Below are 110,244 nucleotides of genomic sequence, written 5' to 3' on the forward strand. Positions count from 1 at the left end.
AATTTAAAATTTCACTCTAAAGTCTTGAGTCTCGCATAAGCCATTTCAGGCGAGCGCGCTCCTGTGGCGAGCGGGCTTGTCCCGCGTTGGGCTGCGCAGCAGCCCCAGAACCAGGCGCAGAGGAGTGCCTGATACACCGCATTCTTCTTCATTAGGGGCGCTTCGCACCCCAACGCGGGACAAGCCCGCTCGCCACAGAGGTCCCAGTTTGCTGCGCGACAGCGCTACGTCGAAGAGGTAGTGGGACCTCCCTTGCCACAGACGTTAGAGTAATCCCTGATCCGCACACACCTTCACCACCTGCTCACGAAACCAGGTATTGGCGCTGTCCTGTTCACTGCTTTCATTCCACTGCATATCCAGGGTGAACCCCGGCAACCCGTTGGGGGCCTCGCAGTGGCCGAACACCGTCGCGGGCGCCAGCAGTTTTTGCACGCGGCGCGGCAGGGTGACGATGAAGTCGGTGCCGGTGATCATCTTCAGGGCCGCGCTGTAGCTGTTGGCCCGGGCGATCACCTGGCGCTTGTGGGAGTGGCGCGCCAGCCAGCCGTCGATCATGTTGGTGTCGGACGTCCATGGCGTGGGGAACACGTGGCGTCGCTCGACGAACGATTGCAGGCTGAATGCCGGCTCGCGCGGCGCCGAGCGTTTATCGAAGACGCAGACCAGGTCGTCCTCCAACAGCATCTGGGTCTTGAAGTCTTTATGGGCACGGTGAAAGTGCGGGCCGAAGCAAATCACCAGGTCCAGGCGGCCCTCGCGCAGGTCGTCGGCGGGGATCTCGGTTTCGAGTTTCTGCACATTGACGATTACCGGCAGGTCCGCCCGGTCGAAATTCTTCAACAGGCGCGGCAGGATCAGTTGTTCGAAGTACTCCGGCGCGCACACATTGAACGTCACGGCCTTTTGCGTGGGGTCGAAGGCCTGGCCACCGGCGTGGCACAGGTTGATGCTTTCGAGGATCTTCTGCACATGGGCGTACATGGTGGTGGCCTTGTACGTAGGACGCATGCCCGCGCGGGTGTTGATAAACAGCTCGTCTTCAAAACTGGTGCGCAGCTTCTTCAGGCTGTAGCTCACGGTGGACTGGCTGACGAATAGGGTTTCGGACACCTCGGTCACGCTGCTCTGGTCATAGACGGCGATAAACACCATCAAGTCCTGCATATCGAGTTTTCTGAGTAAGTTACTGTTTAACATCGGTTTCGTCCGTAAACCCCATGTACCGAAGTCAGTACAAGACAGCGCGAAAGCTTAACGGAACGAGCGTGCCAATAGAAAGCGCTGTAGGGCGTTTCTATGTTTTGTGTGGGACAAATACTGTTTGTAACGCGACCTCAGCGAATATGCTGCGCGTAATGCCTTGGGTTGAAGCGCGTGACAATCAGCAGCATCAGCACAATCACCGCGGTCAGGGACCACCAGGCCCATTCGAAGCTACCCAGTTGGTCGCGGATCATCCCGGCGATCAGCGGCGACAGGCCGGCAATCAGGTAGCCGATGCCCTGCACAAAGGCGGTCAGGGCCCCTGCGCGGCGCGGGTTATCGAGGTGGTCGAGGGACAGGATCAGGCTCATCGGGAACAACCCGCCGATACCCAGGCCCAGCAGGCACGGCCACAGCAAGCTGAGGTGTTGCGGGCTGAGGATCAAGCCGCAGAACCCAAGGATGATCAGCACCAGCAACACGGCCACCACCCCGCGTTTATCCCGGCGACGGTTGGCGATGGCCGGCGTGACCAGGCCGGACACCACCTCCATTGCGGTCAGGAAACCCAACAACAAACCGGCATTCTGTTCGCTCCAGCCTTGCTCCACGTAGTACGGCGCCAGCCACGCAAGTACACAGGTGTAGGAGGCAGTACCGAGGCCGAAAAAAATCGCCAGCAACCAGGCGCGACCGTTGCCGAAAAACGACTCCTTAGGGCCGGCGGCGGCTTGGGGCAAGGGCGGCAACACCGAGCGCTGGGCGTACCAGAACACCAGGGCCAGCAGCGCCAGGCCTGCCCAGATTGCCAGGCCGATGCGCCAACTGCCGGTCTGCACCTGCACCCAGGGCGAGAACGCTGCCGCCAGCGCCGCGCCGCCCATGATGGCCGTGACGTAGAGGCCCATGAACAGCGAAACGTTGTCACTGAACCGCGACTTGATCAGGGCCGGCATCAGCGCCTGGATCATGGCGATACCCACACCGGCGGCGATGGCGCTGACGATCAACTCCAGGGCCGAATCCAGGAACAGCCGCGACACTGTCGCCACGCCAATCACCAGCAGTGACAGCACAATGCTGCGGTGCTCGCCAAAACGCTTGGCCACGCCCATGCCAAAGAACATCGCCAGGCCCATGGCCATGACCGGCAACATGGTCAGCAACGCCGCGCTGCTGAAACTCAACGGCACCTCGCCGCGAATCGACGACAACAACGGCCCCACGGCGGCCATTGAAGGCCGCAGGTTAAGGGCGACCAGCACGACACTGATCATCAGCCATACGGCAGTGGTGGGTTTTGCCTGAACGTTTTCCATGGGCCTGCCTTGAATGAACAAGGGCGAATCAGGCCACGCATGGGGGAGGGGGGCAAATGAGAAAGTCGCAGGGGCTATCTAAAAATTGCAGTTAACTGAAACACCGCTAACGGGGGCACGCCTCCTCCCACAGTTGTTCTGCGCCGTCAGATAGACCGGATCACATGCTTGATCTCCTGAAACGCCGCCAGCCCCCACGGGCCCAGCTCGCGGCCGATACTGCTCTGCTTGTAACCACCCCATGCGGTCTGCGGGAAGATCACCTGCGGTGCGTTGATCCACACCAACCCGGCCTGCAAGGCATTCGCCACGCGCTCGGTGGTCTCGACGCTACGGCTGACCACGCTGGCCACCAGGCCGAACTCGCTGTCGTTGGCCAGGGCGATGGCCTCGTCCTCACTGGCAAAAGGTCGTACACACAGCACCGGGCCGAAGATTTCTTCGTTCCACAATGCACTGTCCAGCGGCACGTCGGTAAACACCGTCGGGTGAATGAAGTAGCCCTTCGCCAGATTCGCCGGGCGGTCACCGCCACACACCAATCGCGCGCCAGCCTCAACGCCACGTTGGATATGCCCCAGCACCCGCTGATACTGCACGCGGTTGATCAGCGCGCCCATTTCCACGTCGTCGGCAAACGGGTCGGCGACGCGAATCCCTTCAGCCCGTGCCTGCAAACGCTGCAGGAACTCATACACCAGGCTGTCGGCCACCAGCACGCGGCTGGTGGCGGAACACATTTGCCCGGCGTTGAAAAAACCACCGCCACACGCCAGCTCCACCGCCAGGTCGAGGTCGGCATCCGCGAGTACCAGCAGCGAAGACTTACCACCCAATTCCAGGCTTACGCCCTTGATGGTTTCCGCTGCGCGTTGCATCACCTGTACACCCACGGCATTGCTGCCGGTGAAGGAAATCTTCGCCACGCGACGGTCTGCGGCCAACGGTGCGCCAACGGCCAACCCGGTGCCGCACACCAGGTTGAACACCCCCGCCGGGATGCCAGCGTCAGCGATGATTTGCGCCAACTGCAACTCCGCCAGCGGCGTGACTTCCGAGGGTTTGAGCACCACGCAGCAACCGGCGGCGAGGGCCGGGGCGAGTTTCCATGCGGTGGTGACCATCGGGAAATTCCACGGCACGATCAGCCCTACCACACCGCAGGGCTCACGGCGCAGGCGCGCACTGAAGTCATCGCTGGGCAGCGCCACCGGCAGGTCCTGGCCAGCGTCCATGGCGTCGGCGATACCGGCGTAGTACTCGAACGTGGCGATCACGTCGTCCACATCGATGCCGGCTTCAAAGAGTGGCTTGCCGTTGTTGCTCGACTGCAGGTGCATCAGCTGTTCGCGCTGCTCGCTGACGCCTTGGGCGATTTTGCGCAGCAGGCTGGCGCGATCACGGCCGGTACTTTTCGACCAATCGATAAAGGCCGCACTGGCCGCATCGACGGCTTGGGTCACGGCCTGCGCATCGCCGACGCTGATGCGCGCCAGAGTCGCCTCGGTGGCCGGGTTGATCACCTCCAGCACGTCGTGGCCTGCACGCCATGCGCCATCGATATACACACCGTTCAATACTGCGCTCATACCGCTACCTCCTGCATCCATAGGTTCTGGTCGATCTCAATCAGCGTCGGCCCCTGGCGATCGGCGGCGGCGCGCAAGGCGTTGCTTAGCTGTGCAACGCTGTGAGCGCTGTCGGCAGCACTGCCGAGGGCCTTGGCCACGCCGATAAAGTCCGGGGTGTAGATGTCCACGCCGACCGGTTCGATGGCGCGGTTGAGCATGTATTTCTTGATCTCTTCATAACCCTGGTTATTCCACAGCAGCACGATGATCGGCGTGCGCGCTTCCACCGCGCTGGCCAGTTCCGGCAGGGTGAATTGCAGCCCGCCGTCGCCGATCAAACACACCACCGGCTGCCTATCGCCACGGCCCAGCCAGGCGCCGATGGCGGCCGGCAGGGCGTAGCCCAAGGTGCCGTAGCCGGTGGAGGAATTGAACCAGCGGCGCGGCTGGTCGAGGTTCAGGGTCAGGTTGCCGCTGTACACCGGTTGGGTCGAATCGCCCACCAGCACGGCGCCCGGCAGTGTCTCCAGCACCGTGTTGAGGAACAGGGTTTGCGCGCGGGTGGCGGCGTCCCAGGTGAGGCTCAGTTCGGCCCACAGACGGGCGACGCGCTGAGCGCCCCAGTCGGTGTAACGAGGGGGTAGCGGCGTGCGGTTCAATTCGGCCAGCAAGGCATCGGCGGCGATCTGCGCATCGGCCACCAGTGCGAGGTGCGGCGGGTAGTTGCGCACGGTCTGGTCGGGGTCGATATCGACGCGCAGCAGCACACCGGGTATCTCGAAGCCACCGGCGAAGGTCACGTCGTAGTCGGTCTCGGCCAGCTCGGTGCCGATGGCCAGTACCACATCGGCCTCGGCCACCAGCGCGCGGGTAGCGACCAGGGACTGGGTCGAGCCGATCAGCAGCGGATGATCGGAAGGCAGCATGCCCTTGGCATTGATGGTCAGGGCCACTGGCGCGCCGAGGGTTTCGGCCAGGCGGGTCAGTTCGGCGGCCGCCTCAATCGCGCCACCACCGGCCAGGATCAGCGGGCGTTTGGCGGCGGCGAGCAACTGGCTCATCTGCTTGACCGCCGACGGTGCCGCACCGGCACGGGCGACGCTGACCGGTTGACTGCCGAGCAGTGCATCGGCGTTTTCCACCAGCACATCCAACGGAATCTCGATATGCACCGGGCGCGGCCTGCCGGCCTGGAACAACGCAAACGCCCGCGCCAGCACGGCGGGCAACTCTGCTGCCGACATCAACGTATGGGAGAACGCCGCCACGCCGGCCATCATCGCGCTCTGGTTCGGCAACTCATGCAGCTTGCCGCGCCCACCGCCCAATTGGCTGCGCGATTGCACGCTGGAAATCACCAGCATCGGGATCGAGTCGGCATAGGCCTGGCCCATGGCGGTGGTGATATTGGTCATGCCGGGGCCAGTGATGATGAAACACACGCCCGGTTTGCCACTGGTGCGCGCATAACCGTCAGCCATAAAACCGGCGCCCTGTTCGTGGCGCGGGGTGACGTGGCGGATGCTCGAGCGGGCCAGGCCGCGATACAGCTCCACGGTGTGCACGCCGGGAATACCAAACACCTGGTCCACGCCGTAGCTTTCCAGGAGGTTGACCAATACTTCGCCGCAGGTCGCCATAGGTGTCGCTCTTGTTATGGATTCGTGGCGGTATTGGAACGGCTGGCCCGTAGCGGCAACAATCGATAAAAAGTCATACTAGCCATGTCCTCACGTCATGGCTGCGACCTTATGAAACGCCTTCCGCCACTGCCCGCGTTGCATACCTTCTGGGTCACGGCCCAGTGCTGCAACTTCACCCGCGCCGCCGAGCAACTGCACATCACCCAAGGCGCGGTGAGCCGGCAGATCGCCGGGTTGGAGAGCCATTTGGGCTACGCCTTGTTCCAGCGCCAGGCGCGCGGGTTGAGCCTGACCGAAGAAGGTCGCGAGTGGTCGCAACGGGTGCAGCAGGTGTTTGGCCTGCTCGGTGACGCGGTGGAGCAGATCGGCAGTCGTCGCCACACCTTGCAAATCAAGGCATCCACCTGTGTGATGCGCTGGTTGTTGCCGCGCTTGATGCAGTGGCAAAAGGAACGCCCGGATGTGCCGGTGGAACTCACCACCACCGTGGCCTACAGCGTGGATTTTCGTCGCGAGCAATTCGACGCAGCGGTGATCTATGCGCCCATTGCCGAGCAGTCGGCCGAGGCGCGGCATTTGTTCGATGAGCAACTCACCCCGGTCTGCGCCCCCGCGCTGCTCGCCGGTTTGCACACCCCGGCGGACTTGCAGCAACAGGTACTGCTGCACCCCACGCGGGACGAGCGCGATTGGGCGCGATGGCTCAAGGCGGCGGATACGCGGTTGAGCAATGTGAGCCAGGGGCATCATTTCGAGACGTTGGATTTGGCGATGAACGTTGCCTCGCAGGGCTCCGGGGTGGCGATGGGCGACAGTGCGTTGATGGGCGAGGATCTGAAGGCGGGGCGCTTGGCGATGCCGTTTGAACTGCGGGTGCCGACGGGCAAGGGCTATTACCTGGTGTATCCGCCGGGGACGGTGCCGTCGGCAGGGCTTGAAGCGCTGATGGATTGGTTAGTGAGCCAGGCGTAGGCGCTGAAGGTCCAAATGTGGGAGGGGGCTTGCTCCCGATAGCGGTGTGTCAGTCAAAGAGGCTCCAACTGAACCACTGCTATCGGGAGCAAGCCCCCTCCCACATTTCTTGACCGCGTTGGGTCAGTAGCCGACGGTGAAGCGCTGGCGCGAGTGCTTCGGTGTTTCCACTTCGTCGATCATGGCGATGGCGTAGTCGGCAAAGCTGATCGAGCTGGTACCGTCACTGCTCACCAGCAAATCATCCTGGCCCAGGCGGAATTTACCGGTGCGTTCGGTGCCATCGAACAAGGCCGACGGCGACAGGAACGTCCAATCCAATTCCTTTTCCTGGCGCAGCACATCGAGAAACGCCGCCCCTGCACTGGCTTCGGCTTTGTATTCAGCCGGGAAGCCCTCGCTGTCGATCACGCGTCCGCCACCCGGCAGCAGCAACGAACCGGCACCGCCGACCACCAGCAGGCGTTTCACCCCGGCTTTTTTTACCGGGCCGATCACGGCGTTGGCGGGCAGGGTGGCGAAATGTGCCGCACTGATCACCACATCGCTGCCGCTGATGGCTTGTTCCAGGGCATTGGCATCCAGTGCATCAACCTGCTTGACGGTGACGCCGGGGCGTACAGCCAGCTTGTCGGTGTTACGCGCGATAGCCACCACGCTATGCCCACGACGCAGTGCTTCTTCCAGCAATTGGCTGCCGGCACGGCCGGTGGCTCCAATGATTGCGATCTTGCTCATGACGTTCTCCAGTACGGTTAGGGTTTAAAAGCCATTCACCACTTCATTTCGCCCTTGGCGACTTTGGCGCTCAGTTCCAGCGAGCTTTCGTCGGCGAGGGTGGGGTAACGCTTTTTCATCGCCGCGATCAGGGCGGCGGAGTCCTTGGCCTTGGCGGTTTCTACGTCGAAGGCCTTGATGTAGTCGGCAGTAAAGGCCACGGATTTCGGCGATGGCGTGCCCAGGTAGTGGCCCGGAATCACCGTGCGTGGCTTCAGCTGTTCGATGCGTTGCAGGGTGGCGAGCCAGTCTTTATGGGATTGCGCGCTTTGGGTGTCAGCCATCCACAGGTGGATGTTTTGCGCGACCACGACGCCCCCGACCACGGCCTTGATCGACGGGATCCACACAAAGCTGCGGTCCGGCTGCGGGCCGTCCAGGCCGATCACCTCCAACTGCTGCCCTTCAAGGGTCAGGCTGTGGCCTTGCAGCACCTGCGGCACGATGGTTTTGCCGGGTTTGTCGGCACCCATTTTCGGGCCCCAGAACTCCAGTTTGCCGGCCACGGTGGCGTTGATATGGTCGACCACCGGTTGCGGCGCCAGCACCTTGGCGTCGGGGAACGCGGCGGTCAGGGTGTCGAGGCCGAAGTAGTAATCCGGGTCGCCGTGGCTGATGTAGATGGTGGTCAGGTGCTTGCCGCTGGCACGGATCTTCTGCACCAGTTGTTCGGCCTGGCCTTTGCCGAATTGGGCGTCGACCAGGATCGCGTCTTTGGCGCCGCTGACCAGCACCGAGCTGACCGGGAAGATCGCGGCCTCGCCTGGGTTGTACACGTCGAGGGTCAGGTCAGCCGCTGCGGCATGGCCGGCGAACGCCAAGGCAGCGGTGAAGGTTAAGCGCTTGAGGGTTGAGAACATCGGGCAGCTCCAGCAGTCGATTCAAAGGATGCACAGAGCTTAGTTGCACTAAACAAGACTAAAAATGCGATGCTGGGACATAGTTTGTTTCTGAAATCGAGCAAATCATGGATCGTCTTCAAGCAATGCGCGTGTTTGTCACGGTGGTGGACCTGGGCAGCCAGTCCGCTGCCGCCGACCATCTAGACCTGTCGCGCCCAGTAGTGTCGCGTTACCTGGCCGAGTTGGAAGACTGGGTCGGCGCGCGCCTGTTGCACCGCACCACACGCAAGCTCAGCCTGACGGCGGCCGGTGGCGAAACCCTGCCACGGTGTCGGCAACTGCTGGAATTGTGCGGCGATATGCAGGCCGCCGTCAGCGAGCCCGATGACGCGCCCCGTGGCCTGTTGCGCCTGAGTGTCAGCACCTCGTTCGGCCAGGCGCAATTGGCCGAGGCCATCGCCGAGTACGTCAAGCGCTATCCCTTAGTGACCATTGACCTGCAAATGCTCGACCGCACGGTGAACCTGGTGGACGAGCGCATCGACCTGGCCATCCGCACCAGTAACGACCTGGACCCGAATCTGATCGCCCGGCGCCTGACGGTTTGTCGCTCCGTGGTGTGCGCAACCCCGGCGTACCTGTTGGAGCATCCGGCGCCGCAGAAAGTCGAAGACCTGGCCCGGCACAACTGCCTGACCCACTCGTACTTCGGCAAAAGCCTGTGGCATTTCGAAGAACACGGCGAGCACGTGTCGGTGCCGGTGCACGGCAATATCACCGCCAACGAAGCCAGTACGCTGTTGCGCGTTACGTTGGCCGGCGCGGGTGTGGCGATGCTGCCCAGCTATCAGGCCGGCGATCACATTCGTCGCGGTGAACTGGTGCGCCTGCTGCCCGCCGCAGAACCCCGGCAGATGAACATCTACGCGGTGTATGCGTCGCGCAAGCACATGCCGTCGGCGTTGCGCAGCCTGCTGGATTTCCTGGTGCTGAGGTTTCCGGAAACACCCGGGTGGGATGTGGGGCTCTGAGCCGACATAAACGTGTTGAATGTCGTCCAATAATGGCAACTCGCCCTGACTGGCCTATGCTTTAAACAGCACCGAATAGATCCGCTTAGAGGTCTGTGCCATGAGCATTAAAACCAGAAAATACCTGATGATTTTTTTCCTCTGCGCCCTGGCGACCGGCCTGTATGGCACTGCCGCCTACCGCGTGGAGCAGACCCGGATGCAGCCGACCTTTGCGATCAGTTGCCATCAGGACCAATGCGTGCCCCACACCGGCAGCTTCAGCGCTCTGCGCTGAAGCTGCAGCAGCCGGCTAGTTGTGGGGTGTTTCGGTCTTGAGTTGCTCGCGAAACGCCTTGGGTGAAAAACCGACCCGTCGGCGAAACAACCGAGAGAAGTTGGTCGGGTCGGAAAACCCCAATACCTGCGACATCTCGTTGATCGTCATGCTGGTGTAGGTCAGCAGGCGCTTGGCTTCCAGCAACTGGCGGTCATGCATGATCTGCAATGCCGGTTGCCCGCCCAATTCCCGACACGTCCCGTTCAAGTGTGAGACCGAGATCCCCAGCTTGTGGGCCAAATCTTCAATCTTCGGATGCTCGCGGTAATGCTGCTCGACCAGTTGGGTAAAGCGCCGAAAATACTCGCGCCCGCGCGGTGCACGGGGATGGCGCAGTTGAATGGCCTGGCGGCTGATCCACACCAGCAGCACGCTGACCAGAGCATGCATCATCATGTCCCGGGCCGGTTGTTCATCGGCGTATTCATCCTGTAGCCGCGCGAACAGGCTGTTGAGGTAGTCGCTGTCCTTGCCCGCCGGGTAACTGCCCAGCGCCTGCAGACCGTCCACCGTCGCGCCCAACTGCGCCTGCAGATGGCTGACCAGCGGCGCCGCCAGGGTCACGACGTAACCTTGCACATCTTGCGCAAACCGAAAGCCATGCACACACAGCGGCGGCAGCACCTGCAAGGTCGCTTCGCTGAGGGTGCTGCGCTTGCCTTCGATCTCCAGTTGCGCTTGGCCTTTGTGCACGTACAGCAACTGGCACAGATCCGCGTGCCGGTGGGGTTGGATTTCCCACTCGTATTCCCGGCTGCGTCGGGAAATGGTTTCGCAGTGCAACAAATCGGGCGTCGGCCATTGCTGGCTTTCCCCGTAAAGCTTGAAGACCGGAATCGCGGTTTTGGTCATGGTTTTTATCCGATACTCAGAAGAGTGGTGCGGTAATCGCCCCAATTGGCAAAAAGCGCAGACTTTGTCTCAGTTTTCACCTTCTTATGCTGCTCACTCAAGTGAAAAATGTCAGCAACAAAACCAATGACAACTCTTTCACTTGATCCGTTCGGGTGGAACATGCGGGCCATAAAAATAATGAAAACGCTGAAAACCCAAGTCGCCATTATCGGTGCCGGTCCCTCCGGACTGTTGCTCGGCCAACTGCTGCACAACGCCGGTATCCAGACCCTTATCCTGGAGCGCCAGAGCGCCGACTACGTGCAAGGCCGCATCCGTGCCGGAGTGCTGGAGCAAGGCATGGTCGACCTGCTGCGCGAGGCGGGCGTCAGCCAGCGCATGGATACCGAAGGCCTGGTGCACGACGGCTTCGAGCTGGCGCTGGACGGGCAACTGACCCACATCGATCTCAAGGCGCTGACCGGCGGCCAATCAGTGATGATCTACGGCCAGACCGAAGTCACCCGCGACCTGATGGCCGCCCGCGCCGCCGCTGGCGCCACCACCCTGTATGAAGCGCGCGACGTGCAGCCCCATGATCTTAAAAGTGATCGACCCTGGCTGACGTTCGAGCATCAGGGCGAGGCGTTTCGCCTGGAGTGCGATTACATCGCCGGCTGTGATGGTTTCCACGGTGTGGCGCGCCAGTCGATCCCGGCTGAATCGCTGAAAGTATTCGAGCGCGTCTACCCCTTCGGTTGGCTGGGCATCCTCGCCGACACCCCGCCGGTGCACGAGGAACTGGTGTACGCCAAGCACGCCCGGGGTTTCGCGCTGTGCAGCATGCGTTCACCGACGCGCAGCCGCTATTACCTGCAAGTGCCGGCCGAGGAACCCGTGGATGAATGGTCGGACGAACGCTTCTGGGCCGAACTGAAAATGCGCCTGCCCAACGACCTCGCCGAACAGTTGGTCACCGGGCCATCCATCGAAAAAAGCATCGCGCCCCTGCGCAGTTTTGTGGTGGAACCGATGCAGTACGGGCGCCTGTTCCTGCTCGGCGATGCGGCCCATATCGTGCCGCCCACCGGGGCCAAGGGCTTGAACCTGGCGGCCAGCGACGTGAGCACGTTGTTCCGGATCCTGCTCAAGGTGTATCGCGAGGGACGGGTGGACTTGCTCGAACGCTATTCCGCCATCTGCCTGCGCCGGGTGTGGAAGGCCGAACGGTTTTCATGGTGGATGACCTCGATGTTGCATCAATTTCCCGAGTCCGACGGCTTCAGCCAGCGCATTGCCCAGAGCGAGCTGGAATACTTCATTCACTCCGAAGCCGGACGCAAGACCATTGCGGAAAATTACGTCGGGCTTCCTTACGAAGCTATTGAATAGCCTGCTATCGTATCGAGCATTCCTGCGGGCCGCCTTTTCCCGCAGGCCCTGCTCGAAGGTTCTGCCGTGACTCAGCTCAATCAGCCCGCGCCACCGCTCCCCGCGGTGCGCAGTATTCTCGCCTCGTTGATGATGGCGATCTTCCTCGGTGCCTTGGACCAAACCATCGTCGCCGTGTCCATGCCCGCCATCTCCGCGCAATTCCACGACGTCAACCTGCTGGCCTGGGTGATCTCCGGCTATATGGTGGCGATGACGGTAGCGGTGCCGATCTACGGCAAGCTCGGCGACCTCTACGGGCGGCGGCCGATGATGCTGATCGGCATGGGCCTGTTCACCGTCGCGTCGTTGTTCTGCGGCATGGCCCAGAGCATGGAGCAACTGGTGCTGGCGCGGGTGCTGCAGGGCATCGGTGCCGGGGGGATGATCTCGGTGAGCCAGGCGATCATCGGCGACATCATCCCGCCCCGTGAGCGCGGGCGCTATCAGGGCTATTTCAGCAGCATGTACGCGGTGGCCAGCGTGGCCGGGCCGGTCTTGGGCGGCTACATGACCGAGTACCTGTCGTGGCGCTGGGTGTTCCTGATCAACCTGCCCTTGGGCGCCGGCGCCTGGTACGTGGCCCATCGCACCCTGGTGGGGCTGCCGGCGCCGCAACGCAAGCCGATCATCGATTACCTCGGCACGGTGCTGATGATCATCGGCCTGACCGCCTTGCTACTGGGCATTACCGAAATCGGCCAGGGCCATCATTGGCGTGACAGCCAGGTACTGGGGCTGTTGGCCTGCGCGCTGGTGGCGTTGACGCTGTTTGTCTGGCACGAGCGCCGGGCGCGCGAGCCGTTGCTGCCGATGCATCTGTTTGCCAATCGCAGTGCGGTGCTGTGCTGGTGCACGGTGTTTTTCACCAGTTTCCAGGCGATTTCCCTGACGGTGCTGATGCCCCTGCGCTTTCAGACAGTCACCGGCGGCGGTGCCGACAGTGCCGCCTTGCACTTGCTGCCCCTGGCAATCGGCCTGCCCATCGGCGCCTATTCCGCCGGGCGCCTGACCTCGGTGACCGGGCGCTACAAACCGATGATCCTCAGCGGCGCGCTGTTAAGCCCTCTGGCGATTCTGGGCATGGCCTACAGTGCGCCTCAGGATGTGCTGCTGACCGGCATATTCATGCTGTTGTGCGGGATTGCCGCCGGTATGCAGTTCCCCACTTCTTTAGTCGGCTCGCAGAACTCGGTGGAACAACGGGACATCGGGGTCGCCACCAGCACCACCAACCTATTCCGCTCTTTGGGCGGGGCGGTGGGGGTGGCGTGCATGTCGGCGTTGCTGCTGGCGCTGTTGCAGGACTCCAGCTTCGCCCACCTGGCCAGCAGTGCGCTGGTGGCCGAGGGCAGTTCTGGCAACGTGCTGTTGGATGGCCTGAATGCCGCCCCCGGCGCAGCGCAGAACGCCCTGCGCGGGGAGTTGGGGGACACGTTCCGGCATTTGCTGATGGTGAGTGCGGCGATCTCGCTGCTGGGGTTGGCGGCGGCGATCGCGATGCCCAACCGCGTGCTGCGCGGGCGAGACGACAAAACCCGCTGACTGACACAATAGAGACCTAATGTGGGAGGGGGCTTGCCCCCGGAGGCCAGGGGAACTCCCACATTTGAATGCATTCCAGTTCAGATCAAGGGCTGTAGTACCCCACCGCAACCATGAAATGCCCGGCCTTGCGCACATACGCATGTTTGTTCTCGACCTTGCCGGTCACCGGGTTCTTCCAGCGGTACTTGTATTCCCCCTGGTCCTGCTCGGCCATCAGCTTGAGGATCGGCTCGCCCACCGGCTTGCCGTCGGGGTCCTTGATCTTGCTGAAGTCGGTGTTGATCAGCCGCAGTGTGGTGCCGTGGGCCACGTAGCGTTTGCTGTTCAGATCGACCACAAACACATAGAGGTCATCCTGCAGGAATCCCCCTTGCAATGAGTTGATGGCCTTGAGCGTGCCGGTTTCATCCTTGAGCAGTGCGTTCACCGCCTTGTTGCGCAGCGCACGGGCCTGTTCCGGGGTGGCACGCGGCAGGTAATAACCCACGGCCAGGATGCGTTCGCCGACCCGCTGGTAAAACACATGCTTATGTTCGACCTTGCCGTCGTTCCAATTCTGCCAGCGGTAGTCGGCCTGCTGGATGCCCTGGCCTTCCGGCACCTTGAGCGCCTCCTTGAATGACTGGCGCAACTCCGGCCCGAGTACCTCGGACACATCGCGGCCGATCAGCGCGGAGGAGGGGCCGCCGCTGGCCAGCAACACGCCTTGGGTATCGACCACGAACACGTAGCGGTCCTGGTCGACAAACTCGCCCTGGCGACTGAACGCCGCGAAGGCCTTGTCACCGTTGGTCTGGTAATAGGCCAGGGCTTTTCCCAGCAAGGCCTTGGCCGCCTGGGCGTCCTCATCCTGAGTCGTTGCGGCGTGCACCTGGCTGAAACACAACAGCAGCAGCCAGGTGAAGCGGAGCAATCCCTTCATGTTCCGTCCCTCATTATTATTGGTGTGACCACAGCGTAGACGGCTGTGGCTCAAGGCGCCGCCAGCCACTGGCTGACGATACCGTCATAGACACCGGTGGCCACGCTCAGGTGCAACCACTGGTCGACATAGCTTTTCCAGGCCACATCGTCACGGGGCAGCAAAAAGGCTTTTTCGCTGTATTGCATCTGCCGCTCCGGGTTGACCGCACACAGCCCCGGCTTGAGTTTCTGCTGGTACCGCGCCTCGCTGGCGTCGGTGATCATCACATCCGCCTTGCCGGCGAGCAGTTCGTCGAAGATGGTCACGTTGTCGTGCAGGCGGATTTGCGCCTGGGCCAGGTGGGCGCGCGCGAATATTTCGTTGGTGCCGCCTGCCGGTTCGATCACCCGCACCTGGGGCTGGTTGATCTGCTCCACGGTCTGGTAGCGCTTGACGTCGGCGCAACGCACCAGCGGGATCTTGCCGTCGACCCCGAGGGACTGGCTGAAGAAGGCTTTTTTCTGACGCTCCAACGACACCGAAATACCGCCCACGGCGATATCGCAGCGCTGGGCGAGGAAGTCCGGCATCAGGGTTTTCCAGGTGGTGGGCACCCATTGGATCTTGGCGTTGAGGCTCTTGGCCAGGGATTCGGCCATGGCAATGTCGATACCTTCATAGCTGCCATCGGCGCGCAGCGAGGTGTAGGGCTTGTAGTCGCCGGTGGTGCAGACGCTCAGGGTGCCGCGTTCAAGCACCTGGTCAAGACGCGAGGGCGCGGTGTCGGCCAGGGCAGAGGTGGCCAGGCTTGCCAGTACGCACAGGGTTATCGTTGTTTTCATGCGATCGGGTCCTTGGGACATGCTCGGGGGCGGTCATTATTTCCAGCAGGACGGCCAGGTAGCAAGGGGCGGCAAATGTTTAGCCAAGTTGCACCCAAACTCCGTCAACCCTGAATTTAAACACCTATGCAGGCGTGTGACGCTGGCGCATCTCCATCATTGTGATTCACCCATGGACGGCTGCCTCGACACTCATCCTGCGACATTGCCGTCCGAGCTCGCCTTCTGGGCCCTGTTTCACTGCCGCCACGCGCGCCCGCCAGACTCCCTTCTCCTACGCTGATTTTCTCCATGGATGACGCACGCTTGTGCGCGCCTGCCTGAAACAAACGTACGAGAACCCCCCATGAGTGTTTTTGCCAGCCTGCACGAAGCCCACGCCTTCCTTGCACAGCACCCGGACATCGAGATGTTCGAGCTGTTTATCCTCGACAACAACGGCGTGCCGCGCGGCAAGTTGCTGCACCGCGACGAATTGCTGGCGGTGTATGAAAGCGGGCGTCCGCTGCCCAGCACCATCCTCGGCCTGACCATCAATGGCGACGATGTGGAAAATTCCGGGCTGGTGTGGGAGGTGGGCGATATCGACTGCCGCGCCTATCCGATCAGCGGCAGCCTGCAGCGCATGCCGTGGCGGCTGATCCCGACGGCGGCGGTGCAAGTCAGCATGCACCCCACCGAAGGCTTGCCCGCCACCGTGGCCGACCCCCGGTATGTGCTGGCCAAGGTAATCGAAGGGTTGAATGCCGACGGTTATTACCCGGTGATGGCGGCGGAGTTGGAGTTCTACCTGCTCGACCAGAAGCCCGACAGCAATGGCCGCCCGCAACCGGCGCGAGACGCGGACGGCGGTCGCCCGCGTTCGACACAGGTCTACGGCCTGCGCGAACTGGAGCAGATCGAACCGTTTCTCGCCGACCTTTACAGCGCCTGCAAACTGCAAGGCATTCCGGCGCGCACGGCCATTTCCGAATACGCCCCAGGCCAGGTGGAAATCACCCTGGAACACCGCAGCGATGCTCTGCAGGCGATGGACGAAGCGGTGCGCTACAAGCGTCTGGTCAAGGGCGTGGCGCATAAACACGGCATGGCGGCGTGCTTTATGGCCAAGCCCTTCGATGACCTAGCGGGCACTGGCATGCATATGCACGTCAGCCTGGCTGACGCCGAGGGCAACAACCTGTTCGCCAGTGCAGCCGCCGACGGCACGCCACTGCTGCGCCACGCCGTGGGCGGCATGCTCAGCACCTTGCTCGACTCACTGCTGATGTTCTGCCCCAACGCCAACTCTTATCGGCGTTTCCAAACCAACAGCTACGCGCCGCTGGCCGCCACCTGGGGCGTGGACAATCGCACCGTCAGCCTGCGCGTGCCAGGCGGGCCGGCCAACTCGCGGCATATCGAACACCGTATCTGCGGCGCCGACGCCAACCCGTACCTCGCCGCTGCCGCGATCCTCGCCGGTATCCACCGTGGCATTCGCGAACAACGCGACCCCGGCGCCCCGGTGGAAGGCAACGGCTACGCCCAGGCCAAGGAATTACTGCCCACCGACTGGCTCACCACCCTGCGTGCGCTGGAGGCTTCAAGCTGGGCGCGGGAGGTGTTCGGCCCTGAGTTCCTGGGGGTGTTCCTGGCGGTCAAGCGTGCGGAGTACCGGCAGTTCATGGGCGAAGTAGGCGAGCAGGATTGGCGTTGGTATCTGCATCAGGCGTGAGTGCTTTTATGCTGGCGAGGGTTTCGACCTTTTTTTCACGTTGCAGTCGTTAAGCTGCGAATCAAGGTCGTTCACTCCCGTTCCAGTCACATGAGCCTGCGATGTCGCCACAACCTCCATCCTCCATCGAGATCGAATACGCCGAGCGCTGCGACCGTGAGCACGCGAGGGTTTGCGGTGACACGCGCCCGCCCGGCGTGCGCCAGCGCCTGGCCTCCTGGCGTGATTCCCGGCTGGTGCGGCATGCGCTGAAAGTCGCTGGCGAGCCGGGGCTGATCCTCGATCTGGCCTGTGGTTCGGGGCGCTTCTGGCCGGTGTTGGCCGAACACATCAACCGCGTGATCCTGGCCTCGGACAACTCCCAGGACATGCTCGACCACGCCCGTACCCACCATCCGGCGTCCTTGCTCAAGCGCGTCAAGACGTTTCAGGGTTCGGCGTTTTCCATCGGCTTGTCGGCGAATGCCGTGGACTGCATCTTCTGCCTGGAATTGTTTCGTCATGTGCCCAACAGCGAAGGGCGCATGGCGTTGCTGCGCGAATTTCATCGGGTCAGCCGCGACACGGTGATTGTCTCGGTGCAGTCGCGTACCGCCGTGGAAGAGGAATTTCGTCAAGCCGGATTCAAGGTCTTGAATCAACAGGAGTTCGTGCCGGGCTCCAGCCTGTGGCGGGTCTACGTTCTTCGTAAGAAAGGATAACTCCCGCTTGTCGGACTATTCTTCATCTCCTGTCTGAGTTTTCATGGTTGCCTGTGCACTGCGGATGCTCGCTAGCCCCGTTCGCGATATATACTGCGCGCCATTCTTCAAGGGAGAGCCGTGTGGCCATCGATATTCACTGGATCTGCGACAACGATAGCCTCGGCCAGCATTGCGCCGAATGGCAGCAGTTGCCATTCGTCGCCCTCGACACCGAATTCATGCGGGTCGACACCTTTTATCCCATTGCCGGGCTGATCCAGATCGGTGATGGCGTACGCGCTTATCTGATCGATCCCCTGACCATCGACAACTGGCAACCCCTGGCCGCTTTGCTGGAGAACCCGGCGGTGATCAAGGTGGTGCACGCCTGCAGCGAAGACCTGGAAGTATTGCTACGCCTGACCGGCAGCCTGCCAGTGCCGTTGTTCGACACCCAGTTGGCTGCCGCTTACCTGAACCTTGGCTTCTCCATGGGTTACTCGCGCCTGGTACAGGCCGTGCTCGATATCGAACTGCCCAAGGGCGAGACCCGCTCGGACTGGCTGCAGCGGCCACTGTCCGAGACTCAGGTGAGCTACGCCGCCGAAGACGCCGTGCACCTGGCCGAGGTCTACATTCGCCTGCGCCCGCAGCTGTCTGACGATAAATACGCCTGGGTCCTGGAAGATGGCGCCGAACTGGTCGCCAACCTGCGCCGCGAAGTCGACCCGTACGAGGTGTACCGCGACGCCAAGCTGGCCTGGAAACTGTCCCGCGCCCAGCTCGCCGTCTTGCGTGAACTGTGCGCCTGGCGCGAGCAGCAGGCCCGCGCCCGCGACCTGCCGCGCAATCGCATCATTCGCGAACACTCGCTGTGGCCCCTGGCCAAATCCCAGCCGGACAACCTCGTCGCCCTGGGCAAGATCGAAGACATGCACCCGCGTACCGTGCGCCAGGATGGCCAGTTCCTGCTGGACCTGATCAAGCGTGCCGGCAGCGTGTCCATGGACCAGTGGCCGCCGGCCGTGGCTGAACCGCTGCCGGTGGACGCCGCCACGCTGATCAAGCAACTGCGCGCCCTGGGCCAGACGTTCGCCGAACGCCTGGAGATGGCGCCGGAACTGATGTTGCGCAAGAAAACCCTCGAAGCCCTGGTTAAAAGTGGTTACCCCGATGGGCCTTATAAATTGCCAGACTCGCTGCGTGGCTGGCGCCGCGAGTTGATGGGCCAAGCGCTGCTCGACAGCCTGGCCACTGCCGGAGAACAGCCTTGAAACGTATTTGCTCCATCTATCGCAGCTTGAAAAAAGACGGCATGTACCTCTACGTGCTCAAAAGCGACGCACTGGAGCGCGTGCCGGAACCGTTGATGGTTGCGTTCGGCAAGCCGCACCACGCCTTCGACATGGTGCTGACGCCCGAGCGCAAGCTGTCGCGCGAGGACATCCTTGTCGTGCTGGAAAACCTCGACAAGCAGGGCTATCACCTGCAAATGCCGCCGGCCGAGGACGAGTACATCGAGCACTTGCCCGAAGAGCTGCTGCGTCGCAACGATCCGATGTGATCGACCAGTGCCCCGCCCGGGGCACATGTTTCAATGGAATCGTATTAGTGGGCGGTGGCCGTAAGGAAGCGGGCGGCCGTCTGCACTGTTTTTGAAAGGTTTGAACCATGCGTGTTCTGATTGCTGAACAGGATCACCCGCTTTACGCCCAGTTGCTCAATGAAGCGGCGCCGGACCTTGAGGTGCTCACCAGCGGCGACTCGGCCGAACTGTCGCGCCTGGCCGGCGACTGCCCGGTCTGGCTGGGCCAACCGGACTTGCTGGCCACCTTGTTGCGCCAGGGCCACCAGCCGCAGTGGCTGCAATCGACCTGGGCTGGCATCACGCCGCTGCTGGCCGAAGGCTTGCCCCGCGACTATCGCCTGACCCGCGCCGTCGGTATTTTTGGCCAAGTCATGGCCGAGTTTGTCCTCACCTATATGCTGGGTCACGAGCGCGAAGTGCTGGCGCGACTGGTCAGCCAGGTCGAGCGCAAGTGGGACAGCCGCACCGGCCAGAGCCTGGCAGGGCGCAAGGCGTTGATCGTGGGCACCGGCGATATCGGCCGCAGCGTGGCCGAGTTCCTCGTGCCGTTTGGCGTCAAGCTGTACGGCATCGCCAGTACCGCGCGGGAACAAGCGCCGTTTATCGAAGTGGCCGGCCTCGACCAACTGGGCCGGTTGGTGGGGGAGGTGGACTACGTGATCAACCTGCTGCCCAACACACCAAACACCCACGACCTGTACGACGCCGCGCTGTTCAAGCAATTCAAGCCGACTGGCTTGTTTATCAACGTCGGGCGCGGTGTGGCAGTGGTGGATGCCGATCTGGTCGAAGCTTTGAAAGAAGGGCACCTGGCCGGCGCGGTCATCGACGTATGCCGCCAGGAACCGTTGCCCCAACGCCATCCGTTCTGGACCGCCTGGGGCCTGCTGTTGACCGGGCACAGCTCCGCGCCGACCTCGCCGTCGATGATGGTGGAGTTGTTCCTGGAAAACCTACGCGCGTACAAAGCCAAGCAAGCCTTGCGTGGGGAAGTGGATTTCGAGCGCGGTTACTGAGCCGACGCGGGAAGAAAATGTGGGAGGGGGCAATCCCCCCCTCCCACATTTTAAGATTGCGTCAGTTTCAGAGGCTGAAATCACCTTCTGACACCAGCTCGCTCAGCGGCTTGCGCGGGCTTGGTACTTCACGGCCTTGCAGGTACTCGGGCAGGGTCGATTTGTCGCCCAGCTTGCCGACCGCAACGGCGGCATGCAGCGCATAACCCTCTGGAATCTTCAGCTCCTTGCGGGTCAGCTCCTGATCAAAGCCGGCCATGCCGTGGGTGTGCCAGCCGCTGAGGCTGGCTTGCAGCGCCAGGTGGCCCCAGGCCGAGCCGGTGTCGAAGGTGTGCCACAGGGCGGGGGTTTCTTCCGTGGCGCCGGGGGCGATGAAGTCGGTTTTCGAGGCAATGATCACCAGGGCCGACGCATGCTGTGCCCAGCTACGGTTGAATTCATTCAGCAGGCCCAGGAAGCGCTCCCAATCCGGCGTGTCACGGCGTGCGTAGAGAAAACGCCAAGGCTGCGAGTTGTACGCCGACGGTGCCCAGCGTGCGGCTTCGAAGAAGCTCAGCAAGGTTTCCTGCGGGATGCTCTCGCCGGTAAAGGCGCGGGGCGACCAGCGTTCGGTGAATTGGGTGTGGATCGGGTAATCGGCAACGCGTGTCATGGGCAGCTCCTGATCGTCAATTCGGCGCTCAAAGCTACTGCGCGCCCGCTAGACTGACAAGTCTTGTCATACCGGCAGTCGTAAGCGCTTGGCCCCAGGGGCCTTGGGCACTAGACTGGCGGCCTTTTCACCTACCGATACTGATGTAGAGCCATGGCCGCCAAAGTCGAACCTTTCTGGATACGCAAAACCCTTGAACACCTCGACCAGGAGGAATGGGAGTCGTTGTGCGACGGCTGTGGCCTGTGCTGCCTGCAAAAGCTTGAGGACGAAGACGACAACAGCGTCTATTACACGCGCATCGCCTGCAAACTGCTGGACCTTAAGACCTGTCAGTGCACCGACTACCCCAACCGCCGCGCCTCGGTGCCCGACTGCATCCAGCTCACTCCCGGCCAGGCCGATCAGTTCAAGTGGCTGCCGCCCACCTGCGGCTACCGCCTGGTCAGCGAGCGCAAGGACCTGCCGCTGTGGCACCACCTGGTCTGCGGCGACCGCGATGCGGTGCACCATGAACGCATTTCCCAGTCCGGGCGCATGCTCAGCGAAGGCAGCGTGCCCGAGGACGACTGGGAGGACTACCTGATCTTCCGCGCGGGCTGAGCAAGGAGTGTGTATGAGGGCGGGAACCAAGCTGGCGGCAAGCCTGGTGTTGCTGGCGTTGAGCATGCCTGCGTGGTGCGCGAAGAAAGTCGACCTGGATTATCACGTCAAGCTGCTGCCCCAGAGCGACCAGGCCGAGGTGCGGGTGAGCCTCTCCCAGGGCTCGGCGGTGCGCAGCCTGAACTTTGACCTGGGGCGCGATGGGGACTATAGCGACTTCAAGGCCGACGGCCAGTGGAGCGTCACTGAGCACCGTGGCCTGTGGCAGCCCAGCGCCAGCAAGGCCAGCCTGACCTACCGTGTACGCCTGGGCCAGGCGCGCAAGCCGGGTATTTATGAAGCGCGGATGACGCCGAGCTGGGCGCTGTTTCGCGGCGAAGACCTGGTGCCGCCGGCGCGCCTCGACCAGCAGGACGGTGTTGAGCTGGTTTCGCGCCTGGTGTTCGAACTGCCGGCCGGCTGGAAAAGCATCGAAACCGCCTGGCCGCGCATCGGCAAGAACAAATTCCGCATCGACAATGTCTCGCGCCTCTTCGACCGGCCTACCGGCTGGATGCTCGCCGGCACCCTCGGCAGCCGCCGCGTGCGTCTGGGGGAAACCGAAGTCACCGTGGCCTCTCCCAAAGGCCAGGCCATGCGGCGTATGGATGTGCTGACGCTGCTGACGTTTGTCTGGCCTCAAGTGGAAGCCGCGTTCCCGCGTCATCCGGCCAAGCTGTTGGTGGTGGGCGCCAGCGACCCGATGCGCCGTGGCGCGTTTTCGGCACGCGACTCGATCTACCTCAACAGCCGCACGCCGCTGGTCAGCGAAAACGGCAGCAGCCCGTTGATCCGTGAAGTGGTGCAGGCGATTGGCCGCTTCAACGACCACGAGACCAGCGACTGGATCAGCGAAGGGCTGGCCGAGTATTACGCCATCGAACTGCTGCGCCGTGCAGGCGGGGTTACCGATGAGCGCTATCAGGCGATACAGGCGCGGTTGACCAAGGAAGGCAAGGACGTGACCAGCCTGCGCGGCGAACACGTCAGCGGCGCGACGGTGTCACGGGCGGTGGTGGTGTTGCAGGAGCTGGACCGCGAGATCCGCGTGAAAACCCACAACAAACGCTCCCTCGATGACCTCGCGCAAGCGGTGATGCGCGCCAACAGCATTACCACGGCGGAGTTTGTGCAGTTGGCCGAGAGCATCATTGGGGAATCGTCGGTGGTACTGGACAGCAAGCTGCTGCGCTGAGCCCTCGCCATACACAAAACAAAAGGTGGGAGGGGACTTGCCCTAATGCCATGTAGGAGCGAGCTTGCTCGCGAAAAACGTCAACGATAACGCGTGCTTCCTGAATGAACGCGGCGCCTGTGAGTTTTTCGCGAGCAAGCTCGCTCCTACAAAAAGCTGAATCTAACCGGTGGTTTTAACCGCTTTCTCAGCCGCCACTTCCGCCTTGGTCTTCAGGTTTTTCAGTTCTGCACCGGCACGCTCGATCTTCGTGCGCACGCTGTTCATTTCCTGGCGGCCCTGTTCCAGCTTGTCTTTAAACGCACTGTGCCCGGTAAAGCCGCGTGCCAGTGCCACACCGCCGATCGCTACCTGAATCAGGCCGAAAATCCCGCCACGGCGCAGGCCTTTGCCCACCATCATTACGCCACCGGCCACTGAGCCGATGCGTTCCCAGCCATGTACGTTCTGGGCGGGCTGGGTTTGGTAGGGGGTGTGTTCGATGATAGGTCGCAAGGTTTTGCTGTCGCTCATGATCTGTCTCCAACAAGGGCAAGTGTCTGCAGATGACTGCGCGCAGGCGCCGGATGTTCCCAAAAAATCAGTACTTGGGGCCCGAGCGGGTGTTGTTGCCCTTGGCCAGGCGGTCGTAGAGCACCACGTTGACGGTTGCAGCAAGGTTCATGCAGCCAGTGGTCGGGATGTACACGACGTCTTCGCACCAATCGCGGATGTCTTTATCCAGCGACCCGTCTTCAGGGCCGAAGATATACAGCGCGCGGTCGGGGTGGGTGTATTCGGGCAGCGGACGGGCGCCTTCCACCAGTTCCACCGCGACCGGGATGCAGCCCAGGGGCAGGATTTTTTTCAGGTCATCGATGCCGATCAGCGGAATGTCGTGGTGGACCTTCTTGGTGTCGGTGATGAAATCCCGCGCGCGCTCGTAACGCACGCCGGTGTAGAACACCGAGACCACGCCGTAGCAGCCGGCGGCACGCATGACCGAACCAACGTTTTCGGGGGATTTGGGGTTATACAGACCGATGCAGCTGTAGCGTTTATTGCCCACGGGGAAGGGTGCCTTGGAGAAAAACGGCGATTATACGGCTTGAAGGTGATGTATTGCTTGGGCTAACGCTATCGGGAGCAAGCCCCCTCCCACATTTGAAAGTGTTCACAACTCAAAATGTGGGAGGGGGCTTGCTCCCGATGAGGCCATGACAGGCGACGACAATCTTCAGTCGTCTTTCTTCATCAGCCCCGCCAACGCCGCAAACGGGTTATGCGTGGCCTTGGCGATCGTCGGGCTGCTGGTGGAGCCTTCGCCGAAGTACTGCTGGTCGGTGTAGCGCGAGTGTTCGTTGTCGTGGCAGTACAGGCACAGCAACTCCCAGTTGGAGCCATCCTGGGGATTGTCATCATGATTGTGGTTACGGTGGTGTACCGTCAGTTCACTCAAGCGCTTGCCGGCGAACTCACGGGCGCAGCGGCCACACACGTGGGGGTACATCTTCAGGGCTTTGTCGCGGTAGCCCATTTCCCGGTCGCGCTGGGCATCGGCAAGGATGCGGTCCAGCTTGGCGGTGTGGGAGGGCGGGTTGGTCGAGCTCATCATGGCTCCTGGCTATAGGGTGGTTCACGGATAGGGTTGATTCTAGCCGTTGGCCGTGCAATTGGCTGCGGCTTTTTAAGCACCGTCTGCGCTGTTCACGATTGTGCTTTGCCCTGAAACAATCGGTACACCAATGCCTGCGCCAGCGCGGCGGTCAGCACTCAAACTTTGTGTAGTATCGAGCGCCCCGATCAGCAGATAGTAAAGGTACGTGATGCCCGTTATCCCCCCTTCGAACACGACGCTGCCAATAGGCCAGACTATGCCTGCCAGCGAGGGCAACCGCCCGTCGTCAAAACGTTCCATTGACTTCAGCTCGCTCAATAGCGAGAGAGACCTGTTCCGGCCTGTTCACGGCGCATCATCGGAAAAAGCGCTGTCGCCCCCACCTAAAACTGTTTCGGTCGACACGGGGCGTTCTGTGACGCTCCATGGAGGCGACTCGACGCTCTCCACACAATACCTCTCCTACTCCTCGGCGTTGGCAGTGCTTTCGAACTGGAATGGAAACACCTTCGAAATGCGTACGTTGATGAACCTGACTGGGAGCAGTCTGAGCCATTGTCGGGATGCCGAGGATATCGACAAGCTTTTCGATACGCTCAAGCCATCCCTGGACGGCGGCGCAAAGGTGATTTGGGTCGGAGGGCTGGACGCTCAGACGGATTCCGCATTGAGGAGGGGCCTGGAGCAAGAGCACGGCGGACGTCAGCCCCTATTGGAGTTATTGGAGACCCAGGGTGTGTCCACCATCATTGCCGGCGCCAGTGGCGTTGAGGTCATGGCAGACGGAAGCTTTACCTTGGAAAAAAATATAGGCCGAGGCGAGCTGAACGAGCAGGAGGTACGCGGCCTGTGTCACTTCGCGTGAAACAGGCGGGGTGAAGTGGTTAGCCCTTGAGCTTTTCCGCAATCCAGATGGTGTGCCGGGTGCCCTTGTTGCCGTGGGCAAACACCTGCACTTCCTCGGCCTTGAAACCGGCCTTGCGCAGTTTGTCGCTGAACAGCTTGTCGGCGCTGGCGGACCATACCGCCAGTACGCCTTTGGGGCGCAAGGCCTTGGCGCAAGCGGCCAGGCCACCGGCTGAATAGAGCCAGCTGTTGGCCTTTTGCGTAAGGCCTTCGGGACCGTTGTCGACGTCGAGCATAATCGCGTCAAAGCCCTGGGGCTCGGCCTGCAGCACCTTGGCCACGTCTTCCATGCGGATCACCGTGCGCGGGTCCAGCAGTGGGCGACCGGCCTTTTCCCCCAATGGCCCACGGTTCCACTCCACGACGCCGGGCACCAATTCCGCGACAACGACTTCGGCGGTCTTGCCCAGGTGCTTGAGCGCCGAGGCCAAGGTGAAGCCCATGCCCAACCCGCCGATCAATACCCGTGAGCCCGGGCGCCCCGCGACCTTGCGGCAAGGGATTTCCGCCAGCGCGTCTTCGGAGCCGTGCATGCGCGTGTTCATCAACTGGCCGCCGTCACCGCCCTGGATCTTGATGACAAAGTCTTCACCGTATTCGAACAGGCACAAGGCACCGCCGTTGTCGGGGATCGGGGTGGTGTCCAGCAGAACGAAACGTTTCATGGAAATCTCATTGGGAAGGGCATTCTTGCGCGGTTGGGAGTAGCCTTACGACATTCCGGTCAGGCCATGGAGCCATCGATGAAGTGCAGCATTCTAACGGTCATTGTGTTGAGCGCGCTCGCATTGGGTGCGGCGCAGGCTCAGGAGTTGCAAACCGTACCGGTGGCGCCGGCACCTACCCCAGGCGCACCGGGCACTCCAACGCCGACGCTCTACCCGCAAGTCACGCCACCGGTCGTGCCCAAGACCAACGGCTCGCCACCCCTGGCACCCATCGTGCTGCCAGCGCCGCCGAAGGACCAGACGGTGCCCGGCCTGCAGCAGAACGACAGTAAGCCAAAGACGCCTGGCGGCTAGAACTGTTGGGAGAGTAATTGCCCATCGGCCATGCGCAGGCGCTTGGACAACGCGATGGCGATTGCGCGGATGATCTTTGCCGCCACACGCGGCGTTTCATTGAGCATCTTTTCCAGCGCGTCCTTGCCCAGGTTCAACAGCACACAGTCACTGGCGGCCACACAACTGGCGGAGCGCCGCTCGCCGTCAAGCACCGCCATCTCACCAAAGGCCCGGCCGCTGCGCAGGGTGGCGATGGTCAGGCGCTGGCCGGTGTGGTTGGTTTTCTGCACCGCCACCTGACCGCTGTGGATGATGCACATGAAGGTGCCGGCATCGCCCTCGAGGAAAATCACCTCGCCCTCGGCAATGCTGCTGATATTGAAATAGCCTGCGGCCACATGAAAATCTTCCGGCAACAACGGGTCGAACAGGCCGCAGTCCATCAGCATGTCGCGAATTTCGGTATTCATCAGGGTCGGTAGTGCCATGGCTGCAATCTTGGTCCATCAATCAGGAGGCGGTCTTGTGTTCAGACAGGGCCGCCCCGCTAAGTTCCTTAAATCAGCCCCAGCGCCTTGAACACAAATGCATATTCGAGTGCTACGTCACGTAATCCCTGGTAGCGACCGCTCATCCCGCCGTGGCCGGCACCCAATTCGGTCTTGAGTAACAGCAGGTTGTCGTCCGTCTTGGTGTCGCGCAACTTGGCCACCCACTTGGCCGCTTCCCAGTACTGCACGCGGCTGTCGTTGTAGCCGGCGATCACCAGCGTGGCCGGGTAGGCCTGGGCGCTGACGTTTTCGTACGGCGCGTAGGCCTTGATGCGTTCATACACTTCGGGCTCTTCGGGGTTGCCCCACTCGTCGTACTCGGTGATGGTCAGCGGTAATTCCGGGTCGAGCATAGTGTTGAGCACGTCGACAAACGGCACTTCGGCAATCGCTGCCTGGAACAGCGCCGGACGCTGGTTGAGCACCGCGCCGATCAACAGGCCGCCGGCACTGCCGCCGCTGATGGCCAGTTGCTTGGAGGTGGTCAGGCCTTCGGCGATCAGGTGCTCGGCACAGGCGATAAAGTCGCTGAAAGTGTTCTGCTTGTGTTCCTGCTTGCCATTGCGATACCAGGCTTCACCCAGTTCGCCACCGCCGCGCACGTGTGCAATGGCGAAGGCCACGCCACGGTCCAGCAGGCTCAGGCGTGCGTGGGAGAACCACGGGTCGAGGCTTTGGCCGTAAGCACCGTAGCCATACAGGTACAGGGGCGTCGGTTTGCCGAGCTGGTCGCGCTTGACCACCAGGCTGATCGGCACCTGGGTGCCATCGACGGACGTAGCCCACAGGCGCTGGCTGACGTAGTCATCGGCATTGAACACGCCGAGTACCGGAGTTTCCTTGAGCACCTGCTGCGCGCCGCTGGCCAGTTCCAGCTGGCGTACCTGGGCCGGGCGGTTCAGGGCTTCGTAGCGCAGGCGGATCTTGTCGCTGACGAATTCCAGGCTGTTCTGGACGTAGAGGCTGTAGGCGGCGTCGGGTAACTCCACGCGATAGGCCGGCATGCCTTGGGGGTGCACTTCGATCACCGGCAGGCCGCCGATGCGCAGGCTCAGGGTCATGGCGCTGACGTTCAGGCTGACGCCGTCGAGCATCACCTCGTCGCTGTGGGGGATCAGGTTCTGCCACTCATCCTCGGTCGGCACGTCGCCAATGTCGGTAGCCACAAACAGGGCGTAGTTGATGCCATCACGGTTGCTGCGGATAAACCAAGTCCACGCGCCATTCAGTTGGCCGTGGTCGACATCGTATTCATGGTCCTCGACCCGCGGTGCCAGACAGGTGAAGTCCAGGTGCGGCTGGTTGGCGTCCAGCGCCCAGATTTCGCTGGTGGTCTTGCTGCCCAAAGCCAACAGCAGCTGGCGCTCGGAGCTGGAGCGGTAGCAGTGCAGGAAGAAACGTCCGTCCGGCTCGTGGAACACTTCCTGCGCCGCCGTGCCATCCAGGCGGTAGCGATACAGCTTGTGCGGACGGTGGGTGTCGTCCAGCTCGCCGAAGAACAGGGTCAGGCTGTCATTGGCCCAGGTCATGCTGCCGTCGCAGTTCTCGAATGCCAGTTCGCTGACTTTGTCGGTGGCCAATTCCTTCACGAACAGGGTGTAGATCTCTTCGCCACTGGTGTCGAGGCTGTAGGCCAAACGCTGGTGGTCGGGGCTGATGCTGAACGCGCCGAGGGAAAAGAAGCCGCCGTTGGCCAATACGTTCGGGTCCAGCAACAGCTCTTCGCTGCTGTCGTCCACCTGGTTGCTGTCGTCGGCCGGGCGGCGGCAGCGGTAGTGGCGGGCGTATTCGTCGCCGGCGGTGGTGCGCGTGTAATACAGGTACGGACCCCAGGGGGAGGGCAGGGACAAGTCGGTTTCGAGAATGCGGCCCTTGATCTCCTCGAACAGGGTTTCGCGCAGGGCCTGCTGGTCGGCGAGTTGCGCTTCCTGAAAGGCGTTTTCGGCCTTGAGGTAATCAAGCACTTCAACGCTGTCGCGCTCTTGCAGCCAGGCGTAGGGGTCCTGGCCTGGGGCTTTACGGGCAATCGGGGCGGTCGATGAAGGCATGGAGCACTCTCTGTCTGGCGGAAGGTGGCAGGCATTGCAGCCGCGACACGCAAAAGCCGTTATCATAGCCGCCTGTTTGCCTACCTTGCCATGGACACCATGACCGAGAACGACTATCTGACCGCTTGGGGCCTATACGCCTTCGCCGCTTTGGGCTGCCTGTTGGTGTGGTGGCGCATGACCCGCTGGATCTGGCGCTGGCTGCGCGAGCCGCTGCAATTGCTGATGGCGGTGCTGCTGTTGAGCCCGACCATCGTCGATCCGGTCAAGACTCAGTTCGCGCCGGCCGTGGCCATCACGGCCCTGGACCTGGTGCTCAAGGTCGGCAATAACGCCTGGCGGGCCATTTCCGATTTGTTCATGTACACCCTGATCGCCTTTGGCGTGTACATCGTGTTTGTGTTGATCCGCTGGCCCATCGAGCGCGCGGCCAACGCCCGCCGTGAGCGCAAGGCCGCCACCGATGCCGCCTTGGCCGCCGAGCCTGTGGACGAAGACGATGAGCCTTTCCGCCGTCCTGCACCGGTGAGCGGTATGCGGGTCGAACCGCGCCTTTAACGTTGTCCGCCCTGCAGCGAGAGCCCTGGCATGTGTGAATTATTGGGCATGAGTGCCAACGTCCCCACCGATATCGTGTTCAGCTTTACCGGGCTGATGCAGCGTGGTGGGCGCACCGGTCCCCACCGCGACGGTTGGGGCATCGCGTTCTACGAAGGTCGCGGCCTGCGCCTGTTCCAGGACCCGGCCGCGAGCAGCGAGTCGGAAGTCGCCCTGCTGGTGCAGCGTTATCCCATCAAGAGTGAAGTGGTGATCGGGCATATCCGCCAGGCCAACGTCGGCAAGGTGAGCCTGGCCAACACCCACCCGTTCGTGCGCGAACTGTGGGGCCGCAACTGGTGTTTCGCCCACAACGGCCAACTGGCGGACTTCACCCCCCGCGCCACCTTCTACCGTCCGGTCGGCGATACCGACAGCGAAGCGGCCTTTTGCGACTTGCTCAACCGCGTGCGCGAAGCCTTCCCCGAGCCGGTGGACATCGAACAGATGCTCCCGGACCTGATCGCCGCCTGTGCCGAATACCGCAGCAAAGGCGTGTTCAACTGCCTGCTCAGCGATGGCGACTGGCTGTTTTGCTATTGCTCGACCAAATTGGCGCAGATCACCCGGCGTGCACCGTTTGGCCCGGCGCGCCTGAAAGACGTCGACGTGATCGTCGATTTTCAGGCCGAAACCACCCCCAACGATGTGGTGACGGTGATTGCCACCGAACCGTTGACCGACAACGAAAACTGGACCCGCTACGAACCGGGCCAATGGAGCCTGTGGCGACGCGGTGAATGCGTCAGCCAGGGCGTTACCGAGTAAGGATATCGACCATGTTGCTGAGCTATCTGCGGTTGGTGCTGTTTGCCATTGGCCTGTTGGTCGGCGTGCAAGTGCCGGGGTTTATCAACGACTACGCCAAGCGCGTCGAAGCCCACCTGATCGAGGCGCAGACCGGCCTGAGCGGGTTTGAAACCACCGCGCGGCAGTTCTTCAACGGTGACTTGAAGGCCTTGGTGGCGCATTACCGCGCCAGCGATGACCCGGTGTTCCAGAGCGACGCCAACAGCCTGGGCGCCATGCTTGACCGCCAGGTGGCGTTGGACAAGCAATTCCAGGCCATGCAAGGGCCGTGGTACGTCCGCGCCCTGCAAGTGGCGGTGGCCGCCGACCCGGATATTCGCCTGGAAACCTGGAACGGCTACAGCTACCAGATCCTGCTCACCCCCGAAGCCATGGGCTGGGGCCTGGGCGGGGCGATGCTGCTGTCGTTCGGCCTGGAGTGCCTGTTCCGCCTGATCGACTGGGTGGTGCTGGGCGGCAAGCGCTTGCGCCAGAGCCGGCCGATTGAGGAGCGGGACCTGAAAGGTCTCTAAAGACCGCCCCTCCCACAGTTTTAACCGAGTTTCGTCAGGGGGGCAGCAGCATCCGCTCTTCGCCGACTTCCTCGGCATAGCGGGCAACGACCTGCTGGCACAGCCCGACAATCTCCTCCACCAACTCCACCCCCACGCGCCACGACACCACCACCTGCAGATTCGGCAGTTTCTGCGCCATCGGCAACATCACCAATTCGCCGCGTGCCAGTTCTTCGCTGACCAGCACCGGCGGCAGTGCGCCAATGCCGAAGCCATCGCGCAGCAAGCGGGTGATGGCCGACACCGAGTTCACGCAGTTCATCCGCGGTGCAGCCACGCCGTTGGCTTGCATCAGGCTGAGTACATCCTGGTGCGGGTGGGAGTTTTTCGAGTAGGTGATGATGCGCTCCTGGGCCAGTTCGGCGAGGGAGGCGTAGTCGCGGTTGTAGATCGACTGGCTGGCGACGATCCAGGCCATGGGGTGGCTGGCCAGTTCCAGGCTGCGCACGGTTTCCAGGCGCAGCAGGTCGGTTTGCAGGATCAGGTCGAGAAAGCCTTTTTGCAGCTGATCGCTGAGGTTAAGCGCGGTATCGGCGACCAATTCGATTTCCACCCGCGGGAAATGGTCCATCAGTTCCGCCACCAACGGGCTGAGCCAGGTGTGTATCACCGTGTCCATCGCGCCGATCCGAATACGCCCGACCTTGCTGCTGGTGGTTTCCAAGGACTGCTTCAGGCCCTGCATGGTCACCATCATCTGCTCGGCATAATCGAGCACCTTCAAGCCTTCCGGGGTCAGGCTCACACCCCGGGAGTCGCGCAGAAACAGCTTCACCCCCAGCTCGCTTTCCAGCACGGCGATGCGGCTGGAGATCGAGGCCTGGGTGGTGAACAGTTTCTCGGCGGTCAGGCGGAAGCTCTTGAGCTTGGCCACCCAGACGAAGGTTTCGAGGAACTTCAAATTCATGGGATCAACTTTTTCTTATGCATGGATCGGTTTTTATTAGTTGGACGCCGCACCGGGCAAGCGCCAAAAATCGAGCCATTCCACGATAAGCGCCGTTGGGGTGTCAGGACAAGTTGCGAGTTCTGCGTAAAAAATCCCACACTACAAAAAAACAAAGCCTACAGGAGCAACCAGCGTGAGCCGTCTGCTATTGAACTGCGACATCGGCGAGAGCTTTGGCAACTGGACCATGGGTCTGGATGCCGAGGTCATGCCGTTCATCGATTGCGCCAACGTGGCTTGCGGCTTTCATGCCGGCGATCCGAGCATCATGCGCAAGACCGTCAGCCTGGCGCTCAAGCACGGCGTGCAGGTGGGTGCCCACCCGGCGTATCAGGACCTGCAAGGCTTCGGCCGCCGTTCCATGGCCTACACACCCCAGGAAATCCAGGACCTGCTGCATTACCAGATTGGCGCACTGGATGGCATCTGCCGTGCCCAGGGCGGGCGTGTCAGTTACGTCAAACCCCACGGCGCGATGTACAACGACATGATGGCCAACCCGGTGCAACTGCGGGCGGTGATCCAGGCCGTGGCTGCTTATGGCGACCTGCCGCTGATGCTGCTGGCCACCCGCGACAACAGCGCGGCCCAGGCATTGGGGGATGAGTACGGGGTGATCCTGTGGTTCGAGGCTTTCGCCGACCGTGCGTACGACAGCAACGGCCACCTGGTTTCGCGCCAGTTGCCGGGTGCCGTGCACCATGATCCAGAGGTCATCGTCCAACAGTCCTTGACGCTCTCTCGTGGCGAACCCCTGACCGCCAGCGATGGCAGCCCGTTGCTGTTGCGCGCCAATACCCTGTGCGTGCATGGCGACAATGCCAGCTCGGTCGCCGCCGTAAAGCGTATCCGCGAGGCATTGAAGCCAGCATGAAGGCACGGATTGAAGTGGTGGCCATTGACTGCCTGATGGTGCGTCTGTTTGAGGTGATCGCCGAAGCCAATATGCCGTGGATGCTCGCTGCCACCCAGCGCTTGCGCAGCGGCTTTGGCGCAGCCTTGGTGGATCTGGTGCCGTCCTACACCACCTTGATGGTGCATTACGACCTCACCATGTTGAGCCCGGCGCAGGCACGCGGATTGATCGACCAGGCGCTGACCGACCTGCAGCCCCAGGTCCAGGGCAGCGGCCAGTGCCATGTGCTGCCGGTGTGGTACGACCTGAGTGTCGGCCCTGAACTGACATTGCTCGCCCAGCGCAGTGGCCTGGCTGTCGATGAAGTGATCCGCCGCCACAGCGCCCACGAATACCAGGTATTCGCCCTCGGCTTCGCCCCCGGTTTTGCCTTTATGGGGTTGGTGGATGAAATCCTCGCCACGCCGCGCCTGAGCACCCCGCGCAAACGCGTGGCGGCCGGCAGCGTGGGCATCGCCGAGCGGCAAACCGCTGCCTACCCGGTGGTGTCCCCCGGTGGCTGGAACCTCATTGGCCGCACGCCGGCCAAGCTGTTTGATCGCGAGCGCGACGGCTACAGCCTGATGCAGCCTGGCGACACCGTGCGCTTTGAGTCAGTCAGCCACGCTGAATTTATCCATCTGGGTGGCGATGACACGCCGTTGGAGGCGCAGGCATGAGCCGCTTGATCATTGAGGCCAGCACGCCGCTGTGCCTGTTGCAGGACGCCGGTCGTTTTGGCGTGCGCCACCTGGGCGTAACCCAGGGCGGCGCGCTGGATTGGGTGTCGATGTCCTGGGCCAACTGGCTGCTGGGCAACGCGCTGGATGCACCGGTAGTGGAAATCACCCTCGGCGGCTTTACCGTGCAGGCCGAGGAGTATTGCCTGCTTGCCTTGGCCGGGGCGGACTTGGGCGCGTATATCGACGAGCGCGCCATCAGCCCTGGGCGCAGTTTTATCCTGCAAAAGGGCCAGCGCCTGCGCTTTACCCAACCGTTCAGCGGTGCGCGGGCTTACCTGGCGGCGCCGGGCGGGTTTGATGCGCCGGATGTGCTGGGCAGTTGCGCCACGGTGGTACGCGAGGAACTGGGCGGGCCGGACGGCTTTGGCAAGGCCCTGGCCGAAGGCGGGCGGTTGGGCTATTCGGGTACCGGCGGAGCGATGAAAGTGCTGAGCGCACAGGCGTTGCCCGCCAAGGCGCCGCTGGATGTGATCGTCGGCGCCCAAATTGGCCTGTTCAGCGGCCAGAGCCTGTTCGATGCCTTCAACACCGACTGGGCCCTGGACAGTCGCGCCGACCGCATGGGTATGCGCTTGCTCGGTACGCCGTTGCAGTACCAAGGGCCGTCGCTGATCTCCGAAGGGATCCCGTTGGGGGGCATCCAGGTGCCGCCGGATGGGCAGCCGATTGTGTTGCTCAATGATCGGCAGACCATTGGCGGGTATCCGCGTCTGGGCGCGTTGACGCCATTGGCGCTGGCGCGGCTGGCGCAGTGTTTGCCGGGGGAGACGGTGAGGTTGGCGCCGGTGGTGCAGGAAACGGCGCATCGGCAGCATGTGGCGTATCTGCGCAGGTTTACCGCGTAAAGAAAACTCCTACGGGAGTGCCAGCGTTTGTCGTCTTCGCTGCTTGGGTGCAGTCATGAAAATCTTGATAGGTCCATCCACTACTCAGGATTTGCCATGCGCTATTTGAAGATATTTGCCCAAGATGTGTTCGATAACGATATTCCCGACGTGGTCTATCTGGAGTTCTATGACGACTCCCAAGCCCGCGCGCTTGTCCACCGGGCGACGGCGTTCGATATCACCGAAAACGGCCAGTTCGACTGGGTCATTGCGGACGATCTCAATCAAGACGGTATTGTCGACACCGTGGACCGGGAGATGGCCCTTGAGTTTGCCCAGCTGTTTCTGGCATTCGAATGGTTCAGCCTCGACGAACCCTTCGACAAGTACCTGAAGGTATTTGCCGGGGACTTTGATAACAACGGGATTCCCGACACGGTGCGCTTGCACTTTCATCAAGGGGAAGGGGCGCCCCGAGATGAAACCATTGTCTATTCGGCGGCGGTGTACAGCGACGGTAATGGTCGGGGGAGCACTGTCTCGATCAACCAGGACGTCAACAATGATGGGATAGTCGACCGTCAGGATTCGGAACTGGTCAAACAGTTCGCTGCGCTGTTCCTCAAGTTTGCCTGGATCGACAGCGAGCACTGCTGAGTGTGCCTGTAGCCGATACCATCGGCTACAGGACTGCCATCACTTGGACAGGAAGCGCATCCCTTCCTCAAGCCCGCGCAGCGTCAGCGGGTACATCTGATCCTCCACCAACTCCCGCACAATCCCCGTCGACGCGGTATAGCCCCACGTATCCTTGGGATACGGGTTTATCCAGATCAACTTCTTGTATTTAGCCATGAAGCGCTGCATCCACACATAGCCCGGTTCTTCATTCCAATGCTCGACGCTGCCGCCGGCCTGGGTGATTTCATACGGCGCCATCGACGCATCGCCGATAAAGATCACTTTGTAGTCGGCGCCGTACTTGTGCAACAGGTCCTGGGTGGAAGTGCGCTCCGAGGTGCGGCGCTGGTTGTTCTTCCACACCGACTCGTACACGAAGTTGTGGAAGTAGAAATACTCCAGGTGCTTGAACTCGGTCTTGCACGCCGAGAACAGTTCTTCGCAGATCTTCACGTGGGCGTCCATCGAGCCGCCGATATCGAACAACAACAGCAGCTTGATGGTGTTGCGCCGTTCCGGGCGCATCTGGATATTCAGCAGCCCGGCATCGCGAGCGGTGTGGTCGATGGTGCCGTCGATGTCCAACTCTTCGGCCGCACCCTGGCGGGCGAACTTGCGCAGGCGGCGCAGGGCGATCTTGATATTGCGCGTGCCCAGTTCCACCTGGTCATCGAGGTTCTTGTACTCTCGCTGGTCCCAGACTTTCACCGCCTTACCCTGGCGCTTGCCGGCGTCGCCGACGCGAATGCCTTCCGGGTTGTAGCCGCCGGAGCCGAACGGGCTGGTACCGCCGGTGCCGATCCATTTGTTGCCGCCGGCGTGGCGTTCTTTCTGTTCTTCCAGGCGCTTTTTGAATTCCTCGATCAGCTTGTCCAGCCCGCCCAGGGACTGGATCTGCGCGCGTTCTTCATCGCTCAGCGAGCGCTCGAACTCCTTGCGCAGCCAGTCTTCGGGGATCAGCGCCTGCAGGTGGTCGTCGAGCTTTTCCAAGCCGTTGAAATAGGCGCTGAAGGCGCGGTCGAACTTGTCGAAATGCCGCTCGTCCTTGACCAGGATCGCCCGGGCCAAGTAGTAAAACTCGTCCATGTCGGCGAAGGTCACGCGCTGTTTCAGCGCGTTGATCAGGTCGAGCAGTTCGCGCACCGACACCGGGACCTTGGCGGCACGCATTTCATTGAACAGGTTGAGCAACATTAGCGATTACCGCGACGGCTCATGAACGCCAGACGTTCCAGCAACTGCACGTCTTGCTCGTTCTTGACCAAGGCACCGGCCAGGGGCGGGATGGCCTTGGTGGGGTCGCGCTCGCGCAGCACCGCTTCGCCGATATTGTCGGCCATCAGCAGCTTGAGCCAGTCGACCAATTCGGAGGTGGACGGTTTTTTCTTCAGGCCCGGCACTTTGCGCACATCGAAGAACACGTCCAGCGCTTCGCTGACCAGGTCTTTCTTGATGTCCGGGTAGTGCACGTCGACGATTTTTTGCAGGGTGGTGCGGTCGGGGAAGGCGATGTAGTGGAAGAAGCAGCGGCGCAGGAACGCGTCCGGCAGCTCTTTTTCGTTGTTGGAGGTAATGATGATGATCGGGCGCTTCTTGGCCTTGATGGTCTCGTCGATTTCGTAGACGTAGAACTCCATCTTGTCGAGTTCTTGCAGCAGGTCGTTGGGGAACTCGATGTCAGCCTTGTCGATTTCATCGATCAGCAGGATCACCCGCTCCTCGGACTCGAACGCTTCCCAGAGCTTGCCCTTCTTCAGGTAGTTGCGCACGTCGTGCACCTTGTCCACGCCCAGTTGCGAGTCGCGCAGGCGACTGACCGCGTCATACTCGTACAGGCCCTGATGGGCCTTGGTGGTGGACTTGATGTGCCAGGTGATCAGCTTGGCGCCGAAGGACTCGGCCAGTTGTTCGGCGAGCATGGTCTTGCCGGTGCCGGGCTCACCCTTGACCAGCAGCGGGCGCTCCAGGGTGATGGCAGCGTTGACGGCCAGTTTCAGGTCATCGGTGGCAACGTAGGCCTGGGTGCCTTCGAACTTCATCGGTCATTCCTCGAATTCATCAATGCCCGACTATACCGCGAGGCCCCGGCGACTGTGAACGCAGACGGGTTATTCAGTCTCTGAATGACCGGTCACGGCTCAATCCGCCGAGGGCTTGGGTTGTTCATAGCGCGCATTGAACGCCTGGATAAAACCATTGCGTAAAATCGCCAAAAATGCGGAGAACGCGCTGACATTTTGCTGATGCACGCTGCCACTGAGTTCCACGCGGGTAGCGAACTGGTTCTTGGACTGGTTTTTCAGCACCGTCTCGCTGGCGCCGACCACGGCCTCCCAGATCGAACGGAAGATGTTCTTGTCCTTGTTCTCGACGTCCTGCTTCCAGTCGAAGACCTCCACATCGCGCAGCAGTGGCTTGATGTACCCGGTCAATTGGCCTTTTTGCGCCTGGGCTTCGATCACCACGTCCCCCGTGCCGGCCTTGAAGTCGAACTTGCCATAGGCCGAGGCGAAGTCATTCATGCGCTTGAGCTGCAGGTCTTTGGCGCGGAAGCGGAATTCGAAGTCTTCGAAATTGTTCAACGGGTCAAAGGTGGCGGTCGCTTCCAGTGGCGCCTGCCCTTGCAGCAGGGCCTTGCCCTCGAACCGCGCGTCGCGTTTGCCTTTGATGTCCACCACGTTGGTAAGGTTGTAGAAACTGGCATTCACCGACGTCGCATTGATGTTCACCGGCGGGGTGGAACTGAAATTGTGAAAGGCGATCTTGCCCTCTTCGATACGGACCTCATTGAGGGTAATCGGCAACAGCTTGCGCAGTTGCTCTTGCCAGTCGGTGCCCTTACCGGTCTGGGATGCCTGCTTGTTGGCGCCACCGTCGACGAAATTGACCTCAGGCCTGACAAAATGCCCCTCGGCAACCACGGCGTGGTCGTACCACAGCGAGTGCCAGCTCACGGCGAATTCGATCAGGGGCGCCTTGACGAACGGCACGGGCACCTTGCCGTCCACCTTGACGATTTGCAGGCCATTGATCCGGTAAGCACCGCGCCATAAGGCCAGGTCCACATCGGCGACTTCGCCACGGTAGTCACCCATGTCGGCAAGCTTATCGTTCAGGTAATTGCGCACCATATAAGGCAGCGCGATGCTCACGGCCACCAGCACCACCACCAATCCGGCGACGGTCCATAGCGGCCAACTGTAGCGACGTTTCATGGGGCAGTTCTCCTTGCAGGTAGGAGATGGACTGTCGGGACGCGCGCAACGTTCCTCTGACTGGACGCTTGGCAACACGAGGCATACCCTTGGGGCCTTCCTGAAAATCGCCTAATAGGACCCGCCATGAGCCGCATTTTTGCAGACAACGCGCACTCCATCGGAAACACGCCCCTGGTACAGATCAACCGTATCGCACCCCGTGGCGTGACCATCCTGGCCAAGATCGAAGGGCGTAACCCGGGTTACTCGGTGAAGTGCCGCATTGGCGCAAACATGATCTGGGACGCTGAAAGCACCGGCAAACTCAAGCCGGGCATGACCATCGTAGAGCCGACTTCCGGCAACACCGGCATCGGCCTGGCGTTCGTCGCTGCCGCCCGTGGCTACAAGTTGCTGCTGACCATGCCGGCGTCCATGAGCATCGAACGTCGCAAGGTGCTCAAGGCACTGGGCGCCGAGCTGGTCCTGACCGAGCCGGCCAAGGGCATGAAGGGTGCCATCGACAAGGCCGGCGAAATCGTTGCCAGTGACCCGGCCACCTACTTTATGCCGGCCCAGTTCGAAAACCCGGCCAACCCGGCCATCCACGAAAAAACCACCGGCCCGGAAATCTGGAACGACACCGATGGCGCCGTGGACGTGCTGGTGGCGGGCGTGGGCACGGGGGGCACCATCACCGGTGTCTCGCGCTACATCAAGAACATCGCGGGCAAGCCGATCCTGTCGGTGGCTGTCGAACCAATGGTCTCGCCCGTCATCACCCAGGCCCTGGCCGGTGCAGAGATCAAGCCCAGCCCCCACAAGATCCAGGGCATTGGCGCCGGGTTCGTGCCGAAAAATCTTGACCTGTCGATGGTCGACCGTGTGGAACTGGTGACCGACGAGGAATCCAAGGCCATGGCCCTGCGCCTGATGCAGGAAGAGGGCATCCTCTGCGGTATCTCCTGCGGTGCCGCCATGGCCGTGGCCGTGCGCCTGGCCGAGAAGCCGGAAATGCAGGGCAAGACCATTGTGGTGATCCTGCCGGACTCCGGTGAGCGCTACTTGTCGAGCATGCTGTTCAGCGATTTGTTTACCGAGCAAGAAAACCAGGCTTGATTTATGTCAGCCGGTCAGCCTGGGCCTTCTGCATAATGGCCCAACTGTTTATCATGGCCGGCTGTTACGTCTGGTCTCCCGTCGCCGGGAGGCTGTTGGCCAGGCGCTTATTTCCAGGAGTTGCTGCATGACCTTTTCTTTGGCCGCCAAATTGTCGGTGTTGTTGCTGTTTATCGGCAGCACGCTGTATGTGCACCTGCGCGGCAAGGCCCGTTTGCCGATGTTGCGTCAGTTCGTCAACCATTCGGCGCTGTTCGCCCCCTATAACGCCTTGATGTACCTGTTTTCGGCCGTGCCGTCCAAGCCGTACCTGGACCGCAGCAAGTTCCCGGAACTGGACGTGCTCAAGGACAACTGGGAGGTGATCCGCGAAGAGGCCATGCACCTGTTCGACGAGGGTTACATCCGCGCCGCCGAAAAGAACAACGACGCCGGTTTCGGTTCGTTCTTCAAGAAGGGCTGGAAGCGTTTCTACCTCAAGTGGTACGACAAACCCCTGCCATCGGCCGAGGCGTTGTGCCCGAAAACCGTGGCGCTGGTGAGCAGCATCCCCAACGTCAAGGGCGCGATGTTCGCGCTGTTGCCGGGCGGCAGCCACCTCAACCCGCACCGTGACCCGTTTGCCGGTTCCCTGCGTTATCACCTGGGCTTGTCTACGCCGAACTCCGACGACTGCCGCATCTTCGTCGACGGCCAGGTGTATGCCTGGCGCGACGGTGAAGACGTGATGTTCGACGAAACCTACGTGCACTGGGTGAAGAACGAAACCGAGAAGACCCGCGTGATCCTGTTCTGCGACATCGAACGCCCGCTGAGCAATCGCGTGATGACTCGCGTCAACCGCTGGGTCAGCAAGCAATTGGGCCGCGCCACCGCACCGCAGAACCTCGACGACGAGCGCGTCGGCGGCATCAACCAGGCGTACGCCTGGAGTAAGACCTTCAGCGACAAGTTCAGCGGTGTGGTCAAGCAGTGGAAGCGCAAGCATCCGAAGGCTTACCGCATTGCACGGCCGGTGCTGGCGGTGGTGGTGCTGGTGCTGTTGTGGAAGTGGTTGTTCGGCTGATCTGAAGCGTTAAACGCGATCAAAATGGGGAGGGGGCTTGCTCCCGATGGCGGTGGATCAGTCATAGATGTTTTGACTGACATACCGTCATCGGGAGCAAGCCCCCTCCCACATTTGATCTCCAGCGACCCTTAGTTGGCGATCAACTGCCGCAGCACATAGTGCAAAATCCCCCCCGACTTGAAGTATTCCACTTCATTCAAGGTATCGATCCGGCACAGCACCTCGACCTTCTCGCTGCTGCCATCCTCGCGGGTAATCACCAGTGTCAGGTTCATTCGCGGCACGATCTCTACTTCGGTCAGCCCGAGAATATCGATCTTCTCATTGCCGGTGAGCTTGAGCGCCTTGCGGTTCTGATCCAGCTTGAACTGCAGCGGCAGCACGCCCATGCCTACCAGGTTGGAACGGTGGATCCGCTCGAAACTCTCGGCGATCACCGCCTTGACCCCCAGCAGGTTGGTGCCCTTGGCGGCCCAGTCGCGGCTGGAGCCGGTGCCGTACTCTTGGCCGGCGATCACCACCAGCGGTGTGCCGCAGGCCTGGTACTTCATGGCCGCATCGTAGATCGGCATTTTCTCGCCGGTGGGGATGTACAGCGTATTGCCGCCTTCCTCGCCGCCGAGCATTTCATTGCGGATGCGGATGTTGGCGAAGGTGCCGCGCATCATCACTTCATGGTTGCCCCGGCGTGAGCCGTAGGAGTTGAAGTCACGCGGCTCCACGCCTTGCTCGCGCAGGTAGCGGCCGGCAGGGCTGTCGGCCTTGATGTTGCCGGCGGGGGAGATGTGGTCGGTGGTCACCGAGTCGCCCAGCAACGCCAGTACGTTGGCGCCCTTGACGTCTTTGATCACCGGCAGCGGGCCGGCAATGTCATCGAAGAACGGCGGGTGCTGGATGTAGGTGGAGTCTTTCTGCCACACGTAAGTCGCGGCCTGTGGCACTTCAATGGCTTGCCATTGCTCGTCACCGGCAAACACTTCGGCGTACTCCTTGTGGAACATGCCGGTGCTGACTTGCGCTACTGCGTCAGCGATCTCTTTGCTGCTCGGCCAGATGTCCTTCAAATACACCGGATTACCCTGCTGATCGTTACCCAGCGGTTCGCTGCTGATATCGATGCGTACGGTCCCCGCCAAGGCGTAGGCCACCACCAGCGGCGGCGAGGCCAGCCAGTTGGTTTTCACCAGGGGGTGCACGCGGCCTTCGAAGTTGCGGTTGCCGGACAGCACCGAGGCCACAGCGAGGTCGGCCTTCTGGATGGCTTTTTCAATCGGCTCAGGCAACGGCCCGGAGTTGCCGATGCAGGTGGTGCAGCCATAGCCCACGAGGTCGAAGCCAAGTTTGTCCAGATACTGGGTGAGGCCCGCGGCCTTGTAGTAGTCGGTGACCACTTTGGAGCCCGGCGCCAGGGAGGTTTTCACCCAGGGTTTGCGCGTGAGGCCTTTCTCCACGGCTTTTTTCGCCACCAACCCGGCGGCCATCATCACGCTGGGGTTGGACGTGTTGGTGCAGGAGGTGATAGCGGCGATCACCACGGCGCCGTTTTTCAGGCGATAGGTCTGGCCTTCATATTCATAGTCGGTTTCGCCCACCAGGTCGGCGTTGCCCACGGCTACACCGCCGCCGCCTTCACTTTCCAGGCGGCCTTCTTCTTTGTTGGTGGGCTTGAATTGCAGGTCGAGGAAGTCACTGAACGCCTGGCCGACGTTGGGCAGGGACACGCGGTCCTGTGGGCGTTTCGGCCCAGCGAGGCTGGCTTCGACGCTGCCCATGTCGAGGGCCAGGCTGTCGGTGAACACCGGCTCCTGGCCAGCGTTGCGCCACAGGCCCTGGGCCTTGGTGTAGGCCTCGACGAGCTTCACGGTGGCAGCCGGGCGACCGGAGAGGCGCAGGTAGTCCAGGGTCACCTCATCCACCGGGAAAAAGCCGCAGGTGGCGCCGTATTCCGGGGCCATGTTGGCGATGGTCGCGCGGTCCGCCAGCGGCAGGTCGGCGAGGCCGTCGCCGTAGAACTCGACGAACTTACCCACCACGCCTTTCTTGCGCAGCATTTGGGTGACGGTCAGCACCAGGTCGGTGGCGGTGATGCCTTCCTTGAGCTTGCCGGTGAGCTTGAAGCCGATCACTTCCGGGATCAGCATCGATACCGGCTGGCCGAGCATCGCCGCTTCCGCTTCGATCCCGCCCACGCCCCAGCCGAGCACGCCGAGGCCGTTGATCATGGTGGTGTGGGAGTCGGTGCCGACCAGGGTGTCGGGGAACGCGTAGGTGCGGCCGTCCTCGTCCTTGGTCCACACGGTGCGGCCCAGGTATTCGAGGTTGACCTGGTGGCAGATGCCAGTGCCCGGCGGTACCACGCTGAAGTTGTCGAAGGCACTCTGACCCCAGCGCAGGAAGGCGTAGCGTTCGCCGTTGCGCTGCATTTCAATGTCGACGTTCTGCTCGAAGGCGTCGGCGTTGCCGAACTTGTCGACCATCACCGAGTGGTCGATCACCAGGTCCACGGGGGAGAGCGGGTTGATGCGCTGCGGGTCGCCGCCGGCCTTGGCCACGGCGGCGCGCATGGCGGCCAGGTCGACCACGGCGGGTACGCCGGTAAAGTCCTGCATCAGCACGCGGGCGGGGCGGTATTGGATCTCGCGGTCGGACTGGCGCTCTTTGAGCCAGGCGGCAATGGCCTTGAGGTCGGCGCCGGTGACGGTCTTGTTGTCTTCCCAGCGCAGCAGGTTCTCCAGCAGCACCTTGAGGGACATCGGCAGCTTATCCAGGTCACCCAGGCTCTTGGCGGCCTCGGGCAGGCTGAAATAGTGGTAGGTCTTGTCGTCGATTTCTAAAGTTTTAAGGGTTCTCAGGCTATCAAGGGATGACATTACATGACTCCTTATGGTCCGCACGGCTACGGACCTGACGGGACGAACAGAGCTTTCAAACTAGCCCTGTTTTCAGTAGCTGGCTAATTACTGGACTCTATGGACAGAACCAAGGTTCCGAACTCGGCTATCATGCGCGCGTTTTCATGACAGGCATTGCGATAGCGCAACGTCAGTTGAGTCACCAGGAGAGTCGATGAACACCCTTTTTATGCACTGCCGCCCGGGGTTTGAGGGCGAAGTCTGTTCCGAGATCGCGGAACACGCCGCGCGCCTGAACGTTTCCGGCTACGCCAGGGCCAAGACCGGCAGCGCCTGCGCCGAATTTGTCTGCACCGAGGAAGACGGCGCCCAGCGCCTGATGCACGGCCAGCGCTTTGCCGAGCTGATCTTCCCGCGGCAGTGGGCGCGCGGGGTGTTTATCGACCTGCCGGAAACCGACCGTATCAGCGTGATCCTCGCCCACCTGCGTGAATTCCCGGTGTGCGGCAGCCTGTGGCTGGAGATGGTCGACACCAATGACGGCAAGGAACTCTCGAACTTCTGCAAGAAATTCGAAGTGCACCTGCGCAAAGCCTTGTTGAACGCCGGCAAGCTGGTGGACGACCCGAGCAAGCCGCGCCTGCTGCTGACCTTCAAAAGCGGCCGCGAAGTGTTCATGGGCCTGGCCGAGTCGAATAACTCGGCGATGTGGCCGATGGGCATCCCGCGCCTGAAATTCCCCCGTGACGCGCCCAGCCGCTCGACCTTGAAGCTGGAAGAGGCCTGGCACCACTTTATCCCCCGCGACCAGTGGGACGAGCGCCTGCATGGCGACATGACCGGCGTCGATCTGGGCGCAGCCCCTGGTGGCTGGACCTGGCAACTGGTCAACCGTGGCATGTTGGTGACCGCCATCGACAACGGCCCCATGGCCGAAAGCCTGATGGACACCGGCCTGGTGCAGCACCTGATGGCCGACGGCTTTACCTTCGTGCCCAAGCAGCCGGTGGACTGGATGGTGTGCGATATCGTCGAAAAGCCGGCGCGCAACGCGGCGCTGCTGGAAACCTGGATCGGCGAAGGGCATTGCCGCGAGGCGGTGGTGAACCTGAAGCTGCCGATGAAACAGCGTTACGCCGAGGTCAAGCGCCTGCTGGAACGTATCGAGGACGGTTTCAAGGCGCGCGGCATTCGGGTGGAGATCGGCTGCAAGCAGCTGTATCACGACCGTGAAGAAGTGACCTGCCACCTGCGTCGGCTGGTGGATGTGAAGAAAACCAAGGCCCGCTAAACTGAGCGCCGGTTTCAGGAGTAGACAATGAGCGATATTTTCGACACCGCCGTTGATGGCACCCTCGACGCAACGGGCCTCAACTGCCCGGAGCCGGTGATGATGCTGCACCAGCACATCCGCGACCTGCCGCCCGGCGGCTTGCTCAAGGTGATCGCGACCGACCCGTCGACCCGTCGCGATATTCCCAAGTTTTGCGTGTTCCTTGACCACGAACTGGTGGATCAGCAGGAGCAGGCCGGTACGTACCTGTACTGGATCCGCAAAAAACTCGACTAACACCGGTCCCTGTAGGAGCGAGCTTGCTCGCGAAGGGCGTTAACGATGACGCGGGTATCCTGAAGGAACGCGGCGCTCTCGGGTTTTTCGCGAGCAAGCTCGCTCCTACAGAGGGACGCGTTGTGCTTATGCCTTGTTGGCGCGAATGCGCCGGCGTGCACTGCGCGCCAGGCGCACCAGCAACATCCCCGCCGCACAGCTCAAGCCCACGATCAGCCCTTGCCACAAACCACTCGGGCCGCTGGGTTCGCCCAACCAGTGGGTCAGCCCCAGGGCGTAACCCACCGGCAGCCCGACGCCCCAGTAGGCAAACAGGGTCAGCACCATGGTCACGCGGGTGTCCTGGTAGCCCCGCAGGGCGCCGGCGGCGGTGACCTGGATCGAATCACTGAACTGGAACAGCGCGGAAAACACGATCAGCGTCGATGCCAGGTGGATGACGATAGGGTCCGGGGTGTAGATCGCCGCAATCTGCTCGCGAAACACCAGCATCAGGCTGCACGACAGGCAGGCGTAAGCCAGCGCCGTGCCCATGCCGACCCCGGCGGCGAAACGTGCTTCACGCGCCTCGCCACGCCCCAGGGCCTGGCCGACGCGCACGGTGACGGCCATGCTCAAGGAATAGGGGATCATGAACACCAGTGAGCTGACATTCAGGGCAATCTGATGCCCCGACACAATGGTGGCGCCGAGGCTGCCGAGCAGCAGTGCGATCACCGCGAAAATGCTTGATTCGGCAAAGATCGCGATGCCAATCGGCAGGCCAATCCCCAGTACGCGCTTGATCACCGACCACTGCGGCCAATCGAAGCGCTTGAACAGTTCGCTGCTCTGGTAGGCCGCGCCCCAACGGGTCCAACCGGCCATGCCGAGCATCATCACCCACATCGCAATCGCCGTGGCCCAACCGCAGCCCACGCCACCCATCGCCGGCACGCCCAGGTGGCCGTAGATGAAGATGTAGTTCAGCGGAATATTCAACGCCAGCCCGCACAGGCCCATGGCCATGCTGGGCAGCGTACGGCCCAGGCCATCACTGAAACAGCGCAGCACGTAATACAGGGCAACGGCGGGCATACCGGCGGCGATGCCATGCAGGTAGCCCATGGTGGGGGCAATCAGGTCCGGCTCAACCTTCATGGCATGCAGGATCGGCTCGGCGCAGAGCAACAGCAGCGCGCCGATGATGCCGACCACCACGGCCAGCCACAAAGACTGACGCACCAACGGCCCGATTTCGCCGTAGTGGCCCGCACCGTAGCGTTGGGCGACTTTGGGCGTGGTGGCCAGCAGGGTGCCGGTCATCAGCAGGTACACCGGAATCCAGATCGAGTTGCCCAGGCCCACCGCTGCCAGGTCCTGAGGGCTGACGCGTCCGGCCATCACCGCATCGACGAAGCTCATGGCGGTGGTTGCCAGTTGGCCGACCATGATCGGCAGCGCGAGCGTCAGCAGGCCGCCCACTTCCCGGCTGATGCGGGCGGGGCGGGTGAGGGGGGCAGTGGCAGTGTTCACGTACGGGAGTCCAGTTAAGAGTGGCGCAAGGCCGCGGATTCTACGCCTTGACGTAACGGTCAGGAAAAAACCTGTGTTAGGGATTTGTAAGCGAGCTGCGAGGCCACCGCATATCCAGTGTGGGAGGGGGGCTTGCTCCCTCCTACATTGAAGATCGCATCCCTGTACACTGCTCATCCGCCAAAGGAGCCTGCCATGCTGATTGTTGCCGACGAAAATATCCCGCTGCTCGATGAGTTCTTCCATGGATTTGGCGAGATTCGCCGCGTGTCCGGCCGCTCCATCGACCGCGCCACCGTCGAACAGGCCGATGTACTGCTGGTGCGCTCGGTGACCAACGTCAACCGCGCCCTGCTGGACGGCAGCAAGGTGCGTTTTGTCGGCACCTGCACCATCGGCACCGACCACCTCGACCTCGATTACTTCAAGCAGGCCGGAATCCAGTGGTCCAGCGCTCCCGGCTGTAATGCCCGGGGTGTGGTGGACTATGTGCTCGGCAGCCTGCAGACCCTGGCCGAGATCGAGGGTGCTGACCTTAATCAACGCACCTACGGCGTTGTGGGTGCCGGTGAGGTCGGTGGGCGGCTGGTCAGGGTGCTCAAGGGGCTGGGCTGGAACGTGTTGGTGTGCGACCCGCCGCGACAGATTGCCGAGGAAGGGGATTACGTCAGCCTGGAGCAGATCATCGAGCAATGCGATGTCATCAGTCTGCACACACCGTTGACCAAGTCCGGCAATGGTTCCACCTGGCACCTGTTTGATCGCGACCGTCTCAACCGCCTCAAACCCGGCACCTGGCTGATCAACGCCAGCCGTGGCCCGGTGGTGGACAACGCCGCCCTGCGCGACGTGCTGCTGGAGCGCGAAGACCTGCAAGCGGTGCTGGACGTGTGGGAAGGCGAGCCCGAGGTGGACGTCGACCTGGCCGACCTGTGTGTATTGGCCACGCCGCATATCGCCGGTTATAGCCTTGACGGCCGGCAGCGCGGTACGGCGCAGATCTATCAGGCGTTCTGCGCGTACCTGGGGCAGGAACCGGGTATTCAGTTGAGCGATTTGTTGCCGCCAGCGTGGTTGGCCGAGGTGCATTTGAACGCATCGACCGACCCCGCCTGGGCGCTCGCGACGTTGTGCCGCAGCGTGTACGACCCGCGCCGTGATGATGCGGATTTTCGCCGTAGTCTGGTGGGAACAGTGGAGGAGCAGCGCAAGGCGTTCGACCTTTTACGCAAGGGCTACCCGGCGCGCCGCGAGATTGACGCTTTGAAAGTGCGCATCAACGGCGAGTCAGCGGTGTTGTCGAGAATTGTGTCCGCATTGGGCGCGGAAACCGTTTAAACACCGAATAAAAAACCCGGCCACCTGGGCCGGGTTTGAAAGAACGTGGCGCTTCAGCCTTGCTGGGCAGGCTTGACCAGTCGCTGTTCCAGCTCGCGGCACGCTTGCTGGATCATCTCTTCGGTAATCTGCACTTCGCGGCCCTGGGCGTCGATCACGGAGCAAGGCAATTGCTGCGGCTGGCGGATCACTTCAATTTTGGCATCGCTGCTATTTTGCAAGGTCATGGCCTGTCTCCTCATCAGGTTGTGTACCTACTCTGAACCCCCCGCGTGACCGCGCTGTTACAACTCCCTGCGAGATCACCGGTTCGAACGCTCACTCCAGCAGAAACCGCTACAAATTTCCAGTTGAACGTTAGACCGATAGCCTCTAGGGGCCAGCATCGGTGGGCATAATTAATCTGACTCATTGCTGTTACGAAAGTTGTTATTTGCCCAAGTTCCCCCAATGTGTGTGTACACGTTCCTCATCGGTGATGCCCTCCATGCTCTCAGTCCGTCAACGCCGCGCGATCCGCCTGGCCAGCCGCTTTGTCGCGCCCTACCGCTGGCAGGCACTGGGTGCCCTGGTGGCGCTTATCGTCACGGCTGGCATCACCTTGTCCATGGGCCAGGGCATTCGGCTGCTGGTGGACCAGGGCTTTATGACCCAGTCACCACACCTGCTCAACCAGTCCATCGGCCTGTTCATGGTGTTGGTGCTGGGCTTGGCCGTGGGCACGTTTGCGCGGTTTTACCTGGTGTCGTGGATCGGTGAGCGGGTGGTGGCGGACATTCGCCGGCAGGTCTTCAACCACCTGATCTACCTGCACCCGGGTTTCTACGAAAACAACCGCAGCTCGGAAATCCAATCGCGGCTGACCACCGACACCACCTTGCTGCAATCGGTGATCGGTTCGTCGCTGTCGCTGTTCCTGCGTAATGCCTTGATGGTGATCGGCGGCATCGTGCTGCTGTTCATCACCAACCCCAAGCTCACCAGCATTGTGGTGGTGGCGCTGCCGCTGGTGCTGGCGCCGATCCTGATTTTCGGCCGCCGCGTGCGCAGTTTGTCGCGCCTGAGCCAGGACCGTATCGCCGATGTGGGCAGCTACGTCTCCGAGACCCTCGGCCAGATCAAGACCGTGCAGGCCTATAACCACCAGGTGCAGGACGAACAGCGCTTTGCCGTGACCGTTGAAGAGGCGTTCACCACCGCACGCAAGCGCATCGCCCAGCGCGCCTGGTTGATCACCCTGGTGATCATGCTGGTACTCGGCGCTGTGGGCGTGATGCTTTGGGTCGGCGGCATGGATGTGATCAGCGGGCGCATTTCCGGCGGCGAGCTGGCCGCGTTTGTGTTCTACAGCCTGATCGTCGGCAGCGCCGTCGGTACCCTGAGCGAAGTCCTCGGTGAACTGCAGCGGGCCGCCGGTGCGGCGGAGCGCATTGGTGAGCTGTTGCAGTCGAGTAACGAGATCCAGGCGCCTGCCACTGGGGGTGTGTCGTTGCCGGAGCGCGTCAGCGGTCGCATGGAGTTGCAGGACCTGCGCTTTTCCTACCCTTCGCGGCCGGACAGCTACGCCATCGACGGCCTGAACCTGAGCATCAATCCTGGCGAAACCCTGGCGCTGGTGGGCCCGTCCGGCGCGGGCAAGTCGACGCTTTTCGACCTGTTGCTGCGCTTCTACGATCCTCAGCAAGGCCGCATCCTGGTCGAGGGCCAGGCGCTGACCGATCTCGACCCCCTGGACCTGCGTCGCCACTTCGCTCTGGTGTCCCAGAGCCCGGCGCTGTTCTTTGGCAGCGTCGAAGAAAACATCCGCTACGGCAACCCAACCGCCACCCGTGAGCAAGTCGAAGCCGCCGCCCGCATTGCTCACGCCCACGATTTCATCCTGCAAATGCCCGATGGCTACCAGACCCACCTCGGCGACGGCGGCATGGGCCTCTCCGGCGGCCAGCGTCAACGCCTGGCGATCGCCCGCGCGTTGCTGGTAGACGCGCCGATCCTGCTGCTGGACGAAGCCACCAGCGCCCTGGATGCCCAGAGTGAACACCTGATCCAGCAAGCGTTGCCGCAATTGATGCAAGGGCGCACCACGCTGGTTATCGCCCATCGACTGGCGACGGTGAAGAACGCCGACCGCATTGCGGTCATGGACCAGGGCAAGCTGGTGGCGGTGGGCACGCACCAGCAACTGATTGCGAGCAATCCGCTGTATGCGCGGTTGGCGGCGTTGCAGTTCAGCGACGCCGCAGAGGTTGCAGAAAACCAGGCCTAGCACGATCTATGTGGCGAGCGGGCTTGTTGTGGCGAGCGGGCTTGCCCCGCGTTGGGCTGCGTAGCAGCCCCCAAAAACTATCAGTTGCACCGCCACGACTGGCTCAGGAGCGCTTCGCACTCCAACGCGGGGCAAGCCTGCTCGCCACAGGGATGTGGTGCGTCATTGGTCGTCAAAATACCGCTCATGCCAATCCACCAGCGGCTGTGGCGAGTTGAGCTTTTGCCCGTAGATCACCGAATAAGACAGCACGTTCTGCACATACTGGCGGGTTTCGTCGAACGGGATGCTTTCCACCCATACATCGAAACTCAGGTGGTCCGCGCCACGTAGCCATTGGCGCACGCGGCCGGGGCCGGCGTTGTAGGCGGCGGAGGCGAGGACGCGGTTGCCGTTGAACTGGCTGTGCACCTGGCTCAGGTAAGCGGCGCCGAGCTGGATGTTTTTGTCCGGGTCCAGCACCTGGGCGGGTGAGGCCAGGGGAATGCTGAATTTGCGCGCGGTGTCCTTGGCGGTGCCGGGCATCAGTTGCATCAGGCCGCTGGCGCCGACACCGGAGCGGGCGTCGTCCATGAAGGCGCTTTCCTGGCGGGTGATGGCAAACACCCAGCTGGAATGCAGGCCACGCACCTTGGCTTCGCGCACCAGGGTGTCGCGGTGGGCCATCGGGAAGCGGATATCCAGGTCATCCCAGTACTGTGCCTGGCTGATGGTGCGGATTGCCGGGAAGTACCATTTCATGTCGTAGGCCAGCTTGGCCTGGGCGACCATTTCGTCACGGTTGAAGTGGCGGCTGACGTGGTACCACTCGCGGCGACCATCCACTATCTGACCACGGGCATAGAACTCAAGGGCACGGCGTACACCTGGGGTGTTGCGCACTTTGTTCATCAGCGCCTGGCTCATCAGCAGCGGCTTGTTCTTCAATTGGTACGGGGCCTTGGAGCGATCGGCGGCGAGGAAGCCGTAGAAGTCGCGTTCTTGCGCCAGGTTCTTGTACAGCACCAGGGCTTGCGGGTTTTTCGGCTCGGCCAGTTCCAGGCTACGGGCCTGCCAGTAGCGCCAGCGGTTGGTGGTGGCCAAATCCTGCGGGAGTTTGCGCGTCAGTTGGTAGGCATCTTCCCAGCGGGCCAGGCGCAAGAGCAGGCGCAGACGCCATTCGGACACGGTGTTGTCGCGCAGCTCGGGGTCGTATTTGGTCATCACTTCAAGTGCGCGCGGGTCGAAGCGCTTGGCCAGGGTCAGGCCGATTTCGCGGGCGATTGCCACTTTTTCGTCACGGGAGAAGTGCATGCTGCTGGCGTAACCGTCGAGCAGGGCCATGGCCTTGTCCGGATCCTGGCGTGCCAGGCGGCGCAGGCCCAGGCCCACGGCGTCAGACATCGCCTCAGTGGCCGGCAGGAAGCGCGACGGGTCGCTGAGCATGTCAGGCTTTTGCGCCACGTCCACCATCAGGCGGCCCTGGGCACCCAGGGTCGGCAGGGTTTTTACCAGGCTGTTGGCCAGCGGGTAATTGCGTGCTTCGGCGGCGAGTTTGGCGCGGTCCCAGATTTTTTGTTCGGTGAGTTGGCCGTCCGCGGCCCACTGGCCGAAGGTGGCATCACAGGCGGCCGGCTGGGATTTGCCGGTCATCCACAGTTTTTCGGTGGTTTTGTAGCCTTCAGCCTTCAAGTTGTGGGTCAGTTGGAACTGGCCATGCAGGCAGTCCAGCTCGACGAAATTGAGTTTGGGGTCGTAGTACTTTTCAAAGGTCTGCCAGTCGCCACGGTCGGCCAACCAGCGCAACCAGCGCAGTTTCATCCAGTTGGCCTGGGGCAGGTCGCCGTTCTTGGCGAGAAATTGTTCGATTTCCTCGTTGCTGGCGGTTTTCAGCCGGGCGGTCAGTTCGTCGTAGGCCAGGTAGGGTGTCAGCGGGTAGTCCGCCAGGGCCTGGCTGTATTGCATGTAGGGGCCGGTATCACCCTTGGCCAGGGCGCGTTTGGCTTCATCGTAATATTGACGTTGGGTGGTGAGGTCCACGGCCTGGGCGGATTGAACGGCGGTGGCGGAAAGAAGCAGACAAGATAAAAAGTTGAAAAGGCGACTGCGCATGAGACGTCCGTGCAGAGAAATCACGACTAGCACCGGCACCGCCGACACTGATTGCCCCTAGCTTAGCCTTTTGCCAGCGACCGGCGAAAGCTTTGCCAGTGGGTTCGTTCAAGTTCGCCGGAAATGTCCTACAGAACGTGTCGGCAGCGAAAATGCTGGCCGCATCCCACCCTCAAGTCAGGTAGAATGCGCGCCCAGTTTTTGGAGAAGCGTATGACCCTGCTCAAATTCAGCGATGTGTCCCTTGCTTTCGGCGCTATGCCGTTGTTGGACAAGGTGTCCTGGCAGATCGCCCGTGGTGAGCGGGTGTGCATCATCGGCCGCAACGGCACCGGCAAGTCCAGCATGATGAAGCTGGTAAAAGGCGACCAGAAGCCCGATGACGGCTCTGTCTGGCGCGCCCCAGGCCTCAAGATTGGCGAATTGCCGCAAGAACTGCCGGTTGCCGACGGACGGACCGTGTTCGACGTGGTTGCCGAAGGCCTGGACGGTGTCGGTGAGTTGCTTGCGCAATACCATCACCTAGCGCAGAACTGCGTCACCGAAGCGGACCTGGACAAGCTGATGCATGTCCAGCAAGACCTCGAAGCCCGTGACGGCTGGCGCCTGCAGCAACTGGTCGACAGCACCCTGAGCCGCCTGCAACTGCCGGCCGACAAGACCCTCGCCGAGTTGTCCGGCGGCTGGCGTCGGCGCGTGCTGTTAGCCCAGGCCCTGGTGTCCGAGCCCGACCTGCTGCTGCTCGACGAGCCAACCAACCACTTGGACATCGGCGCCATCGCCTGGCTGGAAGAAGCCCTCAAGGATTTCCAGGGCGCCGTGCTGTTCATCACGCACGACCGTTCCTTCCTGCAGAACCTGGCGACGCGCATCCTCGAACTGGACCGTGGTGGCCTGATCGACTGGAACGGCGACTACGCCAGCTTCCTGGTGCACAAGGAAGCTGCACTGTCCGCCGAAGAAACTGCCAACGCCCTGTTCGACAAGAAACTGGCCCAGGAAGAAGTCTGGATCCGCCAGGGCATCAAGGCGCGCCGCACCCGTAACGAAGGCCGTGTGCGTGCCCTCAAGGCCCTGCGCGTTGAGCGCAGCGAACGTCGCGAACGCACCGGCAAGGCCAATATCCAGCTGGATACCGCCGATAAGTCGGGCAAGCAGGTCATGGTGCTGGAGAACGTCAGCTTCCATCACCCGGATGGCCCGTTCCTGATCAAGGACTTCTCGATGGTCCTGCAGCGCGGCGACCGTATCGGCCTGTTGGGCGCCAACGGTACCGGCAAGACCACCTTGCTCAAGCTGATGCTCAATGGCCTGAAACCGACCAGCGGCACCGTGGAAGAGGGCACGCGCATCGACGTGGCCTACTTCGACCAGTTGCGCCATCAGTTGGACCTGGAAAAAACCGTGATCGACAACGTCGCCGAAGGCCGCGATTTTATCGACATCGACGGCCAGAGCCGCCACGTACTCAGTTACCTGGGCGACTTCCTGTTCAGCCCGCAGCGTGCGCGTACGCCGGTGAAAGCCTTGTCCGGGGGGGAGCGTGCGCGCCTGCTGCTGGCCAAGCTGTTCAGCAAACCGGCCAACCTGCTGGTGCTCGACGAACCGACCAACGACCTCGATGTGGAAACCCTCGAGCTGCTGGAAGAGGTCCTGCTGACCTTCAACGGCACCGTGCTGATGGTCAGTCACGACCGGGCATTCCTCGACAACGTAGTCACCAGCACCCTGGTCTTCGAAGGTGAAGGCAAGGTGCGTGAATACGTCGGTGGTTACCAGGACTGGCTGCGCCAGGGCGGCTCGCCGCGCTTGTTGGGCGTGACCGAGAGCAAGTCCGGCAAGGCCGACCTGACCTCCGCTGTGGTTGCTCCCGTGGAAGCTGCTGCACCGACTCAGGACGCTGCGCCGGCGGCCAAGAAGAAACTCAGCTACAAGCTGCAGCGTGAGTTGGAAGCCTTGCCGGCGGATATCGACGCCAAGGAACAGCAGATCGCCGCAGTAGAAGCGGAAATGGCTGACGCGGGTTTCTACCAGCGTCCGGCGGCGGAAACCGCCAAGGTCATTGCTTCCCTGGAGACGTTGAACCAGGAACTGGAAGTGCTGGTGGAGCGTTGGGCTGAGTTGGATGCCTGAGTGATCTACACGCAATAAAAAACCCGGTGTTCATCTGATGAACACCGGGTTTTTCATATGAAATGCGGTTCAAATGTGGGAGGGGGCTTGCGCCCTCCCACATTTGAACCGCATCGGTCTTACGAACTTTTTACCAGCTTCACCGCCAATACATCGCACGGCGCACCATGCAGCACATCATTGGCGGTGGAGCCCAACAGCAACGCCAAACCGTGACGGCCATGGCTGCCGACCACGATCAGATCACAATGCTCATCCTTGGCCAGTTGGTGGATTTCCTGGCGCGGCTGGCCGTAGGTGAGGTGGGAGTTTTTCTTGGTCACTTCCGGGTATTTGACGATCAGGCGGTCAAGGCGCTCTTTGGCCTGATCAAACTGCTGTTGCTGCAATTGGGAAAGGTCCATGGGCACGTCGCCGCCAAAGGCCATGGCCATGGGCTCCACGATATGCACCAGGGACAGTTTCGCGCCACTGGCGACGGCGAAGGCGCGGGCGCGCTTGATCACTGGATCGCACTCTTCGGTCAGGTCTACGGCGACCAGAATATGTTCGTAGGACATGGGGCGTTCCTCCAGGGGACTGCAATAGATTCAGTATGGCTGCTTTCAAGCGGATAGGGTTGCGTCGGGTCAAATCCGCTCATCAGAAAAATCGGGAGTACACATATGACGGTCTGGATAGTGGTGTCAATCCTTGTCGTGGTTCTGAGCCCTCTGGCATGGCTGCGTCCATCGCGCCATCAGAGCGGGCGCATGGCCCTGCGCATGGAGGCACGCCGCATCGGCCTGGCCATGCAACTGGCGCCCCAGGAGTGGCCGCACTGGCTCAAGCAGGAGCCGCCGAGCCCGTGTGCGCAGTACTGTCGGCCACGGCGCGGCAGTGCGCCGGCGCTCTGGAGTTACTGGCAGTTGGAGCCGGGGGTGTGGGTCAATCAGTGGCGCGAAGTGTGTGTCGATGAGAAGTTGTTGCCGCATTTTGCAACGCTGCCGGCGAATGTCTACAAGGTCGAGGCCGACAAGCAAATGATCGCCCTTTACTGGGGCGAGAAGGGTGAGGCGAGTGATCTGCTGGCCATTGATAAATTGCTCAAGACCCTGGCCTGATGCTTCAGTGTTAAACGCCAGGCAATAAAAAGCCCGAAAGCATCATCGGGCTGGAGTTGGCCAGGCAGGCCGGTAAATCTGTGTTTGCAACACCGGATGTTCATCCGGGCGCGTTACGGTTGTCGCTAGCCTAGCGGCATATCCGATCCTGTACAGCGGTTTCGCCTATATTTTCCATTATTGATTTCGTGAATATTTAAATATTGACGAATCGCGAGCCTGTGCCTGGGGTTCTGAAATGACTGGAAAGTCGCGTTTTTCCTAGCCTTTCGAGCGATTGACAATTGCTCGGAATTGGATGAAGGTGGCGTACCCAAATCAAACGGGCGTATGAATTGAGCGTTTGTCTGTCAGACCGCTCATACAGAACCCCGACTATCGCATTGGCGGGTGTGCCTGGCGGATTGGCCTGAGCATTGACGAAATTATCAATGTCCAAGCATAGGCCAGCGTCCAATGTGTACTGTTCAGCTTCCATATCGTGGAGATCAGTTGATGATTTACGAAGGTAAAGCCATCACGGTTAAGGCTCTTGAAAGTGGCATCGTCGAACTGAAGTTCGACCTCAAGGGTGAGTCCGTCAACAAGTTCAACCGTCTAACCCTGAACGAACTGCGTCAGGCCGTAGACACCATCAAGGCTGATGCATCGATCAAAGGCGTGATCGTCTCCAGCGGCAAGGACGTGTTTATCGTCGGCGCTGACATCACCGAATTCGTCGACAACTTCAAGCTGCCCGATGCCGAGCTGGTGGCTGGCAACCTCGAAGCCAACAAGATTTTCAGCGATTTCGAAGACCTCAACGTACCGACCGTTGCCGCGATCAACGGCATCGCGTTGGGCGGTGGCCTGGAAATGTGCCTGGCGGCGGACTTCCGCGTCATGGCGGCCACGGCCAAGATCGGCCTGCCTGAAGTCAAATTGGGCATCTACCCAGGCTTCGGCGGCACCGTACGTCTGCCGCGCCTGATCGGTGCCGACAACGCCATCGAGTGGATTGCCGCCGGCAAGGAAAACCGTGCCGAAGACGCGCTGAAAGTCGGTGCCGTCGACGCTGTGGTGGCTCCGGACAAACTGGCCGAAGCCGCGTTGAACCTGATCAAGGGCGCCATCAGCGGCGAATTTGACTACAGGGCCAAACGTCAGCCGAAGCTGGAAAAACTCAAGCTCAACGCCATCGAACAAATGATGTCGTTCGAAACCGCCAAGGGTTTCGTGGCTGGCCAGGCCGGCCCGAACTACCCGGCGCCGGTTGAAGCGATCAAGACCATCCAGAAGGCCGCGAACTTCGGTCGCGACAAAGCCCTGGAAGTGGAAGCAGCAGGCTTCGTCAAACTGGCCAAGACCTCGGCCGCCCAGAGCCTGATCGGCCTGTTCCTGAACGACCAGGAACTGAAGAAAAAGGCCAAGGCCTACGACGAAATCGCCAAGGACGTGAAACAGGCTGCCGTACTCGGTGCCGGTATCATGGGCGGCGGTATCGCCTATCAGTCGGCGTCCAAAGGCACGCCGATCCTGATGAAAGACATCAACGAGCACGGTATCGAACAGGGCCTGGCCGAAGCCGCCAAGCTGCTGGTTGGCCGCGTTGATAAAGGTCGCATGACGGCTGCGAAGATGGCTGAAGTGCTTAACGGCATTCGTCCTACGTTGTCCTACGGCGATTTCGGCCATGTCGACCTGGTGGTCGAAGCGGTTGTCGAGAATCCGAAGGTCAAGCAGGCGGTACTGGCTGAAGTTGAAGGCCACGTCAAAGACGACACCATCCTGGCGTCGAACACCTCGACCATTTCCATCTCGCTGCTGGCCAAAGCCCTCAAGCGTCCGGAAAACTTCGTCGGCATGCACTTCTTCAACCCGGTGCACATGATGCCGCTGGTGGAAGTGATCCGTGGCGAGAAGTCCAGCGAGCTGGCGATTGCCACCACCGTTGCCTACGCCAAGAAAATGGGCAAGAACCCGATCGTGGTCAACGACTGCCCGGGCTTCTTGGTCAACCGCGTGCTGTTCCCGTACTTCGGCGGTTTCGCCAAGCTGGTGAGTGCCGGTGTGGACTTCGTGCGCATCGACAAGGTCATGGAAAAATTCGGCTGGCCTATGGGCCCGGCGTACCTGATGGACGTGGTCGGCATTGACACCGGCCACCACGGTCGTGACGTGATGGCTGAAGGCTTCCCGGACCGTATGAAAGACGACCGCCGCTCGGCGATCGACGCGCTCTACGAGGCCAAGCGCCTGGGCCAGAAGAACGGCAAAGGCTTCTACGCCTACGAGGCGGACAAGAAGGGCAAGCAGAAGAAAGTGGCCGACCCATCGGTGCACGAAGTACTCGCGCCGGTCATCTACGAGCAGCGTGAGGTGTCCGACGAGGACATCATCAACTGGATGATGATCGCCCTGTGCCTGGAAACCGTGCGTTGCCTGGAAGACGGCATCGTTGAAACCGCCGCCGAAGCCGATATGGGCCTGGTGTACGGTATTGGTTTCCCTCCATTCCGTGGTGGTGCGCTGCGTTACATCGATTCGATCGGTGTGGCCGAGTTCGTTGCCCTGGCTGATCAATACGCTGATCTGGGCCCGCTGTACCACCCGACCGCGAAGCTGCGTGAGATGGCCAAGAACGGCCAGCGCTTCTTCGGTTAAGTGCCCAGACGACTAGAGCGAGAATATTTATGAGCTTGAATCCAAGAGACGTCGTGATTGTCGACTTCGGTCGTACTCCGATGGGCCGCTCCAAGGGCGGCATGCACCGCAACACCCGCGCTGAAGACATGTCGGCGCACCTGATCAGCAAGCTGCTGGAACGCAACGTCAAGGTCGACCCGAACGAAGTCGAAGACGTGATCTGGGGCTGCGTCAACCAGACCCTGGAGCAGGGCTGGAACATCGCGCGCATGGCGTCGTTGATGACGCAGATCCCGCACACGGCAGCCGGCCAGACCGTCAGCCGCCTGTGTGGCTCGTCCATGAGTGCGCTGCACACCGCCGCCCAGGCGATCATGACCGGCAACGGTGATGTGTTTGTGGTCGGTGGCGTGGAGCACATGGGCCACGTCAGCATGATGCACGGCGTCGATCCTAACCCGCACATGTCGCTGTACGCGGCAAAAGCCTCGGGCATGATGGGCCTGACCGCGGAAATGCTCGGCAAGATGCACGGCATTACCCGTGAAGCCCAGGATGCATTCGGCGTGCGTTCCCACCAGCTCGCCCACAAGGCGACCGTGGAAGGCAAGTTCAAGGATGAAATCATCCCGATGAACGGCTACGACGAGAACGGTTTCCTGAAACTGTTCGACTACGACGAAACCATTCGTCCGGATACCACCCTGGAAAGCCTGGCGGCCCTCAAGCCTGCTTTCAATCCGAAAGGCGGCACCGTGACGGCAGGTACTTCGTCGCAAATCACCGACGGCGCCTCGTGCATGATCGTGATGTCGGCGCAGCGTGCCCAGGACCTGGGTATCCAGCCGCTGGCGGTGATTCGTTCGATGGCGGTGGCGGGTGTGGACCCGGCAATCATGGGCTATGGTCCAGTACCGGCGACACAAAAAGCCTTGAAGCGCGCGGGCCTGACCATCTCCGATATCGACTTCTTCGAGCTCAACGAAGCTTTCGCTGCACAGGCCCTGCCGGTGCTGAAAGATTTGAAAGTACTCGACAAGATGAACGAGAAGGTTAACCTGCACGGCGGTGCGATTGCCCTGGGCCACCCATTCGGTTGCTCCGGTGCGCGTATTTCCGGCACTTTGCTTAACGTGATGAAGCAAAATGGCGGTAACCTTGGGGTTGCAACCATGTGCATTGGTCTCGGCCAAGGCATTTCCACCGTCTTCGAACGCGTCTAAGCGTTGAGTTGACGGAAGCCGGGGCCCAGTGCCCCGGTTTTTGTTTTTTGGAATTTTTAATATTTTTTTTCAACAAATTTTATAAGGGGCCAGAGCATGAAAGTCGAACCAGGGCTCTACCAACATCATAAAGGTCCGCAGTACCGCGTTTTCAGCGTGGCACGGCATTCCGAGACCGAAGAAGAAGTGGTGTTCTACCAAGCACTGTATGGCGATTACGGCTTTTGGGTGCGCCCCTTGAGCATGTTCCTGGAGACCGTCGAAGTTGACGGCGAGCAGGTCCCGCGCTTTGCTTTGGTCCAGGCCGAACCCAGTCTTTTTTCAGGGCAATAACGGCAGGCCGCGCAGAATGCTGCGCTTGACCTCACCTTGTTGCCACTATATATAGCGTTGCCGCGTCAGGCGCCAACTGCCTTTCACTTCTCGAATTCAGGAATTTTCCGATCCATGGGCAAATCGCTGGTCATTGTGGAATCCCCGGCTAAGGCCAAGACCATCAACAAGTACTTGGGCAACGAGTACGTGGTGAAGTCGAGTATCGGCCATATCCGAGACCTGCCCACCAGCGGTTCGGCTAGCGCCAGCAAGGAGCCTGCCGCCAAGCGCGGCAAGGCGGCTGCGGGCGAAGGCCCGGTGCTCACGCCTAAAGAGAAAGCGCGCAAGCAGCTGGTCTCGCGCATGGGTGTGGACCCGGACCATGGCTGGAAGGCCAAGTACGAAATCCTTCCGGGCAAGGAAAAGGTCATCGAAGAGCTGCGCCGGCTCGCCAAAGATGCCGACACCATCTATCTCGCAACGGACTTGGACCGCGAAGGGGAAGCCATTGCCTGGCACCTGCGGGAAGCCATCGGCGGTGATGACAGCCGCTACAAGCGTGTGGTGTTCAACGAAATCACCAAGAAAGCCATCCAGGAAGCCTTCTCCAAGCCGGGCGAACTGGACATCGACCGCGTCAACGCCCAGCAGGCCCGTCGTTTCCTCGACCGCGTCGTGGGTTACATGGTCTCGCCGCTGCTGTGGGCCAAGATCGCCCGCGGCCTGTCCGCTGGTCGTGTGCAATCGGTAGCGGTCAAGCTGGTGGTGGAGCGTGAGCGTGAGATCCGTGCGTTCAACCCCGAAGAATACTGGGAAGTCCACGCCGACCTGGGCACTGCCAAGGGCGCCAATGTGCGCTTTGAAGTGGCCCGCGAGAAAGGCGAGGCTTTCAAGCCGCTGAACGAAGCCCAGGCCATGGCCGCGCTGGAGAAGCTCAAGGCCTCCAGCTACAGCATCGTCAAGCGTGAAGACAAGCCGACCAGCAGCAAGCCGTCGGCACCGTTCATCACCTCCACCCTGCAACAGGCCGCGAGCAACCGCCTGGGCTTCGGGGTGAAGAAAACCATGATGATGGCCCAGCGTCTGTACGAAGCCGGCTACATCACCTATATGCGTACCGACTCCACCAACCTGTCGCAAGACGCGGTGGCGATGGCGCGCACTTATATTGAAAGCGAGTTCGGCAAGAAGTACCTGCCGGAGAAGCCGAACGTCTACAGCAGCAAAGAAGGCGCCCAAGAGGCTCACGAAGCGATTCGTCCTTCCGATGCCAACACCGAGCCAAGCAAGCTGAGCGGCATGGAACGCGACGCTGAGCGCCTCTACGAGCTGATCTGGCGCCAGTTCCTGGCTTGCCAGATGCTGCCGGCGCAATACCTGTCCACCACCGTCAGCGTAGGCGCTGGCGACTTCGAGCTGCGCGCCAAGGGCCGTATCCTCAAGTTCGACGGCTACACCCGTGTGATGCCGCAGATCGCCAAGCCAGGCGACGACGATGTGTTGCCGGACATGGCCCAGGGCGACACGTTGAAGCTGATCAAGCTCGACCCGTCCCAGCACTTCACCAAGCCGCCGGCGCGTTATTCGGAAGCCAGCCTGGTGAAAGAGATGGAGAAGCGCGGTATCGGTCGTCCTTCGACTTACGCGGCCATCATCTCGACCATCCAGGACCGTGGCTACGTCGCGCTGCACAACCGTCGTTTCTATTCGGAAAAGATGGGCGACATCGTCACCGAGCGCTTGTCCGAGAGCTTCTCCAACCTGATGGACTACGGCTTTACCGCCGGTATGGAAGAGAACCTCGATGACGTGGCCCAGGGCGAGCGCGACTGGAAAAACGTGCTCGACGAGTTCTACGGTGACTTTAAGAAAAAACTCGAAGTGGCCGAAAGCCCAGAGAGCGGCATGCGTGCCAACCAGCCGGTGATGACCGACATTCCGTGCCTGACCTGTGGCCGTCCGATGCAGATTCGTACTGCGTCCACTGGCGTGTTCCTGGGTTGCTCGGGCTACAGCCTGCCACCGAAAGAGCGCTGCAAGGCGACAGTCAACCTGGTGCCGGGCGATGAAATCGCCGCTGACGACGAGGGTGAGTCCGAGTCGCTGGTACTGCGTGGCAAGCACCGCTGCCCGATCTGCAGCACGGCGATGGATGCCTACCTGCTGGACGAGAAGCACAAGCTGCACATCTGTGGTAACAACCCGGATTGCAACGGCTACGAAATTGAAGAAGGTACCTACCGCATCAAAGGCTACGAAGGTCCGAGCCTGGAATGCGACAAGTGCGGCAGCGAGATGCAGCTCAAGACCGGCCGCTTCGGCAAGTTCTTCGGTTGCACCAACCCTACCTGCAAGAACACGCGCAAGCTGCTGAAAAGCGGTGATGCGGCGCCGCCGAAGATGGACCCGGTGAAGATGCCGGAACTCAAGTGCGAGAAGGTCAACGACACCTACATCCTGCGTGACGGCGCTTCGGGCCTGTTCCTGGCGGCCAGCCAGTTCCCGAAAAACCGCGAGACCCGAGCGCCGTTGGTGCTGGAGATCGTGCCGCACAAGGACGAGATCGATCCGAAGTACCACTTCCTGTGTGAAGCGCCTAAGAAGGACCCGGATGGTCGCCCAGCCGTGATCCGCTATAGCCGCAAGACCAAGGAGCAGTACGTGCAGACTGAAGTGGACGGCAAGCCTACCGGCTGGAAAGCGTTCTACGACGGTGGCAAGTGGAAGGTCGAGGACAAGCGCCAGGGCGCTTGATCCGCTAGTCTGTTAACGCTAAAAGCCGTCTGTATAGACGGCTTTTGCTTGCTGTGGGAACGAGGAGGGCGCCTGGTCCTCGCTCGCGAAGGTTGTTAACGATTACGCGAAAAACCTGGCACCGAACGGCGCTCTGAAGTTTTTCGCGAGCAAGCTCGCTCCTACATAGCCAGCATCACGCTTATTCGTTGTGGAGATTGCCGTTATGGCCAACGAACTCTATACCCGTACCAACCAGAAAATTTACTTCGCGGGTTTGTCCCTGGAAGCCCTTGGCCGCGCCGAGGAAGGGAAAGAGATGAACGCGATTGCGCTGGTTCAGGCCGGGCGTGAAGCCGCGTTGTTCCACCTGTATGGTGCGTTACTGGGCTTGTGTCATGAGATCGCCGGGTTCTACCGCTTGCCCCAGGCCGGTTCGCCCCGTGCGGAAATGATCATGAATCGTGAAGTGCTGGAAAGCATGGCGATCCCTGAGCTGGCCGAATTGGTGGAAATGGCCCAGAGCCCTGACAGCTGGGTCGCGCGTCTGTTGAAGGCCCACGCGGATATGTTTCAGCCGCCCCGTGTTCCCCATGTGCCCAAGGGCGACGTGACCCAGCCCTTGATCGTGGCGATTGCGTTGGAAGAGGAAGAGCCCAAGCCATTGAGTCGCGAAGAGTTGGAAGGCTGGCGCCAGGACCTGAAAAAGATGGCTTTGCGCTTTCGTGAAGGTTTGAACGAGTGCTGAACGCTGGTCGGATTCATATGGCACCGTTCATCAAGCGGTAAAGAAACCTGTTCAGATCCTCAACGAGGCCGGGCGGATGACTGATATAATCCCGGCCTTTCGTGGAGAACAGACTTTTATGCCGACGTCCTTTCTGGAAATTGTTGAGTTGCCTGACGGCCGAATTGAGCTGCGCCGGGCTGAGGACGAAGGTTCTCTGGTTATTCTGGATTTTTCCGAGGACGCCAAGGCGTTCCTGCAGGGCCAGCACGTGGAAGTGGCAAAAGCCATGTTGAGCGTTGGTGTGCAGATGGCAGGTCGTCTGGCCGAAGGTGAGCCGGAGAAGGAAGACGGGCCGCGCGTTCTTCACTGAGCCCTATAGGGTCAGGTTTGTTGTGGTTAGCAGGCTTGTGTGGTGAGCGGGCTTGTTGTGGCGAGCGGGCTTGCCCCGCGTTGGGCTGCGAAGCGGCCCTAGATAGATTAACTCGGTATATCAGGTATTCCACGGTGTCTGGTTTTGGGGCCGCTCCGCAGCCCAACGCGGGGCAAGCCCGCTCGCCACAGTGAGAGCATCGCCACAACAGGCCCCCTCCACAGGGACAGCCTGCCGCACACCGAATTACCCCAATCGAATATTCAAGCTCTGCGCATCGCCGGTACGCGCTGCGCTGATCAACTGCTGCTTGGCCGTTGCATTCAGCGGGTTGAGCCAGCTCACCACGGTGTGGCTACGGCCCAGGCGCAAGGCTTCACAGGTCAGTTGCTGGGCGCTTTGCGCACCACGAGGTTGCAGCAACAGGATGCGTTCGCGGTTAAGGCCGGCGTCCCTCAGCCAGGCCTGGGTCAGGCTGGCGGGCGGGGCGATCAGCGTCAACCAGCGTGCATCCTGCTCTTCGCTCAGTTCGCGAAGGATCGGCGCCAGCAGGCTCAGGCAGCTCCCGGCCGCACCGCGCAACGACAGCTCACTGAACGCCTCAGGTTCGGCGCTCCAGGGCGCCTCGACCGTTTCCTTGAGGATGGGCGCAAGAGGTTGGGCCATAAAGGCCTCGAACAGCGACAGTTGTGTGTGTTGTGGGGTGTGGACGAGCTGCATGATGCCTCCTTTAGCGGCGAATGACGCCGACGCTCAGGCCTTCGATCACCAGGTCCTGATCTTTCAGGTTCACTTCAATCGGGGCGAACTCAGGGTTCTCGGCCAGGAGCCAGACCTTGCTGCCTTCGCGCTTGAAGCGTTTGACGGTGACTTCATCGCCGATGCGGGCGACGACGATCTGGCCATTACGGGCTTCGCGGGTAGTGTGGACGGCCAGCAGGTCGCCATCGAAAATACCCACGTCCTTCATGCTCATGCCGTGTACCCGCAACAGGTAGTCGGCGCGAGGGTGGAAGAAGGTTGGGTTGATGTTGCAGGACTCCTCGACGTGCTGCTGCGCCAGGATCGGCGCACCGGCGGCGACGCGACCGATGATCGGCAATGTCGATTCGTCGGCCTTGGCTTCGAAGCCAGGGATGCGGATGCCCCGCGAAGCACCGGGGGTCATCTCGATCGCGCCTTTGCGAGCGAGGGCCTTCAGGTGTTCTTCGGCAGCGTTGGGCGACTTGAAACCCAGTTCCAGCGCAATTTCCGCTCGCGTCGGCGGGTAGCCGTTGTCATCGAGGCAGCGCTTGATAAAAGCCAGAATCTCAGCTTGGCGTGGCGTCAGTTTTAGCATGTTGATCGCTCTGTCTTTTTATACAGTGACTGGGATTATATACAGTGAACTGCGCTTGGCAATCATCCTTTTATGCGACTCCGCTGGACGGTCACTCGTGATCCGTCCTACAAGGTAGAGATAGCGCTGCCTACAGGCCTGGGTGGATGTGATTAAATAGCCAGTGAAAGAGCTGACTGCCCAGCCGGAAAACGGCCCCGCAGGCTTGACAAGACACAACCTGAAACGTATGTTTCAAACAAGTGTTTGTCAGGCGGAGTAGTCATGGCCCAGTCGGAAACCGTTGAACGCATTCTCGATGCTGCCGAGCAGTTGTTCGCGGAAAAAGGATTTGCTGAAACTTCATTGCGCCTTATCACCAGCAAGGCGGGGGTTAACCTCGCTGCGGTGAACTACCATTTTGGCTCGAAAAAAGCCCTGATCCAGGCCGTGTTCTCGCGCTTCCTGGGACCCTTCTGTGCCAGCCTCGACCGTGAACTGGAGCGTCGCCAGGCCAAGGCCGACCATAAGCCGACCCTGGAAGAGTTGCTGGAAATCCTCGTGGAGCAAGCGCTGGTGGTTCAGCCGCGCAGCGGCAATGATTTGTCGATCTTCATGCGCTTGTTGGGCCTGGCATTCAGCCAGAGCCAGGGCCACCTGCGCCGCTACCTGGAAGATATGTACGGCAAGGTGTTCCGACGCTACATGTTGTTGGTCAACGAAGCTGCCCCGCGTATTCCGCCTATCGAACTGTTCTGGCGCGTGCACTTCATGCTCGGTGCTGCCGCATTCAGCATGTCCGGGATCAAGGCGTTGCGTGCGATTGCCGAGACCGATTTCGGCGTCAACACCTCCATTGAGCAGGTGATGCGTCTGATGGTGCCGTTCCTTGCTGCCGGCATGCGCGCTGAAACCGGCGTGACCGACTCGGCGATGGCTGCCGCTCAATTGCGTCCACGCAGCAAATCCGTGCCGGCCCCCGCCAAGGTTTGACCGTCGCGGGTGGGCGAGGCCGCTTGCATCCGCTAAGCTAGCCGCCCATGCCGAATTCAGCTATTTACTCGCAACCTGTTGTTCTCACTGTGCCTGGTGAGGGCAACGGGTTGTGTGCGTTATTTAAGGAAGGTTTATGACTGCTGCCCTGCAAGGTTCTTTGATGGTCGACGTTGCCGGTACTTGGCTGACGGCCGAGGATCGCCACCTGTTGCGCCAGCCTGAAGTCGGTGGCTTGATCATTTTCGCGCGCAATATCGAGCATCCGCGCCAGGTGCGGGAATTGAGCGCGGCGATTCGCGCCGTGCGCCCTGACCTGCTATTGGCTGTCGACCAGGAGGGCGGTCGTGTCCAGCGCCTGCGCCACGGCTTTGTGCGCCTGCCGGCCATGCGTGCGTTGGCGGATAACCCCAATGCCGAATACCTGGCCGAGCAGTGCGGCTGGATCATGGCCACTGAAGTGCTGGCGGTCGGTCTCGACCTGAGCTTCGCCCCGGTACTGGATCTGGACTACCAGCGCAGCGCCGTGGTCGGCACCCGCTCCTTCGAAGGCGATCCCGAGCGCGCCGCCGTGCTGGCCGGTGCCTTCATCCGCGGCATGAACAGCGCCGGCATGGCCGCAACCGGTAAACACTTTCCGGGGCATGGCTGGGCCGAGGCTGATTCCCACGTCGCCATTCCGAATGACGAACGCAGCCTGGAACAGATTCGCGCCAATGACCTGGTGCCTTTCGCACGCCTGAGCAAGCAGTTGGCGGCGGTCATGCCGGCACACGTCATCTACCCTCAGGTGGATGCGCAGCCCGCAGGCTTTTCGCGCCGCTGGTTGCAGGACATCCTGCGCGGCGAGTTGCAGTTTGATGGGGTGATTTTCAGCGATGACCTGTCGATGGCCGGTGCCCATGTGGTGGGTGATGCCGCCAGTCGGATTGAAGCGGCGCTGACCGCCGGTTGCGACATGGGCCTGGTGTGCAACGATCGTGAGGCGGCCGAGTTGGCGCTGAGTGCGGCGCAGCGGATGAAGGTCACGCCTTCGGCTCGCATCGCGCGGATGCGTGGGCAGGCGCTTGCTTCGACTGACTATAAGCAGGATCCACGTTGGTTGACGGCCCTGACTGCCCTTAGGGCCGCTCAACTGATCGAATGATGTGTAGGGGGGGGCGTAAGGCGCGATTGGTCAGCGCTTTTCTTGCTTGTTCGGCAACGGCGCAAACAACGCTTCGATATCGTCGTTGCCCAACTGCCAATCCCCCGTCGTACGCCCATCCAGCACACCCGCCGCCAGGTCGGACTTTTCCTTCTGCAGGTGTTGGATTTTTTCCTCCACCGTGCCCCGCGCAATCATCTTGTAGACGAACACCGGCTTCTCCTGGCCGATGCGATACGCACGGTCGGTGGCCTGGTTTTCCGTGGCCGGGTTCCACCAAGGGTCGTAGTGAATCACGGTGTCAGCTTCGGTCAGGTTCAGCCCCACGCCACCGGCCTTCAGGCTGATCAGAAAAATCTGCAACTTGCCGCTCTGGAAATCCTTCACCGGCGTGCGTCGATCGCGGGTCTGGCCTGTCAGCAGGGCGTAGGCGACACCGCGTTTTTTCAGCTCGACTTCGATCAGGCTCAACATCGAGGTGAACTGGGAAAACAACAGGATCCGGCGACCTTCCTCAAACAGCTCTTCGAGCATTTCCATCAGGCTGTCGAGCTTGCCCGAGCTGCTGCCACGGGCGGGCAGGGTGGCGTCGTTGACCAGCCGCAGGTCGCAGCACACCTGGCGTAGCTTCAGCAGCGCTTCAAGAATGATGATCTGGCTGCGCGCCACGCCTTTGCGGGTGATCTCGTCGCGGACCTTTTTATCCATGGCCAGGCGCATGGTTTCGTACACATCACGTTGAGCCTCATTGAGATCGACCCAGTGAATGATTTCGGTCTTGGGCGGCAGCTCCGTGGCCACCTGCTCCTTGGTGCGGCGCAGCAAGAAGGGTTTGATCCGGCCGTTGAGGTGCTGCAATCGCACCTCACTGGCGCGCTTTTCGATGGGAACACGGTAGTCGCGGTTGAAGCTCTTGACGTCGCCCAGCCAGCCCGGCAGCAGGAAGTGGAACAGCGACCACAACTCGCCCAGGTGGTTTTCCAGCGGTGTACCGCTCAGGCACAGGCGCTGCCGGGCATTCAGCTCGCGCGCGGCCTGGGCAGCCTTGCTGGAAGGGTTCTTGATGTACTGGGCTTCATCGAGGATCAGCACATGCAAGGGCAGGGCGGCCAGTTGTTCGATGTCCTTGGGCAGCAGCGCGTAGGTGGTCAACAGCAGGTCGTAGTCTTGCAGGCTGGCGAAGTGTTTTTTGCGCGTGGCACCGTACAGCGCCAGTACCTTGAGCTGCGGGGTGAAGTGCGCCGCTTCGTCGAGCCAGTTGGGGATCAGGCTGGTGGGCATCACCACCATGCATGGCCGATCCAGGCGTCCGGCGATCTTTTCACTGAGGATATGCGCCAAGGTCTGTAGGGTTTTGCCCAGGCCCATGTCATCCGCAAGAATCCCGCCCACCTCCAGTTGGCGCAGCGACTGCATCCAGCTCAAGCCTTCCAACTGATAAGGCCGCAGTGTTGCGTTCAACCCTTCAGGCGCTGAACAGGTGAAATCCTTGATGTCCCGCAGGCGCTGGGCAAAGTTGCGGATCTTCTCGCCACCCTCCCATTGCAGGGGCAGGTCTTCCAGCGGGTTGAGGCGAATCGCATCGGCCTTGGCCAGGCGCAGCGTGGTGGTGCCGGCTTCCTGCAGGTAGAACTCACCGAGGGTGGCGAGCACCGGTTTCAATCGGCCGTAGGGTAATGCCACTTGCAGCGGGCCGTGACCGCCATTGGGCAGGCCGGGGATATTCACCAGGATCAGCTCATCATCGCGGCGGCGTGCGAGTTTCTCCGGGTTGAGGATCTCGGTGTGGGAGCGCATCAGGTTCAGCAGGATCGGCAACAGGCTCAGCCGCTCGCCGTTGACGATGATCCCCAGTTCCAGATCGAACCAATCGCGCTCTGGCCCTTCATCAACCGTGGCGTACCAATCGTCGACGGCGCTCAGGTCAAAGCCGAAGTCTTCGTCGATCTGCAGCTCCCAGCCCTCGGCCCGCAGGGTCGGCGATGCATTGAGGGTGAAGTTCAGCCAGGCACTGTCATTGACCATCTCGAACAGCTCGCCGGCGCTCTCCGGCAACGCCTTGCTCTGGCGCGTGGCGATCTTGAAACCGAGCAGGCGCAGTTGCTCGCGATAGGGCTGCTCCAGCTCGGGATGACGCTTGATGCGCAGGCTCTGGGTTTCCTGACGCACGATGATGTCGGTGTTTTTCTGCCCGCTGACATAGTTGCCCAAATAGTTGAACGACAGCGCCGCACGGTGCTGGATATAGCGCTGCATTTTGCCGTTGCGCGGTTCAAACGCGCTGAACTCGACGCTGGCCAGCCACAGGCGCGGCACGGGTACAACATCCTCCATCACCACCTGCGGCAACACCACACGGTTATCCAGCACTGCCTGGAGCTTTTCCAGCAGCTCGGCATCCTGGGCGGCTGCCGGGTAGGCCAGGGTTTCCTGGACCTTGAGCAGCACCGCCGCGATGTGTTTGCAGTTGGTGTGCACCGGGCAGGTACAGCGGCTGTCCACCAGGATCAGCGCGCCCTTGGCCGATTCACGCAATGAGATGGTCTGCCGGTAAACGTTGCTCCCCGAGCCTTCGCAACTGGCGATGATGGTGCTGTCGCCGGACTCGACGATGCGTACGCGGTTCTCCAGGGCGTAGCGTCGCCCGCGCTCCAGGCTTTGCTCTTTGAAGCGATTGGCCCATGAAGGGGCCAGGGGTTTGGTCAACGGCGACGTCAGGGGCATGGCGCTGGATCAGTCCTGAATGTCGGGCGGGGGGGCGCTGGGTGGTTTGGCGGTCAGCGACGTGATCTTGATCAGCAGTGCCAGGTGGCCGCCGTCCAGGTAGTTGAGCTGGTTGTTCTTGGTGCGCACGTCTTTCTGGCTCAGGTGTTCGCTGGCGACCACGCTGCCGTTGCTGTCGAACGTGTTGAGCCAGAAGTCCGCATCGATATCCGTGAAACGCCCCAATTGCAGGCTCAGCACACCCTCGATGGGAAACTGGCCGAACTGCTCCTGGCCGTCGGTGATCGCGATTTTGACCGGCTGCTCGCCGAGATTCTGTTCCCAGGCCTTGTGCGCCAGCACGGTGAAGCTGTTATCGGCGTTGAGTTTGTCGACGATATTGTTCAGGCGCGGCGGGCTCAGTCTGTCGCCCAATCGCTGCGCGCCTTCATCCCAGTTTTCCGGCGCAGCGCGGCTGTTGAGCGCCGGCTCCGCGTTCTGGCGTACCAGAATCATTTCCACCTGATACGGACTGTCGGCAAATGCCGAAGGTGCGAGTACCACCAACAATAGGCTCAGAATGCGGAACAGGCGCATTGGGGCATCCTTCAAACAGATTTCGGGATGAGGCGCTCGAATAACGCCTCCAATGTATTAAAGCGTTCTTCGGCGCGTTCCATCGGCACCATGAACTTGAACAGCGTAGCCCCTTCGAACTTGTAGCGGTTGGGCTGGCCCTGGATCAGCTTGATCAGCACCAGCGGGTCTACCGGGGTCTGCGCTTCGAATTCGATACGCCCGCCCTGCGGCCCGGCGTCGACTTTCTTGATCCCAAGCTGCTCGGCCTGCAATTTGAGCAGGGTCAGGCGCACCAGGTTCTTGGTCGGCTCGGGCAGCAGGCCGAAGCGGTCGATCATCTCCACCTGCAGGTCCTTGAGGCCTTCTTCGTCGGTGGCCGAGGCGATGCGCTTGTACAGGATCAGCCGTGCATGCACATCCGGCAGGTAGTCTTCGGGGATCAACGCCGGCAAGCGTAGGTTGATTTCCGGACCGCCGCCCAGGGGTTGATCGAGGTTCGGCTGCTCGCCCTTGCGGATGGCTTTCACCGCGCGTTCGAGCATCTCCATATACAAGGTGAAACCGACGGCCTGGATCTGCCCGCTCTGGCCATCGCCCAGCAGTTCGCCGGCACCACGGATTTCCAGGTCGTTGGTGGCCAGGACAAAACCGGCGCCCAGGTCCTGGGTGTTGGCGATCGCTTCCAGGCGCTTTTCGGCGTCTCCGGTGATCTGTTGGCGGGGCGGTGTCAGCAGGTAGGCATACGCCTGGTGGTGACTGCGCCCAACCCGACCGCGCAACTGGTGCAACTGGGCCAGGCCGAACTTGTCGGCCCGTTCGATAATGATGGTGTTGGCGCTTGGCACGTCGATGCCGGTCTCGATGATGGTCGAGGCGATCAGCACGTTGAAGCGCTTGTGGTAGAAGTCGCTCATCACCTGTTCGAGATCGCGTTCGCGCATCTGCCCATGGCCGATGGCGATGCGTGCTTCCGGTACCAGTTCGGCAAGGTCGGCGGCGCATTTCTCGATGGTTTTTACGTCGTTGTGCAGGTAGTACACCTGGCCGCCGCGCAGCAATTCGCGCAGCAGTGCTTCCTTGACCGTGCTTTTGTTCTGCTCCATGACGAAGGTGCGCACCGACAGGCGCCGCGCCGGTGGCGTGGCGATGATCGACAGATCGCGCATGCCCGACACGGCCATGTTCAGCGTGCGCGGAATCGGCGTCGCGGTGAGGGTGAGGATGTCGACCTCGCTGCGCAGGGCCTTGAGCTGTTCTTTTTGACGCACACCGAAGCGGTGTTCTTCGTCGATGATCACCAGGCCCAGGTTCTTGATCTTCACATCGTCCGACAGCAGCTTGTGCGTACCGATCACGATGTCGATCTTGCCTTCGGCGAGGTCGGCGACGGCGGCATTCACTTCCTTGGCGGACTTGAAGCGGCTCATCACTTCCACGCTCACCGGCCAGTCGGCAAAGCGGTCGCGGAAGCTGTTGTAGTGTTGCTGGGCGAGCAGGGTGGTTGGCACCAGGATCGCGACTTGCTTGCCGCCGTGTACCGCAATAAAGGCTGCGCGCATGGCCACTTCGGTCTTGCCGAAGCCCACGTCGCCGCACACCAGGCGGTCCATCGGCTTGGGCGCGAGCATGTCGGCGCGCACGGCTTCGATGGTGGTTTGCTGGTCCGGGGTTTCTTCGAAGGCGAAGCCGGCGCTGAAGGTGGCGTAGTCGGCTTTCGGGTCGGCGAAGGCATACCCTTCGCGCGCTGCACGGCGAGCATAGATGTCGAGCAGTTCGGCGGCGACATCGCGCACCTGTTCGGCGGCCTTGCGCTTGGCTTTCTGCCAGGTCTCGGAGCCCAGGCGGTGCAACGGCGCCAGGGCGTCGTCGCTGCCGGTGTAGCGGGCGATCAGGTGCAGGTTGGCCACCGGCACATAGAGCTTGGCGCCCTCGGCGTATTCCATGGTGAGGAATTCGGCGGCCTGGTTGTCGATCTCCAGGGTCTGCAGGCCGAGGTAGCGGCCGACGCCGTGGTCGATGTGCACCACCGGCGCGCCTTCGCGCAGTTCGGTGAGGTTTTTGATCACCGCGTCGTTGTTGGCGTCGGCGCGTTTTTCACGGCGGCGACGCTGCATCACACGCTGACCGAACAGCGGGCTCTCGGCGATCAGCGCGAGTGCCGGGTCATCCAGCAGCAGGCCTTCGTCCAGCGGCGCGATGGTGATCGCCAGGCGTTCTTTGCTGGCGACAAAATCCGGCCAGCTGTCGACGGTTTTCGGCCGCAGCTTCAGGCGTTCCAGCAGTTCCAGCAGCACTTCACGGCGCCCGGCGGACTCGGCGGTGAACAGTACGCGACCGGGGAAGTCGCCGAGGAAGTTCGAGAGGGCTTCCAGTGGTTGCGTGGCTTTGGCCTGGATCGCCAGGTCCGGCAGCGTTCCCGCCGGGAAACGCTCGCGGCCGCTGCCGGCGTCCACGTCCTGTTGGCTGGCGACCACGCGCGGCCAGTTTTTCAGGCGGGCGAAGCAGTCTTCCACCGGCAGGAACAGCTCGGCGGGCGGCAATAAAGGCCGTGAAGGATCGACGCGGCGCTCTTCATAGCGGTTGCGCACGTCGTTCCAGAAGTTTTCTGCCGCTTGCTCGATGCCCGGCAGCGAGAACACTTGGGTGTCCTGGGGCAGGTAATCGAACAGGGTGGAGGTTTCGTCGAAGAACAGCGGCAGGTAATACTCGATACCGGCCGGAGTAATCCCGCTGCTCAAGTCCTGGAAGATCGGGCAGCGGCGGAAGTCGACATCAAAGCGTTCACGGAAGCGCGCCTTGAAGCGCGTGACCGCGTCTTTTTGCAGCGGAAATTCCCGCGCCGGCAGCAGCTTGATCGACTCGACTTTGTCGATGGAACGCTGGTTTTCCGGATCGAAGGTGCGCAGGGTCTCGATTTCGTCATCGAACAGGTCGATGCGGTACGGCAACTTGCTGCCCATCGGGAACAGGTCGATCAGTGCACCACGCACGGCGAACTCGCCGTGCTCATACACCGTGTCAACGCAACGGTAGCCGCTGGCTTCCAGGCGCGTGCGCATCTGTTCCACGTCGAGCTTCTGGCCAATATTCAGCACCAGGCTGCTGCCCAGCAGGAACTTGGTCGGCGCCAGGCGGTGCAGGGCGGTGGTGATCGGCACCACCAGCACACCGTGGGCCAGTTCCGGCAGGCGGTAAAGGCTGGCGATACGCTGGGAGATGATGTCCTGGTGCGGCGAGAACAGGTCGTAGGGCAGGGTTTCCCAGTCGGGAAAATGCAGCACCGGCAAATCGGGGGCGAAGAAGCTCAGCTCCTGCTCCAACCGTTCGGCGCTTTGGCTGTCGGCGGTGAGCAGCAGGGTAAAGCGCTTGGCTGCGCTGGCAGCCTCGGCAATGGCCAGGCTCAGGGCGGCACCGGGCAGGTTGCCCCAGTGCTGTTTACCTGCCGCGGCAGGGAGAAGCGGTAGACGCAGAACGGGCACGGAAGGTTGAGCTCCAAGCGTTGCGACAAAGTCGGTAATTGTAACGGCCCGAGGTGCCGCCTGTCAGTTGCTGACTGAGCCTATTACGGTTTGTAGGAAATGTAGTGGCTAAGACAAACAAAGCGGCCTTTTGACTCATTATGTAGTGCCGTTTTGCACGGATGTTTCGGAGGGTTACGGACAAGTTGGCGGCACTGCGCCATTGGTGGCCTTCTGAAACCCGCGTGTTTCCTGGCTTGTAGCGGGGTGGTATTTTTTTGCAAGGGCTTTTTGTTGGGCTTGGCGCATTGCTCAACGGGCGGTCGGACGACATAATGTAGCCCCTTTTTTCAGCCCCTACATGTGGAAGGTTCCCGTGACTCAGAAGCCCGACCAGTGTCTTGGTGAATGGATCGACCGTGAAGCACTCGCAGAAGCGATGATCCCGCTTATCGGTCAGCTGTACCGCAATAACAATGTGGTGAGCTCGATCTATGGCCGCAGCCTGATCAACCAATCAGTCATCGCGATTCTCAAGGCGCATCGCTTTGCTCGCCATCGTTCTGCCGACGACAGCGAACTCTCCGTCCACGAAACATTCCCCCTGCTCAAGGCCATGAGCGAGCTCAAGCTCGGCGCGGCCTCGGTAGACCTGGGCAAGCTGGCCTACAAATTCCGCAAGGAAGGTGCCGGCCGCAGCGCCGAGCAGTTCGTGCGTGAAGAAATGGCCGATGTGGTTGGCCAGCAAAACGCCGCTGCCCGCAAAGGCACCGATGTTATCCTGTACGGTTTCGGTCGTATCGGCCGCCTGCTGGCGCGCATCCTGATCGAAAAAACCGGTGGCGGCGACGGCCTGCGCCTGCGCGCCATCGTCGTGCGCAAAGGCGCCGAGAACGACCTGACCAAACGTGCCAGCCTGCTGCGCCGCGATTCGGTACACGGTCCGTTCAACGGCACCATCGTCATTGACGAAGAAAACAACACCATCACCGCCAACGGTAACCTGATCCAGGTGATCTACGCGAAGAACCCGACTGAGGTGGATTACACCCAGTACGGCATCAAGGACGCCCTGCTGGTGGACAACACCGGCGTATGGCGTGATGCCGAAGGCCTGGGCCAGCACCTGACCTGCCCGGGTATCGACCGCGTCGTGCTGACCGCGCCTGGCAAAGGCAAGCTCAAGAACATCGTCCACGGCATCAACCACGGCGAAATCACCGCTGACGACAAGATCGTGTCCGCCGCTTCCTGCACCACCAACGCCATCGTGCCGGTGCTGAAGGCTGTGAATGACAAGTTCGGCATTGTTAACGGCCACGTTGAAACCGTTCACTCGTACACCAACGACCAGAACCTGATCGACAACTTCCACAAGGGCGATCGCCGTGGTCGCAGCGCCGCGCTGAACATGGTCATCACCGAGACCGGTGCTGCCACCGCCGCTGCCAAGGCCCTGCCTGAGCTGGCCGGCAAGCTGACCGGTAACGCGATCCGTGTGCCGACGCCGAACGTGTCGATGGCCATTCTCAACCTGAACCTTGAGAAAGCTGCTACCCGTGAAGAGATGAACGAGTACCTGCGCTACATGGCGCTGCACTCCGATCTGCATAAGCAAATCGACTTCGTCAACTCGCAGGAAGTAGTGTCCACCGACTTCGTTGGCTCGCGCCACGCCGGTGTGGTGGACGCGGAAGCGACCATTACCCAGGACAATCGCGTTGTACTGTACGTCTGGTACGACAACGAGTTCGGCTACAGCTGCCAGGTGGTTCGCGTGATGGAAGACATGGCTGGGGTCAACCCGCCGGCGTTCCCGCGCTAAGCCTTTGCACTGAATGAGAAAGCCCCGACTGGTTCGGGGCTTTTTTATGGCTGCTGGTTTTGTGTTGTCGAGCAGGGCCTCATCGGGAGCAAGCTCCCTCCCACATTTGAATGTATTCACAAGTCGACACGTGGGAGGGGGCTAATGCCCGTCAGTTAAGGCTTTTTGTAGGAGCGAGCTTGCTCGCGAAAAACTCACAGGCTCCGCGTTCATTCAGGAAGCACGCGTTATCGTTGACGTTTTTCGCGAGCAAGCTCGCTCCTACAGGAGGCGATGTGCGCTTAACTGACTGGCATTAGGGCTTGCCCCCGATAGCGATCGTTCAGTGGATGCATACTCATTTCAGCAGTTTGCCGCGCAAGTCATCGGACAAGCCCTTCGGCGCCAGCCAGATGCCCAGGTAGGCCCTTGCCAGCGCGTCGTTGCGGCTGCTGAACACCACCTGCCCATTGATCTCCAGATTCAGGCCACGGCCCGGGCGAAAGTCCAGGGCGTAGCGATCACCGCTGCGGATGTTACGAAAGCTGGCGTGCAACTGGTCGACTTCGGGCTTCAGGCGAGGGCTGGCTTGCTGGCGCTCCAAGGTGGCCGTCGCCGCCTTGATCACATCGTTGCGGTCGATGTCGCGAAAGTAATACAGCACAAGGCGCAGCGGCTGTTGCGAGTTCCATGCTTGCCTGACGCTCACATTCTGCGGGGCATACAACGCAGCCGCGTACACATCCGCCCAGAGGTAGGTGAACACCGTCTGGTTTTTCAGCGCCAGTTCATGGGTTTGTGCAGGAAAATCGGCTTGCCGGAGCCGGTCTGCCTCACTCGCCTGCACCACAAGCGAAAAAATCATCATTAAACAGAAAACGACATGCCGCATAATGGCTCGTCCTGCAAAGGTGCGTGTCAGCAGTGTAATGCCAGTTTCCTGTTCCTGTAGTAAAGGCAAAACTGGCCTACGACGCGACCAAGGGTTAATGTGCGCGGCGTTGAGCCTTATATAGACTGTGCCCCGGTTCACACACTTGAGCCAAATTGTCCTTCATGACCGCTGGCCGCGGCATGATTTAGCCAGGCGCCCAACCGTGCGCCTGGCCTGTTCTGAGGAGTACGCATGGCTGTCTACAACTACGACGTGGTGGTACTGGGTTCCGGCCCGGCTGGAGAAGGTGCGGCGATGAACGCCGCGAAGGCAGGGCGCAAGGTGGCGATGGTCGATAGCCGTCGCCAGGTCGGCGGTAACTGCACCCACCTGGGTACCATCCCGTCCAAGGCTTTGCGTCACTCGGTGCGCCAGATCATGCAGTTCAACACCAACCCGATGTTCCGGGCCATTGGTGAGCCGCGCTGGTTCTCGTTCCCGGACGTGCTGAAAAGCGCCGAGAAGGTGATCTCCAAGCAGGTGGCTTCGCGCACCGGTTACTACGCGCGTAACCGTGTCGACCTGTTCTTCGGCACCGGCAGCTTCGCCGACGAGCAAACCGTCGAAGTGGTGTGCGCCAACGGCGTGGTCGAGAAGCTGGTGGCCAAGCACATCATCATTGCCACCGGTTCGCGCCCGTATCGTCCAGCGGATATCGATTTCCACCACCCGCGTATCTACGATAGCGACACCATCCTCAGCCTGGGCCACACCCCGCGCAAACTGATCATCTACGGCGCCGGTGTGATCGGCTGTGAATACGCCTCGATCTTCAGCGGCCTGGGTGTACTGGTGGAGCTGGTGGACAACCGCGACCAGTTGCTGAGCTTCCTCGACTCGGAAATTTCCCAGGCGCTGAGCTACCACTTCAGCAACAACAACATCACCGTGCGTCACAACGAAGAGTACGAGCGGGTCGAAGGCCTGGACAACGGTGTGATCCTGCACCTCAAATCCGGCAAGAAGATCAAGGCCGACGCCTTGTTGTGGTGCAACGGTCGTACCGGCAACACCGACAAGCTGGGTATGGAAAACATCGGGGTCAAGGTCAACAACCGTGGCCAGATCGAAGTCGACGAGAACTATCGCACCTGCGTGACCAACATCTACGGTGCCGGTGACGTGATCGGCTGGCCAAGCCTGGCCAGTGCGGCGCATGACCAGGGCCGTTCGGCCGCTGGCAGCATCGTCGACAATGGCAGCTGGCGTTATGTGAACGACGTGCCGACCGGGATCTACACGATTCCCGAGATCAGCTCGATCGGCAAGAACGAGCACGAACTGACCAAGGCCAAGGTGCCTTATGAAGTCGGCAAGGCGTTCTTCAAGAGCATGGCGCGTGCGCAGATCGCCGGTGAGCCGCAAGGCATGCTGAAGATCCTGTTCCACCGCGAAACCCTGGAAGTCCTCGGCGTGCATTGCTTCGGCTACCAGGCTTCGGAGATCGTGCACATCGGCCAGGCGATCATGAACCAGCCGGGCGAGCAAAATACCCTCAAGTATTTTGTGAATACCACGTTCAACTACCCGACCATGGCTGAAGCCTATCGGGTAGCGGCCTACGACGGCCTCAACCGGCTTTTTTGAGCGGCTCCGGCCGGTGGCCTGAGCCGGCCGGGGAGACCGATTTCAGTAATTCTCGAGGGTGGCAGTGGCCAAACCGGGAAAGTCTGTAATCAGGCTATCTACGCCGAAGTCGGCGAGCCTGCGCATCAGCGCAGGTTCGTTGACAGTCCACACGGATACATGCAGGCCCTGGCGCTGGGCTTTTTCCAGACGCTCGGGGGTGCACAACGTCCAATTCAATGCCAGAAACTCACAGCCGTAGTTCTGCGCGACCTTCAGTGGGTCGAGCCAGGCATATTCGGCGACCAGCCCGCGTGACAGGTCGGGGGTGAGTTCAACCGCCGCTTTCAGCACTTCCCGCGAGCTTGAGGTCACCGTGACCTTGTCCATCAGGCCGAAACGCACGGCCATCTCACGGATTGCCAGCACGGTGGTCGCGGCGCGGGTGCGCGAGGCGCTTTTGACTTCCAGTTGCCAGTGATCGAAGTCGCACTGTTCGAACAGTTCTTCCAGGCGCGGAATCGGGCAAGGCTTGACCCAGCCCGGGCCGCCTTTGCGCGCGTCCATCTTCACCAGGTCTGCCGCTGAATACTCGACGACTTTGCCGCGTCGGTCGGCGGTGCGCTTGAGGGTCGGGTCGTGGATGACCATCAGCTCGCCGTCCATGGACAGGTGCAAATCCAGTTCGCAACGGCGTACACCGTGCTTGAGGCACTCCTGGAAGCTGGTCAGGGTGTTTTCCGGTGCTTCGCCTTTGGCACCGCGGTGGCCGTAGATCAGGGTCACAGTTGCTCCTTTACGCCAGGTTGTCTGGCGGGGTAAATACGAATTCAGGTGTCTTGGGCGTCGCTCTGTTCCCGCGCCAGGCGCCGTTCCTGCGCCTGTTTCTGCAGGATGTAGCGCGCCAGCAGCTGGCGTTGGGCATCGGTCATGGCTTCGAATTCCGTGCCGATGTCGAAGCCTGTGCCCTTGGGATCGCAATGGGTGACCCGCGCGCGCAACAGCAGGCCGAGGGCCTGGGGCATCAGCACCAGCTTGACCGCCAGGTGCGCACCGACAGTCAGGACGGTGGGGTGTTGGAAATCGATGCCGCCTTCGGAAATGATCACCGGTTGCGGGGCGCCGACCTCATCCAGCAGGCCGCGCGCCATGATCTGGCTGAGCAGGTCCACACGTTTGTTCTGGACTCGCAGGAAGGCGGCGAGGGTACGATCCTTCTCGCTGAGCTGGCGCAACAGGTGCTGGGCTTCGAACTCGCTCAGGTGCAGTTCGCTGAGCAGATTGAAGAGTGGGGAATCATCCAGCAACACTTCCTTGCTCGCCGCTTCGGGGGCAGACAGGCTTTTGATTTGGAGTGCGATCATGTCGTCGATACGGTAGTATTCGCGGCGCTCTTCTTCATCTAATGTCGACATGGCGAACCCCAGGTAACGGTAATGGTCTGAGTGTAAAGCTGCTTACCAGACCCCGCCACCGGGACGTCTTCTTTTCCTCCGAACAAGCCCCGACATGTTCAGACCTCTCTTCGTATTTATCGGCACGCGTTATACCCGTGCAAAACGTCGCAATCATTTTGTGTCGTTCATTTCCTTGACCTCGATGATCGGGCTCGCCTTGGGCGTGGTCGTGATGATCGTGGTGCTGTCGGTGATGAACGGTTTCGATCATGAGATGCGTACCCGCGTGCTGGGCATGGTGCCCCACGCGACCATCGAGGGTGATGCGCCCATCAGCGACTGGCAAAGCCTGGCCGCCAAGGTCAAGCAGAACCCCAAGGTCGTGGCCGTCGCGCCGTTTACCCAGATGCAGGGGCTGCTGACCAATGACGGCAAGGTGCAGAAGATCCTGCTCAATGCCATCGACCCGGCCCAGGAACGCAACGTCTCGATCATCGACAAGTTCATGTTGCAGGGCAAACTCGACGATCTGGCGCCCGGCAGCTTTGGCATCGTCATCGGTGACAAGGCAGCGGCCAAGCTCGGCGTGGGCATCGGCGACAAGCTGACCTTCGTCGCCCCGGAAGTCACCGTGACGCCGGCCGGTATGTTTCCGCGCATGAAGCGCTTTACCGTGGTCGGCACCTTCCACGTCGGCGCCGGCGAGATCGACGGCTACCTTGGCCTGACCAACCTCACCGACCTGGCCCGCCTGCATCGCTGGCAGCCGGACCAGGTGCAGGGCCTGCGCCTCAAGTTCAACGACCTGTTCGACGCCCCGCGCGGCGCCTGGGAAATCGCCCAGCACCTGGGTGAAAGCCAGTACTACGCCCGCGACTGGACCCGTACCCACGGCAACCTGTACCAGGCCATCCGTATGGAAAAAGCCATGATCGGCCTGCTGTTGCTGCTGATCGTCGCGGTCGCGGCCTTCAACATCATCTCCACGCTGGTGATGGTGGTGAATGACAAGAAAGGCGACATCGCCATCCTGCGTACCCTGGGCGCCACGCCGGGGCAGATCATGGCGATCTTCATGGTGCAGGGCACCGTGATTGGCGTGGTCGGCACCTTGATCGGCACGGCGGTAGGCATCTTGGCCGCGCTGAACGTCAGCGCCGCCATCGCCTTGCTTGAAAAGGTGATCGGCCACAAGTTCCTCAACGCCGACGTCTACTTCATCGATTACCTGCCGTCCCAGGTGCAAGCCCAGGACGTGCTGATGGTCGGCGGCGCCGCGTTGGTCCTGAGTTTCCTTGCCACCCTGTATCCAGCCTGGCGCGCGGCACGTACCCAGCCAGCACAGGCCTTACGTTATGAGTGAATCGGGCATGAGTGAAAAAGCAATCCTGAGCTGCCGCAACCTGGGCAAATCCTACGAGGAAGGCCCGGAGTCGGTTGTGGTGCTGTCCAACCTGCAACTGGAACTGCATCCCGGCGAGCGCGTGGCGATCGTCGGCAGTTCCGGTTCGGGCAAAAGTACCTTGCTCAACCTGTTAGGTGGCCTCGATACGCCGTCCCAGGGCAGCGTATGGCTGGCCGGTGAAGAACTGTCGGCCTTGAATGAAAAGGCCCGTGGCCAGTTGCGCAATCGCTCGTTGGGCTTTGTGTACCAGTTCCACCACCTGTTGCCGGAATTCACCGCCCTGGAAAACGTGTGCATGCCGCTGTTGATCGGCAAGACCGCGATCCCCGAGGCGCGCCAGCGTGCCAAGGCCTTGCTGGAGCGCGTCGGCCTCGGTCACCGCCTGGAGCACAAGCCGGCCGAACTGTCCGGTGGTGAGCGCCAGCGTGTGGCAATCGCCCGTGCCCTGGTGAACAACCCGGGCCTGGTGATGCTCGACGAGCCCACCGGCAACCTCGACTCCCACACCGCCCAGGGCATCAAGGACTTGATGCTGGAACTGAGCACCCAGATGCGCACCGCGTTCCTGGTGGTGACCCATGACATGAGCATGGCCCGCCAGATGGACCGTGTGCTGCACCTGCAGGAAGGTCATCTGGTCGCCATCTGACCTGTTTCAAGCCCGGTGCCTGACGCCGGGTTTTCTATTTTTCCAACGGTGCCCGCGAATGTTCAGACCGTTATCGATTTTCATCGGCACGCGCTATACCCGCGCCAAGCGCCGCAACCGTTTTGTTTCGTTTATCTCGATGACGTCGATGATCGGCCTCGCCCTGGGCGTGTTGGCGATGATCGTGGTGCTGTCGGTGATGAACGGCTTCCAGCGCGAAATGAGCTCGCGCATCCTCGGCATGGTGCCCCACGCCACTATCGTCGGGGTGAACCCGATCGATGATTGGCAGCCGGTGGCCGCTGCGGCGATGAAAAATCCGCAAGTGACTGCCGCCGTACCGTTCACTCAGATGGACGGCATGTTCTCCTACAAGGGCGCGATGCAGCCGATTGAGATCAGCGGCGTTGACCCGGCCCAGGAAGGCAAGGTGTCGATCGTGGCCCAGCATATCGTGCAGGGCAAACTGGAAGACCTGAAACCCGGCGAGTTCGGTGTGGTGGTCGGCGAGATCACCGCCCGGCGTTTTCGCCTGAATGTGGGCGACAAACTGACCCTGATCGTCCCGGAAATCAGCAGCGCGCCCGGTGGTATCACCCCGCGCATGCAGCGTTTGAACGTGGTGGGGATCTTCAAGGTCGGCGCCGAGCTGGATGGCTCCATGGCCCTGATCAACAGGGCGGACGCGGCCGAGATACAGCATTGGCAGCCGAACCAGGTGCAGAGCGTGCGCCTGGCGTTGAAAGACCTGTACGCAGCGCCCAAGGTCTCGGCGGACATCGCCGCCAGCCTGGGTGCAGGCTACAAGCCCGATGACTGGACCCACACCCAGGGCAGCCTGTTCAGCGCGATGAAGATGGAAAAGACCATGATCGGCTTGCTGTTGCTGATGATCGTTGCCGTCGCGGCGTTCAATATCATCGCCACGCTGATCATGGTGGTGAACGACAAGGGCGCGGACATTGCGATCTTGCGCACCATTGGTGCCACCCCTCGGCAGATCATGGCGATCTTCATGGTGCAGGGCACGGTGATCGGCATTGTCGGCACCCTGATCGGCGGCGTGCTGGGCGTGATTGCCGCGCTCAACGTGAGTGAGCTGGTGGGCTGGCTGGAGCGGGTGAGCGGGCAGCATATCTTCAGTTCGGACGTGTACTTCGTCAGCAACCTGCCTTCGGAACTGCAAAGTGGCGATGTGGTGCTGATTTGTACGGCCGGGTTTGTGTTGAGCTTCCTGGCGACGATTTACCCGGCGTATCGGGCGGCGAAGATTGAGCCGGCGCATGCCTTGAGATATTCGTAAGATTTGACACGGTCGTTGTCGGTCAATCAGTTTTTACAGGGGAGTGCACTGCACCTGTAGAGACTTTGTTTACGGCCAAGTCCTTAGCAGGTTTTTGCACTAAGACAGCTTGGCCGTATCAACACCTCCCTCTGCACGCAACTCTATGGTTGCCTCGTCCGGTATTGTATGCGCCCAATTGGCCAAGGGGTGGCCGATAGATTTTCTTCAGCCGGCACAGCTGTAAATGATCAGCGTCGTGCGCAGTCACTTCACCAGTGTCAGCAACCCAGTCACTCCCGGTATTTTCGGCGGGGGTAGGCTTTTCCTTATTAGTTAATTAACCATGATTGACGACTGGTTTTCAGGACCATTCTTCGTAAGAATAATGACTGTCGGTTTAGAGCGCTGGAATAAGCCTGTAAGTATGGCGCGCAAAGCCGGAAAGTTACGAGTGGTTACGGGGAATGTGAATATGAAAGAGCGGTTACTAAACTTATGTAAAAAGTATGATGTGGAAATCGTTAAATATTATAAACAAAGCAATGACCCTGCGTTGCGCAGCTATGATTTGACAAGAGGGGGTTGGTGTTTTGGCATGACGATCGACTGGTTGCGATGTAAGCGTAAGAATATTGATTTCTGGGGGTCGCTCAATAGCGACTCGGGGAAGAGTCGCGTACGTTTTCTCATGGCGCGTCAAGAGATGGTGCTTCTAAAAGGCACTTTTGCAGATACGAAACCCCAGGTTCAGGCGGGAATGTCCTCGGCAGGCTTGGTGTTGCGCACTTTAGAACTATGCGCAGGGATTAATGATCAAGTGTGTGCGACTGCTTTAGTCGACTCGCTGTTACGGGGGGAGGGCCGATATAGATATTTCTCCATCCACGACGGCCTCGGTACTGCTCATGCGATGGGCTTTCTGCGTAGTCAAACGCAGCTTGTCTTCATGGATCCTAATGCGGGTGAGTTTGTATTTCCAAAGGAATCTGTATTTGGGCTTTGGCTGTTGGAATACTTGAAGTTAATGAGATACGAGTCAAAGGGGTTGCTAAGGACTTATTTGGTGCAATCTTTCGGTTGATTAGATTGCGCCGATTCTTGTAAGTGACTCTTTATCTTACGTCCGGATTCAGATTCCTTAGAAGATGTTGGCGTTTGGCCTTACCCGTGCAGCTCAATTATAAACCTTGTGCATCCCGCCTCTGATTCACAAAAAATCTTCCCCCCATGCGCTCTTACAATCGACTGAGTAATCGCCAGTCCCAGCCCGGCATGCTCGCTGCTGCCTTCATGGCGCGCCGGATCGGCCCGATAGAATCGGTCAAACAATCTCGGTAGCAACTCTGGTGGAATGCCTTCGCCGCTGTTCTCGACCGTCAGCGTTACGCCCTCCACCAAACTTACACGGACTTCACCGCCCGCTGGCGTAAACCGCAGTGCGTTATCGAGCAAGTTCGAAAGCGCCCGGCGCAACATGCCGCGATCACCCAGGGTATGGGCAGTGCCTTCACGCACCAGGCTGACGTGGGCGTCTTCTGCCAGCAAAGCGAAAAACTCCAAAAGGGCATCCACTTCAATCGCCAGGTTCAGGGCCTCACGTTTGGGCACCAGCAAACCGTGATCCGCCTTGGCCAGGTACAACATGTCATTCACCAATTGCGCCATCCATTGCAGCTCTTCCAGATTGCTGTGCAGCGCCTCGCGGTAATCCTCCAGTGGGCGCGGCTGGGTGAGGATGACCTGGGTCTGGGTCAGCAGGTTCGACAGCGGCGTGCGCAGTTCATGGGCGATATCGGCAGAGAACGCCGACAGGCGCTGGAACGCGTCGTCCAGCCGTCCCAGCATGGCGTTGAAGGCCTGGGCCAGTTCAGCCAGTTCCACCGGCATGTGTTGTTGGGGCAGGCGTTGGGTGAGGGAATGGGCCGACACGCTGGCGGCCACTTCACCCATGCGCCGTAACGGCCGCAACCCGCTGCGCGCGGCCCAGGCACCGAGCAGCGCAGTGGCCAGGGCCGAGAGGCCAACGGTGAGCCAGATCAAACGCTGCATGCGTTGCAGGAAGTGCTGGTGGTGGGTGATGTCGAGCATCAGGCTCAATTGCGGTGAGTCGACTTGGCCGGCGTTCAGCGGTGCGTTGTAGACGCGGTAGTCGGTGTCGGCGTTTTGCAGGCTATGCAGGCCGGGTGCGTTAGGCAGGGTGACGCTCGGCGCATCGTCCAGCCAGCGCTGGCCGGCGGCGGTGATGCGCAAGGCAAGGTCGGGCTGTCGATTGAGTTCGGCGCGCAATTGCGCCTCGCGTTGGTTGAATGCTTGAAACGAATCGACGCCCTGCAAAGTGCTGCGCACTGCCACGAGCTTGCTGTCGAGTTGCTGCTGGTCCAACTCGATAAAGTGCGCCTCACTGGCCTGGTTGAACAGCACACCCGCAATCAGCGAGACCACCGCCGTACAGCCAGCAAACAACAGCGCCAGGCGGCTGGTGAGGGACAAGCGCTTGATCAATTGCACCGCTCCTCCAGCACATAGCCCATGCCGCGCACGGTGTGGATCAGCTTGGTGGGGAAGGTGTCATCGACTTTGAGGCGCAGGCGGCGGATCGCCACTTCGATGATATTGGTGTCGCTGTCGAAGTTCATGTCCCACACCTGGGAGGCGATCAGCGACTTGGGCAGCACTTCACCCTGGCGCCGCAACAGCAACTCCAGCAGTGAGAACTCCTTGGCAGTGAGGTCAATACGCTGGCCGTTCCGCTCGACGCGACGGCGAATCAGGTCCAGGCGCAGGTCGGCCAGTTGCAGGGCGGTTTCCTGCGGCGTGCTGCTGCCACGGCGCAACAGGCTGCGCACCCGCGCCAGCAATTCGGAAAAGGCGAAGGGCTTGACCAGGTAATCGTCGGCACCGAGTTCCAGGCCGTGCACACGGTCTTCCACAGCGTCCCGGGCAGTCAGGAATAGCACCGGCATGTCCAGGCCGGCACTGCGCACGGCTTGCAGGATCTGCCAACCGTCGCGGCCGGGCAGCATTACATCGAGGATCAGCAGGTCATAGTCACCGGTCAGCGCCAGGTGCTGGCCGCTGGTGCCGTCGGCCACCAGTTCGGTGGTGAAGCCAGCCTCGGCCAGGCCTTGGCGCAGGTAGTGGCCGGTTTTCGGTTGGTCTTCGACGATCAGCAATTTCATAGGCGGCTCTGGGTAACGGGTGACGAGGGGCTTTATACCGTGGGTGCCAGGGGAAGGGCGCAACCTGACAAAGTTGTAATCTAGCAGTCAGCTGGCTGGCAGCGGCGCAATCTTAGAGTGCTGTCCAAGCAGGTTGCACACTTTTGGAGAATCGAGATGGTATTGCGTACACCCCTGTTGTTGGCGGGCTGCCTGTTGGCGTTGAGTTTCAATGCCATGGCGGATGCGGCCCATACCTATGCGTTCGGCCGGCCGGCACCGGCTGAAAAGGCCACGCGTACTGTGGAAGTGACGCTGCAGGATATTTCCTTTTCGCCCAAGTCCCTGGACGTCAAAGCCGGTGAGACGGTGCGCTTTGTACTGGTCAACAAAGGCCGGTTGCTGCATGAATTCAACCTCGGTGACGCGGCGATGCATGCCGAACACCAGAAGGAAATGTTGCAGATGCAGGCCAGCGGCATGCTTACGTCCACCGGGATGGGCAAGATGGATCACGGTGCCATGGGCCACGGTGAGATGGGCGGCATGAAACACGACGATCCCAACAGCGTACTGGTGGAACCCGGCAAGACCGCTGAGCTGACCTGGACGTTCACCAAGGCCACTGGGTTGGAGTTTGCCTGCAACCTGCCCGGGCATTACCAGGCGGGCATGGTCGGCAAGCTGACCGTTGAGTAAGGCGTTTCTTAAGGGCGGGGGCAAAGGCTGGTAGACTGGCGCGGTTTATTTAGCCAGGTTTCCGCCATGCATCCCGCAGCCGAACATTCGCCGCTGGGCAAGTCCAGTGAATACATCTCCACCTACACCCCTTCGTTGCTGTTCCCGATTCCACGCGCCGCCAAGTGGGCCGAGCTGGGCCTGAGCGCCGAGACCCTGCCGTACAAGGGCGTGGACTTCTGGAACTGCTTCGAGTTGTCCTGGTTGCTGCCGTCGGGCAAGCCGGTGGTGGCCATCGGTGAATTCAGCATCCCGGCCGACTCGCCGAATATCATCGAGTCCAAGTCGTTCAAGCTGTACCTCAACTCGCTCAACCAGACCGCGTTTGTCGACGTGCAAAGCCTGGAAGCGACCCTGCGCAACGACATCGGCGCCGCTGCGGGTAAACCGGTGGATGTACGCATCCGCAGCCTGGCTGACGTTGAAGCCGAGGGCGTGCAGGCGCTGCCGGGGGTGTGCATCGACGAGCTGGATATCAGCGTCAGCAACTATGAACACCCGCGCCCGGAGCTGCTGCGTTGCGATGATTCGCGCATGGTCGAGGAGAGCGTGCACAGCCACCTGCTCAAGTCCAATTGTCCGGTGACCAGCCAGCCCGATTGGGGCAGCGTTGTAGTGGAGTACTGCGGTGCGGCGTTGGATCACGCCAGCCTGCTGGAATATCTGGTGAGCTTTCGCCAGCACTCGGACTTCCATGAGCAGTGTGTGGAGCGCATCTTCCTCGACCTGCAGCGCTTGCTGAAGCCGGAGAAACTGACGGTGTATGCACGGTACGTGCGCCGGGGTGGGTTGGATATCAACCCGTACCGCAGCACTGAGGATGTGGCGTTCCAGAACGTGCGCCTGGCTCGCCAGTAAACAAGTGTGGGAGGGGGCTTGTCCCCCTCCCACATTTTGGTTCTGTGTCTGGCTTGAGTTCGGGTCAGATGCCCATATTGCCCAAGGTGATCATAATATTGCGCAATGTCCCGGAAATCACCGGGTGCTCAGCGTCGAACTCTATGGCAGCTTGACTCACATCGTCGGAAATACTCGGTGTCTGAGTAGCCGGCTCAAGTTCAAGTTGTAATTCGAACTTGGCAATCAAGGCCTCCAGCGCTTCACGTTTTTCTTGCGGCAGCGGCGGTTCCTGTTCCAGCTGCCCGCGCAGGATATTGACCTGTTCTTCCAGTTTTTTGCGATCAGGCATGACGTTCTTCCTTTTATCGATAGGCACTGGCATAGACCGCGGCACGCCGTGAAAGGTCTACGGACTGACCTGTAGATTAATCCACGGGCGCCGACTGTGCATGATCTCGATCAGGGCTTCTCGCCTTTGAGCTGGCGCAGGCTGATGTCGGCCAGGCAGGTGCCGAGCTCACCGAGGTGATCGATCACCGAGTGTACCCCCAGTCCATATAGCTCAACGGTGGCTTTGCCGCGCTTGTGCTCGCGTTCCTTGTCGCTCAGCGCCTGCCACTGCTCAGGCGCCAGGCCGCACAGCGAGCCGCAGGAGGCCAGGCCAATGGTCCACAATCCGGCATTCAGCCCCGATTGCAGCAAGCGCGGTTCGCCGCTGACCAGTACACAACCTTCCAGGCGTTGAATGTTCAGTTCCATCAAGGCTTGCCAGCAGGCATGGGGCGCGGGCCAGCGGATGGAGGAGGGGGATGCAGCCTTGAGCCAGCCGGGCAGTACGGCGGCCAGTGGTGTGGTCACCGAAGGCGGCAGCTCATCCAGCCAGGCACAGGGGACGCCTTGTTCCTTGAGGCTGCGCAGGATTTTCAGAGCGCCGGGCGTGGCCAGGGAGTCAGGGGAGGGAGAGTCAGTGCGCGCCCGGGAGCCAAAGTCCACCAGGCAACCACTCAGGCCAAACAGAACAGCAGTCAAGGCGGGCGCGTTGGCGATGGCTATCTCGGCGTGAGGCATGTCGACATCCCTGAAATAGCTGTGACGCTATCGGCGTAGGATGACAAGCAGATGACAGGCGGGTTAATTGTAGGAAAATTGTCCATTTGTATTAGGAGGATTCCTAGCAGCTGCCTAATTGGACACTTCCGTCATATACTGACGGCCTTATTCAGGGCATAGCGCCCATGACAGACCATTCAAGGAGCAAAAGCTATGCGCTGGAGCCACTACTTCGCTCAGCTGTCGGTGTGTGCCACAGTCTTACTGGCGCCTTTCGCCGCACAGGCTGCGTCGGAAGATGATCCATGGGAAAGCATCAACCGCCCGATCTTCACCTTCAACGACACTGTTGACACTTACGCCCTCAAGCCATTGGCCCAAGGCTATGAGTGGATCACCCCGCAATTTGTCGAAGACGGTATCCACAACTTCTTCCGCAACATCGGTGATGTCGGCAACCTGGCCAACAACGTGCTGCAGCTCAAACCCCACAATGCCGGGGTCGACACTGCGCGTTTGCTGGTTAACACCACGTTCGGCGTGCTGGGCTTTGTCGACGTCGGCACCAAAATGGGGCTGCAACGCAGTGACGAAGACTTCGGCCAGACCCTGGGTTACTGGGGTGTGGGCAGCGGTCCATACGTGATGATCCCGCTGCTGGGCCCGAGCACCTTGCGTGATGCGCCGTCCAAGTACGTGGACAGCTACACCCAACCGTACCGCTACATGAACGATATCGGCTGGCGCAACAGCACCATGGGCCTGAACATCGTGGATACCCGCGCCAGCCTGCTCGACAGCGAGAAGCTGATCACTGGCGACAAGTACACCTTTATCCGTAATGCCTACCTGCAGAACCGCGAGTTCAAGGTCAAGGACGGCAAGGTTGTCGACGACTTTTAAGCTGTGATGTTTTGAAATGAAAAAAAGGCGACCCTGATGGTCGCCTTTTTTGTGCGCGGCTTTCAGCGCATTTTCAAGATCTTGAGCCCCAGCTGTTGTTCTTCGCCTGCCGTCTTGGTCCATACCACTTCAGTGTCCGCTTCCAGGCCCTTGAGCGCCGCATGCTCTGAATCAATGCGCACAGTCAGCAGGTCTCCGACGTTGAACTGGCGCGGTGCCTGCACCTGCATCCCGGAGCTGGAAAGGTCCACGCAAACCCCGGCAATCTCCTGGCCTTCGTGGAGCAAAGATACTTCTGCATCCACCCGCATGCGGATGAAATCGCGTTTTTCGGCGTAGTCGCGCTCGTGTTCGCCCATCGGCTCCATCCTTACTTTGTGTTGTGGTCGTGACTGTTCTTATAACTCCCGGTGATTTGCGATGTAAAGACGCCCGGCGACCATCGGCATGAGCTTGAAACACCTGACGGATGGGAGTACCGTCTGCGCCTTAGAAGGGCACCTCTGCTTTACAGTTGTGCGTGGGCAAAACGCCTATGCTTTGTAGGACAGAGAGGCTAGAAAGCGAATCCAGTAGTGTGAGCCCGGCCATTGCCGACTCGCCTACGCCAACCTAATTCTGGCGCCGTTTGCCCACATGCAAAAAACCAGTGCCACGCTGCTGATAATCGATGACGACGAAGTAGTGCGCGCGAGTCTCGCGGCCTATTTGGAAGACAGTGGCTTCAGCGTCCTGCAGGCCAGCAATGGCCAACAGGGTCTCCAGGTATTCGAGCGCGACCAGCCCGACCTCGTGATCTGCGACCTGCGCATGCCCCAGATGGGCGGCTTGGAGCTGATTCGCCAGGTGACCGAGCTTGCTCCGCAGACGCCGGTGATTGTCGTGTCCGGCGCCGGCGTCATGAACGATGCCGTCGAGGCGTTGCGTCTGGGCGCTGCCGACTACCTGATCAAGCCCCTCGAAGACCTGGCGGTACTGGAGCACTCTGTGCGCCGCGCCTTGGATCGTGCGCGCTTGCTGGTAGAGAACCAGCGTTACCGCGAAAAGCTCGAAACCGCCAACCGCGAACTCGAAGCCAGCCTGAACCTGCTCCAGGAAGACCAGAACGCCGGTCGCCAGGTGCAGATGAACATGCTGCCGGTCAGCCCCTGGACCATCGACGAATTCCAGTTTGCTCACCAGATCATCCCGTCGTTGTACCTGTCGGGCGATTTTGTCGATTATTTCCGTGTAGATGAACGGCGTGTCGCGTTCTACCTGGCTGATGTTTCCGGCCATGGAGCTTCCTCTGCTTTTGTCACCGTGTTGTTGAAGTTCATGACCACACGGCTGTTGTTCGAATCCAAGCGCAATGGCACCTTGCCGGAGTTCACCCCCTCCGAGGTACTGGGTCACATCAACCGAGGCCTGATCAGCTGCAAGCTGGGCAAGCACGTGACGATGGTGGGCGGCGTGATTGATGAAGAAACCGGTCTTTTGACCTACAGCATTGGTGGTCACCTGCCGATGCCTGTTTTATACACTCCCGACAGTGTGCGTTACCTGGAAGGGCGTGGTCTGCCCGTAGGCTTGTTCAATGAAGCGACCTACGAAGATCACATCCTGGAGCTGCCGCCGACCTTCAGCCTGACGCTGATGTCCGATGGCATCCTGGACCTGCTTCCAGAGCCTACACTCAAAGAGAAAGAAGCCGCCTTGCCCCAAAAGGTCAAGTCGGCGGGCGGCAGCCTGGATGGCCTGCGGCAGGTTTTTGGATTGGCCACGCTAGGGGAGATGCCGGATGATATCGCCCTATTGGTGTTGAGCAGGAATCTTTGATGAGTACCGGAAGAATCCAATTCGCCGAGCAAGACGGGACCTTCGTCCTGAAGTTTGTCGGTGAAGTGCGCCTGACCTTGTGTTCAGCGCTGGATGCGACGATTGAGCGGATTTTCACAGCGTTGAATTTCTCGGCGATCGTGATCGATCTGACCGAAACCCGCAGCATCGATAGCACCACCCTTGGGCTGTTGGCCAAGTTGTCCATTCTGTCTCGGCAGAAGGTCGGCCTATTGCCGACCGTCGTCACCACCCACGAAGACATCACACGTCTGTTGCAGTCCATGGGCTTCGACCAGGTATTCAACATCGTTGACCGCCCGATCCCTTGCCCGGAATGCCTCACCGACCTGCCGTCCCAGGACCAGTCCGAGGAAGTGGTACGGGTCAAGGTGCTGGAAGCGCACAAGATCCTGATGGGCCTCAACGAGTCCAACCGCGAAGCCTTCCACGACCTCGTCAACGCCCTCGAGCGTCACTGATCCTTCTGCCGAACACATTCCAAATGTGGGAGAGGGCTAGTCAGCACATTCACAACTGACTCACCGCCATCGGGAGCAAGCCCCTCCTACAGTTGAACTGAGATCGGCTTGAGACACAAAAAAGGGCGGTACCCTCACAGGTACCGCCCTTTTTGCCGCCTCCGCTTTTTACAGCTTGGCGGACAACAGTGCCTCAAGCTTCTCCTGGTCCCGAGCAAACTGACGAATCCCCTCCGCCAGCTTCTCAGTCGCCATCGCATCCTCGTTGGACTCCCAACGGAACTGCGCTTCAGTCAGATGCACCCGCGCTTCCCCGGCATGCCCTGGCGACAGCTTGCGCTCCAGCTTGCCTTCATCCGCGGCCAGCTTCTCCAGCAGGTCCGGGCTGATGGTCAGGCGATCGCAGCCGGCCAGCTCTTCAATCTGGCTCAGGTTACGGAAACTCGCACCCATCACCACGGTCTTGTAGCCATTAGCCTTGTAGTAGTTGTAGATGCGCGTCACCGACTGCACGCCTGGATCATCAGCGCCGGTGTAGTCGTTGCCATTGGCTTTCTTGTACCAGTCGTAGATGCGGCCTACGAACGGTGAAATCAGGAACACGCCGGCTTCTGCGCACGCCACAGCCTGGGCAAACGAGAACAGCAGGGTCAGGTTGGTCTGGATGCCTTCTTTTTCCAGCTTCTCCGCTGCGCGGATGCCTTCCCAGGTGGAGGCGATCTTGATCAGCACGCGGTCACGGCTAACGCCAGCTTTGTCGTACAGGTCGATCAGACGGTGCGCACGCTTGAGTACGGCGTCAGTGTCGAACGACAGGCGCGCGTCCACCTCAGTGGAGATACGCCCTGGCACGACTTTCAGGATCTCTTGGCCTACGGCCACCGCGAAACGGTCGCTGGCCAGGCCGACATCGCCGTTGCAGTCCTGCACACACTCATCCAGCAGCTTGGCATAGCCGGGAATCGACGCGGCCTTGAGCAGCAGGGAAGGGTTGGTAGTGGCGTCTTGGGGCTTGAGCTTGGCAAGGGTAGAAAAATCGCCGGTATCGGCTACGACAGTGGTGAATTGCTTGAGTTGTTCCAGCTTGGAAGTCATGGGCGTGCTCTGTCCTATGGGTCTGATGACATTACCCGAGCGCTGGCAGGCGCTCAAGGGCGCAAATGCGTTCGATCGTTTGCGAGGGCAACAACCTGAAAACAGCCGTTTGAATGCCCGGCCGTACTGCTCAATAGGAGGCCAGAACGGCCGACAGGTTCAACCCGACTGCCCGATGACACTAGGATAGCGCTTCATGCCAACTGATCCCCTGCACGCTATCCAATCAACGCCCTTCCAACAAAGCCCCAGCCTGATCCAACAATGCCAGCGGATCCGCAGCCTTATGAATATCCACCGACAACAACTGCCTGAATCTGCGTGCCCCAGGGAAACCGGTGCCCAACCCCAACACATGCCGCGTAATGTGATGCATCGTCCCGCCAGTCGCCAAATGCTCAGCAATATAAGGCCGCAGTTGCGCCAACGCCTCAGCCCGACTGATCACCGGCGCTTCACTGCCAAACAACTGCTGGTCCACCTCCGTCAGCAGGTATGGATTGTGATAAGCCTCCCGGCCCAGCATCACCCCATCAAACGTGTGCAAATGCTCATGGCACTGCTCCAGCGTCTTGATGCCGCCGTTGAGAATAATCTCCAACTCCGGGAAATCCTGCTTCAACTGCGCCGCCACGTCATAACGCAACGGCGGAATGTCGCGGTTCTCCTTAGGCGATAACCCCTCCAGAATCGCAATCCGCGCATGCACGGTAAAACTGGTGCAGCCGGCATCCTTCACCGTCCCGACAAAATCACACAGCTCGGCGTAGCTATCCCGGCCATTGATCCCGATACGGTGCTTCACCGTCACCGGAATCGACACCGCATCACGCATCGCCTTCACACAGTCCGCCACCAGGGCCGGGTGAGCCATCAGGATCGCGCCGATCATGTTGTTCTGCACCCGGTCGCTGGGGCAGCCGACGTTCAGGTTCACTTCGTCGTAACCGGCAGCCTCGGCCATACGGGCACAGGCGGCCAGGTCAGCGGGGACACTGCCGCCGAGCTGGAGCGCCAGAGGGTGCTCGGCTTCGTTATGGCGCAGGAAGCGGTCGTGATCGCCGTGGAGGATTGCGCCAGTGGTGACCATCTCGGTGTAGAGCAGGGCGTGTTTGGAGAGCAGGCGCAGGAAGAACCGGCAGTGGCGGTCGGTCCAATCCATCATGGGTGCAACGCTAAAGCGCCGAGACAGTGCGGGGCTTGATTCTGCTGGGCTAAAGCTCTGTTTATCTAGCATTTTACTCAACGTGTTCTTGACGAGTTTTAGGGCGTTTTCAGGCGTTTTTGGAGGCTCGGTGGTACGATGTACCACCTAAAAACTGACGCGTACCACTTTTGAAATGGCGACTATCAGGGCAAGAAAACTGGCGGATGGGACTGTGAGCTACACGGCTCAAATCCGCATCAAACGCGACGGAGTGCAAGTCTACCAAGAGAGCCAGACCTTCGCCCGGAAACAGGCCGCCCAGGCGTGGACGCGCAAGCGTGAATCTGAGCTGGACCAGCCTGGTGCGATCGAGCGGGCCAACCGGAAGGGCGTCACCGTCAAAGACATGATCGACCAGTACCTGTTGGAAGTGGGAAAGGCCCGGCCGCTGGGCAAAACCAAGAAGGCCACGCTTGAAGCCATCGGCAAGATGGACATCGGCCAACTGAGCGATACCGACGTCACTACCCAATGCCTGGTCGACTTTGCCCTGTTTCGCATGAGCCGCGAGGGCGGCGGCGTCCAGCCGCAAACCGCCGGAAACGACTTGGCGCACCTCGGCGCTGTTCTGGCGATCGCAAAAGACGCCTGGGGCTACCAGGTCGATCCGCTCGCCATGGGTGGCGCACGCAGGGTCCTGCGCAAGCTGGGCTACAACCTGAAAAGCCGCGAGCGTGATCGCCGGCCGACTTTGGACGAGCTAGGCAAGGTACTCACGCACTACCAGGCCATGCAGGCTCGGCGCCCAACCGTCATCAATATGCTCAAGGTCGTGGGCTTTGCCCTGTTCTCTACTCGAAGGCTGGATGAAATAACCCGTATCCGTTGGGCCGACGTCGACGAACCTGGCCAGCGGGTGCTGGTGCGCGATATGAAGAACCCCGGTCAGAAGATCGGCAACGACGTGTGGTGCTACCTCCCGGACGAAGCGTGGCAGATCCTCCAGACCATGCCGAAGGCGGGCGAGGACATCTTCCCTTACAGCCCTGAATCCATCTCCACGTCCTGGGCCAAGGCCTGCAAGTTCCTGGAAATTGCGGACCTGCACTTCCACGACCTTCGGCATGAAGGCGTCAGCCGACTGTTTGAAATGGACTGGGACATCCCACGCGTGGCAAGCGTGTCCGGCCATCGGGACTGGAACTCGATGCGGCGCTACACTCACTTGCGTGGCAAGGGTGACCGCTATGTGGGCTGGGAATGGCACGAAAAGATACTGAGGGCGCCCGTCCAATTGGGCGCCGCATCAGAGAAGTGGCTCAAACGGCGTGTTTTATCCCGTTGAGCTGGTTGTGTTCCTTCACAGCGGCGGCGCGCTGCAAGTCGAGGTAGACAGCGAGGTCGGTGAGGTGGATGCCTTTGGCCGACTTCTGGCTCGATTCCAGGCGGGTGATGGGCAACTTGATCTGACCGCTCATCACTTTGCGCTGGAACATCTCCGGCGTCAGGTGCGTGAAGTAATCACGGCACACCAGCTCCAGGGAGATAATTGCCTGGCCGTCGTATTGGGCCATGAGAATGAAGGCTGTATTCATGATGGTCCCCTTACATCCGAAACGATTGATGTATAAACGCCGGCAGCGATTTGTATTCTGCAGGCTCTGGTCCGTCGCCCTGAATCTCGCAAACAAACCGATGGCGTTTCCGATTGGGCGCAGTCAGTGCATCAGTCAGGCCTGGCACGACCGAGGCGCAGTGCTCGTAGGCGTGGGGGCCGTTCCAGCTATCAGCCCTCACCACCTGGCAGTCAGTGCGGGACGCATCCGCACACAGGTAAAGCAAAAGAAATACGGTCATGGTGCGTTCCTCGCGCCGCAGTGCGGGCAGTCGTTGAAGCGTTGACGCTCGCTGAGGAATCGCCCACAGCCGTCGCAGTTGAGCCGGTCGCTGTAGGCGCGGTTGCGCGGACGATTGAGCTTGGGCAGCTTGAGTCCGACCGAGCGCAGTGCCTGCTTGTGATCGAGCATGGAGGCCTGCACCACCGGCCGACTGTGCTGGTCGATGTAGCCTTTCGGCCATGGCAGATAACCGCGCCCGGTGAAGCCCGCCGCATGCTCCAGGCTCCAGGTTCTGGCGTCCGCCAAGTTGGACGTGGGCCCAATGCCCAGCGCCATCCAGATCAGGCAGTTGCCGTCCCATACCTGTTGGTAAGCGACGTAGATGCGGTCGTCCGCCGGCGCAGCGGCCAGCGCCTGTTCCGCTGGCACGTCCAGATACTGATGATCGACGCCGACCTGTGCTCGGGTGCGGACGTACTCCACCGGCCAGGGTAGGTCGGTTTCGCGGCATTCGTACTGCTTGACCGCGGGCTCGCGCTTGAATTGCTCAGCCTCGTTGAGGTTCGAGGTGTAGCCGCCACCCTCTCGCCAGAACATGGCTCGGCTGCCGACATTGCTGCGGCTGTCCTGCAAGAAGAAGAGGTCAGACATGATCATTGACCTCCCATGAGCATGCGCGTCAGTGCATTGGGCTTGCCGTCCGGGGTCAGTTTGTTGAGCGGTTTTGTGATGCTACGACCGTTCGTTGCTCGCACGCTGGCAACGCTGCCATCGATCGCTTCTATGACGCCGGTACGAGCACTGAGCCGGTATTGCTGGCCACCACCGCTCATAGCGACGTAGCTGACCTTGTCGCCGACAGCCAGCGGGGTTGTGGTAGCCTCTGCGGTGCCGCCTTTGGGTTGATTCACTTGCATGGTGCTTCTCCTTTGGGTGGTCGGTGTCGAGGGGTTGCAGCCCCTCGGCACCACCTTCTTACTGGCTTTCGCCGGCTGGGTTTTGCTTCCGCACCAGGTGCAGTAGCAGGTTTTCAAACTCAACAACCTCATCTGTTGCTGACTGCCATTCCAGGACCGCCTGGATCTGATCCCGGCTGCACTCCAGCACCAGAATTTCTTTGTCGCTTACCGCACGAACCTCCAGGATCGCGACCAAACCCGGCGGGTCGTAGGCTTCGGCGTGAACGATTTTCCCGGACTCGTTAAACCAGTCCTTCAGCTCTTTCAGGTGCCGAAGACGGTTGGTTTCGCCCTGGCGGCCGTCACCGGTGATGACTTGGATGTGCATGGTGGTTCTCCTTTGGGTGGTAGATATCGAGGGGTTGCAGCCCCTACACGCCCTGGAATACCCAGCAGCGAATGGTTTTAGGCTTGTCGAATGCGTCGACCTGGCGCGCCGAGTTGACGGGCTTGTTCGACTCCAGAAACTTGGGTGATTTGCTCGTCTTCAGCAGGCGTTTAAGGTCGCTCAAAGGCGGGACCTGCTGCCGTTTATTGGCGGCCATCTCTACGAACTCGTTGAGGTTCACGGCGATCAGCCCATCGCGACGCGCATGGTTCAGCGCGGCTTTCTCGTCCATGCCATTGAGGAATTCGTACAGGTCCCAAAACTCGCGCACGGTCGGGTGGTCGGCGTTGATTGCCTGCTGCCGCTCCAGGGCCATGCGGTTGATTTCGGCGTGTGCGAGGGCCTTGCGGCGTTCACCGAGCGGCACGACACCGGCCAGTGCATCCACCAGACTGCGCAATTGGGCGTGGTTCTTGGCAATACGTACGGTGCGGACACCGGGCTGGGTCAGCAGCTCCTGTTCGTAGCCGGAAGTATTTTCTTCCATCAGGCGCATGGTTTCGGTTTCGCGTTGCAGCGCCTTGACCAGGAAGCCGCTGATGCTGTCCATCGGCATACGCTCCAGCTGCTCGGCGTACTGCTTGGTTTCCGGTGTGTGATGCTCGCGTGTCAGGTGGACGTGGCAGATACGCTGCAGGATTGGCTCAGATGCGTTCACCGGGTTGTTTTGCGCAATCAGCAAGGCGGCGCGGAATGGCGGTTCGTGGGTGTCGTTTCCGTTGTTTTTCACGCCGGTGGAGCGAACGCTGCGGCCGTTGTAGGCGGTTTTCAGTTCATCCCAGTCGAAGTGTTTAACCGGCTGGCCTTCCTTTTGTTCACGCTCGGACTCGATCAGCACTACCGGCAAGTTGCTGACCTGCGAGAAGTTGCGCGCACGGCTCGCGGCGGTCGCTTTGGACGGGTCGAAGCCTTCGTAATCAGTACGCCCGACCGACTTCCACAGCAGTTCCACCAGGGTGGTCTTGCCCGAGCCGGCTTCGCCAACCAGTTCCAGGAACATCAGTGACTTGTGGATCTGTCGGATCTGCTCGGCGTGCAACGCGCCCAGCCACCAGGCCAGCACTACCAGGCCTTGTACGCCAAAGCAGCGCCAGTAGATGTCGAACCAACCTTCGTTGTAGGTATTGAGGTCGGTGTTGATGTGCAGCACCGGCGACTGGCTCTGCGATTTGATGCTCAGTTTGCCCAGGTCGAAGAAGTCTTCCTTGTTGCGGACCTGCACCTTGCCGCCGTGAAAGGCCAGGTCGTTGAAGACATAGGCGCCATGGTCGCGGCTATAGCCGATCCATTCGATGGTGTTGACGGTTTTGAGGTTATCGAGCTGGGGCGCCAGAATTCGTTTCAGCTGTTGGGCGCTGCCCTCAAACATCGCGCCATTGGAGACGTTGAGCAGACGATTTGCGAACTCAGGCGCCGACGTGAGTTGTTTGGCCGTGAACGTGCTTTTAATCGCCGGCCCTTGCGGGCGCTCAATACGGAAGTAGTACCAGGCCTCATCGGTCAGGTCGTTGCGCATGTAATACAGCGCCTGGAAATTGCAATTGGCGATGCTGGTCACTGAGCCTGATTGGCGCAGAGCCTTGTAGCGCCGCTGTTCATCAGTCAGCAGCTGGTCTTCATGCCGCTCAGAGCTTTCCAGATCGCCCATGGCACGGTCGTACTTATCGAGGTCCAGCCGAAACCAGTACAGGCGCTTGCGGAACGTGAAGTTGAATTCCTTGCGCTCGTCGCGCAGGTAGATCAGAAACCCCTTTTCCTCTGCCGAATCAGCCAGCAGCAAGTCGCCGTGGTGGCGGGCTTCGTCCAGATCCTGGTCGATCCGCTCGGCGCGTTTGTCATCCCCCTCAATCGGCTTCCAGCGCAGGTGAAGGTCGTTCCAATCAACCTTCTTACCGTTGGGCTGCGGGATCACTGCCGCCTTGCAGGTGAAGCCCAGGTCACGGGCTTCTTTCGTCCAGCGGCGCATGTTGGCCTTGGCGACGGGCTCGTTATCCAGCGCCCACACCAGCAGTGGCAAGCGCTTGTCGGTGTCGTGGCGCAGTTTGGCCAGGGCTTTGAGTGAGTCGATCGGGCAGGGGGCGCTGGACATCATCGACACGGCCGACACGTCGTTATGCAGCAACGCGATGGCGTCGAAGATGCCCTCTGTTATCCAGAGTTCGTCGACCTCCAGCAGGTCCACGCTCGGCGGGCACCACCAGACGCCTTTGTAACCGGTCAAGCCTTCGCCGGTAGGGCGGAAGCGCGCTTTCATTTTGCCAAAGCGATCCGGCCGATCGATCAGCCGTTCCCAGTACCCACCTTTTTCCAGGGCGAAACGCACCGTGGCACTGCCGATGTTCAGTCGACTGTCCCAGTAGTTTTCCTGGGTGAACCAACCGGCGATCAGCTCAAATTTGAATCCACGTGCAAACTCCAGATAGGCGCGCGCCGTGGCAAGCGGGTTATCCGGCGTCGACGGGGCAGTCTTGCTCCAGTCGTTGAACAAGTCGTCGTAAACGTCCTTCACGTGGACTCGGTGGTCGCACTTTTCCGGCCGGCCGCAGATCAGTGTCCAGGGCGCGTTGTAGAAGGTGTAGAGGGTCTTCTGGCCGCAGGCAGGGCAAACGCCCTTACGCATATAGTCGGTGCCGCGCATGTGCTTGAGCTGGTAGTCCCGCTCAATGCGTTGGATGACGTCGGCGCGCAGCCTTTCTTTCATTTCCATCGTGGCTTACTTCGCTTCGTCAAGGCTGTGTTTAAGGGCGCCAATCAGGCTTTTTCGTGCAGCCATCGCAGGGAAGGCCACCAGCAACGAGCCATGCCGCAAACCTTCGGGGATCATGCGAAAGCGGTCGTCATACCAATGCTCGTTGAGCAGCACCGCGTACTGCGCACGTAGCTCAACAAGCAGTGCCTCAGCGTGGTCGCGGGGCAGTTTTGCGGTGATGGCGATGTCGATTTCCATGGTCCACCTCGGATTGCGGGCAAAGCTCACCCAAACCCATTGGGGATGGGGCGGGGGGGTAAAAGGGAGCGTTACTGAGGGTGTTGCTTGTGTACGGCGCTGCGCTGGTCGAGGAGTTTCTGTGGCAGAAACCGAGCCGGTACCGGGAAGCGTTGGTCAGCGCGGACATCCACCAGGTGGACGCGGGAACTTTCAGGCGCAGTGCCCCAATCAACTCCAATCCAACTGCGCTGTTTGATGACCTGCAGTTCAGTCCAGGCGTTGTGGACAAGTTTGGGTGCCATGAACACAGGCACTTCCAATGCAAGGGTCAGGTGGCGAATGCAGCGATCGAATAACAGATCGGAGTCCACCAGATGTTCTGCATCATGGCGTTGCAGGTAAGCGAAAGCAGCTTGTTGCATGCTGCTGCGGTAGTCATGAGTCTGTTGATCGAGGTTCATCACGCGCGCTCCATTTCCAGTTGGTCCAGCAGATCGGGTTGATCGTTGGCCGTTTTCATTGCTTGGCGACGAATGACCACGTCTGCAACTGGCAGCTTTACAGCTGGGTTGGGCATGCCGCTTGGGCTCAGTTCGTGGGTCATTTGAAACTCAGCACGCACTGCCCAGCCGCAGGCTTCGTTCGTGCACTGCATGTAAGTGATACGCAGGAAAATATGCTGGCCTTCGCTGGTGCGGATGCGCATGCGGCTGTGGCAGTGGGGGCAGACCAGCTTGTAAGTACTCATAACCGGCTTCCTTTACAGCGCTTCCGCGTCTTCGTAGGCAATGTTCAGCGGGGTGATTGCGTCACCGATGGCTAGGCGGATGTCAGTGCCGGAGCAGTCATGATTGGTGATGGCGACGATTTCTTTTAATGTGTCCAGTCGCTGTTGAGCGATCACCAGCAGATCCGATAGATGTTTCCTTTCTTCTTCAAGGATGTAGGTCATGGGTACTCACTCAAAAAAAGAAGTCGAACGCTTGCTGCAACGTTTGCAGGAGCGGCATGAAGCGCTAGAGAAGGTCATGCGTGGTCGAGATGCGATAAAGCTGAGCGACAAGGAAGCGCCGGGGCTAGTCGTGAGTGCCGAAGACATTCGCTTTGCTGTTGACGACGTAGCCACCGCGTTGAAAGAGATCAAGGCGCGGCTCGGCAAGGGCTGAAGGCAAGAACTCACTGGACGGCTCCTTGGCTATAAAGCTGGATCGTCGCGAAGACTTCTGCGTAGCGGGCCGACATGTAGGTGATTAGGGCGGCGATGATCGCGTCGGCTTCACGCCTTTCGATCACGCCGTCATCCAGGGCCGCAGACATGATCTGGTCTACCTTGCCCCGCTGGGCCGATGCCTTGAGAGAACGGCTGTACAACTCCACGTTGTCCAGGTTCTCCGGGACGCTCAGCGGAACGAACATGCCGCCGTACATTGAAGCGATGTAGTCGGCCAGGAAGGTGGTCCCGGCGACTTGCTCCAGACGATGAATGTGTTCATCGGTCAGCGGGCGGCTGCCGGCGTTCTCGTAGGCCTGGTTGTCGAACTTCTTCAGCGGCATGCCGAGATCTGCCGAGGCGTACATCCGACCGCCTGGGTAGGCGCCGATCACGGCCATAACGACGCTCTTTCTGCTGTCTAGAACTGGGCGTTTCATCTTCTGGTTTCTCCTTGGAGTCGTCGCCCCTACAGTCATTTCATACGGCCTGTGCAGAGATTTGCTCGGTGGTCTCCGCAAGGATTCCCGGCAGCACTTCCTTACCTATTACCCGCGACAGGTCTTGCAGGATCTGGAACGTCAACCGGCCACGAGGCAGCTTTTTGTTGCCAGCCCAGCGCTGAACCACTTGCGTCACCGTGCGCACTTCATAGCCGTGACTTAGCGCGAACTGACGAAAGTTGCTACCGCGCTCAATGAGCCGTGCTTGGATTTGGCGCTTTTCCATGGCTTGGCTCATGGTTGATGTGTTCCTAGTTGGTTAAGATGTACTCATTGCGCATAAGCCTATTTATTCTATTTAAATAAATCAAGCGGTATTTATTCAAAATGCAGAAAAAGTCTCTCGACGCCGTGCTCGAACGCTTGATGACAGTCTTTGCCGTTGATAGCGATAGCGAGTTGGCGCGTAAGCTCGACGTTAATCGACAGACGTTGGGAAGCTGGCGTAGCCGGCAGTCCATTCCTTATGCGTTATGCGTAAACGTAAGCGAGGCTGAAGGCGTTTCGCTGGATTGGCTGCTCACAGGGGAAGGGGCAATGTTGCGAGGTGGGCCAGTTGCGCCCACTGCTTCGCCAGTCACTAGCCCTCAGGAAGACGCAATCTTGGCTTTGTTCCGGTCTTTGGAAGAGACCGACAGGCGGGAGATACAGAGCGCTGCTGAAGAAAAGAAACGCATAAGGGACATAGAGCAGCGCCTAAAGGATTTGACTGACGCCCTTGCCGATACTAAACGGCCAGCATAGTCTGTGGCGATTGAAGTTTACGAGCTTATAGTTGCGATTTGAAATTATAATAGCAGCTTGCAGGCTAATAGCGTTGTATGGATCTACAGATTATATAATATAAATCATAGGGAAGTGTAGTTATGAAAATCGAATTTGATGTTTTGGTAACTGAGCCTCATATTTGTGAGGCGGCATTATGAGTGATGGTGGAAATGTCTGGTCCGATGACCTCATGGGGCGTGAGCCTAGTGCTAAGTTTCTAACTTCTTATCTTCTAGCAAATCCCCATATTAAAGTTTTGAATGTTAATTCTCCTTGGGGGGCGGGCAAGTCTTTCTTCTTAAGTCGTTGGAAAAGAGAGCTCAGTGAGAATCACGTGTGTGTTTTTTTTAATGCTTGGGAAACAGACTATACAGCTGAGCCCCTTATAGCACTTGTCACATGCATTGAACAGCAAACTATGGACAGTGCCTCTCTTGGTTCAACGGATGCTGGTAAAAATGTTATTAGAGTTGCGTCAACACTGATGAAAAAAGCTGCACCTCTGATTGCTAAAGGACTTGTAAAAAAGTTTACAGGAGTTGAGGTTGAGGAGTTGCTTGGAAAAGAAGCGGCAGATGACTCTGGTAACTTGGCAAAAGGGGTGGTAGAGACTTTAATAAAAGAGCAATCTAAAACGGCGACTCACGTTAAAGAATTCAAAGAAGCTATTCTCGAAAAGCTAGCGCAGGCGGGGCTAAATTTTGATAAAAAAAGCCCAGCGTTTATTTTTATTGATGAGTTGGATAGATGCCGTCCAACATACGCTATTGAACTTCTCGAAAGGGTCAAGCATTTCTTCGAGCTTGAGGATTGCCGCTTTATTGTAGCCTCAGACTCGACCCAGCTAGCTCATTCTGTACGAGCAGTTTACGGTGAGAAATTCTTCTCAGAACGCTACCTGAGCAGATTTTTTGATGCTGAATTTAGGCTTGATAATACAGATATTTATAAAGTTGCAAAGTGTGCGAAATTTGATTCGAATTATGTCGGTCTGCAAATTTCTACTTCTGGCTATTCGTCGAGTTATGTTCAGGGTGCGAAAAGCATAGAACCATCTAGCAGTACTATTTTTACTAATGAGCCGAATTATCCAGAATGCGCCTTGATTCTGGTCGGGATGGCAAAATATTTCAGGGTCGAGCTTAGAGAAATGCTTCGCTATTCTCAGCAAATTAATAGTATGGCTAGTGCACTTCCTGCTCACAGCTTTCATTATTTTTGGGCGGCTTACCTGATATTTTCTAAGGCTGCAGATGAGGAGCTATATCAGTCATTAGAAGTCGGAGATAAGTCCGATTTAGCTATTGATGAGTATGAGTCAAGTAAGGCGTTTCCTGTTAAGTTTACTTTTTCTGGTAGTCAAGAAAACTTAGGGCAAATTGCAAAGCTGTATACGCGGCTTCTAAATTCATCTGATGAAGACTTGCGAACGCTATTGAATAATATGAAAGGGTGGAGAGAAAATGTTGTTCGATATGGTTACAGGGATCTGGATACACTACGTCTTTACAAAAAGCTCGTAGAACTTGCGCATAGAATCACCTAGCGAGTGGATGTTCCGAGAAAAAGTGTAGATTCGTTTGGGTGAGGTGCACTAACGGTTGGACTTCGCCCATTCTCTGTCTATTGCCCGTTTGGCCGTTTTCTCACTGGCATACAGCCAGCGCAATCGCCTTAGCTTCGCCTGATCCCCCACCGTAATCGTCTTTTCCTTTCCGGTTTTTTGGTCGCGGTAGTACGCGATGATGCCTGTGTAATCGTCCTTGTTATCTTCCGCCAGGTCTTCAACGTTGTCCTCGGGCAGCTTGCTCTCCAGTTCCAGGCTGACGGTGTAGCCGCCATCCGCACTCAGGCTGTGCTGCACGTTGCCGCCGTACCAGATGATCTCGTCGATTTCAGCCTTCACGCCTTGGAGCGTGTACGTCAGCTCGGGGATCAGATCGGGCCGGCCCATTGCCAGGTTGTAGCTGAGGGTGGCGCTGCCGCGTTGTAGGCGTCGGAACTCAGCACGGGCGGCGCGCAAGGCCGACTGCTGGTCGCTGTACGTGTGGCGAAGGTCTTTGAGGTTGTCACCGCCGCCGGCAATGGCTTCCTGTTTCTTGGCGCTGTTCACGTCGTAGTAATACGCGCGTACGCCGTCGTAGCTGTCGCGGTCGGCTTGCAAGTAACGGTGCTGGTCGCCGTCGGCACGGGTGAGGGTGATGTGCGGCAGATCCAGACCGCTGGCGGTCTTGCCTCCGCCCGCCGGCAAGCACAGCAGGCACCCGGCTTTGACGCTGGCCACCGCGTCGAACTCTTCGCCCAGGCGGCTGATCAGGTTGGCATCGGATTCGTTGGCCTGGTCGAGCTGCAGGATGGGCAAACTGTCGAGAGTGCCAGCAATGGTGGTGGTGAGACCGTTACCAATGGCTATATCGCCCAGGACGTCGCCGAGGGTGGTGTTGCTCCAGCTGCGCTCGCGTTTGGTTTTCAGACCCTTGCGTAGATCTGCCGATCGAGCGCGAATACTGAGCACGTCCGGCGAGCCGCTGTGCTCGGTTTCGTCGACGGTGTAGGTGCCTTTCTCGACCAGGCCGGTGTCGCTCCAGCCCAGCCATAGGCGCAGCACCGCGCCCTTGGGTGGGATCGTCAGCAGGCCGTCGTGGTCGCTCAGGGTGATGCTCAGTTGGTCGGCCTCGACGCCGCGGTTGTCAGTCAGCTCCAGGCTCATCAGCCGCGGGCTGATCAGTTGGGCGATGTCCAGGCCGTCGACGGCGAGCCGGAAGGCGGGCACAGGATAGGCCGCGTCGCGGACGTAGCGCTCGGCGGTGTTGCGCAGATAACCGGTGACCTTGGCGATGAGGAGGTCGATCACAGCAAACCTCGCAGGATGTTGAAGCCGATGCTGGTAGCGGCGCCGAGCAGGTCGATTCGGTCGTCGTCGGTCCGCTTAAGGCTTAGGGTGAATTCAATCCGGCGAGGAGTGCCGTCTCTGAAAAATACGGTCTTGGTCTCGCTCAGGCTGTCGATGATCCAAAGCCCATAAATCCTCCCGGTACCCTCGACCATGGGCCAGGCCTTGCCGGTGTTCGCCATCAAGCGAATCGCGTCGAGGCTGACGGCGCTGCCCGCCAACTCGGGGAAGATGATGCCGGGGAGGGTGATGGCGTCATCCCCACGGCCTACGAATTGCCGCGCGGGAGCGGTGCCTACGCGGTTGTTGCTGGCGTGGCGCCAATCGGTTTGACGTTGCAGTTCCTGGTAGGCGGCGGTTCTGAGGCTGAACACGAACATGCCGAGGGCCATCATCATGGTGGTTATTCCAGGTCAGAGAGTTTGCTGCGCTGACGCGCTTTCTTTTCGTTTTCGATGCGGGCCATCATCGCGCGCATGCTCTTTTCCAGGCTTTGCATGTCGGTGCCAGGTCCTGCCGTGATGGTGATTTTGTAGGTGTCGTGGCTGTCGTAAACAGCAGCCGCAGGCGAGCTGCTGATTGGCGGCGTGTTGTCCACGGCAAACGCCGGCATCTCCGTGACGCCCAGGGCCAAGGTGCCTGCCGCTGTCAGCTGCTTGCTTATGCTGGTCAGGGCGTTCAACGGTCCGTTCTGTCCACCTTCAAGGCCCTGGGTAAGCCCGGCCATGGTGAACCCGCCCAACTCCGCGAACACGCGCGACGGGCTGTGGATACCGAGCTTTTCCTTGAACCAACCAATGCTGGCGTCGCCGATCGAGCCAATGGCGTCTTTGACGGAACCGAGACCAGCCGTCAATCCATTGATCAGACCGTTGACGATCATGCCGCCGAACTCTGTGAATTTTCCCGGCAGTTCCAAGCCGAAGTAATTCATAACCCCGGAGAAAGCTTGGTAGAACATGCCAAGTGGGCTGAAGTTAGTGATCAGCTGAAGAATGCCAGTAAGGCCCTGGTCAAAACTGGTCTTGATATTGACCCATAGGTTAACGGCACCGGTGGTGATTGAGCCGATGCTTTGAAGCAACGTCGTGATCATATTGCCGAAGGCCGCACCAAATCGCTGCCCCATCGACTGGGCTGCGCCGCCGACGTCCTCAACCGGCGTCAGCAGGTCTCTGAACCAACGAATCAGCTCGCTGATGCCGGTGGAGATCATGTTGAATATTGGCTGTACGATGCTGCCGAGCAGTCGCAAAGCGTCACCGACAACCGGAATTGAGTAGGCGGCTCTCGCCAGGCTGCCCAGTAGGTCGCCGAACTTACTAAAGCCATCGAGCGCCGGTTGCAGAGCTGCGCTAAGTCCCTGCCAGAAGCCGATGAAAAAACCTTTTATCGGTTTCCAGTATTTGTAAACAAGAAGCCCGACAGCTACTAAACCTGCAATTGCTGCGATTAACCAGCCAATGGGTGTTGCCAGGATCGCACTGCCGATTGTACTGATAGCACCGCCTAGCGTAGTGGCGAACATCCGTGATCCCTGCGCTAACATAGGGAAGACGTTGCGGGCCAACCCGGTCAGTGTGGGCATTAGCCGGCTGAGCATTTTGGTGATGCCGCCACCCTGAAGACCGAACATTGTCATGCCGTAGCGCAGCACCGCGAACGGGCCAAGCATGCTCGCCATAGTCAATGCCAAACCGCCGAAAACGAATGCCAGCGCAGCAATCGCGGCCACGACCTTGACCAGGCCACCGGCCAACTTGGGATTCTCCCTAGCCCAGGTGCCAACGCTATTCGCGATCTCCCCCAGCGTGTTGATCAGATCCTTGAGTTCCGGCGCTACCGCTGCACCGAACTCTGCCATGGCATTGGTGAAACTACCTTCTGCGGCCTCCATGATGTTGGTGAGGGTGCTGAGTTGCTCGTTGACTCGTGTACGCAGATTGGCCTGGGTTTGCAGCTTCTGCTGGACCTCCTTATACCCGGCCAGACCCTTGTTCATCATCGTATTCAAGGTGGTGAGCGTTTCAGCATCATCCCCAAAGAGCTTGCTGATTACAGCCGTGCGGTCGGTGTCATTCAGAACTTTAAGCTTTTCCACCTGCGCGTACAGGTTCTCCAGGCCAGCAAAATTGCCGTCAGAATTTGTGAATTTGAGCGAAACACCTTTCTTAGCCCCCGCCGCGATCTTATTGGCTTTATCAACCTTGTCCTGGTCCAGGCCAGCCTGGAAGATTTTGCGGAAGGAGTTACCTGCCGCACTTCCGTCCATGCCTGCCTGGTCCATCATGATCAACAGCGGCGCCAGTTCCTTGGCCGCATCAAGTCCCGACTTTTTGATGGTATCCATGACAGGCGCGATTTTACTGAAGCCCTGGAGCATCTTGTCCGAGTCCAAGCCAGCGTAGAAACCACGCTGGATGGTATCCATCAGGCTCATCATGTCTTTTTCGCTGGTACGCGTGGCGTCCTGCATCTTGGCGGCAAACTCAGCCGCCTCCGTGGCTCCCATATTCAACTGGACGCCCAAGTATGCTGCGGCCTCACCAGTACCGCCGAGGATGCTCTGTGCGCTGATGCCCTGGCGCCGAAGCATGGTCATCATGTTCTGGAAGTCAGCTGTGGTACCGGGCAAGCGGTCTCCCAGCTTGGTGGCCAGGTCGGTGATCTTCTGGAAGTCCTCCGAGACCTTGCCGGTGTCGTCCATCATTGACACCTTGAGCTGTGTGGCGGAATCCTCGTTGGGTGCGAAGGCCTTCACTGCGGCGGCAATGGGGCGGCTGGCTGCATAGCCAACGCCCAGGCCAGCGGCGCCGTTCACGGCAAGATTGCCGGCGGCACGTTGGGATTTTTCCATCTGACTGCGGGCCAACACCGCCTGCTTGTGCTGGGCGCTCAGCTCGGCCATGCGCTTGCCTTGGGTGCTGATACTGACGTTGGTGGCGTTGATTTGCTCGCGCAGCTGGCGCTCGTGGGTCCCAAGGTTTTTGGTGCTGATGCCGGCGTCGTAGAGTTTCGAACGCAGGCCTTGCAACTGCTCGCTCTGCTGCTGGTGCTGCTGCTTGAGTCGTGTGGCCTCACGTACTGCCGACTGAAAGCTCCTGGTCATTGCCCTGGTCGGCGCGTCGGTGGCGGCGAGTTCCTGACTCAGGGATTTGACGCGGTCTCGTGCGGCGGTGAGAGACGCGCCGGTTTGCTCAGCAGCCGCGCGCTGAGCCCGCCAGGCGCTGACGTCTTTCTGTTGGGACGTGAGTTCTTTCAGGCGGTCGCGAGCGTCCTTGAGGGCGCGTGCGGTCTGGATGCCCCCCTCGCTGATGTGCTTCAGGGGGCGGGTAGCTTTGTCGATGGTACTGAGCAGCACCTGAAGTTTCAGATCATTTGCCATCGGTGGAGCTCCGCACCCTGGCGCGCTCGCGCCAGTCCATCAGTTCCTTCAAGCCCAACTGATCCATGTCAGCCGGCGCCCAGTGAAAAACCACGGCCAAGTCGGCCATGGCGTCCTCTACGCAACGAGGGATGCGTCCGTCTTCATCGATTTCTGTAGCAAAAAACCAGACACCTTGGTGCCGAGTGCGAACAGGTCGGCCGGGTCCATCGACGTCACTTCGACGGCGGTGAGGGTAGGGGTGCTTATGCGCGGAACCACCTTGACCAGGCTGTTGACATCCATATTCAGCAGCTCTGCCAGGCTCACGCCGCGCAGCTCGCCCGAGTTGGGTTTACGCAGGGTGATGCTGTCGATGCTGGTGGTTCCACGGCGGATAGGCGTATCGAGGGTGACGGTGTTGTCGTCGACCAGCGGTTTAACGTCGGGTTGTTCGGTCGTTTCGGTTTTCATGGGAAGAGCTCCTGGTGGTGGGCAAGTGTGTTATGTCGCGGGTGGGCTATCAGATGCCCAGGGCGTTGCGCTGTTTTTCCAGCATGTCGACGCCTCCGACCTTCTCGATGAAGTTCAGTAGGTCGATTTCAATGATCTCTTCGTTGTCGACCGTCAACTTGTAGTAGGTGCAGGTGGTGGTCATCGAATGCTCGGTGTCTTCGCCAGGCTGAGCGTCACCCATTTCGATGGTCTCGTGACGACCGCGCACAACTACTTCCACGGCGCTGACTTCGCCCGTGTCGTCCTGCTCATAGGCGCCGGTAAAGCGCAAGCCAACACCCGATGCGTTGACCATGCCGAACTGTTTCAGGCTGATCAGGTCCAGGCCGCCAGTCTTCCATTCGAACTGGATACCGTCGTCGGAAAAGCCAAGGTCAGCCTTGACCGGGCCGTTCATGCCGCCGCCACGAAAGGCTTCCATCTTGCGACCGAGGGCAGGCAGGGTGACGGACTTCACCACGCCCCTGTAGGCGTTGGCGTCATTGAACAGCATGAGGTTCTTGAGTTTGCGTGGCATAGCCATGACGGTGTTCTCCGGGTGTTTGGCAGGGGGTTAACTCCCCTTGCGGGGAGCCCCGGTTTAGCCGTTGATCTGACTGGCGAACTGCATCAGGTAGCGGTCGGTGATGCGTTGGCGCAGGGTGAGGTCTTCCAAGGGCGGTACAGGCGTGTAGTCGTAATCGATCGTCAGCTTGCCGGCCTTGAGGGTGTCTTTGTCGTTGATGTCTTCCGGGTACCAAGCACTGCCGCCAATCAGGTAGCCCTGGGCAATCAGCTCGCGGAACTTGGCGTTGAGGCCTTCGAGGAGGTCCCGCACCAGGGAGGCATGCATGGGCTTGTCCACGGCCCACATATGCGCTTCGGCCATGGTGTCAGCGAGGATCTGCGCGGTACGGGTGTAGTTTTCGAAGGCAAACAACGGGTCGTCGCTGCACGTGCGGCTCCCCCAGAAGCGGAAGCCGCCCTCACTGATCAGGGTGGTGACCTCGTTGCTGTTGAGATAGTTGGCGTCGGTGGCCGGGTTTTGCAGATCCCAGAACACGTCGGCGCTGATCCCGGTCACGCCGTTGACCGCTACGTTGGAGATGGTCTTGTGCCAGCCGGTGTCCTTGTCGATCAGAGCCCGCAGGCCCAGGGCGCGAGCCACTGCAGACGCGGTAACGGTAGCGCTGGTGACGGTGTTCCAGTTCATGAACTCCGGCCAGATCACCATGACCTCACGGGCGCCGAAGTTCTGGCGGTAGGCGACCACCTCTTCCTTGGT

110 protein-coding genes (1 of these 110 only partly in view) are annotated in these 110,244 nt (G+C 60.4%); 52 read left to right on the plus strand and 58 right to left on the minus strand.

Translation table 11 applies throughout. The features are described 5' to 3' along the window. Positions 1 to 264: 264 nt before the first annotated feature. The 4 genes from J1G35_RS04230 to J1G35_RS04245 form a co-directional block, all read right to left on the minus strand. The gene (locus J1G35_RS04230) at positions 265 to 1,200 is read right to left on the minus strand and encodes a LysR family transcriptional regulator (RefSeq protein ID WP_223013713.1); all 936 of its coding nucleotides are present in this window, start codon (positions 1,198 to 1,200) and stop codon (positions 265 to 267) included. Positions 1,201 to 1,337: 137 nt separating this feature from the next. Next, entirely contained in the window at positions 1,338 to 2,525 is a 1,188-nt protein-coding gene (locus tag J1G35_RS04235) for a cyanate transporter (RefSeq protein WP_223013715.1), read from the minus strand. A 146-nt stretch (positions 2,526 to 2,671) separates the two neighbouring features. Beyond that, a complete protein-coding gene (locus tag J1G35_RS04240) occupies positions 2,672 to 4,114 on the minus strand; it encodes an aldehyde dehydrogenase family protein (protein WP_223013717.1) in 1,443 nt (480 codons plus the stop codon). Beyond that, positions 4,111 to 5,736 carry a 5-guanidino-2-oxopentanoate decarboxylase gene (locus tag J1G35_RS04245; protein ID WP_223013719.1) on the minus strand — a complete coding sequence of 542 codons (1,626 nt, stop codon included), beginning with the start codon at positions 5,734 to 5,736 and terminating at the stop codon, positions 4,111 to 4,113. The genes J1G35_RS04240 and J1G35_RS04245 overlap by 4 nt, the downstream gene beginning before the upstream one ends. Positions 5,737 to 5,847: 111 nt before the next feature. On the opposite strand from J1G35_RS04245, the gene J1G35_RS04250 reads away from it, so the two are divergent. After that, entirely contained in the window at positions 5,848 to 6,711 is an 864-nt protein-coding gene (locus J1G35_RS04250) for a LysR substrate-binding domain-containing protein (protein WP_223013721.1), read from the plus strand. A gap of 123 nt (positions 6,712 to 6,834) precedes the next feature. Here J1G35_RS04250 and J1G35_RS04255 read toward each other — a convergent pair whose 3' ends face one another. Further along, a complete protein-coding gene (locus J1G35_RS04255) occupies positions 6,835 to 7,449 on the minus strand; it encodes an NAD(P)-dependent oxidoreductase (RefSeq protein WP_223013723.1) in 615 nt (204 codons plus the stop codon). A 35-nt stretch (positions 7,450 to 7,484) separates the two neighbouring features. Then, the gene (locus J1G35_RS04260) at positions 7,485 to 8,348 is read right to left on the minus strand and encodes an MBL fold metallo-hydrolase (RefSeq protein ID WP_053136694.1); all 864 of its coding nucleotides are present in this window, start codon (positions 8,346 to 8,348) and stop codon (positions 7,485 to 7,487) included. Positions 8,349 to 8,455: 107 nt separating this feature from the next. Here J1G35_RS04260 and J1G35_RS04265 point away from each other — a divergent pair, with 107 nt between their 5' ends. Both J1G35_RS04265 and J1G35_RS04270 read left to right on the plus strand, forming a co-directional pair. After that, positions 8,456 to 9,361, plus strand: coding sequence for a LysR family transcriptional regulator (locus J1G35_RS04265; protein WP_223013724.1), 906 nt, complete (start codon positions 8,456 to 8,458; stop codon positions 9,359 to 9,361). Between the two features lie 100 nt (positions 9,362 to 9,461). Further along, a complete protein-coding gene (locus J1G35_RS04270) occupies positions 9,462 to 9,638 on the plus strand; it encodes a hypothetical protein (RefSeq protein WP_162844255.1) in 177 nt (58 codons plus the stop codon). Positions 9,639 to 9,653: 15 nt separating this feature from the next. Here the strand turns inward: J1G35_RS04270 and J1G35_RS04275 are convergent, their stop codons facing one another. Beyond that, the gene (locus tag J1G35_RS04275) at positions 9,654 to 10,532 is read right to left on the minus strand and encodes a helix-turn-helix domain-containing protein (protein ID WP_053136688.1); all 879 of its coding nucleotides are present in this window, start codon (positions 10,530 to 10,532) and stop codon (positions 9,654 to 9,656) included. A 189-nt stretch (positions 10,533 to 10,721) separates the two neighbouring features. On the opposite strand from J1G35_RS04275, the gene pobA reads away from it, so the two are divergent. Both pobA and J1G35_RS04285 read left to right on the plus strand, forming a co-directional pair. Beyond that, complete coding sequence (gene pobA / locus J1G35_RS04280; RefSeq protein ID WP_172681514.1) at positions 10,722 to 11,906, plus strand: 4-hydroxybenzoate 3-monooxygenase; 1,185 nt, start codon at positions 10,722 to 10,724, stop codon at positions 11,904 to 11,906. 66 nt (positions 11,907 to 11,972) lie between these two features. Then, positions 11,973 to 13,490, plus strand: a complete 1,518-nt coding sequence (locus J1G35_RS04285) for an MDR family MFS transporter (RefSeq protein WP_223013725.1) — start codon at positions 11,973 to 11,975, stop codon at positions 13,488 to 13,490. A gap of 85 nt (positions 13,491 to 13,575) precedes the next feature. On the opposite strand, the gene J1G35_RS04290 is transcribed toward J1G35_RS04285, so the two are convergent. Further along, positions 13,576 to 14,415 (minus strand): cache domain-containing protein, encoded by an 840-nt coding sequence (locus J1G35_RS04290; protein ID WP_223013727.1) that lies wholly within the window; start codon positions 14,413 to 14,415, stop codon positions 13,576 to 13,578. 50 nt (positions 14,416 to 14,465) lie between these two features. Continuing rightward, positions 14,466 to 15,239, minus strand: a complete 774-nt coding sequence (locus tag J1G35_RS04295; protein ID WP_053136675.1) for a transporter substrate-binding domain-containing protein — start codon at positions 15,237 to 15,239, stop codon at positions 14,466 to 14,468. A 346-nt stretch (positions 15,240 to 15,585) separates the two neighbouring features. On the opposite strand from J1G35_RS04295, the gene J1G35_RS04300 reads away from it, so the two are divergent. The 5 genes from J1G35_RS04300 (at position 15,586) to J1G35_RS04320 (ending at position 20,243) form a co-directional block, all read left to right on the plus strand. Next, positions 15,586 to 16,956 carry a glutamine synthetase family protein gene (locus tag J1G35_RS04300; protein ID WP_223013729.1) on the plus strand — a complete coding sequence of 457 codons (1,371 nt, stop codon included), beginning with the start codon at positions 15,586 to 15,588 and terminating at the stop codon, positions 16,954 to 16,956. Between the two features lie 101 nt (positions 16,957 to 17,057). Next, a complete protein-coding gene (locus J1G35_RS04305; RefSeq protein WP_223013731.1) occupies positions 17,058 to 17,657 on the plus strand; it encodes a class I SAM-dependent methyltransferase in 600 nt (199 codons plus the stop codon). Between the two features lie 122 nt (positions 17,658 to 17,779). Continuing rightward, positions 17,780 to 18,913 (plus strand): ribonuclease D, encoded by a 1,134-nt coding sequence (gene rnd, locus J1G35_RS04310; protein ID WP_053136666.1) that lies wholly within the window; start codon positions 17,780 to 17,782, stop codon positions 18,911 to 18,913. Next, positions 18,910 to 19,203: a YcgL domain-containing protein gene (locus tag J1G35_RS04315; protein ID WP_053136663.1), complete on the plus strand. Its 294-nt coding sequence runs from the start codon at positions 18,910 to 18,912 to the stop codon at positions 19,201 to 19,203. Before rnd ends, J1G35_RS04315 begins: the two co-directional genes overlap by 4 nt. A gap of 107 nt (positions 19,204 to 19,310) precedes the next feature. Further along, positions 19,311 to 20,243 carry a D-2-hydroxyacid dehydrogenase gene (locus tag J1G35_RS04320; protein ID WP_053136659.1) on the plus strand — a complete coding sequence of 311 codons (933 nt, stop codon included), beginning with the start codon at positions 19,311 to 19,313 and terminating at the stop codon, positions 20,241 to 20,243. A gap of 67 nt (positions 20,244 to 20,310) precedes the next feature. On the opposite strand, the gene J1G35_RS04325 is transcribed toward J1G35_RS04320, so the two are convergent. Next, positions 20,311 to 20,895, minus strand: coding sequence for a nitroreductase family protein (locus J1G35_RS04325; RefSeq protein ID WP_131698915.1), 585 nt, complete (start codon positions 20,893 to 20,895; stop codon positions 20,311 to 20,313). Positions 20,896 to 21,048: 153 nt separating this feature from the next. On the opposite strand from J1G35_RS04325, the gene J1G35_RS04330 reads away from it, so the two are divergent. Further along, positions 21,049 to 21,498 (plus strand): YcgN family cysteine cluster protein, encoded by a 450-nt coding sequence (locus tag J1G35_RS04330; RefSeq protein ID WP_003172524.1) that lies wholly within the window; start codon positions 21,049 to 21,051, stop codon positions 21,496 to 21,498. Between the two features lie 13 nt (positions 21,499 to 21,511). Next, on the plus strand, positions 21,512 to 22,732 hold the full coding sequence (locus J1G35_RS04335; RefSeq protein WP_223013733.1) for a hypothetical protein: 1,221 nt from the start codon (positions 21,512 to 21,514) through the stop codon (positions 22,730 to 22,732). Between the two features lie 162 nt (positions 22,733 to 22,894). Here J1G35_RS04335 and J1G35_RS04340 read toward each other — a convergent pair whose 3' ends face one another. The 3 genes from J1G35_RS04340 to J1G35_RS04350 all read right to left on the minus strand — a co-directional run bounded on the left by J1G35_RS04340 (position 22,895) and on the right by J1G35_RS04350 (position 24,323). After that, positions 22,895 to 23,245 (minus strand): DUF2892 domain-containing protein, encoded by a 351-nt coding sequence (locus J1G35_RS04340; RefSeq protein ID WP_223013735.1) that lies wholly within the window; start codon positions 23,243 to 23,245, stop codon positions 22,895 to 22,897. A gap of 67 nt (positions 23,246 to 23,312) precedes the next feature. Further along, positions 23,313 to 23,780 (minus strand): RNA methyltransferase, encoded by a 468-nt coding sequence (locus tag J1G35_RS04345; RefSeq protein WP_223013737.1) that lies wholly within the window; start codon positions 23,778 to 23,780, stop codon positions 23,313 to 23,315. A gap of 168 nt (positions 23,781 to 23,948) precedes the next feature. Next, on the minus strand, positions 23,949 to 24,323 hold the full coding sequence (locus tag J1G35_RS04350) for a YajD family HNH nuclease (protein ID WP_003210675.1): 375 nt from the start codon (positions 24,321 to 24,323) through the stop codon (positions 23,949 to 23,951). A gap of 262 nt (positions 24,324 to 24,585) precedes the next feature. On the opposite strand from J1G35_RS04350, the gene J1G35_RS04355 reads away from it, so the two are divergent. Continuing rightward, positions 24,586 to 25,194, plus strand: coding sequence for a hypothetical protein (locus J1G35_RS04355; protein ID WP_223013739.1), 609 nt, complete (start codon positions 24,586 to 24,588; stop codon positions 25,192 to 25,194). 19 nt (positions 25,195 to 25,213) lie between these two features. Here the strand turns inward: J1G35_RS04355 and J1G35_RS04360 are convergent, their stop codons facing one another. Beyond that, the gene (locus tag J1G35_RS04360) at positions 25,214 to 25,900 is read right to left on the minus strand and encodes a hypothetical protein (RefSeq protein WP_223013741.1); all 687 of its coding nucleotides are present in this window, start codon (positions 25,898 to 25,900) and stop codon (positions 25,214 to 25,216) included. Positions 25,901 to 25,978: 78 nt separating this feature from the next. On the opposite strand from J1G35_RS04360, the gene J1G35_RS04365 reads away from it, so the two are divergent. Beyond that, positions 25,979 to 26,257, plus strand: a complete 279-nt coding sequence (locus J1G35_RS04365; RefSeq protein WP_034137387.1) for a hypothetical protein — start codon at positions 25,979 to 25,981, stop codon at positions 26,255 to 26,257. Here the strand turns inward: J1G35_RS04365 and J1G35_RS04370 are convergent. Both J1G35_RS04370 and J1G35_RS04375 read right to left on the minus strand, forming a co-directional pair. Beyond that, the gene (locus tag J1G35_RS04370; RefSeq protein ID WP_053136635.1) at positions 26,254 to 26,727 is read right to left on the minus strand and encodes a cyclic nucleotide-binding domain-containing protein; all 474 of its coding nucleotides are present in this window, start codon (positions 26,725 to 26,727) and stop codon (positions 26,254 to 26,256) included. The genes J1G35_RS04365 and J1G35_RS04370 overlap by 4 nt on opposite strands. Before the next feature lie 68 nt (positions 26,728 to 26,795). Continuing rightward, a complete protein-coding gene (locus J1G35_RS04375; protein ID WP_053136632.1) occupies positions 26,796 to 28,838 on the minus strand; it encodes a S9 family peptidase in 2,043 nt (680 codons plus the stop codon). Between the two features lie 24 nt (positions 28,839 to 28,862). Here J1G35_RS04375 and J1G35_RS04380 point away from each other — a divergent pair, with 24 nt between their 5' ends. The 3 genes from J1G35_RS04380 to J1G35_RS04390 are packed head-to-tail and all read left to right on the plus strand — an operon-like array spanning position 28,863 to position 30,757. Then, positions 28,863 to 29,396, plus strand: a complete 534-nt coding sequence (locus J1G35_RS04380) for a hypothetical protein (RefSeq protein WP_053136629.1) — start codon at positions 28,863 to 28,865, stop codon at positions 29,394 to 29,396. A 30-nt stretch (positions 29,397 to 29,426) separates the two neighbouring features. After that, on the plus strand, positions 29,427 to 30,203 hold the full coding sequence (locus tag J1G35_RS04385) for a class II glutamine amidotransferase (RefSeq protein WP_053136626.1): 777 nt from the start codon (positions 29,427 to 29,429) through the stop codon (positions 30,201 to 30,203). An 11-nt stretch (positions 30,204 to 30,214) separates the two neighbouring features. After that, positions 30,215 to 30,757 carry a DUF2937 family protein gene (locus J1G35_RS04390; RefSeq protein WP_223013743.1) on the plus strand — a complete coding sequence of 181 codons (543 nt, stop codon included), beginning with the start codon at positions 30,215 to 30,217 and terminating at the stop codon, positions 30,755 to 30,757. Positions 30,758 to 30,791: 34 nt separating this feature from the next. On the opposite strand, the gene J1G35_RS04395 is transcribed toward J1G35_RS04390, so the two are convergent. Continuing rightward, complete coding sequence (locus tag J1G35_RS04395) at positions 30,792 to 31,706, minus strand: LysR family transcriptional regulator (RefSeq protein ID WP_223013745.1); 915 nt, start codon at positions 31,704 to 31,706, stop codon at positions 30,792 to 30,794. 175 nt (positions 31,707 to 31,881) lie between these two features. On the opposite strand from J1G35_RS04395, the gene J1G35_RS04400 reads away from it, so the two are divergent. The 4 genes from J1G35_RS04400 to J1G35_RS04415 all read left to right on the plus strand — a co-directional run bounded on the left by J1G35_RS04400 (position 31,882) and on the right by J1G35_RS04415 (position 34,870). Further along, entirely contained in the window at positions 31,882 to 32,622 is a 741-nt protein-coding gene (locus tag J1G35_RS04400) for a 5-oxoprolinase subunit PxpA (protein ID WP_223013747.1), read from the plus strand. Next, a complete protein-coding gene (gene pxpB / locus J1G35_RS04405; RefSeq protein ID WP_223013749.1) occupies positions 32,619 to 33,323 on the plus strand; it encodes a 5-oxoprolinase subunit PxpB in 705 nt (234 codons plus the stop codon). The genes J1G35_RS04400 and pxpB overlap by 4 nt, the downstream gene beginning before the upstream one ends. Beyond that, entirely contained in the window at positions 33,320 to 34,231 is a 912-nt protein-coding gene (locus tag J1G35_RS04410; protein WP_223013751.1) for a biotin-dependent carboxyltransferase family protein, read from the plus strand. The genes pxpB and J1G35_RS04410 overlap by 4 nt, the downstream gene beginning before the upstream one ends. A gap of 96 nt (positions 34,232 to 34,327) precedes the next feature. Next, positions 34,328 to 34,870: a hypothetical protein gene (locus J1G35_RS04415; RefSeq protein WP_223013753.1), complete on the plus strand. Its 543-nt coding sequence runs from the start codon at positions 34,328 to 34,330 to the stop codon at positions 34,868 to 34,870. Positions 34,871 to 34,909: 39 nt separating this feature from the next. Here J1G35_RS04415 and J1G35_RS04420 read toward each other — a convergent pair whose 3' ends face one another. The 3 genes from J1G35_RS04420 to J1G35_RS04430 all read right to left on the minus strand — a co-directional run bounded on the left by J1G35_RS04420 (position 34,910) and on the right by J1G35_RS04430 (position 38,109). Continuing rightward, a complete protein-coding gene (locus J1G35_RS04420) occupies positions 34,910 to 36,088 on the minus strand; it encodes a VWA domain-containing protein (RefSeq protein WP_017848758.1) in 1,179 nt (392 codons plus the stop codon). After that, entirely contained in the window at positions 36,088 to 36,933 is an 846-nt protein-coding gene (locus tag J1G35_RS04425) for a MoxR family ATPase (protein ID WP_003210690.1), read from the minus strand. The genes J1G35_RS04420 and J1G35_RS04425 overlap by 1 nt, the downstream gene beginning before the upstream one ends. Before the next feature lie 99 nt (positions 36,934 to 37,032). Then, complete coding sequence (locus J1G35_RS04430; protein WP_053136608.1) at positions 37,033 to 38,109, minus strand: DUF748 domain-containing protein; 1,077 nt, start codon at positions 38,107 to 38,109, stop codon at positions 37,033 to 37,035. 126 nt (positions 38,110 to 38,235) lie between these two features. On the opposite strand from J1G35_RS04430, the gene cysK reads away from it, so the two are divergent. Continuing rightward, complete coding sequence (cysK, locus tag J1G35_RS04435; RefSeq protein WP_053136605.1) at positions 38,236 to 39,210, plus strand: cysteine synthase A; 975 nt, start codon at positions 38,236 to 38,238, stop codon at positions 39,208 to 39,210. A gap of 127 nt (positions 39,211 to 39,337) precedes the next feature. Continuing rightward, positions 39,338 to 40,276 carry an aspartyl/asparaginyl beta-hydroxylase domain-containing protein gene (locus J1G35_RS04440; RefSeq protein WP_032888770.1) on the plus strand — a complete coding sequence of 313 codons (939 nt, stop codon included), beginning with the start codon at positions 39,338 to 39,340 and terminating at the stop codon, positions 40,274 to 40,276. Between the two features lie 131 nt (positions 40,277 to 40,407). On the opposite strand, the gene acnA is transcribed toward J1G35_RS04440, so the two are convergent. Then, the gene (gene acnA / locus J1G35_RS04445) at positions 40,408 to 43,149 is read right to left on the minus strand and encodes an aconitate hydratase AcnA (protein WP_223013755.1); all 2,742 of its coding nucleotides are present in this window, start codon (positions 43,147 to 43,149) and stop codon (positions 40,408 to 40,410) included. Between the two features lie 196 nt (positions 43,150 to 43,345). On the opposite strand from acnA, the gene rlmM reads away from it, so the two are divergent. Together rlmM and tusA are read left to right on the plus strand one after the other, a co-directional pair. Further along, positions 43,346 to 44,422: a 23S rRNA (cytidine(2498)-2'-O)-methyltransferase RlmM gene (gene rlmM, locus J1G35_RS04450; protein ID WP_223013757.1), complete on the plus strand. Its 1,077-nt coding sequence runs from the start codon at positions 43,346 to 43,348 to the stop codon at positions 44,420 to 44,422. Between the two features lie 27 nt (positions 44,423 to 44,449). Further along, a complete protein-coding gene (gene tusA, locus J1G35_RS04455; RefSeq protein WP_065928166.1) occupies positions 44,450 to 44,701 on the plus strand; it encodes a sulfurtransferase TusA in 252 nt (83 codons plus the stop codon). 126 nt (positions 44,702 to 44,827) lie between these two features. On the opposite strand, the gene J1G35_RS04460 is transcribed toward tusA, so the two are convergent. Then, entirely contained in the window at positions 44,828 to 46,216 is a 1,389-nt protein-coding gene (locus J1G35_RS04460; RefSeq protein WP_223013759.1) for an MATE family efflux transporter, read from the minus strand. A 195-nt stretch (positions 46,217 to 46,411) separates the two neighbouring features. Here J1G35_RS04460 and pdxB point away from each other — a divergent pair, with 195 nt between their 5' ends. Then, on the plus strand, positions 46,412 to 47,554 hold the full coding sequence (gene pdxB, locus J1G35_RS04465; RefSeq protein ID WP_223013761.1) for a 4-phosphoerythronate dehydrogenase PdxB: 1,143 nt from the start codon (positions 46,412 to 46,414) through the stop codon (positions 47,552 to 47,554). A 53-nt stretch (positions 47,555 to 47,607) separates the two neighbouring features. Here the strand turns inward: pdxB and J1G35_RS04470 are convergent, their stop codons facing one another. Beyond that, positions 47,608 to 47,781, minus strand: a complete 174-nt coding sequence (locus tag J1G35_RS04470; RefSeq protein ID WP_053136589.1) for a PA1571 family protein — start codon at positions 47,779 to 47,781, stop codon at positions 47,608 to 47,610. A 251-nt stretch (positions 47,782 to 48,032) separates the two neighbouring features. Between J1G35_RS04470 and J1G35_RS04475 the strand changes: the two genes are divergently transcribed. After that, complete coding sequence (locus J1G35_RS04475) at positions 48,033 to 49,820, plus strand: ABC transporter transmembrane domain-containing protein (RefSeq protein ID WP_223013763.1); 1,788 nt, start codon at positions 48,033 to 48,035, stop codon at positions 49,818 to 49,820. A 162-nt stretch (positions 49,821 to 49,982) separates the two neighbouring features. Here J1G35_RS04475 and J1G35_RS04480 read toward each other — a convergent pair whose 3' ends face one another. Further along, the gene (locus J1G35_RS04480) at positions 49,983 to 51,911 is read right to left on the minus strand and encodes a transglycosylase SLT domain-containing protein (protein ID WP_223013765.1); all 1,929 of its coding nucleotides are present in this window, start codon (positions 51,909 to 51,911) and stop codon (positions 49,983 to 49,985) included. Positions 51,912 to 52,124: 213 nt separating this feature from the next. Here J1G35_RS04480 and J1G35_RS04485 point away from each other — a divergent pair, with 213 nt between their 5' ends. Continuing rightward, positions 52,125 to 54,044 (plus strand): ATP-binding cassette domain-containing protein, encoded by a 1,920-nt coding sequence (locus J1G35_RS04485; protein WP_223013772.1) that lies wholly within the window; start codon positions 52,125 to 52,127, stop codon positions 54,042 to 54,044. A 119-nt stretch (positions 54,045 to 54,163) separates the two neighbouring features. On the opposite strand, the gene J1G35_RS04490 is transcribed toward J1G35_RS04485, so the two are convergent. Continuing rightward, positions 54,164 to 54,604, minus strand: a complete 441-nt coding sequence (locus tag J1G35_RS04490; RefSeq protein WP_223013774.1) for a universal stress protein — start codon at positions 54,602 to 54,604, stop codon at positions 54,164 to 54,166. 105 nt (positions 54,605 to 54,709) lie between these two features. Here J1G35_RS04490 and J1G35_RS04495 point away from each other — a divergent pair, with 105 nt between their 5' ends. From J1G35_RS04495 to J1G35_RS04525, 7 genes are all read left to right on the plus strand, one after another. After that, positions 54,710 to 55,147, plus strand: coding sequence for a hypothetical protein (locus tag J1G35_RS04495; protein WP_223013775.1), 438 nt, complete (start codon positions 54,710 to 54,712; stop codon positions 55,145 to 55,147). Positions 55,148 to 55,642: 495 nt separating this feature from the next. Next, positions 55,643 to 57,790 carry a fatty acid oxidation complex subunit alpha FadB gene (gene fadB / locus J1G35_RS04500; RefSeq protein ID WP_053136572.1) on the plus strand — a complete coding sequence of 716 codons (2,148 nt, stop codon included), beginning with the start codon at positions 55,643 to 55,645 and terminating at the stop codon, positions 57,788 to 57,790. A 29-nt stretch (positions 57,791 to 57,819) separates the two neighbouring features. Next, positions 57,820 to 58,995 (plus strand): acetyl-CoA C-acyltransferase FadA, encoded by a 1,176-nt coding sequence (gene fadA, locus J1G35_RS04505; RefSeq protein WP_026136849.1) that lies wholly within the window; start codon positions 57,820 to 57,822, stop codon positions 58,993 to 58,995. Between the two features lie 96 nt (positions 58,996 to 59,091). After that, entirely contained in the window at positions 59,092 to 59,328 is a 237-nt protein-coding gene (locus J1G35_RS04510; RefSeq protein ID WP_223013777.1) for a DUF1653 domain-containing protein, read from the plus strand. A gap of 114 nt (positions 59,329 to 59,442) precedes the next feature. After that, positions 59,443 to 62,064 carry a type I DNA topoisomerase gene (gene topA, locus J1G35_RS04515; protein WP_053136569.1) on the plus strand — a complete coding sequence of 874 codons (2,622 nt, stop codon included), beginning with the start codon at positions 59,443 to 59,445 and terminating at the stop codon, positions 62,062 to 62,064. Positions 62,065 to 62,269: 205 nt separating this feature from the next. After that, positions 62,270 to 62,791 carry a DUF6586 family protein gene (locus J1G35_RS04520; RefSeq protein WP_053136566.1) on the plus strand — a complete coding sequence of 174 codons (522 nt, stop codon included), beginning with the start codon at positions 62,270 to 62,272 and terminating at the stop codon, positions 62,789 to 62,791. Between the two features lie 118 nt (positions 62,792 to 62,909). Further along, the gene (locus tag J1G35_RS04525; RefSeq protein ID WP_017254451.1) at positions 62,910 to 63,143 is read left to right on the plus strand and encodes a hypothetical protein; all 234 of its coding nucleotides are present in this window, start codon (positions 62,910 to 62,912) and stop codon (positions 63,141 to 63,143) included. Between the two features lie 246 nt (positions 63,144 to 63,389). Here J1G35_RS04525 and sulA read toward each other — a convergent pair whose 3' ends face one another. Further along, the gene (gene sulA, locus J1G35_RS04530) at positions 63,390 to 63,863 is read right to left on the minus strand and encodes an SOS-induced cell division inhibitor SulA (protein ID WP_053136563.1); all 474 of its coding nucleotides are present in this window, start codon (positions 63,861 to 63,863) and stop codon (positions 63,390 to 63,392) included. 10 nt (positions 63,864 to 63,873) lie between these two features. After that, complete coding sequence (lexA, locus tag J1G35_RS04535; protein WP_003172575.1) at positions 63,874 to 64,482, minus strand: transcriptional repressor LexA; 609 nt, start codon at positions 64,480 to 64,482, stop codon at positions 63,874 to 63,876. A 264-nt stretch (positions 64,483 to 64,746) separates the two neighbouring features. Between lexA and J1G35_RS04540 the strand changes: the two genes are divergently transcribed. Then, the gene (locus J1G35_RS04540; protein WP_053136560.1) at positions 64,747 to 65,454 is read left to right on the plus strand and encodes a TetR/AcrR family transcriptional regulator; all 708 of its coding nucleotides are present in this window, start codon (positions 64,747 to 64,749) and stop codon (positions 65,452 to 65,454) included. A gap of 136 nt (positions 65,455 to 65,590) precedes the next feature. Then, positions 65,591 to 66,601, plus strand: coding sequence for a beta-N-acetylhexosaminidase (nagZ, locus tag J1G35_RS04545; protein WP_223013779.1), 1,011 nt, complete (start codon positions 65,591 to 65,593; stop codon positions 66,599 to 66,601). A gap of 30 nt (positions 66,602 to 66,631) precedes the next feature. Here the strand turns inward: nagZ and J1G35_RS04550 are convergent, their stop codons facing one another. Genes J1G35_RS04550 through mfd form a run of 3 tightly spaced genes read right to left on the minus strand, consistent with a single transcriptional unit; the run spans position 66,632 to position 73,362 of the window. Further along, positions 66,632 to 69,325: a DEAD/DEAH box helicase gene (locus J1G35_RS04550; RefSeq protein WP_223013782.1), complete on the minus strand. Its 2,694-nt coding sequence runs from the start codon at positions 69,323 to 69,325 to the stop codon at positions 66,632 to 66,634. 9 nt (positions 69,326 to 69,334) lie between these two features. After that, on the minus strand, positions 69,335 to 69,901 hold the full coding sequence (locus J1G35_RS04555) for a CsiV family protein (RefSeq protein ID WP_053136551.1): 567 nt from the start codon (positions 69,899 to 69,901) through the stop codon (positions 69,335 to 69,337). A gap of 11 nt (positions 69,902 to 69,912) precedes the next feature. Next, on the minus strand, positions 69,913 to 73,362 hold the full coding sequence (gene mfd, locus J1G35_RS04560; protein ID WP_223013784.1) for a transcription-repair coupling factor: 3,450 nt from the start codon (positions 73,360 to 73,362) through the stop codon (positions 69,913 to 69,915). Between the two features lie 340 nt (positions 73,363 to 73,702). Here mfd and J1G35_RS04565 point away from each other — a divergent pair, with 340 nt between their 5' ends. After that, on the plus strand, positions 73,703 to 75,166 hold the full coding sequence (locus J1G35_RS04565) for a glyceraldehyde-3-phosphate dehydrogenase (RefSeq protein WP_223013786.1): 1,464 nt from the start codon (positions 73,703 to 73,705) through the stop codon (positions 75,164 to 75,166). A 337-nt stretch (positions 75,167 to 75,503) separates the two neighbouring features. Here J1G35_RS04565 and J1G35_RS04570 read toward each other — a convergent pair whose 3' ends face one another. Next, positions 75,504 to 76,037 carry a chalcone isomerase family protein gene (locus tag J1G35_RS04570; RefSeq protein WP_223013788.1) on the minus strand — a complete coding sequence of 178 codons (534 nt, stop codon included), beginning with the start codon at positions 76,035 to 76,037 and terminating at the stop codon, positions 75,504 to 75,506. Positions 76,038 to 76,271: 234 nt separating this feature from the next. On the opposite strand from J1G35_RS04570, the gene sthA reads away from it, so the two are divergent. Then, on the plus strand, positions 76,272 to 77,666 hold the full coding sequence (gene sthA, locus J1G35_RS04575) for a Si-specific NAD(P)(+) transhydrogenase (RefSeq protein WP_032888814.1): 1,395 nt from the start codon (positions 76,272 to 76,274) through the stop codon (positions 77,664 to 77,666). A 42-nt stretch (positions 77,667 to 77,708) separates the two neighbouring features. On the opposite strand, the gene J1G35_RS04580 is transcribed toward sthA, so the two are convergent. Together J1G35_RS04580 and J1G35_RS04585 are read right to left on the minus strand one after the other, a co-directional pair. Beyond that, complete coding sequence (locus J1G35_RS04580) at positions 77,709 to 78,431, minus strand: glycerophosphodiester phosphodiesterase (RefSeq protein WP_053136538.1); 723 nt, start codon at positions 78,429 to 78,431, stop codon at positions 77,709 to 77,711. A 44-nt stretch (positions 78,432 to 78,475) separates the two neighbouring features. After that, a complete protein-coding gene (locus J1G35_RS04585) occupies positions 78,476 to 79,060 on the minus strand; it encodes a PilZ domain-containing protein (RefSeq protein WP_053136535.1) in 585 nt (194 codons plus the stop codon). Positions 79,061 to 79,154: 94 nt separating this feature from the next. Between J1G35_RS04585 and J1G35_RS04590 the strand changes: the two genes are divergently transcribed. From J1G35_RS04590 to J1G35_RS04605, 4 genes are all read left to right on the plus strand, one after another. Beyond that, complete coding sequence (locus tag J1G35_RS04590; RefSeq protein WP_027604228.1) at positions 79,155 to 80,405, plus strand: lipoprotein-releasing ABC transporter permease subunit; 1,251 nt, start codon at positions 79,155 to 79,157, stop codon at positions 80,403 to 80,405. 7 nt (positions 80,406 to 80,412) lie between these two features. Further along, the gene (lolD, locus tag J1G35_RS04595; protein ID WP_024074097.1) at positions 80,413 to 81,096 is read left to right on the plus strand and encodes a lipoprotein-releasing ABC transporter ATP-binding protein LolD; all 684 of its coding nucleotides are present in this window, start codon (positions 80,413 to 80,415) and stop codon (positions 81,094 to 81,096) included. Between the two features lie 58 nt (positions 81,097 to 81,154). After that, on the plus strand, positions 81,155 to 82,399 hold the full coding sequence (locus J1G35_RS04600; RefSeq protein ID WP_053136529.1) for a lipoprotein-releasing ABC transporter permease subunit: 1,245 nt from the start codon (positions 81,155 to 81,157) through the stop codon (positions 82,397 to 82,399). A 325-nt stretch (positions 82,400 to 82,724) separates the two neighbouring features. Next, a complete protein-coding gene (locus J1G35_RS04605; protein ID WP_223013790.1) occupies positions 82,725 to 83,462 on the plus strand; it encodes a YopT-type cysteine protease domain-containing protein in 738 nt (245 codons plus the stop codon). Positions 83,463 to 83,542: 80 nt separating this feature from the next. On the opposite strand, the gene J1G35_RS04610 is transcribed toward J1G35_RS04605, so the two are convergent. Beyond that, a complete protein-coding gene (locus tag J1G35_RS04610; RefSeq protein ID WP_223013958.1) occupies positions 83,543 to 84,883 on the minus strand; it encodes a heavy metal sensor histidine kinase in 1,341 nt (446 codons plus the stop codon). Beyond that, positions 84,880 to 85,560, minus strand: a complete 681-nt coding sequence (locus tag J1G35_RS04615; RefSeq protein ID WP_223013792.1) for a heavy metal response regulator transcription factor — start codon at positions 85,558 to 85,560, stop codon at positions 84,880 to 84,882. The genes J1G35_RS04610 and J1G35_RS04615 overlap by 4 nt, the downstream gene beginning before the upstream one ends. A 156-nt stretch (positions 85,561 to 85,716) precedes the next feature. Here J1G35_RS04615 and J1G35_RS04620 point away from each other — a divergent pair, with 156 nt between their 5' ends. Together J1G35_RS04620 and queF are read left to right on the plus strand one after the other, a co-directional pair. Next, a complete protein-coding gene (locus tag J1G35_RS04620; protein WP_223013794.1) occupies positions 85,717 to 86,238 on the plus strand; it encodes a cupredoxin family protein in 522 nt (173 codons plus the stop codon). 66 nt (positions 86,239 to 86,304) lie between these two features. After that, a complete protein-coding gene (gene queF, locus J1G35_RS04625) occupies positions 86,305 to 87,135 on the plus strand; it encodes an NADPH-dependent 7-cyano-7-deazaguanine reductase QueF (protein ID WP_223013796.1) in 831 nt (276 codons plus the stop codon). Between the two features lie 64 nt (positions 87,136 to 87,199). On the opposite strand, the gene J1G35_RS04630 is transcribed toward queF, so the two are convergent. Further along, positions 87,200 to 87,466, minus strand: coding sequence for a DUF4404 family protein (locus J1G35_RS04630; protein WP_053136514.1), 267 nt, complete (start codon positions 87,464 to 87,466; stop codon positions 87,200 to 87,202). A gap of 110 nt (positions 87,467 to 87,576) precedes the next feature. Further along, the gene (locus J1G35_RS04635) at positions 87,577 to 88,185 is read right to left on the minus strand and encodes a hypothetical protein (protein WP_053136511.1); all 609 of its coding nucleotides are present in this window, start codon (positions 88,183 to 88,185) and stop codon (positions 87,577 to 87,579) included. A gap of 195 nt (positions 88,186 to 88,380) precedes the next feature. On the opposite strand from J1G35_RS04635, the gene J1G35_RS04640 reads away from it, so the two are divergent. Continuing rightward, complete coding sequence (locus tag J1G35_RS04640; RefSeq protein WP_053136508.1) at positions 88,381 to 89,070, plus strand: VacJ family lipoprotein; 690 nt, start codon at positions 88,381 to 88,383, stop codon at positions 89,068 to 89,070. A 62-nt stretch (positions 89,071 to 89,132) separates the two neighbouring features. Here J1G35_RS04640 and J1G35_RS04645 read toward each other — a convergent pair whose 3' ends face one another. Continuing rightward, positions 89,133 to 89,429, minus strand: coding sequence for a PilZ domain-containing protein (locus J1G35_RS04645; protein ID WP_053136506.1), 297 nt, complete (start codon positions 89,427 to 89,429; stop codon positions 89,133 to 89,135). A 277-nt stretch (positions 89,430 to 89,706) separates the two neighbouring features. On the opposite strand from J1G35_RS04645, the gene rssB reads away from it, so the two are divergent. After that, positions 89,707 to 90,888, plus strand: a complete 1,182-nt coding sequence (rssB, locus tag J1G35_RS04650) for a two-component system response regulator RssB (RefSeq protein WP_027604216.1) — start codon at positions 89,707 to 89,709, stop codon at positions 90,886 to 90,888. Continuing rightward, the gene (gene rssC / locus J1G35_RS04655) at positions 90,888 to 91,370 is read left to right on the plus strand and encodes an anti-sigma factor antagonist RssC (protein ID WP_003172602.1); all 483 of its coding nucleotides are present in this window, start codon (positions 90,888 to 90,890) and stop codon (positions 91,368 to 91,370) included. Before rssB ends, rssC begins: the two co-directional genes overlap by 1 nt. 168 nt (positions 91,371 to 91,538) lie before the next feature. Here the strand turns inward: rssC and tal are convergent, their stop codons facing one another. Further along, a complete protein-coding gene (gene tal / locus J1G35_RS04660; protein WP_053136503.1) occupies positions 91,539 to 92,465 on the minus strand; it encodes a transaldolase in 927 nt (308 codons plus the stop codon). Positions 92,466 to 92,691: 226 nt separating this feature from the next. Next, positions 92,692 to 93,702: a tRNA dihydrouridine(20/20a) synthase DusA gene (gene dusA / locus J1G35_RS04665; RefSeq protein ID WP_223013798.1), complete on the minus strand. Its 1,011-nt coding sequence runs from the start codon at positions 93,700 to 93,702 to the stop codon at positions 92,692 to 92,694. Positions 93,703 to 93,805: 103 nt separating this feature from the next. On the opposite strand from dusA, the gene J1G35_RS04670 reads away from it, so the two are divergent. Continuing rightward, on the plus strand, positions 93,806 to 94,957 hold the full coding sequence (locus J1G35_RS04670) for a site-specific integrase (protein WP_223013800.1): 1,152 nt from the start codon (positions 93,806 to 93,808) through the stop codon (positions 94,955 to 94,957). Here the strand turns inward: J1G35_RS04670 and J1G35_RS04675 are convergent. From J1G35_RS04675 to J1G35_RS04715, 9 genes are all read right to left on the minus strand, one after another. Further along, a complete protein-coding gene (locus tag J1G35_RS04675; RefSeq protein ID WP_223013802.1) occupies positions 94,932 to 95,207 on the minus strand; it encodes a pyocin activator PrtN family protein in 276 nt (91 codons plus the stop codon). The two genes, J1G35_RS04670 and J1G35_RS04675, sit on opposite strands and share 26 nt — an antisense overlap. Before the next feature lie 258 nt (positions 95,208 to 95,465). Next, positions 95,466 to 96,101, minus strand: coding sequence for a hypothetical protein (locus tag J1G35_RS04680; protein WP_223013804.1), 636 nt, complete (start codon positions 96,099 to 96,101; stop codon positions 95,466 to 95,468). A 2-nt stretch (positions 96,102 to 96,103) separates the two neighbouring features. After that, on the minus strand, positions 96,104 to 96,367 hold the full coding sequence (locus J1G35_RS04685) for a hypothetical protein (RefSeq protein WP_223013806.1): 264 nt from the start codon (positions 96,365 to 96,367) through the stop codon (positions 96,104 to 96,106). 58 nt (positions 96,368 to 96,425) lie between these two features. Beyond that, positions 96,426 to 96,737 (minus strand): hypothetical protein, encoded by a 312-nt coding sequence (locus tag J1G35_RS04690; RefSeq protein WP_223013808.1) that lies wholly within the window; start codon positions 96,735 to 96,737, stop codon positions 96,426 to 96,428. A gap of 43 nt (positions 96,738 to 96,780) precedes the next feature. Then, positions 96,781 to 99,498 (minus strand): toprim domain-containing protein, encoded by a 2,718-nt coding sequence (locus J1G35_RS04695; protein ID WP_223013960.1) that lies wholly within the window; start codon positions 99,496 to 99,498, stop codon positions 96,781 to 96,783. Between the two features lie 12 nt (positions 99,499 to 99,510). Further along, positions 99,511 to 99,744 carry a hypothetical protein gene (locus tag J1G35_RS04700; protein WP_154949476.1) on the minus strand — a complete coding sequence of 78 codons (234 nt, stop codon included), beginning with the start codon at positions 99,742 to 99,744 and terminating at the stop codon, positions 99,511 to 99,513. 71 nt (positions 99,745 to 99,815) lie between these two features. Then, positions 99,816 to 100,187, minus strand: a complete 372-nt coding sequence (locus tag J1G35_RS04705) for a hypothetical protein (protein WP_223013810.1) — start codon at positions 100,185 to 100,187, stop codon at positions 99,816 to 99,818. After that, positions 100,187 to 100,474: an ogr/Delta-like zinc finger family protein gene (locus J1G35_RS04710; RefSeq protein ID WP_169838488.1), complete on the minus strand. Its 288-nt coding sequence runs from the start codon at positions 100,472 to 100,474 to the stop codon at positions 100,187 to 100,189. Before J1G35_RS04710 ends, J1G35_RS04705 begins: the two co-directional genes overlap by 1 nt. Positions 100,475 to 100,486: 12 nt before the next feature. Next, positions 100,487 to 100,678: a hypothetical protein gene (locus tag J1G35_RS04715; RefSeq protein ID WP_223013811.1), complete on the minus strand. Its 192-nt coding sequence runs from the start codon at positions 100,676 to 100,678 to the stop codon at positions 100,487 to 100,489. Here J1G35_RS04715 and J1G35_RS04720 point away from each other — a divergent pair. Beyond that, entirely contained in the window at positions 100,677 to 100,892 is a 216-nt protein-coding gene (locus J1G35_RS04720; protein ID WP_154949472.1) for a hypothetical protein, read from the plus strand. The two genes, J1G35_RS04715 and J1G35_RS04720, sit on opposite strands and share 2 nt — an antisense overlap. A 10-nt stretch (positions 100,893 to 100,902) precedes the next feature. Here the strand turns inward: J1G35_RS04720 and J1G35_RS04725 are convergent, their stop codons facing one another. Next, positions 100,903 to 101,376, minus strand: a complete 474-nt coding sequence (locus J1G35_RS04725) for a YmfL family putative regulatory protein (protein WP_154949471.1) — start codon at positions 101,374 to 101,376, stop codon at positions 100,903 to 100,905. Positions 101,377 to 101,416: 40 nt separating this feature from the next. Next, complete coding sequence (locus J1G35_RS04730; protein ID WP_223013962.1) at positions 101,417 to 101,665, minus strand: hypothetical protein; 249 nt, start codon at positions 101,663 to 101,665, stop codon at positions 101,417 to 101,419. Between the two features lie 101 nt (positions 101,666 to 101,766). Between J1G35_RS04730 and J1G35_RS04735 the strand changes: the two genes are divergently transcribed. Together J1G35_RS04735 and J1G35_RS04740 are read left to right on the plus strand one after the other, a co-directional pair. After that, positions 101,767 to 102,183: a helix-turn-helix domain containing protein gene (locus J1G35_RS04735; protein ID WP_262417140.1), complete on the plus strand. Its 417-nt coding sequence runs from the start codon at positions 101,767 to 101,769 to the stop codon at positions 102,181 to 102,183. Between the two features lie 178 nt (positions 102,184 to 102,361). Next, a complete protein-coding gene (locus J1G35_RS04740; protein ID WP_223013813.1) occupies positions 102,362 to 103,753 on the plus strand; it encodes a P-loop NTPase fold protein in 1,392 nt (463 codons plus the stop codon). Positions 103,754 to 103,801: 48 nt separating this feature from the next. Here the strand turns inward: J1G35_RS04740 and J1G35_RS04745 are convergent, their stop codons facing one another. The 7 genes in view from J1G35_RS04745 to J1G35_RS04775 are tightly spaced (at most 57 nt apart) and all read right to left on the minus strand, a layout consistent with a single transcriptional unit that may run on beyond the window. Then, entirely contained in the window at positions 103,802 to 105,061 is a 1,260-nt protein-coding gene (locus tag J1G35_RS04745; RefSeq protein WP_223013815.1) for a phage late control D family protein, read from the minus strand. After that, positions 105,058 to 105,498 carry a phage tail protein gene (locus J1G35_RS04750; protein WP_223013817.1) on the minus strand — a complete coding sequence of 147 codons (441 nt, stop codon included), beginning with the start codon at positions 105,496 to 105,498 and terminating at the stop codon, positions 105,058 to 105,060. Before J1G35_RS04750 ends, J1G35_RS04745 begins: the two co-directional genes overlap by 4 nt. Before the next feature lie 5 nt (positions 105,499 to 105,503). Then, positions 105,504 to 108,485: a phage tail tape measure protein gene (locus J1G35_RS04755; protein ID WP_223013819.1), complete on the minus strand. Its 2,982-nt coding sequence runs from the start codon at positions 108,483 to 108,485 to the stop codon at positions 105,504 to 105,506. Continuing rightward, positions 108,475 to 108,594: a GpE family phage tail protein gene (locus J1G35_RS04760; protein WP_083207100.1), complete on the minus strand. Its 120-nt coding sequence runs from the start codon at positions 108,592 to 108,594 to the stop codon at positions 108,475 to 108,477. Before J1G35_RS04760 ends, J1G35_RS04755 begins: the two co-directional genes overlap by 11 nt. An 8-nt stretch (positions 108,595 to 108,602) precedes the next feature. Then, positions 108,603 to 108,938, minus strand: a complete 336-nt coding sequence (locus J1G35_RS04765; RefSeq protein ID WP_223013821.1) for a phage tail assembly protein — start codon at positions 108,936 to 108,938, stop codon at positions 108,603 to 108,605. A gap of 49 nt (positions 108,939 to 108,987) precedes the next feature. Continuing rightward, positions 108,988 to 109,503 carry a phage major tail tube protein gene (locus J1G35_RS04770; RefSeq protein WP_223013823.1) on the minus strand — a complete coding sequence of 172 codons (516 nt, stop codon included), beginning with the start codon at positions 109,501 to 109,503 and terminating at the stop codon, positions 108,988 to 108,990. Positions 109,504 to 109,560: 57 nt separating this feature from the next. Then, positions 109,561 to 110,244: the 3' portion of a phage tail sheath protein gene (locus J1G35_RS04775; protein ID WP_223013825.1), read on the minus strand. The gene runs 492 nt beyond the window's last position; the window shows 684 of its 1,176 coding nt (coding positions 493-1,176); its start codon lies off the right edge, out of view; the stop codon is at positions 109,561 to 109,563.

This window comes from Pseudomonas sp. SH10-3B (genome assembly GCF_019891415.1).
Lineage (GTDB): Bacteria > Pseudomonadota > Gammaproteobacteria > Pseudomonadales > Pseudomonadaceae > Aquipseudomonas.

What these genes read in the sequence shown, in the direction of transcription:
- queF (WP_223013796.1), top strand. Translation starts at nt 86,305, where the DNA reads ATGCATCCCGCAGCCGAACATTCGCCGCTGGGCAAGTCCAGTGAATAC.
- J1G35_RS04270 (WP_162844255.1), top strand. Translation starts at nt 9,462, where the DNA reads ATGAGCATTAAAACCAGAAAATACCTGATGATTTTTTTCCTCTGCGCC.
- lolD (WP_024074097.1), top strand. Translation starts at nt 80,413, where the DNA reads ATGAGTGAAAAAGCAATCCTGAGCTGCCGCAACCTGGGCAAATCCTAC.
- sthA (WP_032888814.1), top strand. Translation starts at nt 76,272, where the DNA reads ATGGCTGTCTACAACTACGACGTGGTGGTACTGGGTTCCGGCCCGGCT.
- J1G35_RS04375 (WP_053136632.1), bottom strand. Translation starts at nt 28,838, where the DNA reads ATGCCTTCATCGACCGCCCCGATTGCCCGTAAAGCCCCAGGCCAGGAC.
- J1G35_RS04720 (WP_154949472.1), top strand. Translation starts at nt 100,677, where the DNA reads ATGGGTACTCACTCAAAAAAAGAAGTCGAACGCTTGCTGCAACGTTTG.
- J1G35_RS04600 (WP_053136529.1), top strand. Translation starts at nt 81,155, where the DNA reads ATGTTCAGACCGTTATCGATTTTCATCGGCACGCGCTATACCCGCGCC.
- J1G35_RS04235 (WP_223013715.1), bottom strand. Translation starts at nt 2,525, where the DNA reads ATGGAAAACGTTCAGGCAAAACCCACCACTGCCGTATGGCTGATGATC.
- J1G35_RS04585 (WP_053136535.1), bottom strand. Translation starts at nt 79,060, where the DNA reads ATGTCGACATTAGATGAAGAAGAGCGCCGCGAATACTACCGTATCGAC.
- J1G35_RS04510 (WP_223013777.1), top strand. Translation starts at nt 59,092, where the DNA reads ATGAAAGTCGAACCAGGGCTCTACCAACATCATAAAGGTCCGCAGTAC.
- topA (WP_053136569.1), top strand. Translation starts at nt 59,443, where the DNA reads ATGGGCAAATCGCTGGTCATTGTGGAATCCCCGGCTAAGGCCAAGACC.
- J1G35_RS04300 (WP_223013729.1), top strand. Translation starts at nt 15,586, where the DNA reads ATGAGTGTTTTTGCCAGCCTGCACGAAGCCCACGCCTTCCTTGCACAG.
- J1G35_RS04355 (WP_223013739.1), top strand. Translation starts at nt 24,586, where the DNA reads ATGCCTGCCAGCGAGGGCAACCGCCCGTCGTCAAAACGTTCCATTGAC.
- J1G35_RS04710 (WP_169838488.1), bottom strand. Translation starts at nt 100,474, where the DNA reads ATGAGTACTTACAAGCTGGTCTGCCCCCACTGCCACAGCCGCATGCGC.
- J1G35_RS04385 (WP_053136626.1), top strand. Translation starts at nt 29,427, where the DNA reads ATGTGTGAATTATTGGGCATGAGTGCCAACGTCCCCACCGATATCGTG.
- rlmM (WP_223013757.1), top strand. Translation starts at nt 43,346, where the DNA reads ATGAACACCCTTTTTATGCACTGCCGCCCGGGGTTTGAGGGCGAAGTC.
- J1G35_RS04365 (WP_034137387.1), top strand. Translation starts at nt 25,979, where the DNA reads ATGAAGTGCAGCATTCTAACGGTCATTGTGTTGAGCGCGCTCGCATTG.
- J1G35_RS04520 (WP_053136566.1), top strand. Translation starts at nt 62,270, where the DNA reads ATGGCCAACGAACTCTATACCCGTACCAACCAGAAAATTTACTTCGCG.
- J1G35_RS04260 (WP_053136694.1), bottom strand. Translation starts at nt 8,348, where the DNA reads ATGTTCTCAACCCTCAAGCGCTTAACCTTCACCGCTGCCTTGGCGTTC.
- fadB (WP_053136572.1), top strand. Translation starts at nt 55,643, where the DNA reads ATGATTTACGAAGGTAAAGCCATCACGGTTAAGGCTCTTGAAAGTGGC.
- J1G35_RS04430 (WP_053136608.1), bottom strand. Translation starts at nt 38,109, where the DNA reads ATGAAACGTCGCTACAGTTGGCCGCTATGGACCGTCGCCGGATTGGTG.
- acnA (WP_223013755.1), bottom strand. Translation starts at nt 43,149, where the DNA reads ATGTCATCCCTTGATAGCCTGAGAACCCTTAAAACTTTAGAAATCGAC.
- J1G35_RS04695 (WP_223013960.1), bottom strand. Translation starts at nt 99,498, where the DNA reads ATGAAAGAAAGGCTGCGCGCCGACGTCATCCAACGCATTGAGCGGGAC.
- J1G35_RS04335 (WP_223013733.1), top strand. Translation starts at nt 21,512, where the DNA reads ATGAGGGCGGGAACCAAGCTGGCGGCAAGCCTGGTGTTGCTGGCGTTG.
- J1G35_RS04275 (WP_053136688.1), bottom strand. Translation starts at nt 10,532, where the DNA reads ATGACCAAAACCGCGATTCCGGTCTTCAAGCTTTACGGGGAAAGCCAG.
- J1G35_RS04555 (WP_053136551.1), bottom strand. Translation starts at nt 69,901, where the DNA reads ATGCGCCTGTTCCGCATTCTGAGCCTATTGTTGGTGGTACTCGCACCT.
- J1G35_RS04770 (WP_223013823.1), bottom strand. Translation starts at nt 109,503, where the DNA reads ATGGCTATGCCACGCAAACTCAAGAACCTCATGCTGTTCAATGACGCC.
- pxpB (WP_223013749.1), top strand. Translation starts at nt 32,619, where the DNA reads ATGAAGGCACGGATTGAAGTGGTGGCCATTGACTGCCTGATGGTGCGT.
- J1G35_RS04360 (WP_223013741.1), bottom strand. Translation starts at nt 25,900, where the DNA reads ATGAAACGTTTCGTTCTGCTGGACACCACCCCGATCCCCGACAACGGC.
- J1G35_RS04230 (WP_223013713.1), bottom strand. Translation starts at nt 1,200, where the DNA reads ATGTTAAACAGTAACTTACTCAGAAAACTCGATATGCAGGACTTGATG.
- J1G35_RS04760 (WP_083207100.1), bottom strand. Translation starts at nt 108,594, where the DNA reads ATGGCCGACTTGGCCGTGGTTTTTCACTGGGCGCCGGCTGACATGGAT.
- J1G35_RS04290 (WP_223013727.1), bottom strand. Translation starts at nt 14,415, where the DNA reads ATGAAGGGATTGCTCCGCTTCACCTGGCTGCTGCTGTTGTGTTTCAGC.
- J1G35_RS04525 (WP_017254451.1), top strand. Translation starts at nt 62,910, where the DNA reads ATGCCGACGTCCTTTCTGGAAATTGTTGAGTTGCCTGACGGCCGAATT.
- J1G35_RS04395 (WP_223013745.1), bottom strand. Translation starts at nt 31,706, where the DNA reads ATGAATTTGAAGTTCCTCGAAACCTTCGTCTGGGTGGCCAAGCTCAAG.
- J1G35_RS04700 (WP_154949476.1), bottom strand. Translation starts at nt 99,744, where the DNA reads ATGGAAATCGACATCGCCATCACCGCAAAACTGCCCCGCGACCACGCT.
- J1G35_RS04495 (WP_223013775.1), top strand. Translation starts at nt 54,710, where the DNA reads ATGACGGTCTGGATAGTGGTGTCAATCCTTGTCGTGGTTCTGAGCCCT.
- J1G35_RS04755 (WP_223013819.1), bottom strand. Translation starts at nt 108,485, where the DNA reads ATGGCAAATGATCTGAAACTTCAGGTGCTGCTCAGTACCATCGACAAA.
- J1G35_RS04690 (WP_223013808.1), bottom strand. Translation starts at nt 96,737, where the DNA reads ATGCACATCCAAGTCATCACCGGTGACGGCCGCCAGGGCGAAACCAAC.
- J1G35_RS04340 (WP_223013735.1), bottom strand. Translation starts at nt 23,245, where the DNA reads ATGAGCGACAGCAAAACCTTGCGACCTATCATCGAACACACCCCCTAC.
- J1G35_RS04620 (WP_223013794.1), top strand. Translation starts at nt 85,717, where the DNA reads ATGGTATTGCGTACACCCCTGTTGTTGGCGGGCTGCCTGTTGGCGTTG.
- J1G35_RS04330 (WP_003172524.1), top strand. Translation starts at nt 21,049, where the DNA reads ATGGCCGCCAAAGTCGAACCTTTCTGGATACGCAAAACCCTTGAACAC.
- J1G35_RS04730 (WP_223013962.1), bottom strand. Translation starts at nt 101,665, where the DNA reads ATGGAAAAGCGCCAAATCCAAGCACGGCTCATTGAGCGCGGTAGCAAC.
- J1G35_RS04670 (WP_223013800.1), top strand. Translation starts at nt 93,806, where the DNA reads ATGGCGACTATCAGGGCAAGAAAACTGGCGGATGGGACTGTGAGCTAC.
- J1G35_RS04565 (WP_223013786.1), top strand. Translation starts at nt 73,703, where the DNA reads ATGTGGAAGGTTCCCGTGACTCAGAAGCCCGACCAGTGTCTTGGTGAA.
- J1G35_RS04750 (WP_223013817.1), bottom strand. Translation starts at nt 105,498, where the DNA reads ATGATGATGGCCCTCGGCATGTTCGTGTTCAGCCTCAGAACCGCCGCC.
- J1G35_RS04675 (WP_223013802.1), bottom strand. Translation starts at nt 95,207, where the DNA reads ATGAATACAGCCTTCATTCTCATGGCCCAATACGACGGCCAGGCAATT.
- J1G35_RS04245 (WP_223013719.1), bottom strand. Translation starts at nt 5,736, where the DNA reads ATGGCGACCTGCGGCGAAGTATTGGTCAACCTCCTGGAAAGCTACGGC.
- J1G35_RS04325 (WP_131698915.1), bottom strand. Translation starts at nt 20,895, where the DNA reads ATGACACGCGTTGCCGATTACCCGATCCACACCCAATTCACCGAACGC.
- rssB (WP_027604216.1), top strand. Translation starts at nt 89,707, where the DNA reads ATGCAAAAAACCAGTGCCACGCTGCTGATAATCGATGACGACGAAGTA.
- J1G35_RS04420 (WP_017848758.1), bottom strand. Translation starts at nt 36,088, where the DNA reads ATGTTGCTCAACCTGTTCAATGAAATGCGTGCCGCCAAGGTCCCGGTG.
- J1G35_RS04470 (WP_053136589.1), bottom strand. Translation starts at nt 47,781, where the DNA reads ATGACCTTGCAAAATAGCAGCGATGCCAAAATTGAAGTGATCCGCCAG.
- J1G35_RS04350 (WP_003210675.1), bottom strand. Translation starts at nt 24,323, where the DNA reads ATGAGCTCGACCAACCCGCCCTCCCACACCGCCAAGCTGGACCGCATC.
- J1G35_RS04630 (WP_053136514.1), bottom strand. Translation starts at nt 87,466, where the DNA reads ATGCCTGATCGCAAAAAACTGGAAGAACAGGTCAATATCCTGCGCGGG.
- sulA (WP_053136563.1), bottom strand. Translation starts at nt 63,863, where the DNA reads ATGCAGCTCGTCCACACCCCACAACACACACAACTGTCGCTGTTCGAG.
- tusA (WP_065928166.1), top strand. Translation starts at nt 44,450, where the DNA reads ATGAGCGATATTTTCGACACCGCCGTTGATGGCACCCTCGACGCAACG.
- cysK (WP_053136605.1), top strand. Translation starts at nt 38,236, where the DNA reads ATGAGCCGCATTTTTGCAGACAACGCGCACTCCATCGGAAACACGCCC.
- J1G35_RS04635 (WP_053136511.1), bottom strand. Translation starts at nt 88,185, where the DNA reads ATGCCTCACGCCGAGATAGCCATCGCCAACGCGCCCGCCTTGACTGCT.
- J1G35_RS04390 (WP_223013743.1), top strand. Translation starts at nt 30,215, where the DNA reads ATGTTGCTGAGCTATCTGCGGTTGGTGCTGTTTGCCATTGGCCTGTTG.
- J1G35_RS04250 (WP_223013721.1), top strand. Translation starts at nt 5,848, where the DNA reads ATGAAACGCCTTCCGCCACTGCCCGCGTTGCATACCTTCTGGGTCACG.
- J1G35_RS04645 (WP_053136506.1), bottom strand. Translation starts at nt 89,429, where the DNA reads ATGGGCGAACACGAGCGCGACTACGCCGAAAAACGCGATTTCATCCGC.
- J1G35_RS04550 (WP_223013782.1), bottom strand. Translation starts at nt 69,325, where the DNA reads ATGCCCCTGACGTCGCCGTTGACCAAACCCCTGGCCCCTTCATGGGCC.
- rssC (WP_003172602.1), top strand. Translation starts at nt 90,888, where the DNA reads ATGAGTACCGGAAGAATCCAATTCGCCGAGCAAGACGGGACCTTCGTC.
- J1G35_RS04685 (WP_223013806.1), bottom strand. Translation starts at nt 96,367, where the DNA reads ATGCAAGTGAATCAACCCAAAGGCGGCACCGCAGAGGCTACCACAACC.
- J1G35_RS04425 (WP_003210690.1), bottom strand. Translation starts at nt 36,933, where the DNA reads ATGAAGTTCGAAGGCACCCAGGCCTACGTTGCCACCGATGACCTGAAA.
- J1G35_RS04295 (WP_053136675.1), bottom strand. Translation starts at nt 15,239, where the DNA reads ATGAAAACAACGATAACCCTGTGCGTACTGGCAAGCCTGGCCACCTCT.
- J1G35_RS04605 (WP_223013790.1), top strand. Translation starts at nt 82,725, where the DNA reads ATGATTGACGACTGGTTTTCAGGACCATTCTTCGTAAGAATAATGACT.
- J1G35_RS04240 (WP_223013717.1), bottom strand. Translation starts at nt 4,114, where the DNA reads ATGAGCGCAGTATTGAACGGTGTGTATATCGATGGCGCATGGCGTGCA.
- J1G35_RS04475 (WP_223013763.1), top strand. Translation starts at nt 48,033, where the DNA reads ATGCCCTCCATGCTCTCAGTCCGTCAACGCCGCGCGATCCGCCTGGCC.
- J1G35_RS04680 (WP_223013804.1), bottom strand. Translation starts at nt 96,101, where the DNA reads ATGTCTGACCTCTTCTTCTTGCAGGACAGCCGCAGCAATGTCGGCAGC.
- J1G35_RS04640 (WP_053136508.1), top strand. Translation starts at nt 88,381, where the DNA reads ATGCGCTGGAGCCACTACTTCGCTCAGCTGTCGGTGTGTGCCACAGTC.
- J1G35_RS04765 (WP_223013821.1), bottom strand. Translation starts at nt 108,938, where the DNA reads ATGAAAACCGAAACGACCGAACAACCCGACGTTAAACCGCTGGTCGAC.
- J1G35_RS04615 (WP_223013792.1), bottom strand. Translation starts at nt 85,560, where the DNA reads ATGAAATTGCTGATCGTCGAAGACCAACCGAAAACCGGCCACTACCTG.
- tal (WP_053136503.1), bottom strand. Translation starts at nt 92,465, where the DNA reads ATGACTTCCAAGCTGGAACAACTCAAGCAATTCACCACTGTCGTAGCC.
- lexA (WP_003172575.1), bottom strand. Translation starts at nt 64,482, where the DNA reads ATGCTAAAACTGACGCCACGCCAAGCTGAGATTCTGGCTTTTATCAAG.
- J1G35_RS04590 (WP_027604228.1), top strand. Translation starts at nt 79,155, where the DNA reads ATGTTCAGACCTCTCTTCGTATTTATCGGCACGCGTTATACCCGTGCA.
- J1G35_RS04490 (WP_223013774.1), bottom strand. Translation starts at nt 54,604, where the DNA reads ATGTCCTACGAACATATTCTGGTCGCCGTAGACCTGACCGAAGAGTGC.
- J1G35_RS04320 (WP_053136659.1), top strand. Translation starts at nt 19,311, where the DNA reads ATGCGTGTTCTGATTGCTGAACAGGATCACCCGCTTTACGCCCAGTTG.
- J1G35_RS04725 (WP_154949471.1), bottom strand. Translation starts at nt 101,376, where the DNA reads ATGAAACGCCCAGTTCTAGACAGCAGAAAGAGCGTCGTTATGGCCGTG.
- J1G35_RS04415 (WP_223013753.1), top strand. Translation starts at nt 34,328, where the DNA reads ATGCGCTATTTGAAGATATTTGCCCAAGATGTGTTCGATAACGATATT.
- J1G35_RS04370 (WP_053136635.1), bottom strand. Translation starts at nt 26,727, where the DNA reads ATGGCACTACCGACCCTGATGAATACCGAAATTCGCGACATGCTGATG.
- J1G35_RS04480 (WP_223013765.1), bottom strand. Translation starts at nt 51,911, where the DNA reads ATGCGCAGTCGCCTTTTCAACTTTTTATCTTGTCTGCTTCTTTCCGCC.
- J1G35_RS04740 (WP_223013813.1), top strand. Translation starts at nt 102,362, where the DNA reads ATGAGTGATGGTGGAAATGTCTGGTCCGATGACCTCATGGGGCGTGAG.
- J1G35_RS04265 (WP_223013724.1), top strand. Translation starts at nt 8,456, where the DNA reads ATGGATCGTCTTCAAGCAATGCGCGTGTTTGTCACGGTGGTGGACCTG.
- J1G35_RS04440 (WP_032888770.1), top strand. Translation starts at nt 39,338, where the DNA reads ATGACCTTTTCTTTGGCCGCCAAATTGTCGGTGTTGTTGCTGTTTATC.
- J1G35_RS04735 (WP_262417140.1), top strand. Translation starts at nt 101,767, where the DNA reads ATGCAGAAAAAGTCTCTCGACGCCGTGCTCGAACGCTTGATGACAGTC.
- J1G35_RS04715 (WP_223013811.1), bottom strand. Translation starts at nt 100,678, where the DNA reads ATGACCTACATCCTTGAAGAAGAAAGGAAACATCTATCGGATCTGCTG.
- J1G35_RS04305 (WP_223013731.1), top strand. Translation starts at nt 17,058, where the DNA reads ATGTCGCCACAACCTCCATCCTCCATCGAGATCGAATACGCCGAGCGC.
- J1G35_RS04570 (WP_223013788.1), bottom strand. Translation starts at nt 76,037, where the DNA reads ATGCGGCATGTCGTTTTCTGTTTAATGATGATTTTTTCGCTTGTGGTG.
- J1G35_RS04540 (WP_053136560.1), top strand. Translation starts at nt 64,747, where the DNA reads ATGGCCCAGTCGGAAACCGTTGAACGCATTCTCGATGCTGCCGAGCAG.
- nagZ (WP_223013779.1), top strand. Translation starts at nt 65,591, where the DNA reads ATGACTGCTGCCCTGCAAGGTTCTTTGATGGTCGACGTTGCCGGTACT.
- J1G35_RS04705 (WP_223013810.1), bottom strand. Translation starts at nt 100,187, where the DNA reads ATGAACCTCGATCAACAGACTCATGACTACCGCAGCAGCATGCAACAA.
- J1G35_RS04255 (WP_223013723.1), bottom strand. Translation starts at nt 7,449, where the DNA reads ATGAGCAAGATCGCAATCATTGGAGCCACCGGCCGTGCCGGCAGCCAA.
- J1G35_RS04485 (WP_223013772.1), top strand. Translation starts at nt 52,125, where the DNA reads ATGACCCTGCTCAAATTCAGCGATGTGTCCCTTGCTTTCGGCGCTATG.
- dusA (WP_223013798.1), bottom strand. Translation starts at nt 93,702, where the DNA reads ATGCTAGATAAACAGAGCTTTAGCCCAGCAGAATCAAGCCCCGCACTG.
- pdxB (WP_223013761.1), top strand. Translation starts at nt 46,412, where the DNA reads ATGCTGATTGTTGCCGACGAAAATATCCCGCTGCTCGATGAGTTCTTC.
- J1G35_RS04410 (WP_223013751.1), top strand. Translation starts at nt 33,320, where the DNA reads ATGAGCCGCTTGATCATTGAGGCCAGCACGCCGCTGTGCCTGTTGCAG.
- fadA (WP_026136849.1), top strand. Translation starts at nt 57,820, where the DNA reads ATGAGCTTGAATCCAAGAGACGTCGTGATTGTCGACTTCGGTCGTACT.